This is a genomic window from Micromonospora sp. WMMD734, from assembly GCF_049178975.1.
GTDB lineage: Bacteria > Actinomycetota > Actinomycetes > Mycobacteriales > Micromonosporaceae > Micromonospora > Micromonospora wenchangensis.
On the sequence record NZ_JBMHMK010000001.1, the window covers coordinates 2,242,707 to 2,358,049 of the forward strand.

At 73.8% G+C, this 115,343-nt stretch carries 91 protein-coding genes and 1 riboswitch (2 of these 92 cut by a window edge); of the genes, 49 read left to right on the plus strand and 42 right to left on the minus strand.

Going from position 1 to position 115,343, the window contains the following annotated elements; translation table 11 throughout:
* Both ACN267_RS09435 and ACN267_RS09440 read left to right on the plus strand, forming a co-directional pair.
* On the plus strand, positions 1-1,619 hold the 3' portion of the coding sequence (locus ACN267_RS09435; protein ID WP_421488444.1) for a M14 family zinc carboxypeptidase. It extends 1,201 nt beyond the left edge of the window; only the last 1,619 of its 2,820 coding nucleotides appear in the window; its start codon lies off the left edge, out of view; the stop codon is at positions 1,617-1,619.
* A 98-nt stretch (positions 1,620-1,717) separates the two neighbouring features.
* Entirely contained in the window at positions 1,718-3,274 is a 1,557-nt protein-coding gene (locus ACN267_RS09440; RefSeq protein ID WP_421488445.1) for a class I SAM-dependent methyltransferase, read from the plus strand.
* Between the two features lie 74 nt (positions 3,275-3,348).
* Here the strand turns inward: ACN267_RS09440 and ACN267_RS09445 are convergent, their stop codons facing one another.
* On the minus strand, positions 3,349-4,242 hold the full coding sequence (locus ACN267_RS09445; protein ID WP_204959949.1) for a hypothetical protein: 894 nt from the start codon (positions 4,240-4,242) through the stop codon (positions 3,349-3,351).
* Between the two features lie 483 nt (positions 4,243-4,725).
* Here ACN267_RS09445 and ACN267_RS09450 point away from each other — a divergent pair, with 483 nt between their 5' ends.
* A complete protein-coding gene (locus ACN267_RS09450) occupies positions 4,726-6,195 on the plus strand; it encodes an RICIN domain-containing protein (RefSeq protein ID WP_421488446.1) in 1,470 nt (489 codons plus the stop codon).
* A gap of 163 nt (positions 6,196-6,358) precedes the next feature.
* Complete coding sequence (locus ACN267_RS09455; protein WP_421488447.1) at positions 6,359-7,486, plus strand: helix-turn-helix domain-containing protein; 1,128 nt, start codon at positions 6,359-6,361, stop codon at positions 7,484-7,486.
* Here the strand turns inward: ACN267_RS09455 and ACN267_RS09460 are convergent.
* The gene (locus ACN267_RS09460) at positions 7,432-9,741 is read right to left on the minus strand and encodes an ATP-binding protein (protein WP_421488448.1); all 2,310 of its coding nucleotides are present in this window, start codon (positions 9,739-9,741) and stop codon (positions 7,432-7,434) included. The genes ACN267_RS09455 and ACN267_RS09460 overlap by 55 nt on opposite strands.
* 639 nt (positions 9,742-10,380) lie before the next feature.
* On the opposite strand from ACN267_RS09460, the gene ACN267_RS09465 reads away from it, so the two are divergent.
* Positions 10,381-11,391, plus strand: coding sequence for a LacI family DNA-binding transcriptional regulator (locus tag ACN267_RS09465; protein WP_421488449.1), 1,011 nt, complete (start codon positions 10,381-10,383; stop codon positions 11,389-11,391).
* Between the two features lie 18 nt (positions 11,392-11,409).
* Here ACN267_RS09465 and ACN267_RS09470 read toward each other — a convergent pair whose 3' ends face one another.
* A complete protein-coding gene (locus ACN267_RS09470; protein ID WP_421488450.1) occupies positions 11,410-13,128 on the minus strand; it encodes an amylo-alpha-1,6-glucosidase in 1,719 nt (572 codons plus the stop codon).
* 324 nt (positions 13,129-13,452) lie between these two features.
* Between ACN267_RS09470 and ACN267_RS09475 the strand changes: the two genes are divergently transcribed.
* Positions 13,453-15,285, plus strand: a complete 1,833-nt coding sequence (locus tag ACN267_RS09475) for an RICIN domain-containing protein (RefSeq protein WP_421488451.1) — start codon at positions 13,453-13,455, stop codon at positions 15,283-15,285.
* 160 nt (positions 15,286-15,445) lie between these two features.
* Entirely contained in the window at positions 15,446-17,038 is a 1,593-nt protein-coding gene (locus ACN267_RS09480; protein ID WP_204959999.1) for an arabinofuranosidase catalytic domain-containing protein, read from the plus strand.
* Between the two features lie 76 nt (positions 17,039-17,114).
* Here the strand turns inward: ACN267_RS09480 and ACN267_RS09485 are convergent, their stop codons facing one another.
* Together ACN267_RS09485 and ACN267_RS09490 are read right to left on the minus strand one after the other, a co-directional pair.
* Positions 17,115-19,331 carry an ATP-dependent RecD-like DNA helicase gene (locus tag ACN267_RS09485; RefSeq protein ID WP_281897805.1) on the minus strand — a complete coding sequence of 739 codons (2,217 nt, stop codon included), beginning with the start codon at positions 19,329-19,331 and terminating at the stop codon, positions 17,115-17,117.
* A gap of 111 nt (positions 19,332-19,442) precedes the next feature.
* Positions 19,443-22,808 (minus strand): M12 family metallo-peptidase, encoded by a 3,366-nt coding sequence (locus ACN267_RS09490; protein WP_421488452.1) that lies wholly within the window; start codon positions 22,806-22,808, stop codon positions 19,443-19,445.
* 342 nt (positions 22,809-23,150) lie between these two features.
* On the opposite strand from ACN267_RS09490, the gene ACN267_RS09495 reads away from it, so the two are divergent.
* From ACN267_RS09495 to ACN267_RS09510, 4 genes are read left to right on the plus strand one after another with little or no spacing between them, the layout of a single operon-like run.
* Complete coding sequence (locus ACN267_RS09495) at positions 23,151-24,044, plus strand: ABC transporter ATP-binding protein (protein ID WP_204960003.1); 894 nt, start codon at positions 23,151-23,153, stop codon at positions 24,042-24,044.
* 1 nt (position 24,045) lies between these two features.
* Entirely contained in the window at positions 24,046-24,777 is a 732-nt protein-coding gene (locus ACN267_RS09500; protein WP_281897809.1) for an ABC transporter permease, read from the plus strand.
* A 21-nt stretch (positions 24,778-24,798) separates the two neighbouring features.
* Positions 24,799-25,950 carry a sensor histidine kinase gene (locus tag ACN267_RS09505; protein ID WP_421488453.1) on the plus strand — a complete coding sequence of 384 codons (1,152 nt, stop codon included), beginning with the start codon at positions 24,799-24,801 and terminating at the stop codon, positions 25,948-25,950.
* Positions 25,947-26,552 (plus strand): response regulator transcription factor, encoded by a 606-nt coding sequence (locus ACN267_RS09510; RefSeq protein WP_204960008.1) that lies wholly within the window; start codon positions 25,947-25,949, stop codon positions 26,550-26,552. The genes ACN267_RS09505 and ACN267_RS09510 overlap by 4 nt, the downstream gene beginning before the upstream one ends.
* A gap of 169 nt (positions 26,553-26,721) precedes the next feature.
* On the opposite strand, the gene ACN267_RS09515 is transcribed toward ACN267_RS09510, so the two are convergent.
* The 5 genes from ACN267_RS09515 to ACN267_RS09535 form a co-directional block, all read right to left on the minus strand.
* A complete protein-coding gene (locus ACN267_RS09515; RefSeq protein WP_421488454.1) occupies positions 26,722-27,828 on the minus strand; it encodes a winged helix DNA-binding domain-containing protein in 1,107 nt (368 codons plus the stop codon).
* A 109-nt stretch (positions 27,829-27,937) separates the two neighbouring features.
* On the minus strand, positions 27,938-30,424 hold the full coding sequence (locus ACN267_RS09520) for an FtsX-like permease family protein (protein WP_421488455.1): 2,487 nt from the start codon (positions 30,422-30,424) through the stop codon (positions 27,938-27,940).
* Complete coding sequence (locus tag ACN267_RS09525; RefSeq protein WP_421488456.1) at positions 30,421-31,218, minus strand: ABC transporter ATP-binding protein; 798 nt, start codon at positions 31,216-31,218, stop codon at positions 30,421-30,423. Before ACN267_RS09525 ends, ACN267_RS09520 begins: the two co-directional genes overlap by 4 nt.
* Before the next feature lie 111 nt (positions 31,219-31,329).
* Positions 31,330-31,986 (minus strand): response regulator transcription factor, encoded by a 657-nt coding sequence (locus ACN267_RS09530; protein WP_204960018.1) that lies wholly within the window; start codon positions 31,984-31,986, stop codon positions 31,330-31,332.
* The gene (locus ACN267_RS09535; RefSeq protein ID WP_421488457.1) at positions 31,974-33,200 is read right to left on the minus strand and encodes a sensor histidine kinase; all 1,227 of its coding nucleotides are present in this window, start codon (positions 33,198-33,200) and stop codon (positions 31,974-31,976) included. Before ACN267_RS09535 ends, ACN267_RS09530 begins: the two co-directional genes overlap by 13 nt.
* Before the next feature lie 170 nt (positions 33,201-33,370).
* On the opposite strand from ACN267_RS09535, the gene ACN267_RS09540 reads away from it, so the two are divergent.
* The gene (locus ACN267_RS09540; protein WP_281897822.1) at positions 33,371-33,589 is read left to right on the plus strand and encodes a hypothetical protein; all 219 of its coding nucleotides are present in this window, start codon (positions 33,371-33,373) and stop codon (positions 33,587-33,589) included.
* 84 nt (positions 33,590-33,673) lie between these two features.
* Here ACN267_RS09540 and ACN267_RS09545 read toward each other — a convergent pair whose 3' ends face one another.
* The 3 genes from ACN267_RS09545 to ACN267_RS09555 form a co-directional block, all read right to left on the minus strand.
* Positions 33,674-34,675: a HEAT repeat domain-containing protein gene (locus tag ACN267_RS09545; RefSeq protein ID WP_421488458.1), complete on the minus strand. Its 1,002-nt coding sequence runs from the start codon at positions 34,673-34,675 to the stop codon at positions 33,674-33,676.
* A 6-nt stretch (positions 34,676-34,681) separates the two neighbouring features.
* Positions 34,682-35,341, minus strand: a complete 660-nt coding sequence (locus tag ACN267_RS09550; RefSeq protein ID WP_421488459.1) for a HEAT repeat domain-containing protein — start codon at positions 35,339-35,341, stop codon at positions 34,682-34,684.
* Between the two features lie 96 nt (positions 35,342-35,437).
* Positions 35,438-36,340 carry a bile acid:sodium symporter family protein gene (locus ACN267_RS09555; protein ID WP_421488460.1) on the minus strand — a complete coding sequence of 301 codons (903 nt, stop codon included), beginning with the start codon at positions 36,338-36,340 and terminating at the stop codon, positions 35,438-35,440.
* Between the two features lie 257 nt (positions 36,341-36,597).
* On the opposite strand from ACN267_RS09555, the gene ACN267_RS09560 reads away from it, so the two are divergent.
* The 23 genes from ACN267_RS09560 to ACN267_RS09670 all read left to right on the plus strand — a co-directional run bounded on the left by ACN267_RS09560 (position 36,598) and on the right by ACN267_RS09670 (position 74,338).
* Positions 36,598-38,613 (plus strand): phage tail sheath family protein, encoded by a 2,016-nt coding sequence (locus ACN267_RS09560; protein ID WP_421488461.1) that lies wholly within the window; start codon positions 36,598-36,600, stop codon positions 38,611-38,613.
* A 12-nt stretch (positions 38,614-38,625) separates the two neighbouring features.
* The gene (locus tag ACN267_RS09565) at positions 38,626-39,144 is read left to right on the plus strand and encodes a phage tail protein (protein ID WP_204960032.1); all 519 of its coding nucleotides are present in this window, start codon (positions 38,626-38,628) and stop codon (positions 39,142-39,144) included.
* Entirely contained in the window at positions 39,141-39,854 is a 714-nt protein-coding gene (locus tag ACN267_RS09570; RefSeq protein WP_421488462.1) for a hypothetical protein, read from the plus strand. Before ACN267_RS09565 ends, ACN267_RS09570 begins: the two co-directional genes overlap by 4 nt.
* Positions 39,851-40,672 (plus strand): hypothetical protein, encoded by an 822-nt coding sequence (locus ACN267_RS09575; RefSeq protein ID WP_421488463.1) that lies wholly within the window; start codon positions 39,851-39,853, stop codon positions 40,670-40,672. The genes ACN267_RS09570 and ACN267_RS09575 overlap by 4 nt, the downstream gene beginning before the upstream one ends.
* Positions 40,669-41,955, plus strand: a complete 1,287-nt coding sequence (locus tag ACN267_RS09580; protein WP_421488464.1) for a DUF4255 domain-containing protein — start codon at positions 40,669-40,671, stop codon at positions 41,953-41,955. The genes ACN267_RS09575 and ACN267_RS09580 overlap by 4 nt, the downstream gene beginning before the upstream one ends.
* Positions 41,955-43,799: an ATP-binding protein gene (locus ACN267_RS09585; protein ID WP_421488465.1), complete on the plus strand. Its 1,845-nt coding sequence runs from the start codon at positions 41,955-41,957 to the stop codon at positions 43,797-43,799. Before ACN267_RS09580 ends, ACN267_RS09585 begins: the two co-directional genes overlap by 1 nt.
* A complete protein-coding gene (locus tag ACN267_RS09590) occupies positions 43,796-44,038 on the plus strand; it encodes a hypothetical protein (RefSeq protein WP_204960043.1) in 243 nt (80 codons plus the stop codon). Before ACN267_RS09585 ends, ACN267_RS09590 begins: the two co-directional genes overlap by 4 nt.
* The gene (locus ACN267_RS09595; protein ID WP_421488466.1) at positions 44,035-51,558 is read left to right on the plus strand and encodes an eCIS core domain-containing protein; all 7,524 of its coding nucleotides are present in this window, start codon (positions 44,035-44,037) and stop codon (positions 51,556-51,558) included. Before ACN267_RS09590 ends, ACN267_RS09595 begins: the two co-directional genes overlap by 4 nt.
* Complete coding sequence (locus ACN267_RS09600) at positions 51,555-52,199, plus strand: hypothetical protein (RefSeq protein ID WP_204960047.1); 645 nt, start codon at positions 51,555-51,557, stop codon at positions 52,197-52,199. The genes ACN267_RS09595 and ACN267_RS09600 overlap by 4 nt, the downstream gene beginning before the upstream one ends.
* A complete protein-coding gene (locus tag ACN267_RS09605) occupies positions 52,196-52,615 on the plus strand; it encodes a hypothetical protein (protein WP_204960049.1) in 420 nt (139 codons plus the stop codon). The genes ACN267_RS09600 and ACN267_RS09605 overlap by 4 nt, the downstream gene beginning before the upstream one ends.
* Positions 52,608-53,759 (plus strand): hypothetical protein, encoded by a 1,152-nt coding sequence (locus ACN267_RS09610; RefSeq protein ID WP_204960051.1) that lies wholly within the window; start codon positions 52,608-52,610, stop codon positions 53,757-53,759. The genes ACN267_RS09605 and ACN267_RS09610 overlap by 8 nt, the downstream gene beginning before the upstream one ends.
* Positions 53,756-54,262 carry a phage baseplate assembly protein V gene (locus ACN267_RS09615; RefSeq protein WP_204960053.1) on the plus strand — a complete coding sequence of 169 codons (507 nt, stop codon included), beginning with the start codon at positions 53,756-53,758 and terminating at the stop codon, positions 54,260-54,262. The genes ACN267_RS09610 and ACN267_RS09615 overlap by 4 nt, the downstream gene beginning before the upstream one ends.
* Complete coding sequence (locus ACN267_RS09620) at positions 54,262-54,606, plus strand: hypothetical protein (protein ID WP_204960055.1); 345 nt, start codon at positions 54,262-54,264, stop codon at positions 54,604-54,606. The genes ACN267_RS09615 and ACN267_RS09620 overlap by 1 nt, the downstream gene beginning before the upstream one ends.
* A complete protein-coding gene (locus tag ACN267_RS09625) occupies positions 54,603-54,965 on the plus strand; it encodes a GPW/gp25 family protein (protein ID WP_204960057.1) in 363 nt (120 codons plus the stop codon). The genes ACN267_RS09620 and ACN267_RS09625 overlap by 4 nt, the downstream gene beginning before the upstream one ends.
* Positions 54,962-57,340, plus strand: coding sequence for a baseplate J/gp47 family protein (locus ACN267_RS09630; protein ID WP_421488467.1), 2,379 nt, complete (start codon positions 54,962-54,964; stop codon positions 57,338-57,340). Before ACN267_RS09625 ends, ACN267_RS09630 begins: the two co-directional genes overlap by 4 nt.
* Positions 57,337-59,793 (plus strand): putative baseplate assembly protein, encoded by a 2,457-nt coding sequence (locus ACN267_RS09635; protein WP_421488468.1) that lies wholly within the window; start codon positions 57,337-57,339, stop codon positions 59,791-59,793. The genes ACN267_RS09630 and ACN267_RS09635 overlap by 4 nt, the downstream gene beginning before the upstream one ends.
* Positions 59,790-61,913 carry a hypothetical protein gene (locus tag ACN267_RS09640; protein ID WP_421488469.1) on the plus strand — a complete coding sequence of 708 codons (2,124 nt, stop codon included), beginning with the start codon at positions 59,790-59,792 and terminating at the stop codon, positions 61,911-61,913. Before ACN267_RS09635 ends, ACN267_RS09640 begins: the two co-directional genes overlap by 4 nt.
* Positions 61,910-65,341 carry a DUF6519 domain-containing protein gene (locus ACN267_RS09645; protein ID WP_281897846.1) on the plus strand — a complete coding sequence of 1,144 codons (3,432 nt, stop codon included), beginning with the start codon at positions 61,910-61,912 and terminating at the stop codon, positions 65,339-65,341. Before ACN267_RS09640 ends, ACN267_RS09645 begins: the two co-directional genes overlap by 4 nt.
* Positions 65,342-65,936: 595 nt before the next feature.
* Entirely contained in the window at positions 65,937-67,052 is a 1,116-nt protein-coding gene (locus ACN267_RS09650; RefSeq protein ID WP_204960067.1) for an ACP S-malonyltransferase, read from the plus strand.
* Between the two features lie 11 nt (positions 67,053-67,063).
* A complete protein-coding gene (locus ACN267_RS09655) occupies positions 67,064-67,906 on the plus strand; it encodes an ACP S-malonyltransferase (RefSeq protein WP_204960069.1) in 843 nt (280 codons plus the stop codon).
* An 8-nt stretch (positions 67,907-67,914) separates the two neighbouring features.
* Positions 67,915-71,505 (plus strand): SDR family NAD(P)-dependent oxidoreductase, encoded by a 3,591-nt coding sequence (locus ACN267_RS09660; RefSeq protein ID WP_421488470.1) that lies wholly within the window; start codon positions 67,915-67,917, stop codon positions 71,503-71,505.
* A gap of 22 nt (positions 71,506-71,527) precedes the next feature.
* Entirely contained in the window at positions 71,528-72,868 is a 1,341-nt protein-coding gene (locus tag ACN267_RS09665) for an MATE family efflux transporter (RefSeq protein WP_204960073.1), read from the plus strand.
* Between the two features lie 33 nt (positions 72,869-72,901).
* Positions 72,902-74,338: a condensation domain-containing protein gene (locus ACN267_RS09670; protein ID WP_204960075.1), complete on the plus strand. Its 1,437-nt coding sequence runs from the start codon at positions 72,902-72,904 to the stop codon at positions 74,336-74,338.
* A gap of 65 nt (positions 74,339-74,403) precedes the next feature.
* Here ACN267_RS09670 and ACN267_RS09675 read toward each other — a convergent pair whose 3' ends face one another.
* From ACN267_RS09675 to ACN267_RS09685, 3 genes are all read right to left on the minus strand, one after another.
* The gene (locus ACN267_RS09675; protein WP_204960331.1) at positions 74,404-75,627 is read right to left on the minus strand and encodes a multidrug effflux MFS transporter; all 1,224 of its coding nucleotides are present in this window, start codon (positions 75,625-75,627) and stop codon (positions 74,404-74,406) included.
* A 193-nt stretch (positions 75,628-75,820) separates the two neighbouring features.
* Positions 75,821-76,771 (minus strand): siderophore-interacting protein, encoded by a 951-nt coding sequence (locus tag ACN267_RS09680; RefSeq protein ID WP_421490404.1) that lies wholly within the window; start codon positions 76,769-76,771, stop codon positions 75,821-75,823.
* Positions 76,772-76,874: 103 nt separating this feature from the next.
* Entirely contained in the window at positions 76,875-77,435 is a 561-nt protein-coding gene (locus ACN267_RS09685; RefSeq protein WP_421488471.1) for a GNAT family N-acetyltransferase, read from the minus strand.
* A 443-nt stretch (positions 77,436-77,878) separates the two neighbouring features.
* Here ACN267_RS09685 and ACN267_RS09690 point away from each other — a divergent pair, with 443 nt between their 5' ends.
* From ACN267_RS09690 to ACN267_RS09705, 4 genes are read left to right on the plus strand one after another with little or no spacing between them, the layout of a single operon-like run.
* Entirely contained in the window at positions 77,879-78,583 is a 705-nt protein-coding gene (locus ACN267_RS09690) for a tryptophan 2,3-dioxygenase family protein (RefSeq protein ID WP_204960082.1), read from the plus strand.
* 57 nt (positions 78,584-78,640) lie between these two features.
* Complete coding sequence (locus tag ACN267_RS09695; protein WP_308447864.1) at positions 78,641-79,936, plus strand: tryptophan 2,3-dioxygenase family protein; 1,296 nt, start codon at positions 78,641-78,643, stop codon at positions 79,934-79,936.
* Positions 79,933-81,099, plus strand: coding sequence for an aminotransferase class V-fold PLP-dependent enzyme (locus tag ACN267_RS09700; RefSeq protein WP_421488472.1), 1,167 nt, complete (start codon positions 79,933-79,935; stop codon positions 81,097-81,099). The genes ACN267_RS09695 and ACN267_RS09700 overlap by 4 nt, the downstream gene beginning before the upstream one ends.
* Entirely contained in the window at positions 81,096-82,118 is a 1,023-nt protein-coding gene (locus tag ACN267_RS09705; protein WP_421488473.1) for a methyltransferase, read from the plus strand. The genes ACN267_RS09700 and ACN267_RS09705 overlap by 4 nt, the downstream gene beginning before the upstream one ends.
* A 46-nt stretch (positions 82,119-82,164) precedes the next feature.
* Here the strand turns inward: ACN267_RS09705 and ACN267_RS09710 are convergent, their stop codons facing one another.
* A complete protein-coding gene (locus ACN267_RS09710; RefSeq protein ID WP_204960085.1) occupies positions 82,165-83,181 on the minus strand; it encodes a methyltransferase in 1,017 nt (338 codons plus the stop codon).
* Positions 83,182-83,238: 57 nt separating this feature from the next.
* On the opposite strand from ACN267_RS09710, the gene ACN267_RS09715 reads away from it, so the two are divergent.
* Positions 83,239-83,619: a YccF domain-containing protein gene (locus ACN267_RS09715; RefSeq protein WP_281897869.1), complete on the plus strand. Its 381-nt coding sequence runs from the start codon at positions 83,239-83,241 to the stop codon at positions 83,617-83,619.
* 85 nt (positions 83,620-83,704) lie between these two features.
* Here the strand turns inward: ACN267_RS09715 and mnhG are convergent, their stop codons facing one another.
* The 8 genes from mnhG to ACN267_RS09755 form a co-directional block, all read right to left on the minus strand.
* Positions 83,705-84,070: a monovalent cation/H(+) antiporter subunit G gene (gene mnhG, locus ACN267_RS09720; protein WP_204960088.1), complete on the minus strand. Its 366-nt coding sequence runs from the start codon at positions 84,068-84,070 to the stop codon at positions 83,705-83,707.
* On the minus strand, positions 84,067-84,330 hold the full coding sequence (locus ACN267_RS09725; protein WP_088645903.1) for a monovalent cation/H+ antiporter complex subunit F: 264 nt from the start codon (positions 84,328-84,330) through the stop codon (positions 84,067-84,069). The genes mnhG and ACN267_RS09725 overlap by 4 nt, the downstream gene beginning before the upstream one ends.
* Positions 84,327-85,004, minus strand: a complete 678-nt coding sequence (locus ACN267_RS09730; protein ID WP_204960090.1) for a Na+/H+ antiporter subunit E — start codon at positions 85,002-85,004, stop codon at positions 84,327-84,329. Before ACN267_RS09730 ends, ACN267_RS09725 begins: the two co-directional genes overlap by 4 nt.
* A complete protein-coding gene (locus tag ACN267_RS09735; RefSeq protein WP_204960092.1) occupies positions 85,001-86,581 on the minus strand; it encodes a Na+/H+ antiporter subunit D in 1,581 nt (526 codons plus the stop codon). Before ACN267_RS09735 ends, ACN267_RS09730 begins: the two co-directional genes overlap by 4 nt.
* Positions 86,578-87,078, minus strand: coding sequence for a Na(+)/H(+) antiporter subunit C (locus tag ACN267_RS09740; RefSeq protein ID WP_281897874.1), 501 nt, complete (start codon positions 87,076-87,078; stop codon positions 86,578-86,580). The genes ACN267_RS09735 and ACN267_RS09740 overlap by 4 nt, the downstream gene beginning before the upstream one ends.
* Positions 87,075-89,897, minus strand: coding sequence for a Na+/H+ antiporter subunit A (locus tag ACN267_RS09745; RefSeq protein ID WP_421488474.1), 2,823 nt, complete (start codon positions 89,895-89,897; stop codon positions 87,075-87,077). Before ACN267_RS09745 ends, ACN267_RS09740 begins: the two co-directional genes overlap by 4 nt.
* Positions 89,898-90,046: 149 nt before the next feature.
* On the minus strand, positions 90,047-90,526 hold the full coding sequence (locus ACN267_RS09750; protein WP_281897878.1) for a cation:proton antiporter regulatory subunit: 480 nt from the start codon (positions 90,524-90,526) through the stop codon (positions 90,047-90,049).
* 190 nt (positions 90,527-90,716) lie between these two features.
* On the minus strand, positions 90,717-91,658 hold the full coding sequence (locus tag ACN267_RS09755; protein ID WP_281897879.1) for an ion transporter: 942 nt from the start codon (positions 91,656-91,658) through the stop codon (positions 90,717-90,719).
* A 190-nt stretch (positions 91,659-91,848) separates the two neighbouring features.
* On the opposite strand from ACN267_RS09755, the gene ACN267_RS09760 reads away from it, so the two are divergent.
* From ACN267_RS09760 to ACN267_RS09770, 3 genes are read left to right on the plus strand one after another with little or no spacing between them, the layout of a single operon-like run.
* Positions 91,849-92,607: a hypothetical protein gene (locus ACN267_RS09760; protein ID WP_204960103.1), complete on the plus strand. Its 759-nt coding sequence runs from the start codon at positions 91,849-91,851 to the stop codon at positions 92,605-92,607.
* Complete coding sequence (locus ACN267_RS09765) at positions 92,607-93,272, plus strand: DUF6529 family protein (RefSeq protein ID WP_307821357.1); 666 nt, start codon at positions 92,607-92,609, stop codon at positions 93,270-93,272. Before ACN267_RS09760 ends, ACN267_RS09765 begins: the two co-directional genes overlap by 1 nt.
* A complete protein-coding gene (locus tag ACN267_RS09770; RefSeq protein ID WP_421488475.1) occupies positions 93,269-93,850 on the plus strand; it encodes a Rieske (2Fe-2S) protein in 582 nt (193 codons plus the stop codon). Before ACN267_RS09765 ends, ACN267_RS09770 begins: the two co-directional genes overlap by 4 nt.
* Here ACN267_RS09770 and ACN267_RS09775 read toward each other — a convergent pair.
* The 7 genes from ACN267_RS09775 to ACN267_RS09805 form a co-directional block, all read right to left on the minus strand.
* Positions 93,847-95,484 (minus strand): CotH kinase family protein, encoded by a 1,638-nt coding sequence (locus tag ACN267_RS09775; protein WP_421488476.1) that lies wholly within the window; start codon positions 95,482-95,484, stop codon positions 93,847-93,849. The genes ACN267_RS09770 and ACN267_RS09775 overlap by 4 nt on opposite strands.
* A 100-nt stretch (positions 95,485-95,584) precedes the next feature.
* Positions 95,585-96,277, minus strand: a complete 693-nt coding sequence (urtE, locus tag ACN267_RS09780) for an urea ABC transporter ATP-binding subunit UrtE (protein WP_281897885.1) — start codon at positions 96,275-96,277, stop codon at positions 95,585-95,587.
* Positions 96,277-97,032 (minus strand): urea ABC transporter ATP-binding protein UrtD, encoded by a 756-nt coding sequence (urtD, locus tag ACN267_RS09785; RefSeq protein WP_281897887.1) that lies wholly within the window; start codon positions 97,030-97,032, stop codon positions 96,277-96,279. The genes urtE and urtD overlap by 1 nt, the downstream gene beginning before the upstream one ends.
* A complete protein-coding gene (urtC, locus tag ACN267_RS09790) occupies positions 97,029-98,216 on the minus strand; it encodes an urea ABC transporter permease subunit UrtC (RefSeq protein WP_421488477.1) in 1,188 nt (395 codons plus the stop codon). Before urtC ends, urtD begins: the two co-directional genes overlap by 4 nt.
* Entirely contained in the window at positions 98,213-99,100 is an 888-nt protein-coding gene (urtB, locus tag ACN267_RS09795; protein WP_204960116.1) for an urea ABC transporter permease subunit UrtB, read from the minus strand. The genes urtC and urtB overlap by 4 nt, the downstream gene beginning before the upstream one ends.
* A 63-nt stretch (positions 99,101-99,163) precedes the next feature.
* The gene (urtA, locus tag ACN267_RS09800) at positions 99,164-100,369 is read right to left on the minus strand and encodes an urea ABC transporter substrate-binding protein (protein ID WP_239485763.1); all 1,206 of its coding nucleotides are present in this window, start codon (positions 100,367-100,369) and stop codon (positions 99,164-99,166) included.
* A 634-nt stretch (positions 100,370-101,003) separates the two neighbouring features.
* Positions 101,004-102,143: a substrate-binding domain-containing protein gene (locus ACN267_RS09805; protein ID WP_421488478.1), complete on the minus strand. Its 1,140-nt coding sequence runs from the start codon at positions 102,141-102,143 to the stop codon at positions 101,004-101,006.
* Positions 102,144-102,238: 95 nt separating this feature from the next.
* Here ACN267_RS09805 and ACN267_RS09810 point away from each other — a divergent pair, with 95 nt between their 5' ends.
* On the plus strand, positions 102,239-102,679 hold the full coding sequence (locus tag ACN267_RS09810) for a MarR family winged helix-turn-helix transcriptional regulator (RefSeq protein WP_204960122.1): 441 nt from the start codon (positions 102,239-102,241) through the stop codon (positions 102,677-102,679).
* A gap of 216 nt (positions 102,680-102,895) precedes the next feature.
* Here ACN267_RS09810 and ACN267_RS09815 read toward each other — a convergent pair whose 3' ends face one another.
* The 7 genes from ACN267_RS09815 to ACN267_RS09845 all read right to left on the minus strand — a co-directional run bounded on the left by ACN267_RS09815 (position 102,896) and on the right by ACN267_RS09845 (position 108,581).
* Positions 102,896-103,804 carry an urease accessory protein UreD gene (locus ACN267_RS09815; protein WP_421488479.1) on the minus strand — a complete coding sequence of 303 codons (909 nt, stop codon included), beginning with the start codon at positions 103,802-103,804 and terminating at the stop codon, positions 102,896-102,898.
* Positions 103,804-104,541 carry an urease accessory protein UreG gene (ureG, locus tag ACN267_RS09820; protein ID WP_421488480.1) on the minus strand — a complete coding sequence of 246 codons (738 nt, stop codon included), beginning with the start codon at positions 104,539-104,541 and terminating at the stop codon, positions 103,804-103,806. Before ureG ends, ACN267_RS09815 begins: the two co-directional genes overlap by 1 nt.
* Positions 104,531-105,214: an urease accessory protein UreF gene (locus ACN267_RS09825; RefSeq protein ID WP_281897893.1), complete on the minus strand. Its 684-nt coding sequence runs from the start codon at positions 105,212-105,214 to the stop codon at positions 104,531-104,533. Before ACN267_RS09825 ends, ureG begins: the two co-directional genes overlap by 11 nt.
* Positions 105,214-106,917: an urease subunit alpha gene (locus ACN267_RS09830; RefSeq protein ID WP_204960129.1), complete on the minus strand. Its 1,704-nt coding sequence runs from the start codon at positions 106,915-106,917 to the stop codon at positions 105,214-105,216. The genes ACN267_RS09825 and ACN267_RS09830 overlap by 1 nt, the downstream gene beginning before the upstream one ends.
* The gene (locus tag ACN267_RS09835) at positions 106,914-107,273 is read right to left on the minus strand and encodes an urease subunit beta (protein ID WP_204960130.1); all 360 of its coding nucleotides are present in this window, start codon (positions 107,271-107,273) and stop codon (positions 106,914-106,916) included. The genes ACN267_RS09830 and ACN267_RS09835 overlap by 4 nt, the downstream gene beginning before the upstream one ends.
* Positions 107,270-107,572: an urease subunit gamma gene (locus tag ACN267_RS09840; protein ID WP_145920177.1), complete on the minus strand. Its 303-nt coding sequence runs from the start codon at positions 107,570-107,572 to the stop codon at positions 107,270-107,272. Before ACN267_RS09840 ends, ACN267_RS09835 begins: the two co-directional genes overlap by 4 nt.
* A 376-nt stretch (positions 107,573-107,948) precedes the next feature.
* Positions 107,949-108,581: an SGNH/GDSL hydrolase family protein gene (locus ACN267_RS09845; protein WP_281897897.1), complete on the minus strand. Its 633-nt coding sequence runs from the start codon at positions 108,579-108,581 to the stop codon at positions 107,949-107,951.
* A gap of 294 nt (positions 108,582-108,875) precedes the next feature.
* Here ACN267_RS09845 and ACN267_RS09850 point away from each other — a divergent pair, with 294 nt between their 5' ends.
* On the plus strand, positions 108,876-109,607 hold the full coding sequence (locus tag ACN267_RS09850) for a GAF and ANTAR domain-containing protein (protein ID WP_204960132.1): 732 nt from the start codon (positions 108,876-108,878) through the stop codon (positions 109,605-109,607).
* An 11-nt stretch (positions 109,608-109,618) separates the two neighbouring features.
* On the opposite strand, the gene ACN267_RS09855 is transcribed toward ACN267_RS09850, so the two are convergent.
* The 3 genes from ACN267_RS09855 to ACN267_RS09865 form a co-directional block, all read right to left on the minus strand.
* Positions 109,619-110,329 (minus strand): GAF and ANTAR domain-containing protein, encoded by a 711-nt coding sequence (locus ACN267_RS09855; RefSeq protein ID WP_204960133.1) that lies wholly within the window; start codon positions 110,327-110,329, stop codon positions 109,619-109,621.
* 177 nt (positions 110,330-110,506) lie between these two features.
* Complete coding sequence (locus tag ACN267_RS09860; protein WP_421488481.1) at positions 110,507-111,043, minus strand: RNA 2'-phosphotransferase; 537 nt, start codon at positions 111,041-111,043, stop codon at positions 110,507-110,509.
* 74 nt (positions 111,044-111,117) lie between these two features.
* Entirely contained in the window at positions 111,118-111,966 is an 849-nt protein-coding gene (locus ACN267_RS09865; protein WP_421488482.1) for an SDR family oxidoreductase, read from the minus strand.
* 120 nt (positions 111,967-112,086) lie between these two features.
* Between ACN267_RS09865 and ACN267_RS09870 the strand changes: the two genes are divergently transcribed.
* From ACN267_RS09870 to ACN267_RS09885, 4 genes are all read left to right on the plus strand, one after another.
* On the plus strand, positions 112,087-112,482 hold the full coding sequence (locus ACN267_RS09870; protein WP_239485764.1) for a winged helix-turn-helix transcriptional regulator: 396 nt from the start codon (positions 112,087-112,089) through the stop codon (positions 112,480-112,482).
* 67 nt (positions 112,483-112,549) lie between these two features.
* Positions 112,550-112,662: riboswitch (SAM riboswitch) on the plus strand.
* A 272-nt stretch (positions 112,663-112,934) separates the two neighbouring features.
* Positions 112,935-113,831, plus strand: coding sequence for an ABC transporter substrate-binding protein (locus ACN267_RS09875; RefSeq protein ID WP_421488483.1), 897 nt, complete (start codon positions 112,935-112,937; stop codon positions 113,829-113,831).
* A gap of 42 nt (positions 113,832-113,873) precedes the next feature.
* Positions 113,874-114,683 carry an amino acid ABC transporter permease gene (locus ACN267_RS09880; protein WP_421488484.1) on the plus strand — a complete coding sequence of 270 codons (810 nt, stop codon included), beginning with the start codon at positions 113,874-113,876 and terminating at the stop codon, positions 114,681-114,683.
* Positions 114,680-115,343, plus strand: the 5' portion of a protein-coding gene (locus tag ACN267_RS09885) for an amino acid ABC transporter ATP-binding protein (RefSeq protein ID WP_421488485.1). 86 nt of this gene lie beyond the right edge of the window; the window shows 664 of its 750 coding nt (coding positions 1-664); the start codon lies at positions 114,680-114,682; the stop codon falls past the right edge of the window. The genes ACN267_RS09880 and ACN267_RS09885 overlap by 4 nt, the downstream gene beginning before the upstream one ends.

Here is a 115,343-nt window from a genome sequence, read left to right on the forward strand (position 1 = left end):
AGTTCCCGGTGCCGGCGCAGACCATCAGGTCGTACTTCCTGCTGCCCGACCGGCAGCTCGCCGACGCCCGCCAGCTCGTCGAGCGGCTGCGCCGGATGGACGTCGAGGTCTACCAGGTCAAGAAAGCCGTCAAGCTGCCCACCGCGAAGCTCTTCGGTGGCCGGTCGGCGACCAACCTGACCGTGCCGGTCGGGTCGTACTGGATCCCGATGAACCAGCCGCAGAAGCACTGGATCCAGGCGATCATGGGTGAGGACCCGTACACGCCGTTCCCGTACTTCTACGACGTGTCGTCGTGGAGCAACCCGCTGCTGATGGGTGTGAACGCCGTCTACACCGGTGCCGACGTCAAGCCCAACGCGGAGCTGATCGACAAGATCCAGAACACCGGTGGCGGCAAGATCCTGGCCGCGCCGCCGCTGAAGGGCTCCTACACCTACGAGCTGGACTCCGCCGCCGCGGCCGAGTTCACCTTCACCCTGCTGGGCAGGGACGTGCAGCTGGTGCGGGACCTCGACAACGGCCAGGTGGGGATGCCGGCCGGCGCGTTGACGCCGGAGCTGAACACCACGGCCAAGAAGCTGGGCGTCACGCTCACCCCGTACACCACGGCGGCCGTCGGCACCCCGATCAGCCGGCCCGACGTCGGCCTGTTCCAGGGCACCGGCATCTCCACCACCTCCGGCTCGCACGGCGAGGCCCGGTACGTGCTGGGCAAGCGGTGGGGCCTGAACCTCACCCCGGTCACCACCGCCGACATCAACGACAACACCCCCGCCTTCACCGGCCGGACGGTGCTGCTGGTGCCGGACGGCAGCAACGCCACCGGCGGGCTGACCGCGACCGGGCAGGCCAACCTGCGGGCCTGGATCGCCCAGGGCCACACCTACCTGGGCCTGCGCAACGAGGGCACCCGGATGGCCCGCGCCGCCGGTCTCACCTCGACCACCGAGAAGCCGAAGCCGACCGGCTACACGGTGATCGGCTCGCACCTGCGGGTGGACGTGGACCCGGACAGCCCGGTCGGGCTGGGGCGGCCGGCTGAGGACTTCGAGTTCAACAACAACGACCCGATCCTCACCCCGAGCAGCACCGGCCGCAACGTGCTGCGCTACCCGAGCGGGGACACCTTCTGGGCCAACGGCTACACGGTGCAGGGTGACGCGCTCAAGGGCACGGTCGCGGTGGTGGACGAGCCGACCGGGGCCGGTCGGGCGGTGCTGTTCGCGTTCAACCCGCTGTTCCGGGCGTACAACGAGAGTGGCCTGCACCTGGTGGCCAACGCGCTGCTGTACCCGGGCGGCGGCACGGCGGCCCGGACCGCGTCGCCGGTCCCGGTCGACCCGGCCCGCGCCGCCGCGGCGGCCGCCCCGGTCGCCGAGAACCTGGGCGGACAGTGGCGGCCGTTCACCCTCCAGGTGGCCGCCGGCGACCTGGCCCGCACCGAGGCGGTCGTGCAGCGGTACACCGACACCGCGCGGGTCACGGTGGCGGACGGCTCGGCGTACCTGGTGATCCCCAACCCGGCGGGTCTCCAGATCGACGAGCACCCGTTCCTGGGTGACCTGGTGCGGACGCTGCGCGCCGAGCAGGTCCCGCTGCGCTCGCTGGTGGGCTGATCCCGACCGGTCGGGGGCGGGCACCGTGCGGTGTCCGCCCCCGACCGTCCCGGCACCCCGCGCGACGCCGGGCAGGACGCGTCGGCTAGGAACATCGCATGCCCCGCTACCTGCTGTTTCCCGGCCGACATCACCTGCTGACCCGGTTCCAGGCCGACTATCTGCACCGGCTCGCCACCACCGGTCACCACGACACCCCGGACGGCGACCGGGCCGCCGACGACGGGGTGACCGTGGTGTGGGCGGTCACCTCGGCCAACCACGAGAACACCCGTCGCAACCCCGTCCCCTACCACCGGCGGGAGGCGGCGATCGAACGGTTCAGCGTGCTGGCCGGCCTGCGGTCGGTGGTGGTGCCGGTCTTCGACACCGCCGAGACCGACCGGTTCGCCGAGGTGACGCTCAAGAACGTGGCCGCCGCCGCCGGCCTGGGGCTGACCCCGGCGAACACCGTGGTCGCCTGTTCGACGCCGCAGGTGGCCGCCATGTACGCGAGGCTGGGGTTCCCGATCGCCGGGGTGGAGGCCGACGTCGACCCGGCACCGGCCCGCCCGTGGGACGTGCTGCTGCGGCTGGCCGCCGACGACCCGTCCTGGCGGGAGCTGGCCCACCCGGCGACCCTCGACGTCTACGCCCGCTACCGGCTCGACGACCTGGTCCGTTCGGTGGTCAACGACCCGGTCGTCGGCGACGAGGGCGGGCTGACCGCCACCCGCGACTACCGGACGTACGCCGAGGCGTTCGCCGACGCGGCACAGCGTAAGTGGACGGCGGTGCGCGAGCACGTACGGCCCGGTCGGATCGTCGACGTCGGCTGCGGCGCGGGCGCGGTGCTGGAGTTGGCCGACCGGGAGCCGGCGCTGCGGGAGAGCGACCTGATCGGGGTCGAGGTGGCCCGGCACCTGTACGAGGAGTGCGTGCACAAGAAGGCCCAGGGCTTCTTCGCCAACCCGAACGTCTTCTTCTACCGCCGCAACGTGCTCGGCGGGGCGGTGTTCGCGCCCCGCTCGGTGGACACCACGATGACCTTCGCGCTGACCCACGAGATCTGGTCGTACGGCGACCGGATGGCGTCGCTGCGCCGGTTCGTGCAGGCCATCTACGACCACACGGTGCCCGGCGGGGTGTGGATCAACAGCGACGTCTGCGGGCCGGACGGCCGGGACCGGACGGTACGGCTGCGGCTGTCGACGACCGACGGGGCGAACCCGACCCGGCCCCGCGAGGATCTGGCGTCACTGCCGGCCGACCGGGTGGCCGCGCACCTCGCCGGGCTGTCCACCCGGGCCCGGCTGGACCAGTTCGCCGTCGACTACCGGTTCCCGTTCGGGTTCCGCCCGGTCGACGACGGCACCGGTGCGGTGGTCGAGCTGCCGCTCGGCGCGGCGATGGACTTCCTCACCCGCAAGGACTACACCGACAACTGGCTGTCCGAGACGCAGGAGGAGTTCTGCGGGCTGGAGTGGGCCGACTGGAAGGCCCTGCTGGCCGACGTGGGGTTCGAGGTCGACCCGGCCAGCGGCCCGTACCGCAACGACTGGATCGTCACCCACCGGCTCGCGCCGACCGCGGCGCTGTCGACGGTGGACGGGACCCCGCTGGACTGGCCGGTGACGCACGTGCTGCTGGTCGCCCGCCGGCCGGTCAACACCTGATCCGGCGGCGGAAAGACGGAAGGCCGGGGGCGGGAGGGATCCTCCCACCCCCGGCACCGCCGTCAGGGGCCGGGTCAGGACAGGAACTTGTCCAGCGCCGCCTCGATGGTGCCGCTGTCCGGCGCCGCGTACGCCTTCATCGTCGTCTTGTTGTACGAGATGAAGCTCGGGCACCGGGTCGCCGGGGCGTTGACGGTCCCGCCGTCGCCGATCTTCTCCGCGGTCTTCGCCGCGTAGAAGGTCAGCTGGTAGCGCGACGAGATGTACGAGACGCTGACGTTCTTGCCGTCGCTGGCCTTGTAGTCGCACTTCTTGGGCGCGCCCTCGCTGCCCGGGACCATCGACATGCAGCCGACCACCGACACGGTGGTGAAGTCCGCCGACTTGGCGTAGTACCGCTTGTCGGAGCCGACGATCTTCGACGACCAGAACGTCGGCCGCTCCGGGTTGTTCGAGAAGACGTACGCCTTGGCGGTGGACGGGCCGCTGTAGGTGGCCGCGTTGAGGATCGGGCTGCCGTCACAGACCGACGACAGGTCGCTGGAGTAGCGCGCGGTCACCGCGTTGTTGTTGTTGTTCGGCTGCTCCGTGGGCGGCTCGGTCGCCTGCGGGGTGGACGAGGTGTCCGTGCCGGGCCCCGGGTTGGCCGCGGTCGCGCTCGGCGTCGGGGTCGGGTCGGGCTCGTCGTCGTTGCCGACCAGGGCGAGCCCGATCCCGGCGCCGCAGAGCGCGAGGATGAGGACCACCGCGCCGACGATGAGGCCGATGACCAGGCCCCGGTTCGACTTCTGCGGCGGCACGGGGACACCGAACTGCGGGGCCTGGCCGAACTGCGGGGCCTGACCGTACTGCGGGGCCTGACCAGGCTGGCCGTACGCCGGGTAGCCGGCGGGCGGTGCCGGCGGCCCGCTCCACGGGGTGACGTTCGGATCCGGCTGTTCTCCGTACGGAGGGTGACTGTTGCTCATCTGAAGCCCTTATCGCTGTCGACGGTACCCAGGCACTGGATCATCGGTCAGGGTAGTGAGCGGCACAAACCGAGGCGCTGATTGTCGGACGGCAACGAACCCCGGCCGACCACGGGCCGGCGGGATGCGACTACTTTCCGTGGCAAAGCGCGATCCACCCTGCCGCCTACCGACCCGTCGCGGGTGCCTCCGGCAGCGAAAAGTGGGGTGCAGAAAAGGGATTCCGCCCGGATCGCGCCTTCCGTGCCGGGCACCGCGAGAAGGGTTCATAATGTGATGCAGATCACGCATCACGATCTCGACAACCGCGACGCCCGCTGTAAACGCCAACGTGGCGCGGATCTCAGGCTCGTCCACTATATATCGATGTTCATGAGATTGAAGTATGGGCATGCATCGGTGGACCGGCTTATCGTGAGGCTCATGAGAAGGTCCCGCCCGTCCCCGCGGGCACCCCGCGTCCACCGCACGAGGAGGCGGCCCATGCCTGCCGCGCCCCACCCCACCACCCTCCGCCGGATCGTCCTCGCCCTCGCCGCCTGCGCGGCCGTGCTCGCCCCGCTGACCCTCACCGCCCCCGCCGCACGGGCCGCACCCGTCACCGTGGTCAACGGCACCCAGTTCACCGACACCGCCGGCGTCGGCGTGCACGCGCACGGCGGCGGCATGATCAAGGTCGGCGACTACTACTACTGGTTCGGCGAGAACCGCAACGACAACAACACCTTCCGGTACGTGTCGGTCTACCGCTCCACCGACCTGCGCAGCTGGGAGTTCCGCAACAACGTGCTCACCCAGTCCTCCGCCGGGGAACTGGCGACGGCCAACATCGAACGGCCGAAGGTGATCTACAACGCCGGCACCGGCCAGTACGTGCTCTGGATGCACTGGGAGAACGGCGTCGACTACAACCAGGCCCGGGTCGCGGTGGCCACCTCCAGCACGGTCGACGGCAACTACCGCTACCTGGGCAGCTTCCGGCCACTGGGGCACGACTCGCGGGACCAGACGGTGTTCCGCGACGACGACGGCACCGCGTACCTGATCTCGGCCACCCGCAACAACGCCGACCTGAACATCTACCGCCTCACCGCCGACTACACCGGGGTCGCGTCACTGGTGCGGACGCTGTGGCCGGACAACTACCGGGAGGCCCCGGCGATGTTCAAACGCAACGGGGTCTACTTCCTGGTCACCTCGGGCGCCACCGGCTGGTCACCCAACCAGGCCCGGTACGCCACCGCGAGCAGTGTCGGCGGCACCTGGACCAACCCCACGAACTTCGCCGACGGCACCACCTACGACTCCCAGTCGGCGTACGTGCTGCCGGTGCAGGGCAGCGCCGCCACCTCGTACCTCTATCTCGGCGACCGGTGGGCCGGCGCGACGGGCGGCCCGGTCAACCAGTCCCGCTACGTCTGGCTGCCGCTGAACTTCCCCACCGCCACCTCGCTGACCATGAGCTGGTACCCGCAACTCACCATCGACACCGCCACCGGCGTGGTCTCCGGGGTCAACGGCGGCTACACCTTCGACACGCTGCGCGCCCGGCACAGCGGCAAGTGCCTGGACGTGCTCGACCGGTCCACCGCCGACGCCGCCGCGGTGGCCCAGTACGCCTGCAACAACGGCACCAACCAGCAGTGGCAGCTGCGCGACGCCGGCTCCGGGTACGTCCAGATCGTCGCCCGGCACAGCGACAAGTGCCTCACCGTGGCCGGCGGATCCACCACCGACAGCGCGCCGGTGCAGCAGTTCGGCTGCCAGTCGGGGCGCACCGACCAGCAGTGGCAGGTCCGCGACGCCGGCTCCGGGTACGTCCAGTTCGTGGCCCGGCACAGCGGCAGGTGCCTGGACGTCACCGGCTACTCCACCGCCGACGGCGCCCGGGTGATCCAGTACGCCTGCGGCACCGCCGCCAACCAGCAGTGGCAGCGGGTCGGCGTCTCCTGACCGACCCCGTCCGCCGTCCCGCCTCCCGCAGGCCGGGACGGCGGACGACCACCGCCCCGCGTCCCACCAGCCCCGGAACAAGGTGTGACGATGCCCTCACCCCAGGTATCCCCCCGGCGACGTCTACTGGACCGGACAACAGACGTCACCGCGGGGGTACGGGGTGCGGGACAACACGCAGGAACAGCTTCACCGGCTCCGGTCACTGCGGATCGCCGCCGGGCTGACCATCGATGAACTCGCCGTCCGCTCCGGGGTGAGCCCCCGGACGATCGGCGGGATCGAACGACACCGGATCCGCCGCCCGCACCAGGGCACCCTCCGGGCGTTGGGCGCGGCGCTGGGCCTGGACGGGGTGGACGCCGACCAGCTCCGCTCGGCCGGCGGACAGGTCGCCGGGGTCACCGGTCTGCCCGGGGTGACCACACACTTCACCGGCCGCCGCGACGACCTCGCCTGGCTGGCCGCACGGCTGGAACACCGCCACGCGGTACAGCTGATCGGTCTGCCCGGGGCGGGCAAGACGGCGTTGGCGGTGCAGGCCGCCACCGACCTCGCCTGGCGGTTCCCCGACGGGGTGCGCTTCCTCGGGCCGGTCGCGGACGCCACCGCCGCGACGATCGCCCGTCGGCTGCTGCCACCTGCCGACGCGTCCTCGCACGGGCCCGACCCGGTGGCCATCGGGGCGTACCGGGACCTGCTGCGCCGCCGGCGGACCCTGGTCGTGCTGGACGACGTGCGCGACGACCACCAGGTCGGGCCGCTGCTGCCGCCCGACGCCCTCGGTGTCACCCTGATCACCGGCCGGCACCCGCTGACGGGCCTCGCGGTGACCGACAGGTGGCTGGTGCCGCCCCTGCCGGCGGCCGACGCGCGGGCCGCCCTCGACACGATGGTGGACGGCACCGCGCCCGCACCCGCGGTCACCGCGCTCGCCGCCGGCTGCGGCGGCCTGCCGCTGGCCCTGCGGGTGACCGCGAACCGGCTGCTGACCCGGCCGCAGTGGAGCGCACAGTGGCTGGTCGACCGGTTGGCCAGGCCGGAGCGGGTCCTGGACGCGCTGGTCGCCGGTGACCTGTCGGTACGCGACGCGTTCGAGCGCACGTACGCGGGGCTGCCGGCCCGGGCCCGCCGGGCCGTCCGGCTGCTGACCCGGCCGGCCGGCCCGGTCCCCGCCGAGGCGGGCTTCCTCGACCTGGCCGAACGGGGCTGGGTCACCGCCGGCCGGGGACACCGCTACGAGCCGCACCCGCTGGTACGCGCCTTCGCCCGCGTCGCCACCGGCACCTGACCGCCCGGATCGACGCCGTCGGGGGCGAGTTCGGCGAGCAGCGTCGCGGCCCGGCCGGCCAGATCCGGATCGTCACAGTCGTCGGCCAGCTCGATCGCCCGCCGCAGGTACGCCGGGGCGTCCCGGGTCTCCCCCGTGCGCCGCAGCGCCTCGACCAGTTCCACCGACACCAGTGCCTCGAACGCCGGCATCGCGCTGGCCCGCAACCGCGCGACCGCCTCCCGCAGCGCGGTGACACACTCCGGCCACCTGTCGAGAGCGGCGAGATCACCGGCGATCCGTCGGCAGTTCAACGCGTCGGTGGCGGCCCGGGCGAAGGCCGCGATGGGATAGCGGGGGTCGCGGAGCAGGCATCGCGTCCGCTGGTGCACCCGCAGCGCCTCGGTGGGTCTGCCGAGCGACAACAGCGAGGTGCCGAGCGAGGCCATCGCCTGCGGCAGACCCTCCGGATCGCCGGCGCGGCGCAGCAGCACCCATGCCTGTTGCCGCTGCCGCAGCGCCGCCGCGTGGTCGCCCAACCCGGTGTGGCCGCTGGCGGCGTAGAGCAGTGCCCAACCCTGCTGGGCCAGGTCGCCCGCGTCGACCGCCCGGTCCAGGGCCCGCATGGCGGTGGTCACGCTGCCGGCGTACTCGCGCTGGCAGATCGCCTGCGCCCAGGACAGGTAGTTGAGATGGACCGCCTCGGTGCGGGGGTCACCCAGCCGGGCGGCGGACTCGGCGGACAACCGGAAGACCTCCGGCCAGAGGTCGAGATGGACCCGGCTGTCGGAGAACCAGTGCAGCGCGTCGACGGTCTCGACCACCGGTCCGTACAGGCCCTCGGCGGCGGCCGACCGCAACGCCCCGAACCAGTTGCCCCGTTCGGCGTCGAGCCACGCCGTCGCCGCCCCGCGATCCCGGAACTGCGTCAGCGACGGCGGTCCGTCCGGTTCGAAGTGCCGCCCCGCCGCCGTGGTCCGGGAAAGCCACCAGCGCAGCGAGGACGTCCGCAACGGGCCGGCCGCGTCCGGCTCCTCGGCCGTCAGCCGGTCGGCGGCGAAGGCGCGTACCAGGTCGTGCAGCCCGTAGCGGTCCGCCGGCACGGCCGCCACCAGACCGCTTTCCACCAGGGCTTCCAGCCGCTGCTCGGCGTCCGCGTCGGGGACGTCGGTGACCACGGCGACCGGGTCCGGGCCGAAGTCCGGACCCGGCATCAGCGACAACCGCCGGAAGGTCCGCCGCAGGTCGTCCCCGAGCCGCCGGTACGACAGGCTCAGCGCGGTGTGGATGCCGGCGGTGTCGGCGTCGATCACCCGCAGGCGGGCCTGCTCACCGGTGAACCGTCGGTTCAGTTCCGCGACGGACAGACCCGGCTCGGCCGACAGCCGTTGCCCGGTGACACGCAACGCCAGGGGCATGTGACCGCAGTGCCGGGCCAGCTCGCTGAGCTCGGCCGGGTCGACGGCGACGGGCCCGGCGATGGCCCGCAGCATCGCGGTGGAGTCCTCGGCCGGCAGCGGCTCCAGGGACAGCCACTGTGCGGGGTCCAGACCGCTGAGTCGCCGTCGGCTGGTGAACAGCACGAGACTGCGTCCGGCCCCGGGCAGCAACGGCCGGGCCTGCGCCTCGTCGGCGGCGTTGTCCCACACCACCAGGGCCCGGCGCTCACACAACGCCGACCGGTACGCCGTCGCCCGCTCGTCGCAGCCGGCGGGGATCCGCTGTTCCGGCACGCCGAGCGCCCGCAGCAACCGGTGCAGCGCCTCGCCGGGGGTGGTCGGGACGTCGTCCATCCCGCGCAGGTCGACGAAGAACCGGCCGTCGGGGAACTCCGTGGCCAGGTCGGCCGTGGCCCGCAGCACGAGGCTGGTCTTGCCCACCCCGGCCGGCCCGGTGACGACGACCACGGTGGCCTGCTGCCGGTCACCCGGCGGGCGGCGGGCGAGGTCGCCCAGCGCCCGCAGCTCCCTCGCCCGGCCGCTGAAGTAACGCGGCGGATCGGGCACGGCCGGCCGGACGGAGGTGGCCTCGACCAGGCGGCGACGCTCGTCGTCCGGCACGGCGAGGACCTCGAACAGGACGGTCAGGGTGCGCCGTTGCGGACGCCGGACCCGGTCGCGTTCGATGTCGCTGATCGCCCGGGCGCTGACCCCGCACCGCTCGGCGAGCGCCTCGATCGACAGGCCCGCCGCCACGCGGCAGCCACGCAGGACAGCACCCAGCGACGGGCTTCCGGGTGCGCTCGGTCGTTCGGGTGCGCTCGGTGTCGGCTTCACCGAGCACACCCTCACAGAACACCACCCGCGACGCCAGGCATCGATCAGTGACTTTTCGCACCGGTCCGATCACCCGCCATTGAGCCGGCACGTCTGGTACCCGTCGTAGGTGCACGCCCGGGCGTACGCGTCACCACTGCCGTGGGTGTCGACACCGATGTAGCGGGTCCCACATCTCGATACACTGGGCGGTCTGCCGGTGCCGACCGTCACCCTGGCTCCGCCTGTCGTCGGTCCGGACCGCCGCCGTCCGACTGTCCCTATTACACCGACGTCTGCCGATGGAAGCCATGCAGAACGGCAGGCGGAACCGTCGTCCGGCCACCGGTGTGGTCACCCTTTCGTGACGTCACCGGGCCGACCGGGAACTGCCGTCGAGTGCGGACGATTTTTCGCCCGCTACCGGTGCGGCGTCAGACGTCAGACCATTCACGTCAGTTTTTCGCGCCGGATAATGCGCCGCCTTTCGACCGGCACCGGCCGGCTGACCTCGGCGGCCACGGACATCGGTATCGCCGGATTGGCTGCGGGCCGCGCCGGAACTGTTCCTGTGCGGCGTCGAATTGCGGAACCGTTATGCTCCACGGGAAGCACGGCGCATTCCCGCGTCGCTGCCGGAATTCGGCGTTGAGGGCGGGCATGAACATCGGGGAGATCGCCCGGCGGGCCGGAGTGTCCCGCAGCACCGTGTCCTACGTGTTGAGTGGGAAGCGGGCGGTGTCGGCGACGACCCGGCAGCGGATCCAGGCGGTCATCGACGAGCTGGGCTACCGGCCGAACGCCAGCGCCCGCGCGTTGAAGGAGGGACGCACCCGCACCCTCGGACTGGTCATCCCCCCGGCCAGCCAGCGCCTGACCGACATGCAGCTGGGCTTCGTCGCCAGCGTCGTCGAGGCGGCCGCCCGGCACGATCTGGACGTGCTGCTGTCCCCGTCCGGCGGCGACCACGACCGGTCGTTCGAGCGGATCGTCACCGGGCGGCGGGTGGATGGGGTGGTGCTGATGGAGATCCGGCTGACCGACGACCGGGTGACCCGGCTGGCGAGGGCGGGCGTGCCGTTCGTGACGATCGGCCGGACGGCCGAACCGCATGGGATGAGCTGGATCGACGTCGACTACGCGGCGTTGATCTCCCGCTGCGTGCACCACCTGGCCGACCTGGGGCACCGTCAGGTGGCCCTGGTGAACCGGTCCGCCGAGCTGGTCGCGGCGGGTTACGGCCCGAGCCACCGCGCCCTGGCCGGTTTCCGGGCGGCAGTCGACGAACGGGACCTGACCGGTGTCGACGTCTGCTGCGGCGACGACACCGCCTCGGGCGAGGCGTGCGTGACGCAACTGTTGGCGACCCATCCGCAGGTCACGGCGGTGGCCACGATCAACGAGGCCGCGTTGCCCGGGATCCGGCGGGCGTTGGACGCCGCCGGTCTGTCGGTGCCTGGCGATTTCTCCGTCACCGGGGTCGCCGCCCAGCACTGGGCCGAGGACTTCCACCCGCCGCTGACCGCAGCGGACGTGCCGATGCGCCAGATGGGGGCCGAGGCGGTGACGCTGCTGCTGGAGCTGATCGCCGCGCCCGGCGGCACGCCCCGCCACCGGCTCTACGCCCCACCCATCTCGCTGCGGTCCAGCACCGGTCCCCGGCCCCGCTGACCCGGGCCGGTCCGGCGGTCACGACCCGACGCCCGGCGGGTTCCGGCGCTCCTGCCGGGCGCCGGCGAGCACGAGATAACTGCTGGCCGTCCAGGTGTACGCCCGGTCACGCAGCCCCGTGCCGGTCTCGGCGTCGAAGTTCTCGGCGAACCCGGACTTCTCGCACAGGGCCAGGAACCGCCGGCTGACCTCGTCGGCCAGTGCGGTGTGCCCGGCCCGGCGCAGCCCGTCCTCGACCAGCACGGTGGACGGGGCCCAGATCGGCCCCCGCCAGTAGCCGTCGGCGAGGTAGTGCGGCGAGTCGGTCGGCTCGGTGGCCAGCCCGTGGGCCGTCAGGTGGGCCGCGACGCCCCGGGCCAGCGCACCGGTGAGCGGGGCCGGCAGGTCGTCGCCGAGGATGACCGGCATCAGGTCGAGCAGGCTGCGGCTGGCCCGGCGTCGCCCGGTGTGCGGGCTGCGGGCGGTGAACCGTTCGCCGTCCCACAGGTCGCGCAGCAGCGCGGTGCGGACCCGGTCGGCCTCGGCCGACCAGCCGGCGGCGGGCTCGCCCAGCTCGGTGGCGAGGTCGGCCAGGCAGCGCAGTTGGACGACCAGGAACGCGGCGAGGTCGGCGGTCTCCAGGACCCGGCCGTCGTCGAAGGTGGTGGCGTTGTCCCAGCCGCTGTCGTTGCCGTGCTGGTAGTGGGGCAGGTCGCGGCCGAGGGCGCGGCGGGCGTCCAGCCAGAACCGGGTCCACCGGGCCAGCCGGTCGTACGTCCGGGCCAGCGCCGTCCGGTCCGGCGGGGTGGGCAGCCGGCGGCGCAGCTGGCCCAGGGCCCAGCCGTGCACGGGTGGCTTGACGTAGTTGTGCAGCACCTCGGAGTGGGTGACCGAGTCGGGCAGGGCGCCGGCGGCGTCCTGGTGGTCGAACGGCAGGTGGAACTGGTGCCAGGCCAGCTCGGGTTCGCCGGCGGCCAGGGCGATCGCGTTGAAGCAGTGGTCCCAGCTCCACACCTTGTCCATCCAGTGCTTGGACATCAACACGGCCGGCCGGGTGACGAAACCGGCCGGCTCGACGGTGGCCGACCACAGCACGTACGCGGCCAGTTCGGCGGCGGGGGTGTCGGCGTCGCGCCAGGGGGCGACCGCGTCGACGAAGGCGGCGAACTCGGCGCTGCGCTCGCGGCACAGCTCGTCGAAGGTGCCGGCCGGCCGGTAGGGGGGCCGGGCGGTGGCGTACTCCTCGACCGCGATCTCCCAGGGCCGGTCGGCGGGGAGGTCCAGCCACCTGTCGGCGACGCCGAGCGCCTCGACGCCCACCACGTCGCGCAGCGGCGCGGACAGCCCGGTGACCCGGTAGCGGCGGCCCGTCTCGTAGGAGGTGAACACGACCGACCCGTCGACCGGGTCACGGTAGAGGTAGGTGCCGCTGAACGGGGTGAGGGTGCGGGCGGCGGCGGCGATCCGCAGGCCGAGCCCCCGGCCCCGCAGCCGGAGGGTGTCCGGCCCCTGGTAGCCGACCTCGATCCGGTCGTCGCCGGCGTGCCAGCTGAGCAGCACGGGGGTGGCGACGACAGTGGCGTCGGCGTGCGGGGCCAGGCGCAGCACCGGGTGCATGCCGTTCTGGTGGGAGACCAGGTGCAGGTCGTCGGCGTACGTCTTCTCGGCCACCACCGGAGAGATGTCGAACCAGGAACCGCGGTAGCTGAACGGGACGTCCTGGAGGGAGAACTCCGGGCCGGACGGTACGTCGGTCATGGCAGGTGACGCCCTTTCGTGGTTCGGGTGGTCAGCCTTCGACGGTGCCACGTCGGGCCACCAGCGGCGGACAGCGGGACCGACGCCTCGAATCGATTCGAACGAAGATAGGTCCGCCCGCGCCCGGGGGTCAAGGAGGACCCCGCTGGTCCGGGCCAGCAGGTGCGCCTGGCTGACCGAAACGCAGATCATCTGTGGAAACACCCCCTTCATCGGACCGTCATTACATTGACATCCTTCATCATCTGACCCTACGATCCCTTGCGAATCGATTCGCCCACGAAGCCCTCCCGGAGAGCGTCCCACGCCCCACAAGGAGCCGCCGTGAACACCCCGTCCCACCGCCGGCCCGGACGAGCCCGCGCGATCACCACCCGGATCGCCGTCGGCCTGCTCGCCATCGCCGCCACCGCCGTCGCCGCCACCCCGGCCCGGGCCGCCGACGAGTCGATCAGCGTCAACTTCGCCAGCACCGACGGCACCCCCACCTACCGGGCCTCCGGCTGGATCTACGGCATGACCGAGAACGCCAGCGGCCCGGCCGACCACTTCTACCGGGACGTCAGGTTCCAGTCCATGCGGGCCGGGGGTGCCCAGCTGCCGGGCAGCGGTTGGGTGGGCGGCAACTACGACCGCCGGTGGAACTCCACGCTCGCCCAGGCCCGGCGCACCGCCGCCCTGGGCGGCCAGTTCGTCATCCTGCCGCACGACCTGTGGGGCGCGGACGGCGCGGGGATCTCCCGCTTTCCCGGCGACAACGGCAACTGGACCGACTACGACGCCTTCCTGACCCGGCTCATCGGCGACGTCCGGGCGGCCGGGCTGCGGGTGCAGTGGGACATCTGGAACGAACCCAACATCACCATCTTCTGGAACCGCCCGATCTCCCAGTACCTCGAACTGTGGCGGCGCACCTACCAGCGGCTGCGCGCCGAGTTCCCCGACCAGCTCATCGTCGGGCCGAGCTGCGCCTGTGTGCCGTCGACCAACCACGCGTTCTGGAACCAGTACCTGGACTTCGTCCGCTCCACCAACACGGTGCCGGACATCGTCAGCTGGCACGCGCTGCCCGGCGACCCGGTCGCCAACGTCGCCGCCGCCAACGCCACCCTCGACGCGCGAGGTATCGCCCACCCCCGGCCCTACCAGATCAACGAGTACGGCGCGAGCAACGAGCAGAACCCGGCGGACGGCGCCTGGTACATCGCCCGGCTGGAGCGGGCCCGCACGGACGGCCTGCGGGCGAACTGGGCCAGCGCCGGCAACCTGCACAACGACCTGGGCAACCTGCTGGTCCGCAATGCCGCCGGCCAGCACCAGCCCAAGGGCGAGTGGTGGGTCTACCGCTACTACGCCGCGCAGACCGGGCAGATCGTCGCGGTGACCCCCAGCCAGTCCTACGACGCCTTCGCCACCCGGGCGACCGGGGCGGCGAAGGTGCTCGTCGGGGGCGGTCGGACCACCGGCAACCTGACGGTCAACCTGCAACGGCTGGACGCCACCGGCGGCATCGTGCAGAACAACCAGGTGCGGGTGCTCACCCAGCGCATCCCCTACAACAACGGCGGTGCGGTGCAGGGGCCGGTCACGGTGTCGAACACCGTGGTCACGCTGACCAACAACGCCGCCTCGGTGACCCTGCCGTACGGCAACCCGAACGACACGTACACCGTCACCGTGCTGCCGCCCACGGAGACCGGCTTCACGTCGGTGGCGGTGGCCCAGCACTCCCAGCAGTGCCTGGACAACACCGGCTCGGGCACCACCGACGGCAACCCCCAGCAGCAGTTCCCCTGCGAGGGCGGCGACCAGCAGTTGTGGAACTTCCGGCCGGTCGCCGGGGTGGCCGACACGTACACGGTGGTCAACCAGCACAGCGGCAGGTGCCTGGACGTCAGCGGGGCGTCCACCGCCGACGGCGCGGCCGTCGACCAGTGGACCTGCCAGAACGGCCCCAACCAGCAGTTCACCCTGCGCCGGGTGACCTACGGGGGCAACGATCCGCACGACTACCAGCTCGTCGCCCGGCACAGCAACAAGTGCGTCGACGTCAACGGGGTCTCCACCGCCGCCGGGGCGCGGATCCTGCAGTGGACCTGCAAGCCGGTCAGCCAGAGCAGCCCGCTGAACCAGACCTGGCGGCTCTGGGGCCGGTGACACCGCCGGCCCGTGCGACCGGGGCCGGACACACCCCCCTTCAAATTGATTTATGTCACTGTCTTGGGTGATCCTGGGAGGGCTGGCGAACCGATTCGCCACCACCACCCGAGGGCGGGTCCACCCGGCCCACCCCGTCGACGCACCAAGGAGCCGCCCCGTGCGCACCCCGTCCCCGAACGGACCGGTCACCGGTCCCGTCCCCCGGTCCCGCCGCCGACACCGGCTGACCCTGCTGGTCGGCGCGCTGGCCGGCCTCCTCGTCATCGCCGGGGCCGCCCCCGGTGTCACCTCCCCCGCCGCCGAGGCCGCCGCCGCGGCCATGGCCGCCATCGAGCCGGGACAGAGCACCCGGATCGTCGGCACCGCCTCCGGGCGCTGCCTCGAGGTCCCTAACTCCAGCACCACCAACGGCACCCAGACCCAGCTGTGGGACTGCCAGGGCGGGGCCAACCAGACCTGGACCTGGACCACCAACAGGCAACTCACGGTCTACGGCAACAAGTGCCTGGACGCCTCCGGCCGGGGCACCACCGCCGGCACGGCGGCGATCATCTGGGACTGCAACGGCCAGACCAACCAGCAGTGGAACGTCAACGCCAACGGCACCATCGTCGGCGTGCAGTCCGGCCTGTGCCTGGACGCCAACGGCAACGGCACCGCCAACGGCACCAAGATCCTGCTGTGGACATGCAACGGTCAGGCCAACCAGCAGTGGACCTCGCCGACCACCCCGCCCACCACCACCCCGCCGACCACGCCGCCGCCGACCACTCCCCCGCCCGCCGGCGCCCTGCCGTGCGACCTCTACGCCGCCGGTGGCACCCCGTGCGTGGCCGCCCACAGCACCACCCGGGCGCTCTACGCCGCCTACGCCGGCAACCTCTACCAGGTCCGCCGCTCCTCGGACAACACCACCCGCAACATCGGGCTGACCGGCACCGGCGGCACCGCCAACGCCGCCACGCAGGACGCTTTCTGCACCGGCACCACCTGCGTGGTGACTGTCGTGTTCGACCAGTCCGGTCGCGGCAACGACCTGTGGTACCAGGGCTCCAGCGTGGTCCCCGGGTCGCCGCAGAGCCGGCCGGCGGTCGCGACGTCGGAGTCGCTGACCGTCGGCGGCGCGAAGGCGTACTCGCTCTACATCAACCCGGGCAACAGCTACTGGCGTGACGGCCACCTGACCGGTATCCCGACCGGCGCGGCCCCCGAAGGCATGTACATGGTCACCAGCGGCACCCACGTCAACAACGGCTGCTGCTTCGACTACGGCAACAGCGAGACCACCCGCAAGGCCGACGCCGCCGGGGCGATGGACGCGATCAACTTCAGCACCCAGTGCTGGTTCGGCGGCTGCTCCGGCTCCGGCCCGTGGGTGCAGGCCGACCTGGAGTGGGGGCTGTTCCCCGGCGGCAGCAGCTCCTGGAACCCCAACCAGCGGGCGTTCCCGCACAAGTTCGTCACCGCCACCCTGAAGAACAACGGCACCTCCCGCTTCGCCATCAAGGGCAGCAACGCCCAGTCCGGCAGCCTCTACACCCTCTACGACGGGTCGCTGCCGCCGGGCTACAGCCCGATGAAGAAGCAGGGTGCGATCATCCTGGGCAGCGGCGGGGACTGCTGCAAGCCCGACGGCGGCGCGAACCTCAGCGCCGGCACCTTCTACGAGGGGGCGATGGTCGCCGGCTACCCGTCGGACGCCACCGAGAACGCGGTGCAGGCCAACATCACCGCCGCCGGCTACCGCTGACACCGGCCACGGGTCGTCGCGCCGGTCACCGACCACGGTGGCCGGCGCGGCGGGTCGTCGGCGTGCGACACCGGTGCTACCCGGCCGGCGCGCCGAGGCGGTGGTCCAGCGCGGTGTGCCGGCGGCCCGCTCCGACGGTACGGACGGCGGCGGCCAGCGCCCGCCGGGAACCGACCAGGACGACGAGTTGCCGGGCCCGGGTGACGGCGGTGTAGAGCAGGTTGCGTTGCAGCATCATCCAGGCGCTGGTGGTCAGCGGCACCACCACCGCCGGGTACTCCGAGCCCTGCGAGCGGTGGATGGTCATCGCGTAGGCGTGGGCCAACTCGTCCAACTCGTCGAACTCGTAGTCGAGGCTCTCGTCCTCGTCGGTGCGGACGGTGAGGGTCTGCTCCTCCGGGGTGATCGCGGTGACGATACCGAGGGTGCCGTTGAAGACGCCGGCCTGACCCTTGTCGTAGTTGTTGCGGATCTGGGTGACCTTGTCGCCGATGCGGAACACCCGCCCACCCATCCGCCGCTCCGGTTGGCCCTCCCGGTGCGGGGTGAGCCGCTGTTGCAGCAGGGTGTTCAGCGCGGCGGCGCCGGCCGGCCCTCGGTGCATGGGCGCGAGGACCTGCACGTCGCGGCGCGGGTCGAGACCGAACCGGGAGGGGATCCGGGTGCACGCGACGTCGACGGTCAGCGCGGCGGTGGCCTCCGTGTCCTCGCAGGCGAACAGGAAGAAGTCCGGCAGGCCGTCGAGCAGGGGTGGCCGGCCGGCGTTGATCCGGTGCGCGTTGGTGATCACGCCCGACTGGGCGGCCTGACGGAACACCCGGGTCAGCCGCACCCGGGGGACGGCCGGCGCGGTGAGCAGGTCGCGCAGCACCTCCCCGGCGCCGACGCTGGGCAACTGGTCGACGTCGCCCACCAGGAGCAGGTGCGCCCCCGGCGGAACCGCCTTGACCAGCTTGTTGGCCAGGATCAGGTCGAGCATGGACGCCTCGTCGACGACGAGCAGGTCGACGTCGAGCGGGTTGTCCCGGTCGTGCACGGCCTCCCCGCCGGGACGCAGTTGCAGCAGCCGGTGCACGGTGGCGGCGGGGTGCCCGGTCAGCTCCGACAGCCGTTTCGCGGCCCGCCCGGTCGGCGCGACCAGGGTGATCCGGGCCTTCTTCGCCGCCGCCAGCGCGACGATGGACCGCACGGTGAAGCTCTTGCCGCAGCCCGGCCCGCCGGTGAGCACCGCGACCTTCGCGGTGAGCGCCAGCCGGACGGCGTGCTCCTGTTCGGGGGCGAGGTCGTTGCCGGTGACCGCCCGCAGCCAGGTCAGCGCGCGGGGCCAGTCGACGTCGGTGAAGTGGGGCAGCCGGTCGGCCCGGTCGTGCAGCAACCGCAGCAGCGAGGTGGCCAGCGACTGCTCGGCGCGGTGGAACGGCACCAGGTAGACCGCCGGCACCGGCTCGCCGTCGTCGCCGGGCAGGAACTCCCGGACCACACCCTCCTCGGCGATCAGGTCGTCCAGGCAGCGGGTGACGAGGTCACCGGGGACGTCGAGGATCTTCGTGGCGTCGGCGACCAGTGCCGGGGCGGGCAGATAGCAGTGGCCCGCGTCGGTCGCCTCGGACAGGGTGAACCGCAGGCCCGCCATCACCCGCTGCGGGCTGTCGTGCGGGATGCCCACCGCCTGGGCGATGGTGTCGGCGGTCTTGAAGCCGATGCCCCACACGTCGGCCGCCAGCCGGTACGGCTCCTTCGTCACCACCTCGATCGACGCGTCAGCGTACTGCTTGAAGATGCGTACCGCGAGCGACGTCGACACCCCGACGCCCTGGAGGAAGACCATCACCTCCTTGATCGCCTTCTGCTCCTCCCACGCCGCGGTGATCTTCGCGGTGCGTTTCGGCCCGAGCCCGGCGACCTCGACCAGCCGGGCGGGCTCCTCCTCGATGATCCGCAGGGTGTCCAGGCCGAAGTGCGCCACGATCCGCTCGGCGAACACCGGCCCGATGCCCTTGACCAGGCCGGAGCCCAGATAGCGACGGATGCCCTGGATGGTCGCCGGCAGCACCGTGGTGTACGAGTCGACCTCGAACTGCCGGCCGTACTTCGGGTGCGACGACCAGCGCCCCGACAGCCGCAGGCTCTCCCCGGGCTGCGCGCCCAGCAACGCGCCGACCACGGTCAGCAGGTCGCCGCCCCGGTCGGTGGCGACCCGGGCCACGGTGTAGCCGGTCTCCTCGTTGACGTAGGTGAGCCGTTCGAGGACCGCGTCCAGGGTGGCGAGCGGTGGGCGGGCGGGGGCGGTCACCCCGTCATCGTGCCGGGTGCCCGTCCCGCCCCGTCCACCGCCCGGACGCCGACCGGCGTCCTCCCCCGCCGGGTGGGCGGGAGAGGACGCCGGGTGCCGCGGTGCGCCTGGTCAGCCGATGGTGAGGTCGCCACCGGACGCGGTCAGGGTGATCTCCCGGGTGGACGCGCCGGTCCAGTCCGAGGAGAAGAGCAGCCGGTCACCGTCCCAGACGGTGATGCCGATCCCGTCGCGCCGGCCCGGCTCTCCCCGGTCGGTGGCCGTCACCCGCATGGTCAGGCCGGTGGCCACCGCGACCGGGTCCTGCGCGGTGGAGATGTCGTACAGGGTCACCTGGTAGCGCAGGTCGGCGACCGGTTCCCCGGCCACCGTGGCGACGCCGAACGACTCCAGCGCGGTGCTCTGGAACTTGTACCGCTTGCCGCCCGACTTGTAGCCGACCTTGGCGCTGCCGACCAGCTTCTTGCCGTTGTTGATCCGGCCGTCCAGGGTCACCTCGATGCGCCGGTCGTCGTCGAGCGGGTAACCACCGGCGGTGGCCCCGCCCTTCAGGTAGCCCGAGCCGGCGACCGACACGCCGTACCCGCCGGCCACCGTGACGGTGGCCGGCACGCTGCCGGTGTACGCCCCCGACACCGTGGCGGTGACCGGGTGCACGCCGAGCGGCAGCACAGCGCGGCAGCTGGCCGAACCGTCGTCCGCCGCCGCGCCGAACGGCGTCGCGACCGCCGTGCAGAGGGTCTCACCCCCCTCGGTGAAGGTCACCGTGGCGTTGCGGACGTCACCGCCACCACCCCGGACGGTGGCCCGCAGCAGCACACCTGTCGAGTCGGCGTCGGCCACCGGGGAGGCCAGGGTGTCACCGGTGTAGGTGACGGTGGCCGCCCGGACCTGGGTGATGGCGAGGTCGGCGTCGCTGAGGTCGAAGAAGACGTTGCCGACCGCCTCGATCTTCAGCCGGCCCCGGGCGGTGTCCACGTTCGGCAGCGTCACCGTCGCCGCCCCGGTGTTCGGGGTGCGTTCGGCCAGCACGTACGGGAAGGTCGCCCCACCGTCGGTGGACAGCGAGATCTTCACCTCACTCACGTTGACCGGCGCGGTGTCCGTGCCAGCCACGTCCCAGGTGACGGGCACGGTGCCGCCGCCCAGGTGGGCCGCCGGCGTCGCCTGCGAGGTGACCAGGAACGGGCCGGCCTCCGGGGCGAGGGTCAACGCCACGTCGGCGCTACCGATGCCGCCGCCGCCCGGGTGGTGGTCCCGGCCGGTGAGCCGGAAGTGCAGGGTCCGGTCGTTGGCGACGCCGACCCAGTCGGCGGTGGGCAGGAACTCCGAGTAGCAGTCCACCGTCGCGGCCGGCACGTTGCTCGCCCCGCCGGTCGCCGGTGGGGCCGGCGCGGTCGGGCAGGCCCCGGTGACGGCGTTGGTGTTGTTCGCGGCGATCTGGGCCAGATCCGGGAAGTGCCGGGTCGGATCGGTGGTCACCGCGTTCTCACCCGGCGAGTGGTACTCCAGGGTGTCGGTCGGGCTGACCGCCGCCGCCACGCCGAACTGCCGGAACAGCGGCCCGTTGGTCTTGGTGTTGTTGACCAGCGCGGTGCCGGCGCTGCCGCCCCGGTCGTTCTGCTCCCACAGGTAGCTGACGGTGTCCCCGTCGGCGTCGGTGGCGCTGCCGCTCAACGCGAACGGGGTCCGCGTCGGGATGGTGTACGCCGCCGCCGGCACGCTCACCACCGGTGCCCGGTTGCCGGTCTGCGCGGTCTGGAAACCGTTGTTGCCGGCCGCGCCGCCCCGGGCGGTCTCACCGACGAAGCCGGACGCCCCCACGAACCCGGTCAGTTCGAGCGCCGGCACGTCGACCCCGGCCAACGGGCCGGCACCGAAGGTGACCTGGAATCCGGTGTCGTTCGGCGCGCCGAGCCCACCGAAGGCCGTCACGGTGACGGTGGCACCGGCCGGCCAGCCGGCGATCGACTCGATGGCCGCCCGGATCCCGGCCGCGGTGTAGTTGCCGCCGCGCACCACAGGCACCGACGACTGCCCCGCGTAGCTGATGGTGAACGCGTCGCCGTCGGTGTCGAAGCCGGACAGCGAGACGGTCTGCACCTCGTTGAGCGCCGGGCGGGTGCTCGTGACGAACGTGCTGATCTCGGTGTAGCTGCGCTGCGACCAGTACGGGTCGCTGTGCGGCTGGAGGTTGTCCTGCTGGCAGATGCCCGCGTACGCCATGATCGACGAGCCGCTGCCCGGCTCGTAGGAGTTGGCGGCGCTGCGGTTGCCGCCGGAGCAGTTGTACTGGGTGCCGTTGAAGGTGTGGTTGCCGGCGAACTGGTGACCGATCTCGTGCGCCACGTAGTCGACGGCGTAGAAGTCACCGACCGGGGTGGGCAGGCCGGTGCAGCCGCGCGCCTTGCCGTCCAGGCCGACCACGCCGAGACCGGCGACACCGCCACCGGGCAGGCCCAGACCGATGTGCCCGACGTCGTAGTTGCCCGCGCCGACGAGCTGACCGAGCACGATCCGGTTGCGGTTGAGCAGCGAGCTGGTGCACGAGGAGATCTGCGTCGGGGTGTAGCAGGCCGCCGCGCCGCACGGTCCGTTCGCCTCGGTGGCCAGGGCTGCGGTGTTCAGGTTGGTCTTGTCGGTGTCGTTGACCAGCACCAACCGGATCGCCGTCTCGTCCTCGTAGATCTGGGTGACCCGGTTGATCAGGGTCACCTTCGCCGCGGTGACGTTCTCCGCGCCGAAGAAGGTGGCGTACGACGGGTCGGTGACCAGGGCCAGCCGGTAGGTGCGCAGGGTGACCGGCGGACCCGCCGGCTCGTCCGCGGTCACCTCCGGCGACAGCGCCCCGGCTGCCGCCGCGACGTCCTCCCGCTCCACCTGGGCCGGGTCGGTGTCGAGCAGGTCGCGGGCGTAGTAGCTGGCGTAGACGCTCTGGTCGCCGTGGTAGTACGGGTCGAGGTACCAGCTGCCGCCGGTCGACCGGACCGAGGCGTGGAAGCCCAGCGGGGTCAGGTCGGCCCGGATGGTCGCCGTCGGGTCGTCCAGGCCCCGGCCGACGTACGTGCTGATCTCGGGGTGCCGGGCGGCGAGCCCCGGCTCCATCACCGGCGAGTCGACCAGGGCGAACCGCTGGAAGCCCCCGGTGGGGGTGGGCAGCGCGACGGTCAGCGCCGGCTGCGACCGTCGGGCCGTGCCGGCCCGTTCGGCCGGCACGTCGGCCAGGGTGTCGGCCAACGCGGCCCGGTCCAGGGTGTAGGCGGCGAACCGCTCCGCGCGGATGTCGGGGGTACGCCCGTCGCGGGCGTTGGCCGACGGCTCGCTCGGCAGCTGCCGCCAGGGGCCGGAGTCGGCCGGCGCGGCGACCGCCGCGGAGCCGCCGATCAGCGGCAGCGCGGTCGCGACCAGCACCGCGGCGAGCAGGCCGGCCAACCGCCGGCGGCCCGAACCAGCGGGATCGGGGGGTGGAACCGTCATCGAGGGAGCCTCACTTCACCAGGTCGGGGAACGGGCCGGATGGCGTGGCGTTCGTGGGCCACACCGGGCTGTCCCGGAGAAGCACACGCTATGACGGGTCCCCTGTCGACAGACATCATCCGTAAAGTCGAGGCGGCGGCACGGCCCGGCGGTGTAGACCCTCCCCAGTGGAGTCGGCGTGGTGGGCAGGCGGCCAGGGACCGGTGCGTCGCGGCCGGACCCCGCTGACCGTGGCGGGGTGCCACCGGCTCGCCGACGCGGGCGCGGCCGGGACATTTGTCCTGGCCGGACGGGTATCGCCGGCTCTGCCCCGCCGGTCCCCGACTGCCTAGCGTGACAGGCATGGATGACACTGCGGTACGCCTGACCGGGCTCACCCGGCGGTTCGGCCCCGTCCGGGCCGTCGACGGGATCGACCTGACCATCGCGTCGGGCAGCACGGTCGCCCTGCTCGGCCCCAACGGTGCCGGCAAGACGACCACCCTCTCGCTCCTGCTCGGCCTCGCCCCACCCGACGCCGGAACGGTGACGCTGTTCGGCCGGTCACCGGGCGAGGCGGTCCGGGCCGGCCAGGTCGGGGCGATGGTGCAGGACGCCGGTTTCGTCCCCGGTGCCACCGTGCGGGACCTGGTCGCCCTCGCCCGGGGGTTGTATCCCCGGCCGCTGGACACCGCCCGGGTGCTCGCGCTGGCCGGGCTGACCGACCTGGCCGACCGCCGGCTGGACCGGCTCTCCGCCGGCGAGACGCAGCGGGCGCGGTTCGCCTTCGCGTTGGCCGGTGACCCGGACCTGCTGGTCCTGGACGAGCCCGGCGCGGCGCTGGACGTCGCCGCCCGGCAGGCGTTCTGGGCGGCGATCCGCCGGTACGCCGCCGACGGTCACACCGTCCTGTTCAGCACCCACCACCTGCACGAGGCCGACGAGTACGCCGACCGGGTGGTGCTGCTGGCCGGCGGGCGGGTGGTGGCCGACGGCCCGCCCGCCGAGATCCGGGCGGTGGCCGGCGGCCGTACGGTGGCCTTCGACCTCGCCGACGGGTCGGTGGCGGGCCTCGACCTGCTGCCCGGCGTCCGGTCGGTGCAGGTCCGGGGCGGTCGGGTGGCGCTCACCACCGACGACGCCGACGCCACCGTGCTGGCCCTGGCCGCCGACCGGGGCTTCCGGGGCCTGGAGGTCACCGGCGTCGGGCTGGAGGCGGCCTTCCTCACCCTCACCGCCGCGGAAGGGAACCACTGACATGCGCGCCTATCTGCACTTCGAGCTACGCCGTCTGGCCCGGGACCCGCGGCTGGCGCTGTTCACCGTGCTGGGCCCGGTCGTCACCTACGTGATCTTCTCGGGCCTGCTGCCGGCGGGTGACCGGCTGGAGGGCGTCACCGCCGCCGCCGCGCTCATGGTCGGCCTGGCCGGCTACGGCGCGATGGCCGGGGTGCTCTCGGTGGGCTCGTCGGTGGCCCAGGAACGCGCGGTGTGCTGGCTGCACCAACTGCGGGTCACCCCGCTGTCCCCCCGCCGGGTGGTCGCGGTGAAGGCCCTGGTCAGCACCGTGAGCGGGGTGCCGTCGCTGATCGCGGTGGGCATCGCCGGCCGCCTCCAGCACCACGTCGAGCTGCCCGCCGGCAGGTGGGCGGCCCTGCTGGTGCTGATGTGGGTCGGCACGGTGCCGTTCGCGCTGCTCGGGCTCGCCATCGGGTACGGCCTCACCCCGCAGCTCGCCCAGCCGGTCAACTTCCTCGCCTTCCTCACCCTGTCGGCGCTCGGCGGACTGCTGGTGCCGGCGGCGTACTTCCCCGACCTGCTGCGGCACCTGGCGCACACGCTGCCGACGTACCGGTTCGCCGAACTCGGTTGGCGTACGGCGGCCGGCCTGGCCCCCGACCCGACCGGACTGACGGTGCTCGCCGGGTGGACGGTGGCCTTCGGCGTACTCGCCGCGGTGGCGTACCGCCGGTCGACCGCGCGTCGCTGAGATCCCGCTACGGTGTCGACCATGTCCGGTGCCACGATCGCGGCTCCCGCCACCGGTCGCCGCCGGCGGGGATTGCTGCTGGTGGCGTCGCACACGCTCTGGTTCTGGCTGCTGCTGCCACCGTCCACCGCGATCGCCCACGGGCAGGTACGCCCGACGGCGGTCGCGGCGGCCGGGCTGGTCACCTTCGCGCTGCTCTACCTCGCGCTGGTGGCGGTGCCGGTGGCCGACCTGGTGGTACCGCCCGTGCTGTTCCACCTCGGCTTGCTGGTGTTCGCGGCGCTCGGGGTGGGCCTCGCGGGCGCGTACGCCGGCGGCCCGGAGGGCTGGCTGATCCTGCTGACGTACGTCGCGACGGCCGGTGCGGTCGGGCTGGTCCGGCCGGTGCAGGGGTTCGCCTGGGTCGGCGGCAGTGCCGCTGCCGTCCTGACGATCGGGCTGGCGCACCGGGTGCCGGTCGGTGACATCGCCGCCTCGGCACTGATCACGGTGCTGGCAGGCGCCATGACCCTGGCGTTCACCCGGACGGCCCGACTGGTGGCGGAGCTGCGCCGCGCCCAGCAGGAGCTGGCCCGGACGGCGGTCGAGCAGGAACGGCTACGGTTCGCCCGGGACCTGCACGATCTGCTCGGCCACACACTGTCACTCGTGGTGGTGAAGGCGGAGGTGGTACGCCGGCTCGCCCCGGCCGATCCGGGGCGGGCAGCGGCCGAGGCCCGGGACATCGAGCGCATCGGCCGTACCGCGCTCGCCGAGGTACGCGAGGCGGTCACCGGTTACCGGGACCGCAGCTTCGGACGGGAACTGGACGGTGCCCGGACCGCCCTCGCCGACGGGGGAATCACCGTCACCGTGCGGCAACCCGGTCGGCCGCTGCCGGTGGAGGCGGACGACGCGTTCGGCTGGGTGCTGCGGGAAGGAGTGACGAACGTGCTGCGGCACAGCCACGCGTCGCGGTGCGAGATCGAGGTGCGCGCCGACGCCGAGGAGTCGGTGCTGACCATCGGCGACGACGGTGTCGGCAGCCGGGTCGAGCCGGGCAACGGCCTGCGGGGTCTCACCGAGCGGCTCGCACGGGCCGGCGGGGAACTGCACGTCACCTCCGTCCGTGGCGGCGGACTGCGGCTCACCGCCCGGATTCCCACCGGCCCGGACGGGTCGGCGCGCGGATGATCCGGCTGCTGCTCGCCGAGGACCAGGGCATGATGCGGGGCGCACTGGCCCTGCTGCTCAACCTCGAACCCGACATGGAGGTGGTGGCCGAGGCCGGCACCGGCACCGCCGCGTTGGCGGCGGCGCTGCGGGTCCGCCCCGACGTGGCCCTGTTGGACATCGAGATGCCCGGCGGCAGCGGGCTGGACACCGCAGCGGCGTTGCGGCGGCAACTGCCCTCCTGCCGGGTCCTGATCCTCACCACCTTCGGGCGACCCGGCTACCTGCGTCGGGCGATGGAGGCCGGGGCGCGGGGATTCCTGGTCAAGGACGGACCGGTGGAGGAGCTGGCGGTGGCGGTCCGACGGGTGCTTGCCGGTGAGCGGGTGGTCGATCCGGCGCTGGCGGCGGCGGCCCTGGCGACCGGCCCGAACCCGCTCACCGAACGGGAACGGGAGGTGCTCGCCGCCGCCGTGGACGGTGCCACGGTGGCTGACGTCGCCGCCCGGCTGCACCTGTCGGAGAGCACGGTCCGCAACTACCTGTCGGCGGCGATCGGCAAGACGGGCACCCGCAACCGGATCGAGGCGGCCCACACCGCCCGCGCCAACGGCTGGCTCTGACCGGCTCCTGACCCCCGGCCGGGGAGCCGGGGTCAGCCGGCTGGCCGATCGCCCCGGATGCGGGCGTGCAGGTGCATGTCGTGCCGGCCGTCGGCGTACACGGCGCCGCTGCGTTTGGTGGAGAGGGGGACCCGCACGCCTCCTCCTCACCTGGTGCGGTGGGCCGGTGTCAAACGCCGGCCGGCGGGTCGAGGTCGACCTCGACGCGGGGGATGCCCCGGTGCGTGGCGAGGCGTTCCGCCTGCGCGACGATGCCGTCGCGGGTGGCTGCGGACAGCTTCCGCCACGGCTGGACGGCGAGTGTCAGCGTCCGGCCGGCCTTGCGGGGCCGCCAGGTGCCGACGATCTCACCGCCGGCCAGGACGGCCCCGGGGCGGCCCAGCACCGGCCACAGCTGCTTGGCGTGGGCCGCGTCCGGCACCAGGGTCGCCCGGTCCCGCGCCTGCAGGAAGAGGTCGTACGGGCCGAGCAGGCGCACGGCCGTGGTGTCGGCGACAGCGGCGAGCGCCGGCTCGTCGGCGGCGAGCAGCGAGCGGGCCTCCCCGTCGACCCGTACCTCGACCACGTCCTGCGGCCAGCGGGCCCGCACCTCCCGGACCGGGGCGTCGAGGTAGTCGGCGACCTGCCTGGGGGTGGCCGGGCCGAGCAGCCGCAGGTAGGCGCGGACCAGGTCGAACCGGTCGCCGGGCGGGGCTGGCCGGGTGAACCCGGGGATGCGGTGCAGCACCGGCGGCGAGGTGCCGGGACGCAGCTCCAGCCCGGCCCGCACGGCCGCCAGCCGGAACGGCATCTCGTAGAGGTGGGTGGCGGCGCAGGGACGACAGAACCGCAGGTAGGGCTCGGGCAGCAGCTCGGCCAGCCGCCCGGAGACGTCGCCCTTGACCGTCGGGGTGGTGACCACGGCCCGCATCCGCGCGGCCACCTCGTCGAGGGCGGCCAGGTTGCCGATGCCGGCGGCCTTCAGTGGCCGGGCGGCGTCGTAGATGCGTTTGCCCGCGTCGGCGTCGGAGTACGGCGCGACCGCCCCCGCCACCTCGGCCACGTCGGCGCGACGGTAGAGGTGCGGCGCGCCGCGGACGGTCCAGAGCAGGACCAGGTCGTCAACGACCGGTGCCGTGACCTCGACCCCGCGCAGCGCCAGGGCCCACCGGCCGCCGTCCGGGCCGGTGTCCTGCACCCCGAGGTCGAGCACGGCGGTGTCCGCGAACGTGCCCCCGGCCCGGTCGAGTTGCTGCGCGTGGACGCGGAACTGCACCACCTGCCGCCGGTCGATCATCCGGCCAGCCTAGGCGGCACGCCCGACAGAACCCGGCACGCCCGGCCCGGACCAGCCGACGGCCCCGACCCGGCACCTCCCGGTGCCGGGTCGGGGCCGGTACCCGCCGCTACTCCTTCAGGCCGATGTGGTCGATGGGCGCGGCCCGCAGCAGCCGCCGGACCGGCCACACCGTCGTCGCCAGCGCCAGCAGGGCGACCCCGCCGAGCACCGCCACCGCGCCCAGCGGCGGCACGTACGGCACCGGGCTGCCGGTCAGCGCGGCGACGATCGCGCTCAGCGTCAACGCCGCGAGCGTCGCGCCGATCAGCACCGCGCTGCCGAGCAGCCCGACCTGCTCGGCGTGGACCATCCTGCGGATCTGCCGCCGGGTGACCCCGACCAGCCGCAGCAGTGCCAGTTCACGGCGGCGGGCCAGCGCGGCCAGCACCATCGTGGTGGCCGAGGCCAGCGCCGCGTAGCCCACCAGCACACCGATCAGCAGCCGGTTCAGCCAGGCGCCCAGCGCCAGGTCGGTGCCGATCAGCCGGGTCCGGGTGGCCGCGTCGCGCACCTGCCCGCCCGGCTGCCCGGCGGCCCAGGCGGCCAGCGGCGCGTCGGCGGCCGGATCGGCGCGGACCAGGATCTCGTCGACGGTGGTCCCGGCGGTGTGCCCGGCGACCGTCCCGGTGGCCAGCGTGACGTCACCGAAGCCGAGGCCCCGGCCGTAGACCGCCACGACCCGCAGGGTGACCGGGGTGCCGTCGCCCAACCACAGGTCCGCCCGGTCGCCGACCCGCCACCCGGACGCGGACGCCTGCGACGCGGACAGCGCGACCGCGCCCATGGTCAGGTCCTTCAGGTCGCCGTCGCGCACGTCGAGGTCCATCGTGTCGGTGAGGCCGACCGGGTCGACGGCCTGCGCGGGGACCGACGTGATGCCGTCGAGCGACGACCGCACCACCACCTGGGTCCGCCGTACCCCGGTGGCGGCCCGCACCCCGGGCAACGCGCGGATCTGGCCGGCGGCGTCGGCGGGCAGCCCGCCCGGCGCGGTCAGCACCTGCCCGGCGAGCGTCCCCGCGCCGCTCTGGGCGACGGTCTGCCGTTCCAGGTTGGTCTGGAAGAACCAGACCGAGCCACCGAGGCCGACGGCCAGCACCAGGAACGTCAGCACCGTCGCCGTCCCCCGGGCGGTGGCCCGCAGGTTCGCCGCGGCCAGGTAGCCGCCGACCCCCCAGAGGCGGGGCAGCGCCGGGGTGAGCAGCCGCGCGACGTACCCGTTGATCCACGGCGCGAGCAGCCCCACCGCGACGACGAACAGGTAGAGCATGCCGACCGCGCCGGCCAGCGCGGCCGTCGAACCCGTGCCGCCGGCGGCGACTGCCCCGGACGAGACGGCACCGGCCAGCGTCAGGCCACCGGCGACCAGCCGCACCAGGCCCGGAGGGCGGGATTCGACGGCACTCTCGCCGAGCGCCTCGACCGGCTTGATCGCGGTGACCCGACGCCCGGCGACCAGGGCGGCGAGCACCGCCACCAGCACCGCCGTGCCGGCGGCGGCCGGCACCGCGAGCAGACCGCCGGCCATCGGGAAACCGGCCGGGACGAAGCCCCGGTCGACCAGCTCACCATGCACCCAGCGGGCGGCCAGCAGGCCGGCGGGCCCGCCGAGCGCGGCGGCGACCAGGGCGAGCAGGGCGGCCTCGGCGAGCAGTAGCCGACGCACCTGGCCCGGGGTGGCCGCGATCGCCCGCAGCAGCGCCAGGTCCCGGCGGCGGTGCCGGACGGAGAGCCCGATGGTGCCGGCCACCACGAACACGACCAGCAGGATGACGTACCCGCCGAAGGTCGAGCCGATGGTGACCAGCAGGCTCCGGGCGGCCAGCTCCGCCGGCTGCTCCACGGTGCCCCGGTCGACGCCGACGTGGACGGTGGCACCGGTGGGCGTGGCGACCCGGCGGACCGCGTCGGCGATCGCGCCGGGGTCGACGTCGGGGGCGAGCCGCACACCGATCGCGTCCACCCGGCCCGGGTGCGCGGACAGCCGGGCCGCCTGCGCGTCGGTGAAGAACACCGCGTCGGTGCCGGTGTCGACGGTGGCGCTCACCCGGTGGGGCCGGGCGACCCCGCCGACGACCAGGTCGATCCGGTCGCCGGCCGACGCGCCGAGCCGGACGTCGACCGCCACCTCGTCGTCGGCGCGGGGCGCGACGCCCGTGGTGACCGGCCGGCCGGCGAAGGCGTACGTGCCCCAGCCGTGTCCGACGGCCGGGGGCACGCCGATCGGCACCCGGTCGTCGGCTGTGACGTCCGCGACGCCGGGCAGCCGACGGACGCGTTCCACCAGGGCGGCGTCCACCGTGCCGCCCTCGGGCAGGGCGACGGTGCTGGTGGTGGTGTCGCCACCGAGCTCCCGCGTCCGCTGGCTGAGCGTGGGGTGGGCGACGATCAGGTCGGCCGTCGCCCAGAGCCGTGGCTCCGGCCGCCACCGCAGCCCGGACTCGACGAGGGTGCCCATGACGACCAGGATCGTCACCCCGGCGAGCAGGGCGAGCAGCGTCGCGACGGCCGGGCCGGCGCGGTGGCGCAGCAGCCGGGCGGCGAGCCGGATCATCGGCCGGCCCGCCCGTCCAGCGCCGCCAGCCGTTCGGCGATCCGGGCCGCCCCGAGCTGCGGCAGATCGGCGACGATCAGGCCGTCGGCCAGCACCAGCACCCGGTCGGCGTACGACGCGGCGACCGGGTCGTGGGTCACCATCACCACGGTCAGCCCGTGCTCGTCGACGATCGCGCGCAGCAGCGTCAGCACCTGTGCCGCGGTGTGCGAGTCGAGCGCCCCGGTGGGCTCGTCGCAGAAGACCACCTCGGGTCGGGTGGCGAGCGCGCGGGCGATCGCCACCCGTTGCTGCTGGCCGCCGGAGAGCTCGGCCGGACGGTGGCGCAGCCGGTCGGTGAGCCCGACCCGTGCCACCACCCGGTCCAGCCAGGCCCGGTCGGGGCGGACCCCGGCCAGCCGCAGCGGCAGCACGATGTTCTCCTCGACGGTCAGCGCGCCGATCAGGTTGAACGCCTGGAAGACGAACCCCATCCGGGTCCGCCGCAGCTCGGTCAGCCGGGTCTCGGACAGCGTCGACAGGTCGGTGCCGCCGAGGACGACCTGGCCGGAGGTGGGCCGGTCGAGCCCGGCGGCGACGTGCAACAGGGTGCTCTTACCGGACCCCGAGGGGCCCATCACGGCGGTGAAGGTGCCCCGGTCGAAGCCGACGTCGACCCCGGCCAGCGCGGTCACCGGGCTGGAGCCGGACGGGTAGACCCGGGTGAGCCGGGCGACGCGCACCGCCGTGCCGACGGGCCCCGCCGGGTCGGCGGTCCGTACGGGGTCGATGGGGTGTGCCGGATGGACTGGCATCCTGGTGGCCTCTTCCGTGTCAGCGGGTGTGTACTGCGCGCACCAGGAACGCTATGCAGGTGGAGGACCGGGAACCATCCAGCGGGCTGCCCGACCGAGGTACCGCAGGCGCTACCCCCGGCCGCCGTCGAGGTGGCGCAGCACCGCGGTGACCCGGCGGTCGACCCGGTCGTCCGGGGGGAGCTGGAGCTTGGCGAAGATGCTGCGGATGTGCTTGTGCACCGCCCCGTCGGTGACGAACAGGCGCTCGGCGATCGCCGTGTTGCCGAGCCCTTCGGCCATCAGCCCCAGCACCTCACGCTCGCGCGGCGACAGCTCGGCCAGCGCGGTGTCCGAGCGGCGGTTGCGGGCCAGCAACTGCCCGACCACCTCCGGGTCGATCACGCTGCCGCCGTCGGCGACCCGGTGCAGCGCGGCGAGGAACTCCTCCACCCGGCCCACCCGCTCCTTGAGCAGGTAGCCGAGCCCGACCGCGCCGACGGAGAACAGGTCGGTGGCGAACGCCTGCTCGACGTACGCCGAGAGGACCAGCACCGCGAGGCCGGGCCGGCGGCGACGGGCCTCCACCGCGGCCACGATGCCCTCGTCGGTGTGCGTCGGCGGCATCCGCACGTCCACGATCGCCACGTCCGGCGTGTGGGTGTCGACGGCCGACAGGAACTCACCCGGGGTGCCCGCCGTGGCGACCACGTCCAGGTCCTCCGCCCGCAGCAGCAGCGCCAGCCCCTCCCGCAGCAGCGGGTCGTCCTCGGCGATCACGATCCGCACGGCAACTCCACCTCCAGTCTCGTCGGCCCTCCCGGTGGGCTGGTCAACATCATCCGGCCGTCGTACGCCCCGACCCGCCGACGGATGCCGGTCAGCCCCGAGCCCCGGGTCTCGTCGGCGTCGCCGCGCCCGTCGTCGGTGACGGTCACCAGTAGCCGGTCCTGCCGGCGGCGGACGGTCACGTCGACCCGGCCGGCGCCACTGTGCCGGACCACGTTGGTCAACGCCTCCGCCACCACGAAGTAGGCGGTGGCCTCCACCGAGACGGCGCAGCGTACCGGCACGTCGACGGTGAGCCGGCAGGGCACCGCGCAGTCACCGGCCAGGCCGGCCAGGGCGCCGGTGAGGCCCCGGTCGTCCAGCACCGGCGGCAGGATGCCCCGCACCACCGTACGCAGTTCGCCGAGCGCCTGTTCCGCCGCGTCCTGCGCCTGCCCGAGGATCTCGTCGGCCCGGTCCGGGTCCCGCCGCACCGCCCGACGGGCCGCCCCCAGCAGCACGTTGACCGCGACCAGCCGGTTCTGGGTGCCGTCGTGCAGGGAGCGTTCGATGCGGCGCAGTTCGACCGCGTGGGCGTCCAACGCCGCGGCCCGGGTGGCGGTCAGCTCGGCGACCCGCAGCGACAGGTCGAAGCCCGGCGGCGGGGGCAGCAGCCACCGTCCCGGCCGGGCCTGGAGGCGGGCCAGCGCCGGGACGAACGCGAGCGTGGCGGCCAACCAGCCGAACCCGAGCAGCCCGACCATCAACGCCTCGCCCAGCCCGTCGATGCGCCACCAGACGATCCCCGGCGCGCCGGCCTCGGGTGGCAGCAGCCGGTACCACAGCGGGAACGTGAGGTCCTGCACGGCGTAGAGCGGCATGCTCAGGCCGAGCAGCCCGCCGATCAGGCCGGTGACCGCGTGCAGCGCGACCCAGCCGAGTTCCCGGCGGACGAACGGGTCGCGTGCCGCCACCCGCAGCTCGGTCGGCACCGGGCCCGGGGCGGGGACCGGCGCGCCCCAGCGGGACAGCCGGGCCCGCTCACGGTCGGCCACCGCGCGTACCGCCCGCAGCGTGCCGGGTACCGCAGGCAGCCCCACCCAGACCAGACAGGCCGTCGCCACGACGATCAGTTGGAGCAGGGTGGCCAGCGCCAGCAGCGCGGTGCCGAGCCCGCCGACGAGACGGGCGACGGCGTCGACGGTGGCCCGGGCCCGGTCCCGCAGGTGTGTCATCGGAAGACCTCCCGCGCCAACATAGGCCACCGGTCGCCCGGCCCGGCACCGTCGGTGCGGAAAGTACCGCCTGCTGTACCACCGTCGGTCGTGCTGGCGGGATCGTGTCCGGCCCACCGCAGCGCCTAGCGTCGACCTGGTCGAACACCGGCCCGTCCGAGGAGGCAGCCATGACCGATCCGTACCGCATCGCCGACGCCCCGACCCGACCGCCGCAGCCGGCGGCCGACCGGCTCCGCCCGCTGCTGTGGCTGGCGCTGGCCGTCAGCGTCGTGGCGAACGTGGTGCTGACGACCGTGCTGGACAACCAGTGGGCCGGCTCGGCGTGCGGCCTGCTGGCGGTGCTCTGCGCCGGGACGCTGATCGCCCGGCACCGCCGCACCCGGTGACCGACGCCGGGGCCCGCCACCGGTCCGGGGGCGGTGGCGGGCGCGGGCACCCGTCGGGTGGTCGGGACGTGCCGGGGTCGTCGGTCACGGTTCCCGGTCGCGGAGCATCAGCACGTACGTCGCGGTGAGCGCCACCGGGCGGTCCGGGTCGGCCGCCAGTTCCGCCAGGGCCCGCGACGCCCGCTCCCCCGGGATGCCGGCGAGCGCCTGGGTCAGCCGACGGCGTACCGGCGACGCGACGGAGTCACCGGTGAGGCCCGCGACGAGCGCGGCGGCGATCCGGTCGGCCGATCCGGTGTCGACGGCCAACGCGGCCAGCGCGTCGGCGGCCTCGACGTCGTTCGCCTCCTGCACGACCATGTCGACGAGCGTCGCGACGGCCTCGGGCACGCCCCGGGCACCGAGCGCGAGCGCCGCGCACCTGCGGACCGTCACGTCGTGGTGGGCGAGGGCGTCGCGCAGCAGCGCGGTCGCGGCGTCGTGCGGGATCTCCACGAGGCACCGCACCGCGCGCTCGCGTACCGTCGCCACGGGCGCGTCGAGCCCCTGCGCCAGTAGCGGCAGTCCCGCCCCGCCGGCCCGCGCCACCGCCCACCGCAGCGCCCCGGCCACGTTCGGGTCGGGTTCGCCCAGCGCCGCCTCCACCAGGGCCTCCACCGCGACCGCCCCGGCCGGGGCCAGCGCGGCCCGTTGCCGCCGCCCCGCGTGCGGCGAAGCCAGGGCCCGCAACAACGCGACGGTCCGCAGGACATCGGTCCAGTCGGCCGGCTCGGCGGCGTCGATGCGCTCCAGCCGGGTGAGTAGCCGCGTCTCGTCGGCGATCCGTGCCCGGGTCCGCCGGATCAGGTCGTCGACGAGCGTCGTCGGGGTGAAACCCGGATCGTCGAGCGCCTGCCCCACCGCACGCAGCGACAACCCCAGCGACCGCAGGCTCTCGATGTGGAAGATCCGCCGGACGTCCGCACCTGAGTACTCGCGGTAGCCCGCGCCGGTGCGTCCGCCCGGCCGTACCAGGCCGAGCGACTCGTAGTGCCGCAGCATCCGGACGCTGAGCCCGCAGCGCCGTGCCACCTCACCGATCAGCACCGCCACTCACCCCTGCCGGTCGGCGTGGCCGAGCGCCACGACCCGCTTCGCCTCCTCGATCGAGAACGCGAAGCCGGCGTCCGGGTCACGCATCAGCTGCCGGGTGGCGGCCGCGTGGGCCCGTACCCGGGGGTCGGGGTGGGACGCGGCGGCGTCCAGCACCGGCGTGACGACCTCGCCGAGAGCGGCCAGGGCACGGGCCAGGCTCAGCCACGTCCCCCGGTCGCCCCGCCCCAACTGGGTGGTGAGGATCCCGGCCAGGCCGGCTTCGGCGCCGGACGGCACCAGCGCGACCGCGGCCCGCCAGGCCGCCCGCGCCACCTCGTCGTCGGCGTCGGTGAGCAGCGCCACGGTGAGCGCCGGCCAGGCCGCCCTGTCCCCGATCTTGGACAGGGTGTGCAACGCCTGGCTGCGGGCCTGCGCCTGCGGGGACCGGAGTTCGGCGACCAGCCGGGGGACCGTCACCGCCGCAGGGTGCCTGGTGAGCGCCCAGGTCAGCATCTCGCGTACCGAGAAGTCCGGTTCCACCGCGCACCGGGCGACGAGCGGGTCGACGTCGCGCGGGTCGGGGGCGCTGCCCAACGCGAGCGCCACCCGTAGCCGTACCGACGGGTCGCCGCCCGCCAACCCCCGTGTCCGGTCCGTGTACGCCGCCGACCCGGTCATCGTGACCACCTCCGGGTCACAGTGAAGACCCTGCCACCGTGTCAGGGTCAAGCCGGTCCGGGGCGGGCATGGTGACTGTCGGCGCGACCCGCCGGGTCAGTGGGCCCGCTGCGGCGTCGCCCCGGTCGGGGTCGACGCCCCGGCCGGGCGGCGGGAGACGAGCACCCCGAAGGCCGCTGCCGTGAAGAACATGAGGCTGCCGTAGACCACCGACGGCATCGCCATCGTGGCGTTGTCCAGCAGCGTCGGGCTCATCCCGATGGTGATGGCCAGGGTGGCGTTGTGCAGGCCGATCTCGAACGAGGAGGCGACCGAGTCGCGGTGCCCGGCCCGCAGCAGGCGCGGCGCGAGGTACCCGACGGCGAGGCTGACCAGGTTGAACAGGGCGACGATCACGATGATCTCCCCGAGGGTTGCCAGCACGTCGTCCCTGACGCCGAGCACCGCACCCACGATGACCACGGCCAGCACCAGGACGGAGACGACCTTCACCGGTCGGTGCATCCGGGCGGCGAACGTGGGGAACCGACGCCGCAGCAGCATCCCGATCGCGATCGGGACGAGCACCAGCGCGAAGACCTGGACCACCTTGCCGAACTGGAGACCGATCGTGGCGTCCGCACCGGCGAAGCCGGCCACCGACAGGTTGACGATCAGCGGGAGGGTGAACAGCGCCAGCACCGAGTTGATCGCGGTCAGCGACACGTTGAGCGCGACGTTGCCCCGGAACAGGTGACTGTAGAGACCGGCCGTGCTGCCACCCGGCGAGGCCGCCAGCAGCATCATCCCCACCGCCAGCTCCGGCCGCAGGTCGAAGGCGGTCACCAGGCCCAGGCAGACCACCGGCAGGAGCAGCATCTGACACCCGAGGCAGATCAGCACGACCCGGGGGTGGCGGGCCACCCGGCGGAAGTCCTCGACGGTCAGGCTGAGGCCGATGCCCAACATGACGATGCCGAGCGCGACCGGGAAGAGGGCGAGCGACAACCCGGAACCCATGAATCCACCACCCTCCCGGGAGAAAACTGGCTTGTCTCGTTGGAGGATGGCACCGCAGGTGTCCCCGGGCACCTCCCGGCATGCGCACCCGTGACCGTCAAGGCCGCAACCAGCGCCGCGCACCCGCCCCGACCAGGCAACTAGGCGGCCCGGGGTGTCGGGTAGTTGTCGCGGCGCAGTCGGGTGCCCGCTAGAGGTGGGCGCGGCGTGAGCGGAGTGTGACACCAGCCGACCCGCCACTGCGAGACGAGGTAGTCATGCCCGTCACCCCGACCTATCCCGGCGTGTACATCGAGGAAGTCGCGAGTTCCGTCCGCCCCGTGATCGGTGTGGCGACCGGGGTGGCCGCCTTCGTGGGATACGTCCGGACCGGACCGGAGAACCGGGCCGTCCGGGTGAACACCTTCGGCGAGTTCGAACGCCGGTTCGGCGGGGTCGACCGGGACTCCGAACTCAGCCTGGCCGTGCAACAGTTCTTCCGCAACGGCGGGGCCGCCGCCCTGGTCGTGCGGGTGCCCCGGGCCGACGCCCGGGCCGCCTCGGTGACCCTGCTGGACAAGGTCGGCGTCGGGGCGAAGTCCGCGCTGCTGCTGGACGCGACGAGCACCGGCGCGTGGGGCAGCGGACTGCTCGTCGACGTCGACCACGACGGCGTCGCCGACGCCACGTCGTTCAACCTGACCGTCACCGACACCGCCACCGGCGACACCGAACGGTTCACCGGGCTGTCCGCCGACCCGGCCAGCGCCGCGTACGCGGTGGCCCTGCTCAACGACCCGGACCGGGGTTCGGCGCTGGTCCGGGCACGCGCCGGGGCCGCCGGGGCGGGCCGGCCGACGCCCAGCGGCACGGCCGGCACGGCGCTGGGCACCCCCACCGTGGACGCCGCGAAGAACTACCGGCTCACCGTGCAACCCGACCGGCCCACCAAGCCGGACCCGAACGACCCGGCCAAGACCGTGCCGGCGGTCGCCCCGGTGACCGTGACCGTGCTGGACAAGGGCGAGCGGTTGCCGTCGTCCCCCGCCGGGGTGGCCGCGCTGCTGCAACGGAAGGTCAACGCCGCGTTGGGCGCCGCCGACGGCGCGGCCGGCCTGCGGGTCCGGGTGGCCCCCACCGCCGCCGGCGGGCTGCGTCTCCTCGGCGACGTGGACACGGTGGTCGCCCCGACGGCGGTGGACGCGGCCTTCACCGTCGCGGGGGTCTCCCCCGCCGGGGACGTCGCCGACGGCGCGGCCCTGCTGGGCCTGGCCGGGACGACCGCCAACGTCGGCCGGTTCAGCCCGCTCGGCGTCAAACGGCTCGGCCAGGGTGACCTCGTCACCGGCTCCGACGGCAGTGTCCTGCCCGGCACCGGCGCGCTGATCGGCAGCGAGGCCGCCTACACCGGCATCTACGCGCTACTCAAGACCGACCTGTTCAACCTGCTCTGCATCCCCGACGCCACCCGTGCCCGGCACGGCAACCCCGCCGCCATCGACAACGGGCTCGACCCGGAGGCCGTCTGGTCGGCCGCCTACGACCTCTGCGAGCGCCGCCGGGCGGTCCTGCTGGTCGACCCGCCGCCCGGGGTGGACGACCCGGACCGCGCCCTGGACTGGATCAACCAGCTCGGGGTCAAGGGGCCCAACGCGGTGGCCCACTTCCCCCGGCTGCGCATCCCCGACCCCACCGACGGCTTCCGGCCCCGCACCGTCGCCCCCGGCGGCACCCTCGCCGGCCTGTACGCCCGCCAGGACACCGAGCGGGGCGTGTGGAAGGCGCCCGCCGGCACCGAGGCGCAGCTACGCGGGGTGACCAACCTGGTCTATCCGCTGACCGACGCCGAGAACGGGGTGCTCAACCCGTTGGGGCTCAACTGCCTGCGTACCTTCCCGGTGACCGGCACGGTCAACTGGGGGGCCCGCACCACCGCCGGCGCGGACGCGCTGGCCAGCCAGTGGAAGTACACACCGGTGCGCCGGCTCGCCCTGTTCATCGAGGAGAGCGTCTACCGGGGCACCCAGTGGGCGGTCTTCGAGCCCAACGACGAGCCGCTCTGGTCGCAGCTGCGGCTGAACCTGACCTCGTTCATGCAGGACCTGTTCCGCAAGGGCGCGTTCGCCGGGCGGACGCCCCGGGAGGCGTACCTGGTGCGGTGCGACGCGGAGACCACCACCGGCGACGACCGGGACCGGGGCGTGGTCAACGTGGTCGTCGGGTTCGCCCCGCTCAAACCCGCCGAGTTCGTCATCGTGCGGATCCAGCAGCTCGCCGGCCAGAGCCCGTCCTGAGAGGTGTGAGTCATGGTGCAGTTCGCGGTCAACCCGACGCGCTTCGACCCGTACAAGAACTTCAAGTTCCGGGTGAAGTGGGACGGCCGCTACGTGGCCGGGGTGAGCAAGGTCAGCGCGTTGAAGCGGACCACCGAGGTGGTCAAGCACCGCGACGGCGGCAACGCGTCGACCAGCCACAAGTCGCCGGGTCGCACCGAGTTCGAGGCGGTCACCCTGGAACGGGGGCTGACCCACGACGCCGAGTTCGCCCAGTGGGCGGGCCGGATCTGGGCGCTGCACGCCGGGGCCGGCGCGGAGGTGTCCCTGGCCGACTTTCGCCGGGACATCACCATCGAACTGCTCAACGAGGCCGGCCAGGTCGCCCAGTCGTACCGGCTGTTCCGCTGCTGGGTGTCGGAGTACCAGGCGCTGCCGGAGCTGGACGCCAACGCCAACGCGGTGGCGATCGAGCACATCAAGCTGGAGAACGAGGGCTGGGAACGCGACGAGGCGGTCGCCGAACCGGCCGAACCCCGGCTCGGGTCGTGACCGCCGGGGGCCCGCCGTCGACCGAGGTGGCGCTGGTCCACGCCTGGGACGACGCGCTCGGCCAGCCCGCGCCGCGCCGCGGGTTGCTGCTGCTCGGCCGGCCCGACGCCGACCGGCTGCCGGTGGGCGAGGTGACGGCGCTGCTGCTGGCCACGGCCGGTGGCTGGACCGGCGGCCGGGTGGCGACCACCGTGGACTGCCCGACCTGCCCGCAACGGCTGGAGGTGACCCTCACCGTCGCCGACCTGCTGGCCGCCGCACCACCGCCGGCCGACCGGAGCGCCGGCCCGTTCACCCTGCGGTGGCGGGGGCACCTGCTCACCCTGCGGCTGCCCACCACCGCCGACCTGGCCGGGGCGGCGCGGTCAGGTGACGCGGCGGCGGCTGAACGGTGGCTGCTCGACGCCTGCCTGCTCGACGCCGACCCGCCGCTGGCCGACCCGTCCGCCGCGCTGCCGGCGGTGTCCGCCGCGATGGCCGAACGCGACCCGCTCGGCGTCGTCGCGGTCACCCTGACCTGTCCGGGCTGCGGCGGCGGCACCGAGGCGCTGTTGGACGTGCCGGCGTGGGCGTGGCACGCCGCCGACGTCCGGGTCCGCCGGCTGCTCGACGAGGTGCACCGGCTGGCCCGCGCGTATGGCTGGTCCGAGGCGGAGGTGCTGGCGCTGGGTCCGCACCGGCGGGCGGCGTACCTGGAGCGGGTGCCGTGAGCGGCTACCTGGCCGCGCTGGCCGCCCTGGCCGTCGGGACCGCGCCCCGGCTGCGTCCCCGCCCCCTCAGCCGGTTCGAGCCGCAGGAGCCGGCAGCTGACGGCTTCCTGACCGAGCAGGAGCAGGAGCGCTGGCCGGCCACCCCGCCGCCGGCCCGACCGACCGGCACGCCGACGCCGCCGCCGTCACCGCCGTCGCCCGGGGCGTCGTCGGTCACCCCGCCCGCCGCCCCGGTGACGCCTGTCATCCCGGTGGCGACGCCGACCGCACCGCAGGCGGGGGCACCGGCCCCCGGCCCGGCCCGGCCGCTGCCCCCGCCCGCTGCCCGCGCTGCGGCGTCGGCCCGGCCGGCGGCCGTACCGGACCCGCCCGTGACGACCCGGGCGGCCGGACCCGCGCCCACGACGGCCGCCCCGCACGCGCCGTCCCGGCCTCCTGTCGCCCCGACCGGGCCGGCCGCGCCGCCGCACCACCGCCGGGACGACCCGCACCGGCCGGCGGCCCGGCCCGGCGCACCGGCATCCGCCCCGCCGGCCCCGGCCGCCACCGCACCACCGGCCGCCGTCCGGATGGCACCCACCGCCGCGGCCGTCACGCCGACCTACCGTGCGCCGGCCAGCCGGGCCGAGGCACGGACACCGGAACCGGTCGCCGTGCACGTGCACATCGGTCGGATCGAGGTACGCCTCACCCCGCAGCGGCAGCCGGCGACGCCCCCGGCGGTCGCCGCCCCGACGACCTCCCCGGCACCCGCCGTCGCCCCGGGTCCGGCACCGGAACTTGAGGCGTACCTGCGCGGATCGAGGGCGACGCGATGAGCACCGGGTACGCCCTCGCCGCCGTCACCGCCGTGCTGCGCGGGCAGGTGATGGCGTACCTGCGGGCCACCGGCGCGTCGTCGGCGGTCGGCGGGGTGTCCGTCTCCGCCGGCCCACCCGACCGGGTGACCGTCGGCAACCAGGAGGGCAACCAGGTCAACCTGTTCCTGAGCCGGGTGACCCGCAACCCCGCCTGGGCCAACCTGGGGCCGCCGCCGCGCAGCGCCGGCGGGGACGACGTCGCCGCGCCGCCGCTCGGTGTCGACCTGCACTACGTGGCCAGCGTCTACGGTCACGACCCACTGACCGGGGAGATCCTGCTCGGTCATCTGCTGGCGATGCTGCACGAGACGCCGGTGCTGACCCGGGCGGCGATCCGCCGGTCGCTCGCCCCCGACCCGCCGGACCCGACGCTGCCCGCCCCGGTGGCCGACTCCCGCCTCGCCGAGCAGGTCGAACTCCTGCGGGTGAGCGTCACCAACAGTCCCGGCGGTGAGGAGAGCTTCCGGCTCTGGTCGGCGTTCAGCGCGCCGTACCGCAGCAGCGTCTTCTTCGACGTGTCGGTGGTGCTGATCGACCCGCTGCGCGGCGCGCGGGAGCCGCTGCCGGTCCGTACGGTCACCGCCGGCACCGTCGACGTCGACGGTCCCGAGGTCGACCAGGTCCGCGCCGACGGGCCGACCGGCACGCCGGTCACGGCCGGCGCGACCCTGGTGGTGACCGGCCGCCACCTGGCCGGGCCGGACGTGCGGGTGCGGATCGGGACGGCCTCGGCCAGCCCCGCCACCGTCACGGCGGGCGAGCTGCGGCTGCCGCTGACCGCGTTCGACAGGCCTGTCGCAGCCGGTATCCGGGGCCTGGTCGTCACCCATGCGGTCGCGCTGGGCGACCCGCCCACGCCCCGGCCGGCGGTCAGCTCCGACGCGGTGCCGGTCACCTACCGGCCGACGATCACCGTCGCCCCCGCCGACGTGGTCGTCGAGTCCAGCCGCACGGTCGACGGGGTGCTGTTGCGCACCGGCACGATCACCGTCGACGTCGTCCCCGAGGTCGAGGCCGGCCAGCAGGTCACCCTCGGGCTGACCGGGGTGGGTGGCGCCATGCTCGCCGCGCCCGCCGACAACGGGGTGCCGCCCGGTGGGCAGCGCACCGGGCGGATCGGTTTCACCTTCCGCGACGTGCCCACCGGCAGCTACCTGGCCCGGTTGCGGGTCGACGGGGTGGACAGCCCGCTGCACGCCGACCCGACCGGCCGGTACGACGGCCCCGCCGTGGTGCTGTGATGCCCGCCCCGCGCCCGGCCGCCCGCTGGCCCGCCCCGCCCCCGGTGGACGCGGGCGACGACGGACTCGTCGCCGAACTGGACCGGATCCGTCTGCTGCTCACGGGGAAACCGGCGGCCGAAGCCCCGACCGGCGGCTCCCCGCTGGACCGGATCGGCACCGGGTTCGGGCTGACCGGCTTCGAACGCGACATGCTGGTCGCCACGGTCGCCGGTGAGTTGGGTCTGCTGGACCGGCCACCGACGTTCGCCTGGTGCTTCGACGCCCTGCCCGGCGGGCACTGGGACGCCCTCGCCGCCGACCGGCCGTTACGCGCGGCCCGGCTGGTGGAGCCCGGTGACGGTCCGTTGCCGCACGCCCCGCTGCGGGTCGACGAGCGGGTCCTGCACGAGCTGCACGGCGTCGGCCGGCTCGACGAACGGCTCCGGCCCTACCTGGTGGCGCTGCCCGTACCGCCGGCCACCCTGCCGGCCAGCCGCCGTCGGGCCGTACGGCAGCTCTGCGCCACCTGGCAGGCAGGCCGACACCCGCTGCGGGTGTGCGGTCCCGACCCCGCCGACCGGATCGACGTGCTGGCGGCGGCCTGCGCGACGGTGGGCCGGACCGGGCACCTGGTGGCCGCCGCCGACCTGCCCCGCGCGGTGCCCGACCGGGACGCCTTCGCCCGGCTGTGGAACCGGGAGGTGGTGCTCGGCGACCCGGTGCTGGTCGTCGAACTGACCGGCGACGAGCCGCCGGAGGCCCTGGCCACCGTGGAGCACCTGCTGGCCCGGCTCATCGGTGACGTGGTGGTCAGCGTGCCCCGCCCCGTCGCCCTCGACGGGGTGACCCCCGGGCCGACGGTGGACCGGCCGACCCGGGCCGAACAGCGGGCGCTGTGGGGGGAACTGCTGCCGGGTCGGGCCGCGTCGGCCGCCGCCGGCCTGGCCCGCGAGTTCGACCTGGGGCACCGGGAGATCATCGGCTCCGCCCGCCCCGCCGCCGGGCCGGACGGCGACCCGGTGACCCGGGCCCGGGGCCTGGTCCGCGAGCGGGTCCGCCGCGACCTGGACGGGTTGGCCGAGCGGATCGACGTGCGGGCCGGCTGGGACGACCTGGTGCTGCCCGCCCCGGCCCTGGCCCAGTTGCGTCAGTTGACCGCCGCCGCGGCCGGCCGGGCGCTCCTGGTCGAGCAGGGTTTCGCCGGCCGGACCGGTCGGGGCCTCGGGGTGGCCGCGTTGTTCGCCGGGCCCAGCGGCACCGGCAAGACCCTCGCCGCCGAGGTGGTGGCCGGGGTGCTCGGCCTGGACCTGCAACGGGTCGACCTGGCGACCGTGGTGAGCAAATGGATCGGGGAGACCGAGAAGCAGCTGCGGCGGATCTTCGACGCCGCCGAACGGGGTGGCGCCGTGCTGCTGTTCGACGAGGCCGACGCCCTGTTCGGCCGCCGTTCCGAGGTCCGCGACAGCCACGACCGGTACGCCAACATCGAGGTGTCGTACCTGCTGCAACGGATGGAGCGGTACCGGGGCGTGGCGGTGCTGACCACGAACATGCGCACCGCCATCGACCCGGCGTTCCTGCGTCGGCTGCGGGTGGTGGTGCCGTTCGGGCATCCCGGTCCCGCCGAACGGGCCGGGCTGTGGCGGCGGGCCTTCCCGCCCGGCGCGGCCACCGCCGACCTGGACCTGCCCCGGCTGGCCGAGCTGGACCTCACCGGCGGGGACATCCACACCGTCGCGCTGCGTGCCGCGCTGGTCGCCGCCGGGCAGGGCGTCCCGGTCGGGATGCGGCACGTGCTCGACGCGGTCGCCGCCGAGTACGCCAAGCACGACCGGCCGGCCGACCCGGGACTGTGGTCGTGAACCCCGACGTCACGACCATCGAGGTCGACATCCGCCGGCTGGTCGTCACCGGCGTCGACGCGCCGGTCGACGCCACCCTGGCGGCCGAGGTGGGTGCCCGGCTGACCCGGCTGCTGGCCGAGCGGGGACTGCCGTCGACCGTGGCCCCGGTGACCGAGGTGCCGGCCACCGCCGACCTGCCGACCGCACTGGCCGAGGCGATCTGGGTCCGGTTGCGCCTGCCCGGGTGGCGGCGGTGACCGCCCCCGGCCCGGCCGAGCAGCGGGCCCCGCTGCCGGCGACGGAACCCGTGGCGGCACCCGACGACGCCCTCGCCACGCTGACCCGGGACCTGGTCGACAGGTACGCCCCGGCGCTGGGGCTGCGCCCCGACGCGGTGCGGGTGCGTCTCGGCGGGGACGGTCGGCGGGCCGCCAACCACGGCGCGCGGGGGCTGCTCGCCGACGGCACGGTGCACCTGGCCCCGGGTTTCGACCCGTCCCGGGCCGCCGGGCGGGCCCTGCTCGTACACGAGTTGGGGCACCTGGCGCAGGCGGGCGGCACGACGGCGGACCCGGGGCGGCGGGTCGCCGACCCGGAGGGCGAGGCGCGGGCGCTGGCCGACGCCGCGGCGGCCGGGCGGGCCCTGTGGCGGCCGGTGGCGTGGCTGCCGGCCGGCGCGGTCGCCGCCGACACCGGTGCCGTGGCCACCCCGCCGCGCCCGGCCAGCCCGCCGGCCCCCGACCGGGCGCCGGCCGACGAGGCCGGGACCGGCCCGTTGGAGGCGGAGCTGGGCGCGCTGGTGGAGCGCCGGTACCTGGCGGAACGGGCCCGCATGGTCGACCTGCTCGACGGCCTCTGGGTCTCCGGCGACGACGTGCGGGGCTGCCTGCGGATCCTGGACACCCTGCCGTTCGTGGTCGCCCGCAGCCTGGTGCACAGCCTGCCCGCGCCCCGGCGCACCGACCTGGCCGGCAACCTCGACGACGACCACCACCGCGCCTACCCCCGGGCCGCGCTGGCCGCCCTCGGTGGGCAGACCCCCTACCTGCTGCGGGTGCTGGAAGCCGACAACGTGCACGGGTTGAGCACCGACGGGCTCGACCCGGTGCAGCGGCGCACCGCCCTGACCGTGCTGCGGGCCCTGCGGACCAGCGTGCTGCGGGAACTGCTGGGCGGTGACCGCAAGGCGCACTTCCGGGCGTTGCTGGCCGAGCGGCCCCCGACGGGCGGCGACGCCGACGCCCTGCGCGAGCAGATCACCGTGCTGGGCGGGGCGTCGGCCGACGACGAACGGCTCGACCGGGACACCGACCTGGCCGCCCGGCTGCGTCGGGTGCAACTGTCGATCGACGACCGCCGGGCCGACGAGGCGCTGCGTCAGCTCGCCGACCTGGCTCCCGCCGCACCCACCGCCGGCACCCCGGCCACCGCCGCGCCGGCCGCCGCCGGGCCGCCCGAGCCGGGGCCGAGGCTGCGGTACGCGGTCCGCCAGCTCGACGACGGCGGCCACCTCGACACGCTGCTCGACCACCTGCCGTGGGAGGAGAAGCGGGTCGACGCGCCGCTCGGCCCGCGGCTGCTGGTCGTCCTCGCCGCCCGCGCCGAGCACCGCAACCTGGCCCGGGTGGAGGGCCTGCTGTCGTACGGGCTGTTCGACTGGGCGATCCGCGACCACGAGGCCCGCTTCGCGTACCTGCTGCTGCGTAGCCTGCCGCTGGCAGCCCAGGACCGGTGGCGGCGGCTGGACCAGGGCAGCTGGTTCGACCGGTTGGAGGAGAACATCCCCGCCGCCGACGTGCTCGGCGGCAGCTACACCGGCGTGGGCACCCTCGCCGAGCCGCTGGATCGGCGGCGGCGCAGCGCCGGGCAGGTCGACGCCGACCGGCTCGTCGCCGACATCCACCGGACCGTGCAGGGCGGCCTGGACGGGGTGAACGCCGTCGAGCTGGTCCGCCGGCTGATCGGCTACGACCGGCCGACCGGCGCGACCGCCGGCCCGGATGCCCGGGGGCGGGAGGCGCTGCGGACCGCCGTGCACCGGTTGGACGCGCTGCGGGACCTGGATCGCATCCTCGCCGCGCTGCCGGACGCGTACCTGACCCACGAGATGTGGCGGGCCGAGCTGCTCGACCTGCTCGCCCTGCGCGACCCGGCGCACCTGGAGCGGCAGGCCCGCGGCCTGCTCGCGATCGGGCTGACCGACTGGGCGGTGAACCCCCGGGAGGCGTGGCTGGCGTTCCAGCTGGTGCGCAGCCTGCCGGTGGCCGACCAGGCCCGGCTGGCCGCCGACGACCCGGACCGGTGGGCCCGGATGCAGTCCGGGATGACCCCGCAGATGCGGGCCTCCCTCGCCACCACCGCGATCTCCGGTCCCCGCCGGGTCGAGGCCCGCGACCAGTTGCGGGACCGGCTGCGCGACGACCGGCTCTGGCGGGCCGGGCGGGTCACCGAGCTGCGGTCGCTGATCATCCAGGCGTACGCGTTGGACGACCGGCGCTGGGTGTTCCTGCGTTCCCGGGAGCTGCGCGCGGACCTGCTGCCCGACCTGGCGACGCTGGTGGCGGAGCTGCGGCTCTACCACGCCACCCGGCGGCCCACGTTCGAGCCGGAGTCGTTGCGCACCGACGGGCTGCCGACGGTGGTGGGTGACCTGGCCCGGCTGGTCGCGGTGGGGCTGAAGCTGCTGTTCCTCAGTCGCACCGGGTTGAGCCTGTTCACCGACGAGGTCACCGTCGACGAGTTCGACCTGCACGACGCCCAGTGGATCAGCGGCGACCTGGGCGGCGCCCGGCTGCGCGACACCGACCGGGAACGCGCCAACCGGCTGTCGCTGTCGGTGGACGCCCGGCAGGGGGTGCTGCGGGTCCGGCTGCCCCGGCTGGAGCTCGACGGGGTGAACCGCACCTTCACCGGCAGTTCGCTGCGCACCGGCCGGATCACCCTGACCGACCTGGACATCGTCGCCTCGTTCTCCGACCGGGGCTACGAGCGGCCGGTCGGCGCGCAGGCCGGGATGGGCGCGCTGAGCGTCTCCGACGTGGTGTACGCCAGCGACGGCCTGCCCGGCGGGCTGCTCGGCCTGACCCGCTTCGGGCTGTCCACGCTGGCCTTCCGGTCCGGGGCGACCGGGCAGGAGAACGTGACCGAACCGGGCCGGCACGGCTGGGTCGGCATCCCGGTCATCGATCCACTGATCCACCTGCTGCACAACGTCATCTCGTTCTACGGTGGACTGCCGTTCCTGTCCAAGATCAGCGACGCGCTGCTGGCCCCGTACACGGCGGGGGCGCCGTTCCTGGCCCAGCAGTTCACCTCGCTGACCGCCGGGGAGATCTTCACCCCGCTGGCCAACGCGACGATCGGGCTGCTCACCGACGGGGTGTTCCGGCCACCGCGGACGGTCGGCGAACGGGTCACCGACGCGGTGGAGATGATGCACTCGCTGCGGGTCAGCTTCTCCAGCGCCACCGCCGAGGGGCTCTCCTTCGCCGGCCTGCAACAGGTCGGCCGGATCGAGGTGGGCCGCACCCTGATCGGGGTGGCCACCAGCCTGCCGGCCCGGCTGCGCGCCGAGCGGGAGTCGCTGCGGCTGCGCCGCGACACGGCCACCGGCACGACACGCGCCGCGCTGGACGAGCGGCTGCGCGCGGTCGACAGCCAGCTCACCACGCTGGAGCCGGCCGAGCGGGAACTGCACCGGTTGGAGGCCCGGCACCGCTGGCACGCCGAGTCGCTGTCCGAGGCCGAACGTCGCCGGCTGGTCGAACTGTCCGACCAGCTCCGCCAGACCGTCGGCGGGTCGATCGACGTCGGCGGCATCCGGGTCACCGGGCTGACCGGCCGGGTCGAGGCCGCCGGGGTGGAGATCGACCCGATCCACGCCGAGGCGTCCCTGCCGTCGCGCGCCGGGGAGTACCTGCCCGACGACGAGCTGATCACCCGGTTCCGCCGCGACCGCGTCCCGGCCGACGCGGCGACGACGGCCCGGGGCAGCACCGGGTCGGCCACCCTCACCGGGGTACGCCTGCTGCCCGGACCGGCCGGCGCCCCCGCGCTGCGGCTGACCGCCGGGGACCTGCCCACCCGCGCCGACGTCGCCGCCCAGCTCGCCGCGCTACCCGACGAGCCGCGCTGGGCGCAGCGGCGGGCCGAGCTGACCGGTTGGCTGACCGACCTGGACCGGTTGCGGGAACTGGAGTCCCTTTCCGCCGAACCGGTCGACCCGGCCGGCCGCTACCTGCCGGGGCACCGCACCCGGGCCCAGGAGCAGGAACTCCAACTGCTACGGGAACGGGCCCGCCGGTACTTCGCCGTCACCGTCGGCGGGCTGACCGTCGGCGGGCTCGACGTCACCCTGGACCCGGCCACCCTCGGCGTGGAGCTGCGGTTGGCCGAGCTGACCGCCACCGACGTCCGCGCCGGAGCCACCGCCGTGGAACGGTTGGCGGCGTCCCGGCTGCGGGTGCGTGCCGACCTCGACACCGTCGGTGGCGGTGCGCTCCCCGCTGAGCTGGCCGGCCCGGCCGCCGCCGCAGGGTTGCCGATCGGCCGGACCGCCGTCCGTTTCGGGGTCGGTGAGCTGGCGGTGACCGGGTTCTCCGGGCCGGGCGTCGAGGCCCGGCGGATCGCCTTCACCGCACCGGTGCGCGCCGACGGCTCCCCCGGCGAGGCGATCCACGGCCGGGTGCTGCCCGTCGGTGACGACCTGCGCCTGCCCGACCTGGTGGTGGAGCAGACCGAGCTGACCGGGCTGGCGCTCAACTCCCCCGGTCGCAGTCTCTACGCCCGGGGCAGCACCCGGATCGGCCGGATGAGCCTCGACGTCCAGGTCCGCACCGGCGTGACCGCCACCGGCCGGCAGGTCCGTGGCGCGCTGGTCCGCAACCTGGTCATCGACCGGATCGACGCCGACCGGATCGGCATGGACGTCACCGACCCGGCACCGGGGATGAGCGTCGAGGTGGTCTCCGGCGCGCTGATCGGGGTGCGGCTGCGCGATCTCGACGTGGACCTCACCGGCGAGGAGCTGACCTACACCGGGCGGTTGACCGTCGGGCAGCTCGACCGGCTGCGGTTCGCCGTGGTGTCCCGCGCGGTGCAGGGCGGCCCGACCACGATCACCGGCACCGTGGACGGCCGGCCGACCGCCTCGAACGCCGCGTCGGTCACCGTGGACCTGGTCCGGGCCGGCCCGCATCAGGTCGACCCGGTGGCCGGCCGGATCGTCAGCGACCCCATCGACAGCCAGCGCATCCAGCTCGACGGGCTGACCCTCACCGACACCACCCTGCGGACCCCGGACGGCGCGGTCACCGTACGCCGGGCCGGGCTGGGTGGCCGGCTGGTCACCGAACGGGCCGGTGGGCTGCGCTTCGAGGACGTCGGCCCGGCCCGCATCGAGCTGGGCGCGATCGACTGGCGGGCCGGCGACGGGCGGATCGTCTCCCGGGGGCCGACCGTGCTGGACGGGTTGACCGCCAGCGGTCGCTGGGACAGCACACCGGAGCAGCGCGACGCCGCCGGTCGGGTCGTCCCGGCCACCGCCGCGCTACACCTGGAACGGCTGCACATCGCCCGGATCACCGGCCGGGACCTGCGCTACCGCGACGGGGTGCTCGACGTCGGCCTCGGCCGGCCCGAACCGGTCCCGGCCGGGGAGCCGGACCGGCCGCCGCTGGAGATCCTCGACGTGGACCTGCGCGGCCTGCGCTGGTCGGCGGCGGCGGGGGTGACCGCCGGACGGCTCACCACCGGGGCCACCCGGGTGGAGATCGCCGGCCGGATCGACGCCGCGCTGCACGTCGACGGCACGTTGTGGGCCGCCCAGCTCACCCTCGCCTTCGGCCGGGGTGGCCGGATCCAGGCCCGGGTGGTGGGCGGTGAGGCTCAGCTCGGCGTCGGTCCCCGGCCGGGCGAACACGACCAGCAGGTCAGCATCCAGGGGCTGGACACCGGTGTGGTCAGCATCGGCCCGGACCACATCGAGATCGGCCCGGACGGACAGCCGGGGCTGAACCTGGCCACCATCTCGGTGGACGCGCTGAACTGGCAGGGTGCGGCGCTCGGCCTGCGCATCCCGTCGGGCGCGGGGGCGATCACCCTGCTCGGCATCAGCGCGCGGGCCCGGGTCGACCTGTGGCCGGCGGGCACCTCCGGCGGCCGGTTCCGCCGGTTGCTGCTGCGGGAGCTGGTGGTGCAGCAGACCCGGGCCAGCGGGCTGCTGGTCGACCTGCACGACGGCACCACCATCCGGCTCAACCCGGACGTCGAGGCGGTGCTCGGGGAGCTGCGACTGGTGCCGGCGGCCGGGCAGGACGGCTTCCTGGTGGAGGCGACCCGCACGGCGGAGGGGATGCGGATCCTCGGCGGCCTGCGGATCGGGGCGATCGAGGCGGCCCGGGTCGGCTTCGACATCGGCACGTTCCTGTCCGGCGGCACGGCCGACTTCACCGCCGGTGGGCTCAGCGTCGACTTCCTCGACCACGGCGGGCTTCGACTCACCCTGGCGCAGCCCACGCTGACCGCGATCAGCGCCCAGGTCACCGCCGACCCGCGCCGGCAACTGCTGTTCCTCGGCGCACCGACCGGCCGCCCCGAGTACGGGCTGCGGTTCACCTCGATCGGCTACGAGCAGGACCCGGCCGGGTCGGACGGCACGACGGCCCCGGGCAAGCGGATCGCCGTACGCGGTGGTGAGGTGACCGGGCTGAGCTTCGCCGACAGCGGGCTCGGGTTGTCCGTCTTCGTCGAGCAGGGGCTGCTCGGCGACCTCACCCACGACCTGACCAGCGGGTCAGGGGAACTGCCGTCACTGGACATCCGCAACGCCCGGTTCGTGCTGGATCTCGCCACCATGCTCGGCGGCGGATCCCCGATCCCGGCCCCGCCGCCGGCCCGGACCACCAGCGCGCAACGCCGGGCCGCCCTGGCCGGGAAGTGGGACGCCCTGGTCCGGGTGTTGGACGCCTACCGCATCGGCGAGGTGCTGGACAGCCTCAACGGGCACATCGACTTCGACGTCACCCACGACGGGTTCCTGTGGGGTGAGCGGAGCTGGGAGGTGCGGCTGACCCTGCGCGACGGCGCGGTCGACTACCGCCGGCTCACCGGCGCGCTGCCGTGGTGGACCCCGGGCCGGTTCATCGTCGAGGGCGACGACCTGGTCTACCGGGTGCACCTGCCCAGCTTCGGGGCGGAGGGCGCTCCCCCGCCGGACAGCGACGTCGACCTGCTGCGGTGGCAGCTCGACACCGGCGAGGTCAGCCAGGCCCGCACCGAGCACCTGGTACGCCTCAACCGGCTGCTGCGGCCGACCGCCGCCTCCCGCGACGACCTGCTGCACACCGTCGCCCACGTGCAGAGCGACGAACCGTCGACCGGCCCGCCCGGCATGTTGGCGATCGGCAACGTCGACGTGGACCTGTCGGTCAACAATCCCCGGGAGATCACCCTGCCGCTGGGCGGCGGCAACGAGATCGTGCTGGCCCCCGACGCGCTGGTGCACCTCGCCGTCGGCGGCGGGGTACGCCGGGCCGCCGGTGGTGGCGGCCGGCCGGGACGGCTGCGCCCGGTGTCGTTGCAGAGCGCCACGGTGGCCCGGGTGAACCTGCTCTTCGACGGGCTCGGCCTGTCCACCGGGCAGATCCGGATCACCGGGCTGACCGACTGCACCGTCGACTTCAGCGGGTTGGACCCGCTGCTGATGCAGGGCCGGATCACCCGGGCCGTGGCGGAACGGATCCGCTGGCGGCGTCCCACCTCTGGAGGCACCCCGTGACCAGTCCCCTCAGCCCCCGTCTGCTGCGCGCCGGTCTGGTCGTGCTCGACCCGGACAGCGGGCACAGCCGCCGGGTGATCACCCTCCAGTACAACCCGGACGCGTTGACCCGCGGCTTCCAGCTCAAGACCGCCGGGGCCGAGGGCGGGGCCCGGGGCGAGGCGTTGCGGATCACCGGCCCGCCGGTGCAGACGCTCACCCTGGAGGCCGACCTCGACGCCGCCGACCAGCTCACCGACCCGCAGACGGCGGAGCTGGGGCTGACCGCGCAGCTGGCCGCCCTGGAATCGCTGGCCTACCCCAGCCTGGCCGCCGTGCAGGACGCGGCGGCGCTGCTGGCCGCCGGAACCCTGGAGGTGGTGCCACCCCCGGCGCCACTGGTGCTGCTGGCGTTCGGACGACGCCGGCTCTGGCCGGTACGGATCACCGAGTTGACCATCACCGAGGAGGCGTTCGACCCGATGCTGAACCCGATCCGCGCCAAGATCCGGCTGGGTCTGCGGGTGCTGACCGTCAACGACGTGGGCACCGACGGCCGGGCCGGTGGCCTGGCCATGGCCGCCCACCAGCAGCTCGAACAGCTCGCCGGCCGGGCGCGCGGCGGGCGGCTGGCCGACCTCGGCATCGACCGGCTGCCATGAGCGACCCGGCCGACACCGATCCGGCCCTGGTGGCCGCCCAGGGCCGGGTCGCGCAGACCCTCTTCGCCGCCACCGGCGCCACCGGCGGCCAGCCCACGCCGGGAGCCCTGGCCCCGGACAGCCGCTACGCCGCCGTGGGCACCACGGTCACCGTCGATCAGGAGACCGGGCAGGAGATCGTGCACCTGCGTCGCCGGTTCGTGCCGCCCGCCGAGCGGCTCGCCACCGCCGGCTGGGAACCGGTCGCCGACGGCGACCGGGTCGACCTGCTGGCCGCCCGTACGGTCGGCGACCCCACCGCCTTCTGGCAGCTCTGCGACGCCAACGGGGTGTTCGACCCGGCGGAGCTGATCCGCCCCGGCCAGGTGGTGCGGGTGGCCCTGCCCGAGGGGTTCCCGGGGAGCCTCGATGCCTAGCGGGGTGCGGTTGCAGGTGCTGATCGGGCCGCTGACCTTCCGGCCGGCCCCGATGGAACTGGTGGCGGCGGTGCAGGAGGCGCAGGTCACCCAGAACGCCGGGCAGCGTTCGGGGTTCCAGCTGCGCCTGGCGCTGGGCCGGGGGTCGCTGGTGGAGCGGATGCTCGCCGACGGCAGCCTGGACCCGCCGACCCGGGTGCTGCTGGTGCTGCACGTCGACGGGCGGCCGCAGGTGCTCTCCGACGGGGTGGTGACCCGGCACGACGTGGCCCGCAGCAACGACGCGGGTGCGTCGACGCTCACCCTCACCGGGGTGGACGTCAGCCAGATGATGGACCTGATCGACCTGTCGGACCTGCCGATGCCGATGCCGGCGGAGGCCCGGGTGCTGACCCTGCTCGCCCCGTTCGCCGCGTACGGGGTGGTGCCGATGGTGGTGCCCAGCGTGCTGGTGTTCGCGCCGAACCCGGTGCAGCGGATCCCGGCGGTACGCGGCACCACCTTCGCGTACGTGTCGCAGCTCGCCGACGAGGTGGGCTACGCGTTCTACGTGGAGCCGGGGCCGACCCCGGGGATGAACACCGCGTACTGGGGGCCGGAGGTGCGGGCCGGTCAGCCGCAGCCGGCGTTGACGGTCAACGCCGACGCGGGTGCCAACGTGGAGTCGTTGTCCTTCTCCTTCGACGGGGTGCAGAAGACCGTCTACCTGCTCACCGCGTTCCCCGAGCAGGTACGGGTGCCGATTCCGCTGCCGGTGCCGGACGTCAGCCCGCTCAACCCGCCGCTGGGCCGCAAGATCCCGATTCCGCTGTCGTACCGGCGGATGAACGTCGGACGGTCCAACCCCGACGGCACCGACGACGCCACCGCCCGGATGGACGTCGTGCAGACCCTCGCCCGGGGCCTGGCCCGGGCCGCCCAGTCGGCGAACGTGATCACCGGGTCCGGCTCGCTGGACGTGCTGCGGTACGGCCGGCTGCTGCGCTGCCGGCGGCTGGTCGGGGTCCGGGGCGCCGGCCGGGCCTACGACGGTGAGTACGTGGTGCGCAGCGTGACCACCACGGTCAAGGCGGGCGAGGTCAAGCAGCGGTTCACCCTCGGCCGCAACGCCCAGGTCTCCATCTCCGGAAGGGCACAGCCATGACGACGAGGTACTACGGCAAGTATCGCGGCACGGTGGTCAACCACCTCGATCCGTTGCAGCAGGGCCGCATCCAGGTGACCGTCCCGGACGTCACGCTGCCCCCGTCGAGCTGGGCGATGCCCTGCTTCCCGCTGGCCGGCATCCAGGCGGGCATGTTCGCCGTGCCGTTGCCGGGCACCGGGGTGTGGGTGGAGTTCGAGCAGGGCGACGCCGACCATCCGATCTGGACGGGCTGCTGGTACGGCTCCAAGGCGGAGATCCCGGCACTGGTGTCGTCGGCCCCGCCACCCACCCCACCGATCGTGTTGCAGACCCCCGGCCAGGCCACCCTGATGATCTCCGACGCCCCCGGCCCGACCGGTGGCATCCTGCTCAAGACGCTGACCGGGGCGATGATCTCGATCAACGACACCGGGATCATCATCTCCAACGGCAAGGGCGCCTCGGTCACCCTGGTCGGCCCGACCGTGGCGATCAACCAGACCGCGTTGACGGTGACCTGATGCCCGGCCCGCTGCTGCACGTCGGGGCGGTGCTGACCTGCCCGCACACCGGCCCGGTCACCCCGCAGACCGGCAACGCGCGGGTGCTGGTCGGCGGCCTGCCGGTGGTCACCGCCACCGACGCGTACCCGGTCACCGGGTGCACCTTCCAGGTGCCGGTGGGCGCGGGCACCAAACCGCAGCCCTGCGTCCAGCTCCAGTGGACCACCCCGGCGGCCCGGGTGCTGGTCAACGGGCAGCCGCCGGTGCTCGGCACCAGCGTCGGGCTCGGGGTCAGCGCGGAGGGCATCCCGCAGGGTCCACCGACGGTGGCCGGCATCCAGGTGCGGGCGGTGGCGACATGACGTACCCGGCGTTTCCGTGGCGGCCCGACAACCGGGGCCGCTCCGGGCTGGCCGGCCCGGAACGGCACGTCGCCGACCTGGTGGAGGCGGTGCTGTTCACCGCGCCCGGGGAGCGGGTCAACCGGCCGGACTTCGGCGCCGGCCTCGGCCAGTTGCTGTTCGCCCCGGTCGACGACGCGGTGGTGGGCACCGCCGAGTTGCAGGCCCGCAGCGCGTTGCAGCGCTGGCTCGGCGAACTGATCGAGGTGGACGACGTCCGGGTCGACCTGGCCGAGGCGGCGGTGCGGGTGCACGTCGCCTACCGGCTGCGCGCCACCGGCCGTCCGGCGCAGGTGGCGGTGGAGAGGGGTGCGGGATGAGCGTGCTCTGTGACGACGACGAACGGCGGGCCGAGGTGGCCCGGCCGGGCAGCGCGTTCAACGGCATCGACTGGGTCGAGGTGGACGCCGCCGACCAGCGGCTGCTGCACGTCGGTTTCCTGCACCCGCTGCCCGGCCAGGCCGGCGGGGTGCCCGCCGGCGCGCCGCTGGCCGTGGCTAACGTGGTGGTCGACGGCGGGGTCCGGATCACCGGCGTACGGGTGCTCGGCGTCGCCGCCGCCGGGGCGGAGCTGACCGTCCGGGTGGACCGGGCCGGTGACTTCTCCCCGTACACCCTGCGGTTGGTGCGTTCGGCGGTGGACGACCGGGTGCCGCCCGGCTTCGACCCGGTGCTGTCGGCGCAGGGTTTCTCGTTCAAGGCCAACTGCCCCAGCGACCTGGACCCGGCACCGGCCGCCCCACCGGCGTCGCCACCGCCGGCCAGCACCGCACCGGCGGACTACCTGGCCAAGGACTACGCCGGCTTCCGGCGGCTGATGCTCGACCGGCTCGCCGCCCTGCCCGGCGGCACCGACCGGCACCCGGCCGACCCGCTGGTCACGGTGGTGGAGGCGCTGGCCCACGTGGCCGACCGGCTGTCCTACCGGCAGGACGCCGCCGGCACCGAGGCCTACCTGGGCACCGCCCGCAGCCGGATCTCGGTGCGCCGGCACGCCCGGCTGCTGGACTACGCGGTGCACGACGGTTGCGCGGCCCGCGCCTGGCTCAGCGTGCGGGTGGCCGCCGGGTCGGACGTGGAGAGCCGGGGCCTGCCCGCCGGGACGCCGGTGCTGGCCGCCGACCGGGCCACCCCGGCGGTACGCCCCGCCGACGCGGCGGCGTTGCCGGCCGACGGCGTGACCGGTTTCGAGACGTTGACCCCGCTCGTCCCCCGGGCCGCCCGCAACGAGATCGCCCTGTACGTGTGGGGCGGCCGGGACTGCGGCCTGCCCGCCGGGGCGACCCGGGCCACCCTGGTCGACCTGCCGGCGACCGGCCTGGCCGCCGGTGACCTGCTGCTGCTGGAGGAGGTGCGGTCCCCGCTGACCGGGCGGCGCGTCGACGCCGACCCCACCCACCGGCAGGTGGTCCGGCTGGTGTCGGCGAACCCCACCACCGACCCGGTGACCGGGGTGGCCGTGCTGGAGGTCGGGTGGAGCGCCGCGGACCGGCTGGCCTTCCCGCTGACCGTCACCGCCTCCGTCGCCGGTGCGGGCACCGACCACCTGGTGACCTGTGCGGTGGCCCGGGCCAACCTGGTGGCCGTGCAGCACGCCAGCGCGGTGTCCGGGCAGCTCCCGCCGGCCGCCGAGCACCGGTGGCGGCCGGTGTTGACCGACGAACCGGTCGCCGCGGCGGTGCCGTTCACCACCGACACCCCGGCCAGCCAGGCCCTCGACCAGGACCCGCGGGCCGCGGTGCCGCTGATCCGGTTGGAGACCACCGAGGGCAGTTGGCGGCCCCGCCGGGACCTGCTCAACGCCGACCGCTTCGACCAGGGTTTCGTGCCGGAACGCGAACGCGACGGCCGGGTGAGCCTGCGCTTCGGCGACGACGTGTCGGGGCGGCGACCACCGGCCGGCACGGTCTTCCAGGTCGCCTGGTGGCGCGGCGGCGGGGCGGCCGGCAACCTCGGCCACGATGCGCTGACCACCCTGGTCACCGACCGGGTCGGGCTGCTCGCCGCGACCAACCCGCTGCCCGCCGTCGGTGGCACCGACCCGGAGGACGTCGAGCACGCCCGGCAGCACGCCCCGGTCGCCTTCGCCACCCAGGAGCGGGCGGTGACCACCGACGACTGGGTGGCGGCGGCGCGGCGGCTGCCCGAGGTCGCCAACGCCACCGCCCGGGTCCGCTGGACCGGCTCGTGGTGGACGGTGTTCCTCACCCTCGACCTGACCGGCGGGCAGCGGCTGGTCGACGAGCCGGAGCTGGCCCGTCGGCTGGCCGGGCGGCTCGACCGGTTCCGGGTCGCCGGGTACGACCTGCAACTGCGCGACCCGGTGGACCTGCCGGTGGAGCTGCGGCTGTGGGTATGCGTCACCGGCGGCGCGTTCCGTTCGGACGTGCGTCGGGCCCTGCTGGACCTCTTCTCCGCCCGGGACCTTTCGGGTGGGGCGCGCGGGTTCTTCCACCCCGACCGGTTCAGCTTCGGCACCCCGCTCTACGTCAGCCAACTGCTGGCCGCCGCGGTCGGTGTCCCCGGGGTCACCGACGTGCGGGTGACCGAGCTGCACCCGGTGGGGGTGGCGGCCGGCGGGGAACTGGCCGCCCGGGTGCTGCGGGCCGGCGACACCGAGGTGATCCGCCTCGACAACGATCCCAGCGTGCCGGAGCACGGCATCCTGCACCTCGACCTGGTGGGTGGACTGTGACCTCACGAGTGGGCCGGGAACCCAATCCGCCCGGCCGGACCGCCATCGGCTACCGGCTGGGCCGGCAGGCGGACTTCGCCGCCGAGCTGGTCGACCGGCTCTCCGGCCGGCCGGAGCTGGCCGGGCTGACCACCCGGGAGGTCGACGACCCGGCGGTGGCGCTGCTGCACGCCTGGGCGACCACCCTGGACGTGCTCGCCTTCTACCAGGAACGGATCGCCAACGAGGGTTTCCTCGGCACCGCGACCGAACGCGGTTCGGTGCTGATGCTGGCCCGCGCGATCGGCTACGAACTGCGCCCCGGGGTGGCCGCGACGACCTGGCTGTCGTTCACCGTCACCGCCACCCCCGGCGCCCCGGAGGGGGTGCCGATCCCGGTGGGCAGCCAGGCGCAGAGCGTGCCCGGCCCCGGCGAGCTGCCGCAGGTCTTCGAGACGGTGGCCCCGCTGCTGGCCCGTCCGGAGCTGAACGCGGTGGGCCTGCGGGTCACCGCGCCCCGCGCGCCCCGGCCCGGCGACGACACCCTGCACCTGGCCGGCGTCGACACGGTGCTCACCCCGGGCACAGCGCTGCTGGTGCTCGGCCCCGACTGGTACGACGTGCGCCGGGTGCGCTCGACCACGGCGGTGCTGCAGGCGGTGGTGGCCGCGTCCGACGGCGGCGCGGTGGTGCCGGCGTACACGGTGGTCGGGTTGGACGCGGCGGTGACCGCCCAGCAGCTCGGCACGGAACTGCGCCAGTCGGGACGGGAGGTCCAGGTGCACCTGCTGACGCAGCGGGCGGCGCTCTTCGGCCACCAGGCACAGCCGTGGTCGGCGCTGCCGGTGGCGTTGCGGGTCGGCGAGCTGAACCCGGGCACCAACCAGGTGCTGCCGGGCGCGTACGCCACCCGCAAGGACACCTGGGTGGACGCCGCGCTGGGCAAGGACGAGCGGACGCTGCACCTGGACCAGTCATACCCGTCGGTCGTGGCCGGGTCGTGGCTGGTGCTGGAGACCGCCGGGGTGCCGCAGGTGCGTCGGGTCGACGCGGTGACGGAGTCGCCGGTCGCCGACTTCGGCATCGCCGCCCGCACCACCCGCGTCACCGTGGTCGGCGGCGACTCGAACACCTTCTCCCGGCGGACCACCACCGTGCTCGGCGGCAGCCGGCTGCTCCCGACGGCTGCCCCGCCGCTGACCGCCCCGCTGGCCGCGACCGCGACCCTGGAGCTGGCCCGGCCGATGCCCGGACTGCAGCCGGGCCGGCCGCTGGTGCTCACCGGCGTCGAACCGGACGGCGGGCCGGTCGGCGAGGTGGTGACGGTGCTGCGGGTGCGGGACGCGACCACCGTGGACCTCACCGCGAACGTGACCCGGCGTTACCGGCGCGACAGTGTCCGGGTGCTGGGCAACGTGACACCGGCGACCCACGGCGAGAGCCGGGCCGAGGTGCTGGGCAGCGGCGACGCGCGGCAGGCGTTCCCCCGGTTCACCCTGCGGCACGCGCCGCTGACCCACGTGCCGGCCGCGACCGCCAGCGGTTCCCGCACCACCCTCGCGGTCTGGGTGGACGGGGTGCGCTGGCAGGAGGTGCCGGTCCTGCTCGGGCAGGCCCCCGCCGCCCGGGTCTACACCGTGCGCCGGGCCGACGACGGCGTCGTCACGGTCACCTTCGGCGACGGCCTGACCGGGGCCCGGCTGCCGACCGGACGGGACAACGTGGTGGCCACCTACCGCAGCGGCATCGGGCGGTCGGCCGACCTCGCGCCGGGCCGGTTGACGATCCCGCTGTCGCGGCCGCTGGGTCTGATGGAGGTGGGCAACCCGGTGCCGGCCGCCGGGGCCGACGACCCGGAGGGGGTGGACCGGGCCCGCCGTAACGCGCCGCTGGCGGTCCGCACCCTGGGCCGGGTCGTCTCGCTGGACGACCACGCCGACTTCGCCCGCGCGTTCGCCGGGATCGGCAAGGCCCGCGCCGACCTGGTCTGGGACGACGCCCGGCAGCTCGTCCTGCTCACCGTCGCCGGCCCGGACGGGGCGGAGATCCCGCCGGACGCGCCGGTCCGCGCCGACCTGCTGCGGGCGTTGGACGCCGCCCGCCAGGCGACGGTGCCGGTGCGCATCCTCGGTCACCACCGCCGCCGGGTGGCGGTGACCGCGCGGCTGCTGCTGACCCCCGGGTACCGGTTCGCGGCGGTCTCGGCAGCCGCCCGCGCGGCGCTGGTCGCCGGGTTGAGCTTCGACGCCCGCGACTACGCCCAGCCGGTGCGCGCAAGCGAGGTGCAGGCGCTGCTGCACCGGGTGCCGGGCGTCGCGGCGGTGGTGCTGGAGCTGCTGTACGACGCCGGGCAGTCGCCGGCCCGGCTCGACGTGATCACCGCAGCACCGGCCCGTCGGGTCGGTGACGTGCTGCTGCCCGCCGATCTGCTCACCGTGGACGCCGGTGACGTCACCCTGCTGGAGGCATCGTGAGGGTCGAGGAGATCTGGGACCTGCTGCCGGCCGCCCTGCGCAGCCGGGACGAGGCGGCCGGCGGGATGCTGCGCGCCCTGGTGGAGGTGCTGGCCGACCAGGCCGCCGTGCTGGACACCGACATCGACCAGCTCACCGACGACTGGTTCGTGGAGACCTGCGCCGAGTGGGTGGTGCCCTATCTCGGCGAGCTGGTGGGGGCGGGTCGGTTGCATCCGCTGGCCGACGGCGGCGGACTGTCCGACCGGGCCCGGGTCGCCGACACGATCCGGTTCCGCCGGCGCAAGGGCACCGCCGCCGCCCTGGAGGAGCTGACCCGGGCCAACACCGGTTGGAGCGCCGCCGTCGTCGAGTTCTTCGAACGGTTGGTCGCCACCCAGCACGTCAACCACGTCCGCGCCGCGCCGGCCACCGCGTCGATCCGGGCCGCCGCGCCGTTGGAGCTGGTCGGCGGTCCGTTCGAGACGGTCTGCCGGACGGTGGACGTGCGGGCGATGGACACCGGTACCGGCCGCCCCAACATCGGCCACATCGGCCTGTACGTGTGGCCGTTGCCGTCGTACCGGCTGGACCGGGCGACGGCCGCGCCTGTGGTGACGCCGGCGGACGGCAGGTGGTGGATCGACCCGGTGGGGGTGGGCCGGCAGTTGACCGGGCCGACGGTGACCGAGCCGGACATCGACCACCGGGCCGACGAGGCGAACGTGCCCGGTCCGCTGCGTCGCCGGCCGCTACGCGACGAGTTGGCGGCGTTGGCCTCGGACAGCCCGCCGTCGGCGGAGCAGCGGCGCTGGTTCCGCGACGACGACCCGTCGTTCGTGGTGTGGATCCAGCCCACCCCGGCCGACGAGCTGCGCCCGGTGCCGCTGGACCTGCTGCGCATCTGCGACCTGGCCGGCTGGGAGCTGCCGACCGGCAGCGTGGTGCGGGTCGACCCGGTGCGCGGCCGGATCACCGTCGCCGCCGGCCGCCCGGTGCACCGCCTCGCGGTCTCCTGGTGGTACGCGTTCAGCGCCGACGTCGGCGCCGGCCCGTACCCGCGCCGGGGTGACCTGGGGTCGGCGGACGGGCCGGTGGACTGGCAGCTCGCGGTGAGCGTGACCGAGCCGCCGCGCGCCGGGGAGGTGGTCGCCTCGCTGGGTGAGGCGGTGACCGCCTGGCACGACTTCCAGGCCGCGCATCCGGGCGGCACCGGCCGGATCGTGGTGCTGGACAGCCACCGTTACCGGGAGAACCTGTCGGTGCGGGTGGGGCAGGGCAGCCGGTTGAGCGTGCTGGCCGCACAGTGGCCCCGGCCGCCGGACCGGCCCCGCCGGCAGACCGACCTCGACCCGGTCGGGGTGCGGCCCTGCCTGCTCGGCGGGGTCGCGGTCACCGGCGTCGGCGTCGGGGACCGCCCGGGTGAGCTGGTCGTCGACGGGCTGCTGGTCGCCGGGGCGGTGACCGTCACCGCGCCCGATGACGGCGGACCGGGCCTGGGTCTGGTCGAGCTGCGGCACTGCACCCTCGGGCCGGCGGCGACCGGGCTCGGCGTCACCGCCGGCAACGACCGGACCCGGGTGGTGGTGCACCGTTGCGTGACCGGGGCGCTGACCACCACCGACGGGCCGCTGACCGTGACCGACTCGCTGGTGCACGGCACGATCGCCGCCGGGGACGCGGCGGCGGAGCTGACCGGGGTGACGGTGCTGGGTGCCACCACGGCGCGGGTGCTGACCGCCACCGACTGCCTGTTCGACCAGCCGGTGACGGTGGCCCGCCGGCAGCAGGGGTACGTCCGGTTCAGTTACCTGCGGCCCGGGTCGGTCACCCCGCGCCGTTACCGCTGCCAGCCGGATCTCGCCCAGCAGGCCCGCCCCGACGACCCGGACGTGGCCACCCGGGTCGGTCCGGCGTGGGCGAGCACCCGCTACGGCGACGCCACCTACGGCCGGCTGGCCGCCACCGCCGCGCCGGAGCTACGTACCGGGACGGAGTCCGGGGCCGAGCTGGGGGCGTTCCGCCGTGCCCTGACCCCGCACCGTCTGCACAACCTCACCCTCGCGCTGGCGGAGTACCTGCCGCTGGGGCGGGTGGCCGCTGCCCTGCCCGTCCTGCCGACCGGAGGAACCACACCATGAAGGGCGACATCAGCCGCGTCACGTTCGACCGGCGGCGGCACGCGACGAGCGTCCGCAAGCAGCAGGGCCGGGTCGACCTGGACGCGGACTGGAACGAACAGCAGGACATCCAGGCGCACCTGCGGGCCACCGCGCTGACCGACGTGGTCGGCGCGGCCGGCGCGCCGCTGGTCGGCGGGGCGTTCGGATTGACCGGCGGGGCCGACCTGACGCTGTCGGCCGGCCGCTACTACCTCGACGGGGTGCTCTGCGAGAACGACACAGCGGTCTCCGTGTCCGCCCAGCCGGACCTGCCGGCGGCCGGGCCGTTCGTCCGTAAGACCGACGGCACCTGGCTGGCCGCCGGCGCCCCGGTGCCGCCGGGGGTGTACGCGGCGTGGCTCCAGGTGTGGTCGCAGCACGTGACGGCGATCGAGGACCCGGCGCTGCGGGAGGTGGCCCTCGGTGGGCCGGACACCACCACCCGGCTGCGGACCGTGTGGCAGGTGCGGCTGTTGCAGGCCGGGCCGCCGAACACCCCGGTCGGGTGCGCGGACACCCCGCCCGGTTGGGCGGAGCTGACCGCCGCCTCGACCGGCACCCTCGCGGTCCGCGCCGATCCGACGGGCAGCTCCGGCGGTGACTGCGTGATCCCGACCGGCTCGCCGTACACCGGGTTGGACAACCAGTTCTACCGGGTGGAGATCCTCACCGGCGGGACGCCCGGCACGGCCGGTTACGTCTGGTCGCGGGACAACGCCGCCACCGTGGCGACGTGGGAGAGCATCGACGTCGACGTGCTGACCGTGAAGGTCCCCGGCCGCGACGGCAGCGCCGGCTTCACCAACGGCTCCTGGGTGGAGCTGACCGACGACGGCCGGGAGCAGAACGCCCTGCCGGGCACGCTGGTGCAGGTCGACCGGGTGGAGGGGGACCGGATCGTGATCCGGCCGGGCACCGCCACCGGCAGCCTCGACCGGGCCGACTTCCCGTCCCGTCCCCGGGTGCGCCGCTGGGACGGCCGGGGCACCGTGCCGGCCGGCGGTGGCGAACTGGACCTGGAACTCGGCATCAGGATCCGGTTCTCGGCGGCGGGCAGCTTCCGCACCGGCGACTGGTGGTCGTTCCCGGCCCGCTCGGCGGTGCACGACGTGCAGTGGCCCCGGGTCGGCACCACGCCCGTCGCGCAGACCCCGCACGGGCCGCGCCGGTCGCACGGCCGGATCGGCATCGTGAGCTGGGACGGCAGCCAGTGGAGCGTGCTGCGCGACTGCCGGCCGGTGTTCGCCCCACTGACCGGGCAGGCCACCCTGAGCCTGCTCGGCGGGGACGGCCAGGAGGCGGTGCCGGTGCCGGGCAGCCCGGCGACCCTGGTGCCGCTGGGGCACGACCTGGTGGCCGGGGTGGCCATCGGCGGCCAGCCGGTCGCCAAGGCGCGGGTCCGGTTCACCGTCACCGGCGGGGCGGGCCGGCTCACCGCCGGGGCGGTCACCGCCGCCACCGTCACCGTGGAGACCGGTGCCGACGGGCGGGCCCGGTGCGCCTGGCAGCTCGACTCCGCCGCCGCCACCCAGGAGGTCACCGCCCAGCTCCTGGACGAGGCGGGGCAGCCGGCCCACCTGCCGGTGACGTTCACCGGCGCGCTGTCGCGTGCCGACCGGGTGTCGTACGACCCGACCGGGCGGCCGTCGCTGGCCGGGGCGACCACCGTGCAGGCCGCCATCAACCAGCTCGCCGCGTCCGCCACCGGTGGCTGGGCGACGATCACCATCCGACCCGGCATCGACTGGGTGCAGGCGCTCAGCACGCTGCCCCCGGGGGACGTGCTGATCTGCTTCGCCCCCGGCCTCTACACCAGCACCGTGCCGGTCACCTTCACCGGCCGGGCCAACATCCGGGTGCTGGGCAGCGGGCCGGCGAGCCGGATCCGGGTGCAGGGGCAGGAGTACGCACTGATGTTCGTCAACTGCGGCACCGTGTCGGTGGCCCAGCTGGCGGTGGAGACCCCCGGCCCGGCCGACGTGCCGGGGCGGCTCGGGCCGGTCTCGGCGATCAACTGCGCCGACGTGACGATCGACCAGTGCCAGCTCACCGGGGTGGCCGGCGCGTCGCCGCGGAGCACCTGCCTGACCGTCCGCAACGACCAGGGCACCGCGCCGGGGAAGGTCCGGGTGCTCGACTCGGACTTCCTCGTCGGTCACGGCCAGCAGGGGGTGCTGCTGGTGAACCCGGACCACGCCGTGGTCACCCGGTGCCGGTTCTCCTGCCCGCCCCGGCCGGCCTCGCTGACCCTGGCCGAGCTGGTGAAGGACGAGAAGTTCCGGGGTCAGCTCGCCACCCAGCTGGTGGGGCGGCTCGCCCTGGACCGGGACGACCGGCTGGAGACGGGCGAGTGGAACACGGCGTTGCGGGTCGGCCGGTGGGGCGTGCGGATGAACTCGATGGTCCCGCTGAGCGAGTGGAGGACCCTGTCCACGCTGCGCCCACCGACCGAGGAGGAGCTGCGTACCGCGCAGGGCGCCGGGGCGTACGTGCTGCGGCTGGCGGACGTGGCCACCGAGGATCCGGCCCAGCTGCCCTCGTACCGGCGGCAGCTCACCTCGCTCAAGGGGCGGCTCGGGCAGAACGCCGGGCGGATCTTCGACACCGACGAGGGCCGCAAGACGCTGCGGGACTACCTGGTCGGTGAGGGCATCGACGTGCGGGAGGCCGACGGGATCGCCCGGGACCGCCGCGAGGTGGCGTTGCCCGTGCCGGGGGCGAGTCTGCGGTTCGACTCGGCGTTGAGCCAGGGCGCCTGGGAGGCGGCGGTGGCGGCGTCGCCCCCGTCGCGTCCGGTGCAGACCCCGTCGGCGGCGGCCCGGCACCTGCGCAGCGTCGCCGACCGGATCCTGCTGGAGCCGGCCTTCGGCGAGAGGTACGCCGGCGGCTACCGGCAGGAGCTGACCGCTGCGGCGGAGGTGTCGGTGGGGGCCTGCGCGGTGGTGATCGGCGGTGGCACGGTCGTCGGTGACGTCGAGGTCTCCGACTGCCGCATCGACCAGATCGCCGAGGGCGTGCACATCGGTGTGTCCTACCACAAGGGACCGCCGATCCAGGCCCGCACCATCCGGGTCACCGGCAACGACATCCACCTCTACAAGGCGTGGTGGCGCAACGCGGGCACGATCCGGGGCATCAAGATCGGCAGTGTCCGCAACGTGTTCGTCTCGGACAACCGGATCTCGGTGGCCGCCGGAACGGGCGTCGGCATCTGGGCCTTCGCCGCCGGCGGCCCGATCATGGCGATCCGCGACAACCTGGTGCAGAACTGCGAGCCGGCGATCCTGTGCAACCCGTCCTGGTCGGGCGCGCCGGCGAAGCGGCTGTGGTCGGTCACCGACAACGTCTCGCTCAACGGCTCCATCCAGGTGGGCGGGGGTGCGCGCAGCACCGGCAACGTCAGTTGAGTGTCGCGAGGGCGACTGCGTCGGCCCGGTAGCCGGGCCTACGCTTTCGGTGACTGCCACTTAGCGCGGTTGCGGATTGCAGATGTGGTCTAGGGGTTCAAATCCTCTGGTAGTCGCCAACAAGCGGCGGGGCGGGCCTTCGGGCCCGCCCCGTTCGTCGTCTGCGCCCCCGGCCCGCACCCCCGGCGGGCGGGCCGGCCCGCCCGCGCACCCCGGAAACCGGTCACCGTAGGCACAACCACGTTTATGAACGGTGACGCGACAGTTAAATTCGTACGGGGTTCGCCACACATACAAGAACCGGCCGGACAAAACACTCCTGCCTGACAATTGTTTCGTCACACCGGGTCACCTCGGGCCACACAAAGCCGACTGAGCTGCAAAAACGGCCGTTCACCGGCAGGCGGTTCGCACCGCACGACCGAGCTATTGACCATGCGCGATGGGTCGCATATTGTTCCCGGTGCAAGTTCCACCGACGAGATAAACACCGCCAGAATCAGCCGCCAGCCGTCGGCAATCGACGCAGTCTTTCCGCTGCCCGTCGTGTCGGGTCAACCGCGCACGTATTCCACCCGACCCACAAGGAATCCCCGTGGAAATACTCACCCCTTCCTGGCGCACCCTGGCTCTTTTCGACGGAATAGGTGGCCACCAGGGAAACCTGCTCCCCCTCCTCGGCACGCTGCACGCGCAACCGGAGAACGCACTCTTCTTCGACCGCATGTTCCGGGCCCTCGACGACCTGCGGGAGCATCTGGGCCCCGTACCCGAACCGGTCGTCCCCGCCGGGAGCCGGCTGCGCCGGTGGTTGACCGCCCCCGCCACCGCGCCGCCCACCGGCACCGACGACTCGGTCGTCGCCGGGATCTGCGTCCACCTGATCCAGCTGTGCGACCTGCAACCCCGGCGGGCCGCCCTCGACACCGTCACCGCCGCCATCGGACACAGCATCGGGCTCCAGGCGGCCATCGTCGCCGGCCTGCGGCCGAAGCGGACGGACGCCTTCCTCGCCCTGGCCGAGACCTCGCTCAAGCTGGTCGCGTTGAGCCTCGCCCGGGGGCACCAGGCCACCACCGGCCGCCAGGTGCCCACCGAGCTGACCGAGCAGTACGCCACCACCGGCGACCCACGGCAGCGACCCGGACCGATGGCGCTGGTCAGCGGCCCCTCCCGGGCGGATCTCGCCGCCCTGGTCGACCGCTACCGGCGCGACACCGGCCGGTCGGTAGCGGTCGGCCTGGTCAACACCCCCACCACCGGCGTGCTCAGCGGGCACACCGAGGACCTGCTGCACTTCCACGCCCACCACGAGGCGGTGTTCCGCGGCGGCGCGGCGACGTGGACGTTCCTCACCAACACCCTGCCGTTCCACAGCCCGCACCTGGCCGCCGCCGCCGACCAGGTACGCCGGGACCGGACCTTCGTCGGCCCCCTGCCCGCCGCCGGTGAGCTACGGATACCCGTGTACGCGGCGGACGCCCCCCGGACCCTGCCGCCCGACGCCGACCTGCTCGACGAGTTCGTCGAGCAGGTGCTGGTCCGCCCGGTCGACTGGGCGACCGCCAGCGTCCACGCCGTCACCGACGCCGGCATCACCACCGTGCTGGACTGTGGCCCCGGCCCCGCCGCCCGCCGGTTCACCAGGGAGTGCCTCGGCGGCCGGACGCTGCGCTTCGAGTCGATCCGACGAGCCTCCCGGCGACCGTGAAAGGACACCACGTGCACTGTCTACTGTTCCCGGGCCAGGGGGTGCAGCGCCGCGGGATGGGCGCCGACCTGTTCGGCCTGTTCCCCGAGGCCACCGCCAGGGCCGACGAGATCCTCGGCTGGTCCATCGAGGAGCTGTGCACCCGGGACCCGCACCGACGCCTGCGCGACACCCGTTACGCCCAGCCCGCGGTGTTCTTCGTCAACGCCCTGCTCGCGCAGCAGGTGATCACCGAACGACCCGGGCACTACCGGTACTTCGCCGGCCACAGCCTCGGCGAGTACAACGCGCTGGTCGCGGCCGGGGTGCTCGACCTCGACGTCGCCCTGCGGCTGGTCGACCGGCGAGCCGAGCTGATGTCCCAGGTCACCGGCGGGGGCATGTCGGCGGTGCAGGGCCTGCCGGTGTCGTTCGTCAGGCGGGCGTTGACCGAGACCGGCCTGCCCCGGGTGTTCGTGGCGAACCTCAACGCCGACACCCAGAGCACGATCGCCGGGGACCGCGCCGAACTGGCCGTCGCCGCCAAGGCGATCGGCGCGCTGCCCGGGGCCCGGGTCGTCCCGCTCAACGTCAGCGGCCCCTTCCACACCCCGCTGATGGCGGCGGCGGAGCAACGGTTCCGGGCCGTCCTGGACGGCTGCGACTTCGCCCCCGGGCACACCCCCGTGGTCTCCGGGGTCACCGGGGACGTCTTCGACACCGACCGCGCCGCCGAACTGCTCGCCCGGCAGCTGTCCACCCCCGTGGAGTGGGTCCGGGCGGTCACCACCCTGCGCGCGGCCGGCGTCACCGGGTTCGACGAGGTCAACGGCAAGACCCTCAGCGCATTTCTCACCCGCATCGCGGAGAGGTGATTCACCGCATGGACACGGATATCGCGGTCGTCGGCCTGTCGGTCGAGGTGCCCGGGGCCGACGACCTCGACACCTTCTGGCAGATCATCAGTTCCGGGGCGAGTCTCACCCGACCGTTTCCCACGAACCGCCGGGAAAAACTGGCCGAATACATCAAATATCTCCGGGCGACGAGCATCGAACCGGTGAACGAGCCGGACGTCGAATACCACAACGGTTGTTTCCTCGACGAGGTCGACACCTTCGACCACACCGTGTTCGGAATGAATCCCCGGCAGGCCACGCTGACCGACCCGCACCACCGAATGGTCATGCGGGCCATGTTCCTCGCCTTCGAGGACGCCGGATACGGTTTCGACCGGCTCCGCGGCAGCCGGACGGGGGTGTTCGTCGGTTTCGCGGTCAACCCCGGCTCGACCTATCTGGACTACATCTGCCGGGTCGACCCGAACAACGGCCAACAGGCCATCACCGGCAACATCCCGGCGATGCTGGCGAACCGGCTGTCGCACCTGCTGGATCTGCGCGGCCCGAGCCTGGTGGTGGACACCGCCTGCTCGGCCACCCTGGTCGCCGTGCACCAGGCCAAGAACGCGCTGCTCGCCGGCGACTGCGAGATGGCGGTGGTCGGCGGCGCCCGGATCGTCTTCTCCCCCGTCAAGCACCCGCACTCCAACATCGGCATCGAGTCCTCCGACGGGGTCACCCGCACCTTCGACGAGGCCGCCGACGGCACCGGCTTCGGCGAGGGGTCCGGTGCGGTCGTGCTCAAGCGGATGTCGCAGGCGCTCGCGGACGGCGACCGGATCTACGCGGTGATCAAGGGCAGCGCGGTCAACCACGACGGCAACACCGAGGGCATCACCAACCCCGACTCCGACTCGCAGGCCGACCTGCTCGACGCCGCCTGGCGCAACGCGGGCGTCAACCCCCGTACCCTCGGCTACCTGGAGGCCCACGGCACCGCCACCCGGGTCGGTGACCCGATCGAGCACGAGGGGATGAAACGCGCCTTCGCCAGGTACACCGGCGACCGGGGGTTCTGCGCGGTCGGCACCGTCAAGGCCAACGTGGGGCACCTGTTCGAGGGCTCCGGGGTGATCGGCCTGATCAAGGCCATCGCGGTGCTGCGCAACCGGATGATCCCGCCGCAGGCCAACTTCAAGAACCCCAACCCGAAGCTCGACTTCGCCGCCGGGCCGCTGTACGTCTCCACCAGCCTGCGGCCGTGGGAGTCCCCCGACGGCCCACGCCGCTGCGGGGTCAGCGCCTTCGGCCTCGGTGGCACCAACGCCCACGTCGTGCTGGAGGAGTACGTCGCGCAGGCACCGGCGGCCCCCGCCGGCCCGGGGCCGTTCCTGTTCACCCTCAGCGCGGCCACCCTGAAGTCCCTGGTCCGCCTCGGCGAGCGGTACGTGCGGTTCATCGACGCCGCCGGCCTCGACGGCGTCGACATCGCCGACGTCTGCCACACCAGCCAGGTCTCGCGCAGCGGGCACCGGCACCGGGCGGCGTTCGTCGTCCACGACGTCGCCGACCTGCGCCGGCAACTGGTCGCCTCGCTGGCCGACGGGGCGTCGCCGCCGCCGGACGGCCCGCTGGGCGACGAGGCCCGCCGCTACCTGGCCGGCGCGCCGGTGGACTGGCGTCGACTCGCCGACGGCAACCGCCGGATCGTCAGGCTTCCCGGGTACGCCTTCGACACCACCCCCGCGTGGGTGCAGTTCCCCGACACCTGGCGGGCGCAGCTGTCCCTGGGCACCGTCGAGGAGGAGCACCCGGTCACCCACGACGTCGTGTTCGCCCCCGCCCCCGACCCGGTCCCGGCGACGTCCGGGGCACGGGTGCTGGCCCTGGTCGACCCGGACACCGACGCCGGGCGGTTGCTCGCCGCGGCCGGACTGGACGACCTGCGGGTGCTGCGGCTCGGCGAGCCGGTACGCCCCGGCGGCGCGCCCTTCGACGCCCGCTCGGTGGAGTCCTTCGCCGAGATCGCCCAGCTGGTCGACGACGACGGCGTCACCCACCTGGTGCACGCGCTCGGCTTCGACGCCAACCCCGCCGCCGACCTCGCCGGACTCGACCTGCGGACCGGCAAGAACCTGCACAGCCTGTTCCAGCTGACCAAGGCGTTGATGGCGGCCGGCGTCAAGCTGGAGCTGACGGTGCTCACCCGACGCGCGGTCTGCGCCCACGACGGGGAACCCGACGTGGTGGTGGAGAACGGCGCGCTGGTCGGCTTCGGCAAGGTGATCGGCCGGGAGTACCCGTACCTCGGGGTCACCCACCTCGACGTCGACCCGGGTGTGTCGCCCGACGCGGTCCGGGCGGAGATCCTCTCCCCCGAACACGGGGTGTTCCTGTGGCGCGACGGGCGACGCCTGCACGAGGTCTTCGTGGAGGTGCCGCAGGTCGACACCGACGGTCCGCAGAGCTACCTGCGGCCGGGCGGCACCTACCTGATCACCGGCGGCACCGGCGCGCTCGGCCTGGCCGTCGCCCACGCGTTCGCCACCCGGCAGCCCGACGTGACCCTGGTGCTGCTCAGCCGCTCCGGTCTGCCGCCCCGCGACCAGTGGCGGGAGCTGCTGGCCGCGCCGGCCGGCGACGCCCGCGCGACACGGGTACGCGCGGTGCGGGAGCTGGAGGAACTCGGCGCGCGGGTGCGGGTGGTGGCCGCCGACGCCGGTGACCCGGACGCGCTGGCCGCCGCGGTGGCCGACGTCCGGGACGAACACGGCCGCATCGACGGCATCGTGCACGCCGCCGGACTACCCGGTGGCAGCACCGTCATGTTCCGGGACCTCGCCGACTTCGACGCGGTGGTCCGGGCGAAGCTGCACGCCGCGTTCCTGCTCGACCAGCTCACCGGCGACGACCGGCCGGACTTCGTCGTGCACTTCTCGTCGGTGGCCTCGGTGTTCCCCGCCCCCGGCCAGGCCGACTACGCGGCGGCCAACTACTACCTGGACAACGTGGCCCGCAGCCGGGCCGGCGGGCCGACCCACGTGATCGCGCTGGACTGGGTCGCGTGGAAGGAGATCGGCATGGCCGTCGACCACGGCACCAGCGGCGACACCATGTTCCGGGCCCTGCCCACCCGGGTCGCGCTGGACGTCCTCGACGCGGGCCTACGCTCCGGCCGGTCCCGACTGTTCGCCGGGGAGCTGCACTACCGGGGGGAGCTGATCCACCTGCTGCGTTCCTACGACGTACGGCTCTCCACCGAAATCGACGCGAAGGTCGAGAAGGAGATGCAGGCGTTGGAGCAGCGGCTGCGACAGGCCGCCGACAAGATCAGGGCCACCGTCGACGCGGTGGGCGTCGAGTTGGCGGGCCGGCCGGAGGGCGGGTACACCGACGTCGAGCGGTCCGTCGCGCAGTGTCTCGCCCTCGCCTTCGGCTATCCAACGCTCGACATCGAGGCGGATTTCTTCGACCTGGGCGGCGACTCCATCATGGCCGCCTCGGTGGCCAACACCATCGCCGTCCGGCACGACGTGCAGTACGACGTCGCGGACCTGCTCGCCGACCGGACCGTCGCCGAGATCGCGTACCACGTCGAGGACCTGGTCGCCTTCGCGGAAACCGCCTCCTGAACGACACCGATCGGAGGGTGGCATGTCGGACATGACTACCGGGCCGGCGCTGCGGCGCATCGTCGGCTTCGCCCTGCCGCTGACCGCGGCGAACCTGCTGCAACAGGGCTACCTGCTGGTCGACAGCGTCGTCGTCGGCCGTTACGTCGGAGTCGAGGGGCTGGCCGTGGTGGGCGCCTGCGGGCCCCTGTTCTATCTGCTCAACGCCATGTTCATCGGGCTCGGCACGGCGTTCACCATCCGGTTGGCCCACCTGACCGGCGGCCAGCAGGTCGACCGTCGCCGCGACGTGGTCGCCGCCCTCACCCTGCTCACGGTCGTCTGGTCCGTCGGTTGTGTGATCCTGGCGACGCTGCTGGTCGATCCGGCGCTGGCGGTGATGGGCATCGACGGGCGGCTCGCCGCCGACTCGGCCCGGTTCTTCGGCACCCTGGCGCTCGGCTTCCCCGGGATCTTCGGCAGCGCCGCGGTCAGCGCCTACTTCCGTGGGCTGGGTGACTCCCGGTCGGCGATGTGGGTGCAGGGCGTCGGCAGCATCGCCAACGTCGTCCTGGTGCTGGTCTTCGTCGCCGTCCTCGACGGGGGTGTGGTCGGCGCGGCGTTGGCCACCGCCGTGGCCAGCACGGTGGCCCTGGTGGTCGGGCTGGTCTGGGCGGCGCGCGCCCATCCGGTGCGGCGCGGCGGGCCACGGCCGGCCCTGCGCCGGGAACTCGTCGACGCCGCCCGGCTGGGCCTGCCCCTGGCCAGTCAGCACATCGTGCTCGCCGTCGGGATCATGGTGCTGGTCGGGATCATCCAGTCCTACGGGGAGGTGGTCCTCGCCGCGTTCACGATCGTCTCCCGGATCGAGTTGTTCACCGGCATCCTGTTCCTCGACTTCTCGGGGGCGGTGACCGCCTTCGCCGCGCAGAACCTCGGCGCGGGGGAGCTGGCCCGGGCCCGCACGGGGCTGCTGCGCACGCTGCGGTTGACGGCCGTGCTGTCGGTGCTGGTCGCCGGGGTGGTGCTGGTCGCCCGCGCCCCGCTCGCCGCGCTGTTCACCGACGATCCGGCCACCCGGGAGCTGACCGGACGCTACCTGACGATCATCTATCCGTTCCTGCTCCTCTACACCGCCATGGTGGTCATCCACGGCTACCTCAACGGTGCCGGCCGGACGACCGCGCCGCTGATCTGCACGCTCATCGCCTTCGTCGCCGTACAGATCCCGTTCGCCTGGCTGCTCAACGGACCGTTCGGCATCGACGCCGTGATGTGGGCGGTGGTGGCCAGTTGGACGGCCGGGCTGACCTACAGCGTGTTCTGCCTGCGACGGGTGCTGTTCGTCCGGCCCGCGCCGGCGGCGGTGCCCGCCGCGACCTGATGCCCCGCCCATCCCCGCCCGTGAGGACCCCCATTGATCACGCACCGCACCGCCGAGGTGACGTTCCACGCGGGCCGCAGCCGGACCGCCCACCTGACCTGGGGCCAGCAGGGCACCTGGGACGTCCTGCGACAGTGGCTGCCGGAGATGAAGCCGTTCTTCGTGCTGACCCGGTGGCTGGACGTACCCCTGCTGCTGGAGGTCGACGACGTGCTGGCGCAGCTCTCCCACCTGCTCCAGCGGCACGAGTCGCTGCGGACGCTCTTCCCGCCGGGGGTCGACGGCCAGGGCAGCCAGCACGTCCTCGGCGAGGGCGTGGTCGAGGTCGAGGTCGTGGACCGGCCCGACGGTGACCCGGTCAGCTTCGCCGACATCGTCACCGACTGTCTGGGCCGGGCCGGCACCCGGCCGTTCGCCCACGACACCGAGCTGCCGATCCGGTTCGCGGTCGCCACCCACGAGGGCATCCCCGTGCTGCTGATGTTCGCCGTGTCCCACCTGGCGGCGGACCACCTCGGCGCGGATCTGCTGGCCGCCGAGTTGGCCGCGCTGCTGCGGGCCAGGACCGACGGCGACGCCCCGCCGCCGCCCCGACCGGCGGTGCAGCCGGTCGACCTGGCCGTCTTCGAACGCTCCCCGGACGGGCAACGCCTCAACGTCGACGCGCTGGCGCACCTGCGTCAGCAGCTCCGCCGCCTGCCGGCGGATCCGCTGCCCGGGCGGGTCACCCCGGCCGGCCCCCGGTACTGGCGCGGTGAACTCGCCTCCGACGCCGCCGCCGTGGCCCTGCGGCTGGCCGCCCGACGGCTGCGCACCACCACCTCGGTCACCCTGCTGGCCGTCGTCAACGCGCTGGTGCGCACGTTCTGCGCCACGCCGGTCTATCCGCTGGACATCATGCAGAGCAACCGGGTGGAACCGGAGCTGCGATACACCGTGACCAGCCTCAACCAGGCGGTCCGTACCGCCATGGAGGTCTCCGGCGACAGCGTCGGTGACCTGGTCGGGCACGCCCGTGCCGCGATGGGGGCGGCGATGCGGCACGCCCGCCACGACGGCCGGGCCGCCGCTCAGGTGGCCCGCGCCGCCGCCGAGGCCGCCGGGCGGCCCCTGCCGGTCGGCGGGCAGTTCAACGACAGGTGGTCGCTGCAACCGCGACCCGCCGGCCCGGTGCCGGACCCGCAGGTGTTGGCCGGGCTGGCCGCGACGACCACCTTCGCGTGGCCGCAGCGGGCCGCCGCCGAGGCGATGCCGTTGTACGTCGACGCGAGCGGCACCGCCGAGCGGATCCACCTGTCGCTGATGGCCGACACCGCCCTGCTCGCCCCCGCCGACATCAGGGGTTTCCTGTACGCCGTGGAGCAGGTCGCCGTCGAACTGGCCCGGGACGACGTCAGCCTGCGCCGGGTGACGGAGATCTTCGACAGCCACCGGCTCTGCGAGGTCCCCGGCCCTCCGCACACCCCGTGACCGTCCCCGCCCCGACCGCCTCGTTCGCGACCGGGCAACGGGGCGACCGGTCCGGCCGATCCTCGTCAGTGCACGACGACGACCGCCGAGGGCGGTTCCAGGTCGGCGAGCCGCGACGGGCGGACCACGAGGAACAGCACCGCCAGCGCCGCCACCATGCCCCCGGCCACGACCAGCGCCATCGCCACCGCGCCGTTGCCCAGCACCCCCACCATCGGGGCGGCCACCGCGCCGACGCCGAACTGCACCGCGCCGAGCAGGGCCGAGGCGGTGCCGGCGGCCTCACCGTGGCGGGACAGCGCCAGCGCCGGGGCGTTGGGCATCGCCAGTCCGGCCGCCGCGAGCACCACCCACAGCGTCACCAGCAGGGCGGGCAGCCCACCGAACCCGGTCGCGGCGAAGGCCAGCAGGGCCAGCCCGGCCAGGGTCCCGATGCTCAGCGAGGTGACCAGGATGCGCTGCGGCGAGTAGCGGCGCAGCAGCCGTACGTTGTACTGGGCGGCGCCGATCAGGCCCACCGCGCCCGCCCCGAACGCCAGTCCGAACTGCTGCTCGTCGAGCCCGTACCTCTCCTGGAGGACGAACGACGAGCCGGCCACGTACGCGAACAGCGCCGCCATGGCCAGCCCGGCGACCACGACCAGCCCCACGAAGGTCCGGTCGCGCAGCAGCGAGCCGTACAGGCTCACGGTCGACCACGCGCCGCCGCGTTGGCGGCGCTCGGCGGGCAGGGTCTCGGGCAGGCCGATCACGGCGACCACGACGAGCAGCACACCGAAGACGGCCAGGGTCACGAAGACACCCCGCCAGTCGGTCCAGCGCAGCACCCCGCCGCCGAGGGTCGGGGCGAGGACGGGGGCGGCGCCCATCACCAGCAGCAGCCGGGACAGCAGGGTGGCGAAGGCGGTGCCGCTGAACAGGTCCCGCAGCACCGCCATCGCGACCACCGTGGCGGCGGCGACACCGAGGCCCTGCACCACCCGCAGCGCGCCGAGGACGACGATGTGCTGGGCGACGACGCAGAGCGCCGACGCCACGACGTGCAGGGCGAGGCCGGCGATCAGTGGGCCCCGGCGGCCGACGGCGTCGGAGAGCGGCCCGATCAGCAGTTGACCGAGGGCGAGCCCGGCCAGCGTGCCGGTGAGGGTCAGCTGGACCGCCGCCGAGGTGGTCATCAGGTCGGCGGCGATGGCGGGCAGCGCCGGCAGGTACATGTCGATGGTCAGCGGGCCGATGGCGATCAGCGAGCCGAGGACGAGGACGAGCCGGACCCGCTGCCGGCGGGTCATCAGGTCTCCGGGCGTCGGCGCGACCTTGGCCAGCCGGTCGTGGGCGAGGTCGGTCATCGGGGAAGCTCCGCCCGGTCGTGGTGCGGCCGGGCGTGAGACGGTACGACTGTCACACCTGGCTTCAAATCCGGACCCGCTGGTCTGATTCCCGCTCCACCGAGAGGTAACGCGGGTCACAGCCGATGGTCACGGCTCAGGCCGGGTCCACGCGCCCCTGCCGCCAGTACCCCATGAAGGCGACGGCGTGACGGTCCATGCCCCGCTCGGCGACGAGGTGCCGGCGCAGGGCGCGGATGACACCGGCCTCCCCGGCCAGCCAGGCGTAGACGGGCACGGGCACGGTCGGGGTCGGCACCTCCCACAGCGGGGCCACGTCGACGTCGACGTCGACGACCGCTGCGGCGGGCACCGTGGCGGTGCGGGTCAGCAGCCGCTGTGCCGCCGCGGCCACGGCGGGCAGCAGCCGGCTGCCGTGTCCGCCGCCGGCACGGGCCAGCCAGCTGACGGTGACGCCGGGTGGGGCGGACACCGGCAGGACGTCGGCCGGGTCCGGCACCTCCAGCAGCACCTCGCCCCGGGCGTCGAGGGGCAGGCGTTCCAGGATGGCGCTGATCGCGGGCACGGCGGTCTCGTCACCGGCCAGCAGCAGGCGGCCGGCGGGCGGCGGGCGGAACTCGATGCCGCCGTGCTCGCCGTCGTAGCCGGCGTCGGGTCCGAGCAGACCGGCCTCGTCGCCGGGGCGGACCCGCAGCGCCCACCGGCCGGCCGGGCCGTGGTCGCCGTGCAGCACCAGGTCCACGTCCACCTCGGCCAGGTGCGGCCGGACCGCCCGGACGGTGTACGTGCGGATCGGGCAGCGCTCCTGCTCGGGCAGGGCGCGCCAGTGGGTGTACCAGTCGTCGCCGCCGGGCAGGTGGACACCGGGCCGGCCGGGCAGCGGCAGCACCAGCTTGATCCGCTGGTCGTACCCGTTGTCGGCGAACCGGTCGAGGTCCGGGCCGGTGAAGGTGACCCGCAGGAACGACGGGCTGAGCCGACGCGCCGCGCGTACCTGCACGTCGAACAGCCGCCAGGGGGCGACGGGCAGGGTCGCGGTGCCGGTGGGGCGGTGCCGCTCCCCTGCCGGGCGAACTCGATCACCAATCACATAGGCGAGGCTAACCTAACCAGGAAGATGAATGGCGACCCGGGTCACCCACCCCCCGTTCGGGGCACGTCGCCACCCGACCGGGCAGCCCCGACCCTGGTCAGCGGGCCCGGGTGGCGCGGTCGAGGAAGAGCAGCCGGGCCCGCTTCTCCGGCAGGTCGATCTCCGGCCCCGGCACGAAGCCGGCGCGGACCAGCCGGTCGATGGCGCGGGCGTTGCGGGCGTCCGGCTCGGCCACGATCCGCAGCCGGGTCGGGTCGGCCAGCACGAACGCCAGAAAGACGTCGAGGAGCACCCCGGTGAAGCCGGGCTCCCGCCCACCGTCCGGCGGGCCGATGAGCAGGTGGATGCCGAAGTCACCGGGGCGTACGTCGTAGCAGCGGCCGACCGGGTCGGCCGCCGGCTCGTAGGTCTGGAACAGCGCCGCCGGCCGGCCGTTGCGGTGGACCAGGTAGGCATGGTGGGTGGTCAGTGAGTCGAGGTACGCGTAGATCTCCCGGACCCGCTCCCGGCTGGCCCCGCCCATGCCCCAGAACCGGGACCGCTCCCGGGTCACCCAGTCGTGGATCACCGCGACGTCCCGGTCGGGGTCCACCGGCCGGATGGACACCTCTCCGAACCCGTCGACCCGGCACGAGGTGGAGGTCGGCGTGGTGGTCATGGCACTCCTTCCGGGCGACGGGCCCGACCAGGCCGTCACTTTTCGCTGTCGAAACGACACCGTCGGCGACGAGTCAGGCAGACCTCACCACAACTTCGGAAAGTACGCAAATGAGCACCCGGAGCAATCTTCCCGCCGCAAGCCCCCGCGCGCCGACGGCGACACCGCAACGGCGACACCGGAATACCGCGCCCGACCACCGGCGATCGGCCACCGCATCCAGGGCGGTCACACCTGTGACGCGTCAGGCATCCCCCGGTATTGACTCACGTAATTTGTTCTGTTAGCACACCCATGCCCGGCGGCAAAGGCGGACTTTCGCTCGGCAGGCCGATGCTCACTATTTGTGGAACAGGGGGTGACACATTGCTGTTCGTCGTTGAATAATTGCCGTTGTCGAGTGCCGATCCCGGTGCGCGCCGGCGTTTACCGAAGGGACAGCCGTGAAACGTGACCAGTCACCGGTGCTGCCGGGCGACGGCTCCACGGACTACGCCCGTTACATGCGCACCGACGAGCTGCTCGCCCTGCAACGCCGCCCGGAGGAGGTGCTCCACCGCGACGAGCTGCTCTTCCAGGTGGTGCACCAGTCCGCCGAGCTGTGGCTGAAGCTGGCCGGGGCCGAGCTGACCGCCGCCGTCGGGCGGACCGGGGCCGCCGACCCGGCCGGGGCGGCGGCGCTGCTGGCCCGCGCGACGCTCGCGGTGCGGCTGGTCACCGACCAGTTGGAGATGTTCCGGCACCTGTCGCCTGTCGACTTCCAGACGATGCAACCCGCACTGGGCAACGGATCCGGCGCCGAGTCGCCCGGCTGGCGGCAGGCCGCGACGGTGAGCCGACAGCTCGGCCGGGCCTTCGCCGGGCACCTCGCCACCCGGGGCGGCCGGCTCGACGCGCTGGCCCCGGACGACCCGACCCGGCGGCTCGCCACCGCGATGATCGCCTGGGACGAACAGGTCCACCGGTGGCGGGCGCGTCACTACGAGGTCGCCCTACAGGTCGGCGGGCACGCCCCCGGCGGCACCCCGGGCAGCGCGGCGACCGTGCTCGCCAAGCTCCTCGGGCACCGGTTCTTTCCCGAGCTGCATCCGGGCCGGGCGGGCGTCGGCGTCCCGGTGTCGGCGCATTCGGGCACCACCGAGGCATGACGAGCCGCGCCACTCGAAGAAATCGTCGGCGCTCCCCCTGACACATACCCCTCCGAGGTGCGGTTCGTGCATGAGCTGACGAGCTGGTCGTCCGGTACGGCCGATCCCGAGCAATTTCCCTACCATGCAGTGGTCACCGAATTTCATCGCGTCGGTAAACACTTCGTCAAAAAGCAACTTCTCGTCCAGCTGGACCAGGCCCGCGCCCGGGTGAACGCCCGGGCCACCCCCGCCCGCGAGTTGTCCGCCTTCCTCGACGTGGCGCTCGACAAGTGGGACGCCCGATACGACTACCGCAGCTACCTGGCCCTGCCCCTGCTCCCCCTGCCCACCGCGTCCCCGGAGACCGGACCGGTCGGGCGGGCGGCCGACGAGGTCGACCGGGCCGGGCCGGGCAGCGGGCGGTGGGAACGCGACAGGCTCCTGGTCGACCTCGTCGCCGACGCCCTCGCCTTCGAACTGGCCGCCTCGACCGACGCCATCGACCTGCTCCCCGAGCAGCGGCCGGGCCCGGCGCTGGCGGCCAAGCGGTGCCGGCTCGGGGTACGCGCCGTCGCGGCGGCCCTGGCCCGGCTCGGTCACGCCGGGGCGGGCACCGGGCAGGACCCGGTCGCGGCAGCGGTGGCGCTGCACCGGCTCGCCGTCACCGGCCGCGACCCCGGCCGGGAACGCGCCCTGCGGTTGAGCATGCTGCCGGTCTACGTCTCCCACGACGAGTACCTGTTCATCCGGGTGCTCCAGGCGTACGAGTGCGTCTTCGCCGGGGTCGCCGAGGAACTGTGGGGCGCGATCGTCGCGTTGGACACGGGCCGGCCCCGCCCGGCCGCCAGCCGGCTGGCGTACGCCAGGGAGCTGATCAGCGGTGCCGGCGGGCTGTTCTCCCTGCTGGCCACCATGCAACCGGCGGCGTTCCGGACCTTCCGCGAGTACACCGAGGGGGCCAGCGCCATCCAGTCCCGCTCGTACAAGATCATGGAGTCGCTGTGCCGAACACCGGAGGCGGAGCGGTTGGACTCCGCCGCGTACCTGTCGGTGCCTGAGGTACGCGAGGTGGTGCGGGCCGGCCAGCCGTCGATCGACCGGGCCTACCGCGCGGCGGTCCACGCCGGATCGCTGCGCGGGCCCGACCTCGACCTGGTACGGCAGCAGATGGCCGCCTTCGCCGAGGCGGTGCTGACCTGGCGTCGCACCCACCACCGGTTGGCGATCCGGATGCTCGGCGCCCGCGCCGGCACCGGCTACACCGAGGGCACCCCCTACCTGGCGGCCGTCCGCGCCGTCCCGGTCTTCACCACCGTGTCCACCGAGAACCGTCCACCCCGGACCGAACCGATCGGAGGCTGCTGCGAGTGAGCGCACCCGCAACCCACCCGGCGCATTGCCTGGACAGCACCGCACACGCCGCCCTGCGCGCCGAGTTCCCGGTGCTGGAAACCTGCGTCTACCTGAACAACAACTCCACCGGCGCGACACCCCGGGGGGTCGAACGGGTGCTCGCCGACTACTGGGCGACCCTGCGCGACTGGCGCGACGACGTGTGGCAGGGCTGGCACGTCGGCCTCGACCGGTACGCCGACTCGGTCGCCGCGCTGCTCGGCGCGCCCCCGGGCAGCGTGGTCACCGACGCGAACCTGAGCACCCTGCTGGCCCGGGTGCTGTCCTGCTTCGACTACCGTCCGCCGCGCGACCGGATCGTCACCACCGACCTGGAGTACCCGACGGTGCCGTTCATCGGCACCGCGTTCGGCCGCTACGGCGCACGGCTAGACGTGGTCGGCACCGGCGGACCCCGGTTCGACGAGGACGCCCTCGAAGCCCGCATCGACGAGCGGACGCTGCTGGTGTGCGTACCCCATGCGAGTTTCTCCTCCGGGGCCACCGTCGACCTGGCCCGGCTGGTGGCCCGCGCCCACGACGTCGGCGCGCTGGTGGTGGTGGACGCGTTCCAGACCGTCGGGGCGGTCCCGCTGGACGTGACCGCGCTCGGCGTCGACATCGTCCTCGGCGGCGCGCACAAGTGGCTGTGCGGGGCCGGCACGGCCTTCCTCTACGTCCGCCCCGACCTGGTCGAGCGGCTGGCACCGGCGGCTACCGGGTGGCAGGCCGGCGACCGGGCGTTGACCTTCCGGGTGTCGACCGGGTGGGCGGCGGGGGCGCAACGCTTCGCCGGTGGCACGCCGTACCCGTTGACCTCGCTGATCTCCCAGGTCGGCCTGGACCTGCTGGCGGGCGTCGGGATCGGGGCGATCCGGGCGCACTCGCTGGCGCTGACCCAGCGGGTCCTGGACCGGGCGGCGGCGGCCGACATCACCGTGGTCAGCCCCACCGACCCGGACCGCCGGGGCGGGGTGGTCTGCCTGGACGTCCCCGACGGCGAGGAGGTCAAGCGGCGGCTGGCCGCGCGGAACATGATCTGTAGCTGGCGGGGCTGGCTGCGGGTCGGGCCGCACGTCTACAACACCCTCGACGAGGTCGACACGTTCATGGACGCGCTGACCGAGGAACTGGGCCGGTGAGCGTCACCCTGTCCCCCCGGGCGCTGATGAGCCTGCTCGTCAACGGTCCCAAGGCCGTCGACGTGCTGGAGACCGCGCTGACCCTCGGCCTGCTCGACGCGCTGGAACCCGGTCCGGTACGCCTGGACGCGCTGGCCGACCGGTTCGGGGTGCGCCCGCTGCGGCTCTACAAGTTCCTCGACTGCCTGGAGAGCCTCGGCTGCGTCACCCGCCACGAACCCGACGACGACATCGCCGGGGCCAGCTACCGGGCGGTGCCGGGGCTGCGCGACGCCGTGCTGGCGGTGGTCGGCCCGGACGCGATCGAACGGGACCGGGACCGCTACCCGTGGCGGCTGCTGCACGGCCGGCTCGCCGAGAGCCTGCGTGGCGAGGTCGGCATGACCGACGACGACTTCGCCTGGCCGCCGAAGACCGACGCGCAGACCGCCGACTTCGAACGCAGCATGGCCGCCGGGCTCGGCCCGGTGATCGAGACGCTGCGCCGGCACGCCGACCGGCTCTGGTCGGACCGGCGACGCCTGCTGGACGTCGGCGGTGGCGACGGCACGCTCGCCGCGCACATCCTCGACACCGCCGACGGCCTGCGGGCCGACGTGTTCAACCTACCGGCGGTGGCGCCCCTGGTGGCGGCCACCCGGGTCGACCGGGGGCATCCCGACCGGTTGGGCTTCGTCGACGGCGACTTCCTGGCCGGGCCGCTGCCGACGGGCTACGACGCGATGGCGTTCGTCCGGGTGCTGCACGACTGGCCGAACGACGTCGCCCGCCGCCTGGTCGAGCAGGCGTACGCGGCACTGGAGCCGGGCGGGCTGCTGGTCATCGCCGAGGAGTTCCGCACCCCGGACCGGCTGGCCGTGCAGTTCTTCTGGAGCTACTTCCTGATCGGGGTGGACAGCTGCGTCAGCCGGCTGCGGGAGGTCGAGTTCTACACCGGGCTGCTCGCCGAGGTCGGTTTCACCCGGGTAGGGGTGCTGCCCGGCGGGTGGGAACTGGTCACCGCGTACAAGCCGGGGTGACCGGCGGCCGGGCCGGCGGACCGTGCTGGCCCGCCGGCCGGGCCGGTCAGGGGCGGCGGGCCAGCACCGCGCCGTTCGCCCCGGGGGCTTCGAACGGCACCGTACGCACGTCGACGAAGCCGACGTCGGTCAGCCAGGCCCGGTACTCCGCACCGGAGTAGTTCTTGCCGCCCTCGGTCTCGACGAGCATGTTCATGCCCATCAGGGCGGCCTCCGGCGGGCCGGTGCGCTCGTCGTTGAGCAGCAGCTCACTGATGACGATCACCCCGCCGGGCGGCAGCGCGGCGAAACACTTGGCCAGCAGCGCCCGGTTGGTTGGTTCGTCCCAGTCGTGCAGGATCATGCTGAGCAGGATCACGTCGTGCCCGTCGGGCAGGGCCGGGTCGGCGAGGAAGTCACCGGCGACCGTGCCGATCCGGTCGGTCAGGCCGGCCTCCGCGATCCGCTCCCCGGCCCGTACGCACACGTGCGGCAGGTCCAGGATCGTCGCCCGCAGCTGCGGCAGCCGCAGGCAGAACTCGATCGGGAACGCCCCCGCGCCGCCGCCGACGTCGAGCAGCCGCCGGTGCGCGCCGAAGTCGTACGCGTCGGCCAGGGCGCGGGCGGTGAACCGGGAGGTGGCGAACATGGCGTCCCAGAACTGGGCCACCAGCTCCGGGTCGGTGGTGTCGAACAGCGAGTCCTGCTGCTGCGGGTCCCAGGTGAGCGGCCGGTTGCCGCGCAGCGCCTCGCCCACCCGGTGCCAGGGCAGGTAGGTGCGCAGGTCGGAATAGCGCACCTGGGCGCCGAAGTAGTACGGCTGCCCCTCGACCAGGAACTGCTCGGCCAGCGCGGAGTTGCGGTAGCCGTCGCCGGCCCGCTCCAGCAGCCCCAGCGACGCGCTGGCCGACAGCAGCAGGTCGGCGGGGCGTTCGTCGAGCCCGAACTCGGCGGCGGCCTGCGCCACGGTGACGGTCCGTCCGCCGGCCAGCCGGGTGAACAGGCCGAACTCGACGCCGACGGCGAGGGTCTTGAAGCCCCAGACGCCGGCGACGAGGTGCATGAGAGGAGTGGGAGTGATCATGGGAACATCAGATCATGGAACGGTGACGCGGTGGCACGCGCCGGTCACTATGGAGTAATGATTCGCTTCGTCCTGAACCTGCTGTGGCTCATCCTCGGCGGCGGAATCGTGCTGGCGCTCGGCTACTTCGTCGCGGCGGTGGTCTGCTTCGTCCTCATCATCACCATCCCGTTCGGGGTGGCGTCGCTGCGGCTGGCGTCGTACTCGCTGTGGCCGTTCGGCCGTACCCTGGTCACCAAGCCGGGGGCCGGCGTGCCGTCCGGGCTGGCGAACGTGCTGTGGGTGCTGCTGGCCGGCTGGTGGCTGGCGCTGTCCCATCTGCTCGCCGGGATCGCGCTCTGCGTCACGATCATCGGCATCCCGTTCGGCATCGCCAACTTCAAGCTCGTCCCGGCGGCGTTCTGGCCGCTCGGCCGGGAGGTCGTCGAGGCCCCCTGACCCCGCGGCGTCGCCCCCGGCCCGGACCGCGACGATCCGGCGTCGTCCGGGGGCACCACGGCCGCGACGGTCGGGGGTACGCCGGTCAGGGCCGCCGGTCGGCGTGCAGCCGGTCGAGGTGGGCGGCGAGTTCGTCGGTGACCAGCAGGTCGGTGCGGATCCGGTCGTGCGGGTAGCCGGCCCGACCGATCATGTGCGCGGCGACCGGCGCGGTGGCCAGCTGGAACGCCCCGACCAGCACCAGCGTGGTGACGTCCACCCCGGTCCGCAGCCGCAGAGCGCAGCCGAGCAGCACCAGCAGCAGGCCGAGCACCTGCGGCTTGGCGGCGGCGTGCATCCGCGACAGCAGGTCGGGGAAGCGGACCAGGGCGACCCCGGCGGCGAGGCTGAGCAGCGCGCCGCCCAGCAGACAGACCGCGGCCACCACGTCCAGCACCGCGTCGACGCTCACCTGTCGTCCCGGCGGGTGGCGAAGCGGGCGACGCTGACCGAACCGACGAAACCGAGGATGGCCAGCACCACCAGGATCGGCAGCGCGGTAGCGTCCCGGCTGTAGGCGGCCTCGGTCGCCACCGCGGCCACCACGATCGCCAGCAGCACGTCGGTGGCGACCGCCCGGTCGAGCACCGACGGCCCCCTGACGATCCGGGTGAGGGTGAGCGCACCGGCCACCGCCAGCAGCACGGTGACGATCACGGCGACAGCGGTCATCTCGAACTCCCTTCCAGGGTGGACGGTGTGTGCTCCCGGACCAGCCGTTGCTCCTGCGCCGAACCGATCGCCGCGATCAACCGGGCCTCCAGCTCCAGCACGCCGTCGCGGAAGCGTTCGACCTCGGCGCGGTCGCGTACCCCGAGCACGTGGACGTAGAGGATGCCGGCGTCCCGGTCGACCTCGACGATGAGGCTGCCCGGCACCAGGGACAGCGCCTCGGCGGTCAGGGTCAGGTTGAGGTCGGAGCGGACCCGCAGCCGCACCGCGATGATCGCGCCCAGCGGGGGGTGCCCGAACCGCAGCGCCAGGGCCGCGATCTGCACGCTGGCCACCACCAGGTCACGCAAGAACCGCAGCGCGAACCGCAGCAGCGGCACCGGGTGCACCCGCCCGGTGAAGGTGACCGGGGGTAGCGGGAAGACGGTCAGCACCACCAGCCCCACGACCAGCCCGCCGAGCACGTTGGCCCAGCTCAGCGTCCCCCAGAGCAGCACCCAGACGGTGACCAGGACGATCATCGCGACGGCCCGGTTGCGGCGGCGGGCCGCCCGGGTCAGCGGCCGGTCCTCGGGATGATCCGGGGCCGGCCCACCCCCGGGAAGCGGCGGCGACGGTTCCCCGGGCGGCGGCGACCGGTCCGGGGGGCGCTGCGGCGGCGGATCGTGGCTCACGGGGTCCCCCCGGGGTAGACGGCCTCGACGTACGGGGTGCGCCGCAGCAGGTCGTCCGCGGCGTCGGAGCTGATGTCGAACAGCGGCCCGGCGACCACGGTCAACGCCAACCCCAGCACCACCAGGGCGACCGTCGGCGCGATCATCAGGCGGGGCAGCATCGCGCCCGGGTGGGCGTCGCGGTCCGGCCCCCGGTAGGGCTGCTCCACCCCGTCGGTGCGCACGGTGTGCACGCTGTCCTGCGGTTCGGGCATGTCCGGATGCGGGCGACGCCAGAACGCCAGGTTCCACACCCGGGCGATCGCGTACAGGGTGAGCAGGCTGGTCAGCAACCCGCCGGCGACCAGCACCCAGGCCAGCGGGCCGCCGTCGTCCACCCCGGCCTGGACCAGGCCGAGCTTGCCCAGGAAACCGGAGAACGGGGGGATGCCGGCCAGGTTCAGCGCGGGCACGAAGAACAGCACGGCGAGCAGCGGCGACAGCCGGGCCAGCCCGCCGAGGCGGTCCAGCGCGGTGCTGCCGCCCCGGCGTTCGACCAGACCGGCGGCGAGGAACAGGGTGGTCTGGATGGTGATGTGGTGCACCACGTAGAAGATCGCGGCGGCCAGCCCGAGCGACGAGCTGAGCCCCACCCCGAACAGCATGTAGCCGATGTGGCTGATCAGGGTGAACGACAGCAGTCGTTTGATGTCGGACTGGGCGACCGCGCCGAGGATGCCGACCAGCATGGTCAGGGCCGCCACCACCAGCAGCAGGTCGGCCGTCCGGCCGCCGGGGAACAGCAGCGTCTCGGTGCGGATGATGGCGTACACGCCGACCTTGGTGAGCAGGCCGGCGAAGACGGCGGTGACCGGCGCGGGCGCGGTGGGGTAGCTGTCGGGCAGCCATGCCGACAGCGGGAAGACCGCCGCCTTGATGCCGAAGGCGAGCAGCAGCATCCCCTGCAGCACCAGCCGCAGGTCGTCGGGGAGGGCGTCGAGCCGGTCGACGAGTTGCGCCAGGTTGAGGGTGCCGGTGGCCGAGTAGACCAGCCCGATCGCCACCAGGAAGATCAGCGACGACAGCAGGCTGACCACGACGTACGTGGTGCCGGCCCGGATGCGGGTCTCGGTGCTGCCCAGGGTGAGCAGCACGTAGCTGGCGACCAGCAGGATCTCGAAGCCGACATAGAGGTTGAACAGGTCGCCGGAGAGGAACGCGTTGCACACCCCGGCGGTGAGCACCAGGTAGGTGGGGTGGTAGACCGACAGCGGGGTGTCCTCGTGCCCGTCGGCCATGCCCTGCCCGATGGAGTACACCAGCACGCAGAGGGTGACGGCGGCGGACACCACCAGCATCAGCGCGGCGAGCTGGTCGGCGACGAGCACGATGCCCAGCGGCGCGACCCAGCCGCCGACCTCGACGACGAGCGGCCCGTCGATCGAGGAGCGGACGAGCAGGGTGGCGGCCACCGCCACGGTCGCGGTGAGCACGGTGAGGCTGACCCACCGCTGGGCCCGGGGGCGGCTGGCCAGCAGCAGGGTCAGGGCCGCGCCGAGCAGCGGCATCACCACCGGCAGTGGGACGAGGTAGTTCACGCGTCCCTCCCCCGCTCGCCGGCCGCCGCCGCCACCGAGGTCGGCGAAGGCCGCCGGCTGTCCGGGTCGGGCCGGCCATCGCCGTCGGGCTGGTCGTCGGAGTCGGACTGGTCGGCGTCGTCGGTGCCCGGCCCCTCGTCCCGGTCGGCCAGGTCCATGATCCGGCGGTCCTCCACGTCGTCCTGCACCTCGTCGTGGCCGTTGAGGTGCCAGCTGCGGTACGACAGCGCCAGCAGGAACGCGGTCATCCCGAGGGTGATGACGATGGCGGTGAGCACCATCGCCTGAGGCAGCGGATCGCTCATCTCGTCGGCGTCGGTGGTGCCGACGATCGGCGGGCCGCCGGCCCGGCCACCGGTGAGCAGCAGCAGGTTGGCCCCGTTGCCGAGCAGGATGACGCCCATCAGCACCCGGGTGAGGCTGCGTTCCAGCAGCAGGGTCACCCCGGCGGCGAAGAGCACGCCGACCACCACGATGTAGGTGAGGTTGGGGGTCACACCAGCTCCTTGTCCCGTACGTCGTCGTGGGCGTCCTCCTGCTGGCGGTCCATCTCGGCGCCGAGGCTGCGCAGGATGTCCAGCACCAGGCCGACCACGATCAGGTAGACGCCGACGTCGAAGAAGACCGACGAGACGAAGTGGACCTTGCCGAGCAGGGGCAGGTGCAGGTCGAGCACCGCGCTCTGCAGGAACTCCCCGCCCAGCGGCATCGCCACCACGCCGGTGCCGACGGCGAGGAACAGCCCCGCGCCGAGCACCGCCCCGGCGTCGACAGGCGCGGCGGCGTTGAGTTCCCGCCGGCCGCCGGCCAGGTAACGCACGGCCAGGGCCAGGCCGGCGACCAGCCCGGCGGCGAACCCGCCGCCGGGGGCGTTGTGACCGGAGAAGAGCAGGTAGACCGAGAACAGCACGATGGCGTGGAAGAGCAGCCGGGTGACCACCTGGAGGATCACCGAGTGCCGGTGCGCCTCGAAGCCGGCGGTCAGCCAGCGCGGCCCGCCGGTGGTCGCCGGTCGCGGGCCGGGGACGGCGCTGCGCCGGTCCAGGTCGCGGGAGCGGCGGAAGATCAGGCTGGCCACCCCGGTGGCGGCCACCACCAGCACCGCGATCTCGCCCATGGTGTCCCAGGCCCGGATGTCGACCAGGGTCACGTTGACCACGTTCTTGCCGCCGCCGTAGGAGACCGCCTCGTCGGGGAACCGCTCGGAGACCGGGATGGCCAGCCGGCCGCTGGACGCGACCCAGGCCATCCCGGACACGACCGCGCCGACGGCGACCCCGAGGGCGATCCGGCCGCGCCGGCTGCGGCGGATCGGCCGGGCCGAGAACTTCACCGGCAGCCGACGCAGCACCAGCACGAACATGACGATGGTGACGGTCTCCACCAGGAACTGGGTCAGCGCCAGGTCCGGTGCGCCGTGCAGGACGAACATCAGCGCGGTGCCGTAGCCGGCGACCCCGACCAGGATCATCGCGGTGAGCCGGCGCAGCGCGCGGGCGGCCATCACGGCGGCCACGATCACCAGGGCGGCGACGACAGCCTGCAACGGGGTGTCCCAGGCGCGGAACTGCCGGGGCCACGGGCCGCCGGTGAGCAGCGCCCCGCCGGGCAGCAGCACCAGCACCAGCAGGATGATCCCGAGATAGAACGGCAGCGAGCCCCGCTGGGTCGCGCCGGTCAGCTCCACCGCCAGCCGGTCCACCCCGGCGACCAGCCGTTCGTAGCCGGCCGCGCCGTCCAGCGGCGTCCACCGGGTGGCCCGCAGCCGACCCCGGTGCAGCAGCAGGAACAGCCCGGCACCGACCGCCACCGCCAGGGCGGACAGCCCCAGCGCCGGGGTCAGGCCGTGCCACAGCGCCAGGTGGTAACCCGGCCCGGCGGTGGAAAACCCGTCGGCGTACGGGGCGAGCAGCCCGTCGAGGGCCGGGGCGGCGACACCGACGACCAGCCCGGCGACGGCGAGCAGCGCCGGGGCGGCGAGGAACGACAAGCCCGCCGGATGCGCTTCGGTCGGCGCGACACCGGGCTTGGCGGCGAACGCCCCCCACAGGAACCGCAGCGTGTACGCCACGGTCAGGGCCGAGCCGGCCACCACCCCCGCCAGCACCAGCAGGTCCGCCGGGCCTCCGTGCTGCAACGCGTCGAGGGCGGCCTCCTTGGCGACGAACCCGGCCATCGGCGGCAGCCCGGCCATCGACGCGGCGGCCAGCACGGCGACCCCGGCCAACGCCGGCGCGCGCCGGCCGAGCCCGCTGAGTTCGTGCAGGTCCCGGGTGCCGGTGGTGTGGTCGACGATCCCGACGACGAGGAAGAGGGTGGCCTTGAACAGGGCGTGCGCCAGCACCATGGCCGCGCCGGCCAGTGCGGCGTCCCGGGTGCCGGCCCCGAGGATCACCATCAGCAGTCCGAGCTGGCTGACCGTGCCGTAGGCGAGCAGCAGCTTCAGGTCGGTCTGGCGCAGCGCCACCCAGCCGCCGAGCACAAGGGTGGCCAGGCCGGTGCACAGCAGCACCACCCGCCAGGCGGTGACGTCGGCGACCGCCGGGCCGAGCAGCGCGACCAGGAACACCCCGGCCTTGACCATCGCGGCGGCGTGCAGGTAGGCGCTGACCGGGGTGGGGGCGGCCATCGCACCGGGCAGCCAGAAGCTGAACGGCACGATCGCCGACTTGCTGAGCGCGCCGAGCAGGATCAGCATCAGCGCGGTGACCAGGTAGCCGCCGCCGGGCAGGTCGGTGGCGACGACCGACCAGCGGTAGCTGCCGGCGTGCTGGCCGAGCATCACGAACCCGGCCAGCATGGCCAGCCCGCCCAGGGTGGTGACCAGCAGGGCCTGCATGGCGGCCCGCCGGCTGGCCCGCTTCGCCGGGTCGTAGCCGATCAGCAGGTACGAGAAGACGGTGGTGAGTTCCCAGAAGACGTAGAGCAGCAGCAGGTCGTCGGAGACGACCAGGCCGAGCATGGAGCCGGCGAAGGCGACGAAGACCGCGGCGAAGCGACCCAGCCCGGGGTCGTCGGAGCGGAAGTACCTGGCGCTGTACGCCAGCACCAGCGCGCCGACCCCGCCGACGAGCACCACCATCAGCCAGGACAGGGTGCCCATCCGCAGGGCCAGTTCCAGGCCGATCCGGGGCACCCACGGCCAGGTCTCCACCACCGGCTCACCGGACCGCACCCCACCGGTACGGGTCAGCGCCCAGACCAGCGTGGCGGCCGGGGCCAGCGCGACGGCGTAGAGCGCCCGGCGTCCGAAGCGGCGTACCAGCCCCGGGGCGACCACGGCTGCCAGTGCGTGGACCGCCACCAGGACCAGCACATACCCTCCTCGAAGTTCGGTGTCGGGTCTCGCCCGCCCGCTCGGGGCTGCGCGGGACCGGCGGCGCGGGGACGGGCGTCCCCGGGTCGCGCGGCCACCGCGACGGTGGCGTCACCCTGGTTGGTCGTTCGGTCTGTCGTGGGGTCCGGTCAGTGACCGGCGAGCACGTCCGCGGCGGAGGTGGTGGCCGCCTCCGTACCCGCGACGACCACCTCGTCCCCGGCGAGCAGGACGACGTCGTCGCCGGGGGTCGGGATCACGCGGCCGGCGCGGACCACCGCCAGCAGCGACAGCGGCCGGCCGGACAGCGCGGTGTCCCGCCAGCGTTTTCCGTCACCGACGCTGTCCACGGCGACGGGTATTCGCACCACGGTGACGCCGGGCAGCTGGCGTTCCAGCTCGGCGAGGTGGTCGACGGTGACCGCCTGGTTGAGCACGGCGGCGACGGCCTGCGCCTCGGACTGGTCGAGCACCAGCGTGGCGAGGGCGGTGTCGCCGTCCTCCGGGTGGTAGATCACGATGTCGCGCCGACCGCCCGGATGGGAGATGACGCTGGCCCACTGGCCGTTCGTGGTGGCGAAGCGCTGGCAGAGTCCGACCCCGGGAAGAACCGTCCGTTCGAACCGCATGCCTACCTCCCTCGCCCATCACCGAAGGGGCGTCCGGCCGGTAACGGCCGCGCGCCCCTTCATCCCTATCATGATCAGGGCGTGATCGCCCACCGCCACCGTCCCGACCAGTGGGAGACGGCGACGTCGGGACAGTGCCGGGATCGACGGCCGACGCCCGGGGACGACCGCCGGAGGGCGGGTCGCCCGGTCAGCGGGCGTCGGTGCGCTCGGCGGTCGGCCGGTGGCGGGCCGCCGGCTCGTCCCGGTCGATGCGCAGCTCCCGTTCCAGTTCGGCGATGACCGCCCGCAGGTCGTCCAGGCGCTGGGTCAGGGCGATCCGGTCCACCTCGTCGGGCACCCCGTCGCCGTCGGCGTCGTAGCCGGGCGCCAGCCGCTCGGTCATCTCCAACCGGCGGGCCTCCTCCATCGAGTTCACGATGACCGCGATCAGGATGTTCAGCAGCAGGTTGACCGTGATGAGCACGTAGCTGACGTAGTAGACGAGGGTCCACGGGGACAGCGCCAACCCCTGCTCGACCAGGTCCGGCAGGGTCTCCAGGGACAGCAGCACGAACAGGGTCAGCAGCGACCTGCCGATGTCGCCGTACTGCTCCGGGTAGGCCCGGCCGAAAATCAGCCAGCCGGCCATGCCGTAGACGTAGAGGGTCACCATGGCCAGCGCGAGGAACCCGCCGACACCGGGCAGGCTGCGCCACAGCGCGGCCACGATGGTGCGCAGACCCGGCGAGAAACGCACCAGGCGCAGCACCCGGGCCACCCGGACGACCCGCAGCAACGCCGAGTCGCCGTGCAGCCCGGGCAGGAAGATCGCCGCGATCACCACCAGGTCGAACACGTTCCAGCCGTGCCGCAGGAAGTCCTGCGGCCGACGCCCGTACGCCAGCACCCGGACGGCGATCTCGGCGACGAAGGCGGCCCGGAAGCTCAGCTCCAGCCAGTGCAGCGCAGGTCGGGCCGCACCGAGATCCGGGTAGGTCTCGACCCCGAGCACCGCCGCGTTGGCCATGATGAGTACCACGATCGCCGCCTCGAACGGGCGCGAGCGGGTGATCCGGGCACACCGCTGGGCGAGACCGGCGGGGCGGACGGGCGGCGGATCGGCGGGACGCCGTCGGGTGGGGACGGGCACGGACGGCACCTGTCACCCGGCCCCGGGGCGGTACGGGATCGTGGCGGCCATCCCGACACCCTATCGGCCACCCGGGACGGTGACCGTCGGTGATGGACCGGGCACCCGGCCGCCGGCGATCGCAGGTTCTCGTCCCGACATTGAACGACCAGCGCCCCGGCTTCGTACCACCAGGCGAAGGGAGCTGCTCATGAAGCGCACGACCCCGTTGCTCACCCTGCTGACCGGGACGGGCATGGCCGCCGTCCTGTTCGCGATGAGCGCCCAGGCGGCACCGCGTACGGTCGATGCCGGTGCGGCCGCGCCCGCGACGAGCCCGCCCGAGGCCGCCGTGGTGTCGCCCGCCGCCCCGGCCGCGGAGCCGGACGCCGACCCGGCGGCCGAGCCGGACGCCACCCCGGCGGCGCCGGCGGGGGGCCAGCCCGGCCCGGCGCAGACCACGCCGCCGACCACGCCGCCACCGGCGAAGCAGGCCGACTCGAACTGGACCGGCCGACTCGACGGCGGCGCCACCATCGCGATCACCGTCACCGACGGCAAGGCGGTGGCGTACGTCTGCGACGGCAAGAAGCTGGAGGTGTGGCTCAACGGCACCGCCGCCGACGGCCGGATGAAGCTGACCGGCAAGAAGGGCGAGGTGCTCACCGGGTCGTTCGGCGACGGCGTCGCCTCCGGCGAGATGGTGGTGGGTCAGCGCCGGTGGAAGTTCACCGCCAAGCAGACCGGCAAGCCCGACCCGGTGCTCTACCGGGCCACCGCCCAGCAGCGCCGCGCCGGCGTCGACGGCGGCTGGATCATGCTGCCCGACGGCAGCCAGATCGGGGTGGTCACCCGCGACGGTGTGCCCGTGTCGGCCCCGCCGCTGGACCCCGCGTTCGGCACCACCATCCTCGACGGCCGGACCGTCACCGCGTCACCGGTCGTGGCCGACCCGGGGTCCGGTGCGTGATGACGACGGCACGCCGCAGGTTCGAGATCGACGTGGGACGCGACCTCGACGACGGGCCGCCCGTCCGGGTCCTGTCCGACCCCCCACCCGCCGTGACCCCGCCCGCCCCGATCGGCGTGCCGTCCACCGGCTCCGGTGCCCCGCCCGCCTCGCTGCTCGTGCCGCTGCTGGTCGGGGCGGCGGTCGCGGTGGCCCTCGGGGCGTACGGCCGGATGCACCAGCCCACCGGGATCGCGGTCAACGTGGCCGGCTTCTCCAGCCCCCAGACGGTCAAGGTCTGGCTGGGCACCGGAGCGGCCTTCTTCGCCGTGGTGCAGTTGCTCAGCGCGTTGGCGATGTGGGGCCGGCTCGGTGGCTTCTCGCCCTCCTGGGCGGGTGGGCTGCACCGGTGGAGCGGCCGGGTGGCGTTCCTGCTGACCGTCCCGGTGGCGGTGCACTGCCTCTACGCGCTGGGTTTCGCCGACTACGACCTGCGGACCCTGCTGCACTCGCTGCTCGGTTGCCTCTTCTTCGGGGTGTTCACCATGAAGATGCTGGCGCTGCCCAAGCGGGGGCTGGCCGGGTGGGTGCTGCCGGTCGTCGGTGGGCTGGTCTTCACCGTCCTGATGGGGATCTGGGTGACCTCGTCGCTGTGGTACTTCACCACCTTCGGGGTGGGCACGTGACGCGCGACGGGCTCGGGGCACGGGAGAGGAACGACGGGCAGATGTGCGACGAGCGTGGGACCGGGTGCGCGTCCCGGCGGGCGGTGCTGGCCGGTGCCGGTGGGGTGGGCGTGACCGCCCTGCTCACCGGCTGCCAGACGTATGGCGAGCCGACCACGCCGGCCGCGGCGCCGCAGACCGGCGGATCGGCCGCCGCGCCGGCCGACGCCTCGCCGGGCGGCAGCGCACCGGCCGGGCCGTCCGCCGGGGCGAGCGGCTCCCCCGCCGGTGGCGGCGAGCAGCCGCCCGCCCCGGCGGCGCTGGCCGCGGTGGCGGACATCCCGGTCGGGGGCGGCAAGATCTTCAAGGCCGAGGGCGTGGTGGTGACCCAACCGGCCGCGGGCACCATCAAGGCGTTCTCGGCGACCTGCACCCACCAGGGCTGCACGGTCACCTCGGTCAAGGACGGCACCATCGTCTGCGGCTGCCACAACAGTGTCTTCGGCATCGCCGACGGCGCGGTGCGCAGCGGCCCGGCCGGGAGCCCGCTGCCGCCCCGGGCGGTGACGGTCGACGGCGACGACATCCGGCTGGCCTAGATCGCCGAGTCCAGCCACGCCATCCGGCGGTCCAGCCAGTCCCGCAGGTAGTCGAGCTGCCCCTGCCACGTGTCGGCGGTCGGGGTGACGATGGGTCCGATCTTCTCGGTGGTCAGGTTCGGCCACCGCTGGAAGTTGCGGTCGGCGGCGTTGGCCAGCGGCGCGGTGAGACCGGCGAGGCGCGCGTCGAGCCCGGCGGCCGACAGCGGGCCCCGCCGCAGCTCGGCCCAGCGGGCCCGGACCAGCGCCATGAACCCGGGGTCGGTGACCAACCGGTTGATCCAGTTGTTGGGCTTCGGCCACCGGGGCTGCTCGTACTGCCAGCCGGTGGTCTCCAGGTTGTCCCCGCCGCCGATGCCGTAGGTGAGGTCGAGATCCCACAGCGGCCCGGCGGTGATCTTGCCACCCCGGTCCTTGTAGAAGTACGAGCTGCGGGCGTAGGCGTCGAAGTTGCGGGTCAGTTCGTTGAGGATGAACGAGTCGACGAACGATCCCACGTCGATCCAGGCGGGATAGCCGGTCACCGGATCGGCGAAGTCGCGGGACTGCATCAGGTCGTTGAACTGTTGGAGGTGCCCGGTCAGCCAGGCCTGCTGCTCCGGTTGCAGCGGCGAGGGGTCGACCACCTCCAGGTAGTGCCAGCAGGTCGCGGGCCGGCCCTGGCACTCCAGGGTGGGTTCCTCGGCCGTCAGCCACTCGAACTTGACGATGTACCCACCGGTGATGGCCGGCAGGGTGACGTCGTCGGGGTCGAGCTCCTTGAGGTCGAGCCGGTTCTTGGCGTTCTTGATGGTTTCGACGATCAGGTAGACGCCCTGGTAGTCCTCGGCGGCCACCGGCCGGTCCGCGACGTTGTGGTAGAACTCGACGAAGGCGTACCGGGGCGCCTGGAATCCGATCTCGCGGGCCAGGTCGAAGGTGAACGCCTCCCGGATCAACGCCTTGTCGGTGTAGGGCCCGCGCAGCACCCAGTCGGACTCGGCCGGCATCCCGAGCACCGGCAGGTCGACGTCGTCGTCCTCGTTGTCGCGGAACTCGACCCGGTAGGGCGCCTTGTCGAACAGCGAACTCGACGTGCCGCGCAGGTGGTAACCGATCCGGGTGGCGAGGGTGGGTGGCGTCGCGAGCGACGCGTGTCCGCCGGTCGGCGCGAACAGCAGCGCGGCGGCGTCGACGAACTCCCGTCCCGGCGCACCCCGGCCGTACCCGTCGATCAGCAGGATCGGCAGGTCGAGGCTGACGTCCACGGCCCGCTCGACGTAGAGGGCGGTGCCGGGGTCGCCGGTCGCCACCCCGTCGACGAACGCCCCGGCCCGTAGCTGGGTGGTGGCGGAGACAGTCAGCGGGGTGTCGTCGTAGCGTGGGGAGTCCGCGCGGGGCAGTGACCCGTCCGTCGTGTAGCGGATCTCGGCGTCGGCCACCGTCGTGCGCAACGAGACCGCGAACGCGTCCCGGAAGGTGCCGCTCGGCACGGAGAAGACGATGTCGCCGGTCAGCTCGTCGGCCGGGTCCGCCGCCGGGGCGGCGGTGGCCGGCGCGCCGGCCGGCCGGGCCGGGGTCGGCGACGGGACGCCGGCCACCCCGAGCGAGATCGCGGTCACGACGCCCAGGATCCGGGCCGGCAGATTCCGCACAGTCACTCCCCTGCGTCACGGGCGGCTGGAGCACACTCCGATCCATCTACGCACGCCGATGTTACAGGGGATGTCACTTTCGGTGATCAGTCCTGCACTCTCAGACCGCGAGCGCCTGGCGGACCGACCGTTCGGCGTCCCGGCCACCGTCGCCGGTGGCGGTGACCCGGCCGGACTCCAGCACGTAGTGCCGGGTCGCCACCCGCAACGCGAAGCCGAGGTGCTGCTCGACCAGCAGCACCCGGATCCCGGCCCCGGTGGTCAGCTCGACGATCCGGTCCTGGATCTCGGCGACCACCGACGGCTGGATGCCCTCGGTGGGCTCGTCGAGCAGCAGCAGCCGGGGCCGGGTGACCAGCGCACGGGCGATGGCCAACTGCTGACGCTGACCGCCGGAGAGCAGCCCGGCCCGCCGCCGCAGCAGACTCCGCAACGCCGGGAACAGGTCCAGCGCCTCGGCGGTGGCGGCGGCCCCGTCGCGCCGACCGTCGGCCACCAGCCGCAGGTTCTCCGCCGCCGTCAGGTGCGGGAAGCACTGCTGGCCCTGCGGCACGTACGCCAGGCCCCGGGCGACCCGCTGGTGCGGGGCGAGCCGGGTGACGTCCTCCCCGTCGAGGGTGACCGTGCCGGCGCGGGGGCGCAGCAGCCCGACGGCGACCCGCAGGAGGGTGCTCTTGCCCGCGCCGTTGTGGCCGAGCACGGCGGCCACCCCGTCGGCGGGGACGGCCACGTCCACCCCGTGCAGCACCTCGCTGCGGCCGTAGCCGGCGTGTATCCCACGCAACTCCAACATCACGCCTCCGGTGCGGTGTCGACGCCGAGGTAGACCTCCTGCACCCGGGGGTCCGCCTGGACCTGGGCGACGGTGCCCTCGCTGAGCACCTTCCCGGCGTGCAGCACGGTCACGCTGCGGGCGAAGCGGCGCAGGAAGTCCATGTCGTGTTCGATGACCACCACGGTGCGGTCCCGGCTGACCGTCTCCAGCAGGACGCCGGTGGCGTCGCGTTCCTCGTGGCTCATCCCGGCGACCGGCTCGTCGAGCAGCAGCAGCCGGGCGTCGGAGACCAGCAGCATGCCGATCTCCAGCCACTGCTTCTGCCCGTGCGCCAGCGCGCCGGCCGGCTGGTCACCCCGGTCGGCCAACCCGATCGTCTCCAGCGCGGCGGCCACCTCGTCGGGGATCCGGTTGCGTCGTCGGGCCAGCGTCCACCAGCTCCGGGTGGCCCCGGCGGCGATGTCGAGGTTCTGCACCACGGTCAGCTCCTCGAAGACCGAGGCGGTCTGGAAGGTCCGGCCGATGCCGAGCCGGGCGATGCGGTGCACGTCCCGGCCGAGCAGTTCCCGGTCGCCGAAGCGGACCGAGCCGGTGGCCCGGACCAGCCCGGTCACGGCGTCGACCACCGTGGTCTTCCCCGCCCCGTTGGGGCCGATCAGGAACCGGATGTCCCCGGGCGGCACGTCGAGGTCGACCCCGTCGACGGCGGTGAACCCGTCGAAGGTGACCCGCAGGTCGCGTACGCACAGGCCGTCGAGCTGCGTACCGGTCATGCCGCCGACACCTCCGTTCGGGCCTCGGCCGGGTCTGCCACCCGGCTCCGCCGCCACCACCGCGCGCCGGCCGGGTCCGACCGGCGCTTGCGGGCCAGCACCCACAGCGACGCCAGGCCGCCCGGCAGGAACGCCACCACCAGCACGAACAGCAACCCCTGCAGGTACGTCCAGGTGCCCGGGAACCGTTCCGACAGGGCGGTCCGCGCCCAGGCCACCGCCACCGCGCCGAGCACCGGGCCGAGCAGGGTGGCCCGGCCACCCACCGCGACGCCGATGACGAACTCGATGGACGGCACGATCCCGATCAGCGCGGGCGAGATGATCCCCACCGCCGGGACGAACAGCGCCCCGGCCAGACCGGCCATCCCGGCGGCGATCACGTAGCCGACGAGCTTGACGCCGGCCGGGTCGTAGCCGAGGAAGCGGACCCGTTCCTCGCCGTCGCGGACGGCGACCAGCAACTCGCCGTAGCGGCTGCGGATGAGTTGCCGGGCCAGGGCCAGCAGCGCGAGCAGGCTGGCGGCGATGATGAAGTAGACCATCCGCTGGTTGACCGGGTCGTCCAGGTCGTACCCGAAGAAGCCCTGGATGTCGGTGAGGCCGTTGGTGCCGCCGGTGGTGCCCTGCTGGCCGACGAGCAGGATCACCATCGCGGCGGCGAGCGCCTGACTGAGGATGGCGAAGTAGGCGCCGCGGACCCGGCGGCGGAACACCAGCGAGCCGAGGCCGAACGCGACAGCCATCGGCAGCAGCACGGTGGCCGGCAGCGCGATCCACGGGCTGGCGAACGGCCGCCACCACAGCGGCAACTCGTCGAGCTGGCCGTAGAGCTGCATGAAGTCGGGCAGTTCGCCGGGGCCGGCGTCGGCGAGCTTGAGGTGCATGGCCATCGCGTAGCCGCCGAGGCCGAAGAACACCCCCTGGCCGAGGGTGAGCATGCCGCCCCGGCCCCAGGCGATGCCGATACCGACCGCGACCATCGCCACGCACAGGTATTTGGCCAGCAGCGACAGCCGGAAGTCCGACAGGGTCAGCGGAGCCACGGCGAACAGCAGCGCCGCGCCGAGGGCGAACCCGGCGGCGGTCCGGGCCGGGCCCTCGAACCGGCGGCCCCGCCAGCCGCCGGCCGGGGTGCCGGCAGCGCTGGCGGGATCGGTGCCGACCAGCGGCGCGGCGGTCATGCGAGGCTCCTGGTACGCAGGGTGAACAGCCCCTGGGGCCGCCACTGGAGGAACGCCACGATCGCCACGAAGACGATCACCTTGGCGACGCTGAGCGTGGTGAGGTACTCGCCGGTGGCCTGGAGCACGCCCAGCGCGAAGGCGACGATCACGCTGCCCTTGAGCTGGCCGATACCGCCGACCACGACGACCAGGAAGGCGTCGATGATCAGGTTGGTGCCCATCGTCGGGCCGATCGGCCCGAGCAGGGTCAGCGCGACCCCGGCGACGCCGGCCAGCCCGGAGCCGATGAAGAAGGTGGTCCGGTCGACCCGGGCGGTGGGGATGCCGGAGACGGCGGCGAGGTCGCGGTTCTGCACCACCGCGCGGATGCGTCGCCCGAGCGGGGTGAGCCGCAGCGCCAGGGTCAGCGCCAGCACGGCGGCCAGCGCGAGGGCCAGGATGAACAGCCGGTTGTTGGCGACGGTCAGCCCGCCGGGCAGGGAGATGTTGCCGGTCAGCAGCGCCGGGGCCCGGGTCTGCACGTTGGGGCTGCCGAAGACGTCGCGGGCCAGTTGCTGGAGCATCAGCGAGACGCCCCAGGTGACCAGCAGGGTGTCCAGCGGGCGGGCGTAGAGGCGGCGGATCAGCAGCACCTCCAGCAGCACGCCCATGACGCCGGCCACCGCGAAGGCGACCGGCAGCGCCACCAGCAGCGACCAGCCGGCGGCGGTCACGGTCTGCTGGAGCACGTAGGTGGTGTAGGCGCCGGCCATGATGAACTCGCCGTGCGCCATGTTGATCACGTTCATCTGGCCGAAGGTCAGCGCCAGGCCGAGGGCGATGAGCAGCAGCACCGCGCCGATGCTGATGCCGGTGAAGAGCTGACCGAAGAGGACTGTCACGTTCGCGCTCCGAAGTGGTGGGTCGGCCCGGGCGAGGGTGCCTCCCGCCCGGGCCGGGATCGGTCAGCTCAGGCCGCTCGCCCAGGGGTAGCTCTTCAGGTACGGGTCGGGCGTGATCGGCTGGCCCGAGTTCCACACCTCGGTGATCAGCCCGTCCGCGCCGACCTTGCCGATCCGGGCGGTCTTGGCGATGTGCTGGGTGGGGCCGTCCACGGTGACCAGGCCCTCCGGGGCGTCGAAGGTGATGCCGCCGGAGGCGGCCCGGACCTTCTCCACCTCGAACGTGCCGGCCTTGTCGACCATCGCCTTCCACAGGTACACCGCGACGTAGGCGGCTTCCATCGGGTCGCTGGTCGGCTTGTCCGCGCCGTACTTGGCCTTGTACGCGGCGACGAACTTCTGGTTCGCCGCGCCGGGGGTGGTCTGGTAGTAGTTCCAGGCGGTCAGCTGGTCCTTGAGGTACTGGGTGCCGATGCCCTTGACCTCCTCCTCGGCGATCGACACCGACACCACGGGCATGCTCGCGGCGGTCAGCCCGGCGGAGGTGTACTCCTTGAAGAACGCCACGTTGCTGTCGCCGTTGAGGGTGTTGAACACCGCGTCGGCCTTCGACGAGCGGACCTTGTTGACGATGGTGCCGAACTCGGTGGAGCCGAGCGGGGCGTAGTCCTCGCCGAGCACGGTCATCCCGTTCGCCGCCGCGTACGCCTTGATGATCTTGTTGGCGGTACGCGGGAAGACGTAGTCGCTGCCCACCAGGTAGACCGACTTCTTACCCTGCGCCTTGAGGTAGTCCAGGCCGGGCACGATCTGCTGGTTGGTGGTGGCCCCGGTGTAGAAGATGTACGGCGACTGCTCCAGCCCCTCGTACTGCACCGGGTAGAACAGCAGCGCCTTGTTCTTCTCGAAGACCGGCTTGACGGCCTTGCGGCTGGCCGACGTCCAGCAGCCGAAGACGGCGGCGACCCGGTCCTGGGAGATCAGCTTCTCGGCCTTCTCGGCGAAGGTGGGCCAGTCGGACGCGCCGTCCTCACCGACCGGGACGATCTTCTTGCCCAGCACGCCGCCGGCGGCATTGATCTCCTCCACGGCGAGCATGATGGAGTCCCGCACGGTGACCTCGCTGATGGCCATGGTGCCGGAGAGCGAATTGAGCAGGCCGACCTTGACGGTGTCGCCGGACACGTCGGCGCTGACCCCGGCTGTCGACTTCTCGTCGGAGGTCTTGCTGCCACAACCGGCGAGCGCGGCGGCGGCAATCAGTGTCATGGCGCCCGCCAGGATGCGGCGGCCCCGGAACTGTGACATTCATTCTCCCTGCGGAGCGATGTTCGCCGGATAGTTTCCGTGCCGGCCCACACTGGCCGGCAGATATTGCTGTCAATGATTGGTAGGCGGTGCGGTCGCGGTGCACGTCGGCGGCCTCGTCGCGCGACGGGTGGGGCGTCACGGCGGCGGTCCGCAGTGGACTTCCGGGCAGCAAAAGCCTCTGCCCACTTGATTGCCGCCACGTTTCCCGGCCCTTAATTGACTGTTTCCCGGGCCGATCTCGACACACACAAAAAAGGCCACCGCACAATGCACGATGACCGATCACAAAAAGCGCAAAGCCCGCCCGACACAGGGTGGAACCCCAACCACCAGACCCACCCAACAATACGCAGGAATGGCGATTACTTCACGCAGGAAGCATCCTAGAACCCCCACCCACCCCCCTGTCAACACCCCCCACTCCCCCACCCACCCCGCGCCCCGCGCCCCGCCCATCCCCCGCCCGCGTGATCAAGAGGTTTACGTCAGCCGTGGCGCTGGAACTGACGTAAACCTCTTGATCACCGGGGACAACAACCGGGACAAGCGGGGACAACCGGGGGCGGGACGGGCGGGAGGGGGAGCGCGGGGGTCAGAGTTCGGCCAGGACGGTGAAGTCGAGGCCGTCGGCCTCGGCGAGGTAGATGCGTTGGCGCACGTGCCGACGGCGCAGCTGCAACTCGCCCCGGGGGCCGTGGTAGGTGACCGCGTCCGCCGCCGCCCCGATGGCGCGGACGTCCAGGGTGCGGGCGCGGGCGATCAGGGCGGCGAGCAGCATCACGCCCTCGTAGCAGGACTCCCCCAGGCTGCCCAGCGGCGGCGCGTCCACCCCGAACCGGCTGGCGAACGCCCCGTGGAAGTCCAGGTTCTCCCGGGTGACCAGGCCGGCGAAGAACCCGGCCGTGCTGAACAGCCGGCGGGTGCCGCCGACACCGCTGGCCAGCAGCATGTTCTCGTCCATCAGGGTGCTCAGCCGCAGGCACCGCTGGTCCAGTGCGGAACGGCCGAAGGCGCGGTTGAACCGGACGGCGTCGGCGCCGACGAGCAGCATCAGCACCGCGTCGGCCTCGGCCCGCTCGATCTCCCGCAGCACCGGCCCGAAGTCCTCGGTGCCCAGCGGCAGGAACGCCCGCCCGCACACCCGCGCCCCGTCGTCGCGGGCGTACCGCTGGGCGGCCTGCGCGGTGCGGCGCGGCCAGACGTAGTCGTTGCCCACCAGGTACCAGCGGCGTACCCCCTGCTCCCGGGCGAGCAGCCGCATCGCCGGCCGGAGCTGGGCGTCGGGCGTCTCGCTGGTCAGGAACACCCCCTCGGTACGCTCCCCGCCCTCGTACAGCGCGGTGTAGACGTACGGCACCCGGTGCGCGATCCGGGGCGCCACCGCCTGCCGGACCGACGAGATGTGCCAGCCGGTGACCCCCTGCACCGCGCCCGTGGACACCAATGCCTCCACCTCGGCGGCGACCTGCGCCGGTGGCGCACCGCCGTCGACCGGCACCAGCCGCAGCTCCCGGCCGAGCACCCCACCGGCCCGGTTGACCTCCTCCACCGCCAACTGGGCGCACAGCTCACAGGTGGGGCCGAACATGCCGGCCGGGCCGCGCATCGGGAAGACCAGCGCGACACTGACCACCGACCGGTCGACGGTCAACCAGGGGGCCGCCCCGGCCGGGCCGCCCGGGCGGGGCGACGGCTCCGGCACGCCGTGGGGGCCGGGCACCGGCACGGACATGCTGACATGATTGCCGGCAACCCTGGCGGGCCACCAGACCCGACCGAAAACCGGGACGCTTCGGTAACATGGCAACCCACCGAACGGGGAGAGACATGGCCGACGATCCCACGACGCCCGTCGACCTGATGCGCGCGCTGACCCGCGCCGAACGGCTGCTCGCCCGCCGGGTCGGCGCGGTGCTCACCACCGAGGGGCTCACCGTCGAGGCGTGGCGGGTGCTCTGCCGCCTCGCCGACGGGCAGGGCCACCCGATGAGCGAGGTCTCCACCGAGGAGTCGTTACCGCCGGGCACCCTGACCAAGATCGTCGACCAGCTCGTCGACCAGAACCTGGTGCACCGCCGGATCGACCCGTTCGACAGGCGACGCATCCGGGCCTACCTGACCCCCCGGGGCCGGCGCGAACACGAGCGCATCGACGCCCTCGTCCGGGTCGAGCTGGCCGGGATCATCGATGACGCGGAGCTGACCGGGCAGCTCGTCGACCTGGTCGCCCGGCTCGACCCACGCCGGCAGCCGGTCCGGGCCGGCTGACCGGAACGACCCGGTCCACCAGGGATTCCGCCCGGCGCATGGCCGGCGGCGATCCGGCGCGGGTGCCGACACGACAGGTCGCCGACCGGCTCGCCGGGCGGCAGCGACGCCCGGCAGGAAGCCCTCGCGGTCGACACCACCGCACCCCGCGCCGCCCGGGCCGAGGGCGGAAGCGAGGCAGGGGCCCGGCCGGTGACAGGTGCGGGGTGCGGGCTGCTAGGCGACCGGCACCACGTCGGTCCCGGTGCGGGCGGTGGGCCGACGCGGACCTGCCCCCGGCACCCCCGCTGCGGCTACGCCCCCGGGCGGGCTGTGCCCGTCGGCCGGGGTGGTGAGCAGGGCAGGCGGGCTGTGCGCGTCGGCCGGGAAGTCGAGCAGGGTACGCAGGGTGTGCGCGTCGACGGCGGTGGCGGTGAGCAGGGCCGCCGGGCCGCCCGCCAGCGGCAGCCAGGCGGCGGACGCCCCGGGGCCGGCGGGGAGCACCCGGCCCCGGGGCTGACCGCCGCCGTCCACGGTGGCCGGTCCCGACGCGGCGGCGGGACCGACCACCAGCAGTGAACCGGTCGCCGTCGCCCCGCCCAGCACCGCCGGCCCGGCCCAGCCGGGAGCGGCCGGGCCGACCGCCAGGGACTGGCGCAGCAGCGGCCGGCCGGCGTGGTCGACCGAGGTGGCCACCACGACGTCACCGGCGGGTTCGCCGTACCGGCCGCAGACCAGTTCCTCGCGCCAGAGCAGCCGGGCCCCCTCGGCGAGGGTCACCCGGGACTCGGCGACGTGGTCGCAGCCGGCCGCCGCGACCAACTGCTCCGGCAACCAGTGCAGGGTGCCGCCGTCGTGCACCACCGCCTCGACCCGCATCCGGGAGACCGCCCCTGCCCGGCCGGGCAGGGCCACCGAGGCGGCGACGGTACGCACCCGCACCGTCGCCCCCGGCCCCACCTCGACGCTCAACCGCAGGTCGTCACCGGCCAGCGGACCGGCCGCGCCGCCGACGACGTACACCGTGGGGACGCCCTGTTCGGCGGCGGCCTGGCGCAGCAGCAGCGGCGACTCGCCGCGCAGCTCGCGCAGCACGGTGCGGCCTTGCCGGTCGGCGACCGCCACCACCCGGGCGACCGCGCGCATCAGGCGACGGCCAGCCGGCCGCGATGGTGGGACAGCTCGTGGCGGACCCAGTCTGCCACCCCGGTGGCCAGCGGGTCGCCCACGATGGACAGGAACACCGTCGGCAGGTCCCCCCGCCGGGCCCGGGCGTCGCGGTCCATCACCGACAGGTCGGCCCGGACCAGCGGGGCCAGGTCGGTCTTGTTGATGACCAGCAGGTCGGCGGCGGTCACCCCGGGCCCGCCCTTGCGGGGCACCTTGTCGCCCCCGGCGACGTCGACCACGAAGATCTGCCGGTCGACCAGCCCCCGGCTGAAGGTGGCGGTGAGGTTGTCCCCACCGCTCTCCACCAGCACCAGGTCCAACGGCCCGACCCCGTCGACCAACTCGTCGATGGCGTCGAGGTTCGCGCCGATGTCGTCGCGGATCGCGGTGTGCGGGCAGCAGCCGGTCTCCACCGCCCGGATCCGCGCCGGGTCGAGCACCCCGGCCCGGCGCAGGAAGTCGGCGTCCTCGGTGGTGTAGATGTCGTTGGTGACCACGCCCAGGCGCAGCTCGTCGGCGAACGCCCGGCACAGCGCCGCGACCAGCGCGGTCTTGCCCGACCCGACCGGCCCGCCGATGCCGACCCGCAGCGGGCGGGCGGTGGGCGGCAGCGGGGCGTGCGGGTCGACCCCCGGCTCGGGGTGGGTGTGCGGCACGGTCTCGTCGTGCGGGATCGACGCGTGCGGGGTCGGCGATACGGTTTCAGGACGCAAAGAGACGCACCTCCCAGGTGGTGTGGACTTCGGCGTGGATGTCGGTGAGCGGGGCGGCCGGGGCCGGCAGCCACTCGGGTGGATCGTCGGCGGTGGCGACCGCGCGGGCCGCCGTGGCGTCGCAGTCGACGGCCAGCGCCGCCAGCACCGCGTGCACCCGGTACGGGTCGAGCCCGAGCAGTCGTACCCCCGCGCTGGCCGGTCCGGTGACCGAGCCGTACGCGGCGACGGTCGCGACCGCCACCGGGTCCAGGCCGGCGGCGGCGGCGACCAGGCCGAGCACCAGCGGCTGGTGTGGCCCGGACGGGTCGGCGGGCAGGGCGTCGAATCCGCCGCCGGGCCAGATCTCCCGCCCGGCCCGCAGCAGCGCCCGGCCCTGCCGGCGGGAGACCGCCCGCAGCGCCGGGGCGGCGGTACGGGCGTCCAGTTCGGCGTCCAGTCGGGCCAGCGTCGCCCTGCGGTCGACCACCCCGGCGGCCCGGTGCGCCGCCACCGCGAACGCGGCGGCGACCAGCCCGCCGGTGGCCAACCGGCCGCGCAGGAACCCGGCCAGGGTGGCCGGGTCGGTGACCAGGCCGGCCGCCACCGCCGCCTCCAGGCCACCGGAGTGGGCGTGCGCCCCGGCGGGGAACCTGCCGTCGGCCAGCAGCAGCACCAAGCTCGACGGGGTCATCAGAACAGGTGGTACCGCTGGGCCATGGGCAGTTCGACGACCGGTTCCGGGTCGACCACCACCCCGTCGATGCGGACGGTGAAGGTGTCCGGGTCGACCTCGATGCGCGGCAGCGCGCCGTTCTCGGGCAGGTCGGCCTTGCCCCGCGAGCGTACGTCGGCCACCGGGACCAGCGGGCGGCGCACGTCCAGCCGCAGGCCCGCCTCCAGCGCGGCCGGCGCGACGAACGTCACGCTGGTCGCGGCCGGCACCACGCCGTACGCGCCGAACATCGGCCTCGGCAGCATCGGCTGCGGGGTGGGGATGGAGGCGTTCGCGTCGCCCATCTGCGCGTACGCGATCATCCCGCCCTTGACCACCAGGTGCGGCCGGACGCCGAAAAACGCCGGGTCCCAGAGCACCAGGTCGGCGAGCTTGCCCGGTTCCACCGAGCCGATCTCCCGTTCCAGCCCGTTGGCCATCGCCGCGCAGATGGTGTATTTCGCCACGTAGCGGCGGGCCCGATGGTTGTCGGCCGGGCCGTCGCCGGGCAGCGCGCCCACCCGGCGCTTCATCACGTGCGCGCTCTGCCAGGTCCGGGTGATCACCTCGCCGACCCGCCCCATCGCCTGCGAATCCGAGCCGATGATGGAGATCGCCCCGATATCGTGCAGCAGGTCCTCGGCGGCCATCGTGGACGGCCGGATCCGGCTCTCGGCGAACGCCAGGTCCTCCGGCACCGACGGGTTGAGGTGGTGGCAGACCATCAGCATGTCGAGATGCTCGGCGAGGGTGTTGCGGGTGTACGGCCGGGTCGGGTTCGTCGACGACGGCAGCACGTTCGGCTCCCCGGCCACCGTGATGATGTCCGGCGCGTGCCCACCCCCCGCCCCCTCGGTGTGGTACGAGTGGATCGCCCGCCCGGCGATGGCGCGCAACGTGTCGGCCACGAACCCGGCCTCGTTGAGGGTGTCGGTGTGGATGGACACCTGCACCCCGGACGCGTCGGCGACCCGCAGGCAGGCGTCGATCGCCGCCGGGGTGGTCCCCCAGTCCTCGTGGAGCTTGAAGCCACCCGCACCGGCCCGCAACTGCTCCCACAGCGCCTCGGTGGAGACCGTGTTGCCCTTGCCCAGCAGCAGCACGTTCACCGGGAAGGCGTCCAGTGCCTCGTGCATCCGGGCCAGGTGCCAGGCGTTCGGGGTGACCGTGGTGGCCCGGGTGCCCTCGGCCGGGCCGGTGCCCCCGCCGACCAGGGTGGTGATGCCCGAGGTGAGCGCCTCGGTGACGATCTGCGGGCAGATGAAGTGCACGTGGGTGTCCACCGCCCCGGCGGTGAGGATCCGCCCGTTGCCGGCGATCACCTCGGTGGACGGGCCGATCACCAGGTCCGGGTGGACGCCGGGCATGGTGTCCGGGTTGCCGGCCCGGCCCAGCGCCACGATCCGCCCGTCGCGCAGCCCGACGTCGGCCTTCACCACCCCCCAGTGGTCCAGCACCACCGCGCCGGTGATCACCGTGTCCAGGGCGCCCTCGGCCCGGGTGGCCCGGGACTGGCCCATCGACTCACGGATCACCTTGCCGCCGCCGAAGACCGCCTCGTCCCCGCCGACGCAGTGGTCGACCTCCACCTCGATCAGCAGGTCGGTGTCGGCCAGCCGGATCCGGTCGCCGGTGGTCGGGCCGTACAGGTCGGCGTAGCGTCGCCGGTCCACGGTGCTCACCGGCCCGCCTCCGCGTCGCGCGGGTCGGACCCGTCGGCGTCCGGCCCCGGGTCGAGGGGGCCGGCGACCTCGCCGCGCAGCCCCGGCACGATCCGGGCCCCGCCCAGCGGCACCAGGTCGACGGTACGGCTGACGCCCGGCTCGAAGCGCACCGACGTCCCCGCCGGCACCGCGAGCCGCTGGCCGTACGCGGCGGCACGGTCGAAGCGCAGCCCCGGGTTGGTCTCGGCGAAGTGGTAGTGCGAGCCGACCTGGATCGGCCGGTCGGCGGTGTTGACCACCAGCAGGGTGGTCACCGGCCGCCCCACGTTGATCTCGACCGGCCCGTCGCCGGGCAGGATCTCCCCGGGGATCACGGGATCGGGTGGTGCACCGTCACCAACTTGGTGCCGTCCGGGAACGTCGCCTCCACCTGCACCTCCCCCAGCATCTCGGGGATTCCGTCCAGCACGTCGTCGCGGCCGAGCACGGTCCGGCCGGCGGCCATCAGGTCGGTGACGGTCCGGCCGTCCCGGGCGCCCTCCAGCAGGAAGGCGGTGATCAGGGCGACGGCTTCGGGATAGTTGAGGCGCAGTCCGCGCTCGCGCCGGCGGCGGGCGACGTCCGCGGCGACGTGGACGAGCAGGCGGTCCTGCTCGTGGGGCGTGAGGAACACGGGATCTCCCGGGCGGCTCGGCGTGTTTCCCACCGTAACGGCCGGAACCGGGCCAGGGGCGCGGAACGGGCACAGGGCAGGAGGACACACGGGACCGCCGACGGGCCACCGGCAGGATGCTCCGGGGCCCCACCGGCCCCGGCCCGCCACGGGGCCACTCGGCGGTGGTGGTTGGGAAGGACCGCACCGCCAACCGCTGGTCCGACGGTAGAGGATCACCCCGGGCCGTGGCAACGCCCCGCCGGCCCGACCCGTTCCGCAGGCGTGCCCGGACGGGTCGGCCGCAAGCGCCACGAACCCGCAGCCGGGGTGTCGAGCCGTCCCGCCGCCGGCTGCGGCAGCGGCACGGCTGACCCCCGGGCGGGACAGCCGGGGGTCAGGTGCCCGGGGTGACCGCCGCCAGCCACTGCTGGGCCAGCACGGCGTGACCGGACGGGGTCAGGTGCACCCCGTCGTCGGTCCACACCCGGTCGTCGACATCGGCGGCGTCGAACCGCGCCTGCACCGCGAGCAGCGTCGCGTCGAACTCGGCGGCCAGCTTGCGTACCGCGTCGATCTTCGGGTCCAGGTCCTCGTGCCAACGCCGCTGGTCGTCGTCGACAGGCAGCAGGAACGGCTCCATCAGCACCAGTCGGACGCCGGGCAGCGCGTCGCGGGCACCGGCCAGCAGGTGCCGGTAGTCGGCGGTGAACTCCTCGACGGTGGTGGTCTCGCCGCTGCTGTACCGCCGCCAGGTGTCGTTGATGCCGATCAGCACCGACACGACCTGCGGGGACAGTGCCAGGCAGTCGTCCGCCCAGCGGGCCCGCAGGTCGCGTACCCGGTCACCGCCGACACCCCGGTTACGGAACGTCGCCCGGCACTCCGGGTGCCGCGCGGTGAACCAGGCGGCGGCCATCATCGCCCAGCCCACCCCGAGGTCGGCGGGATCGCTGCGGTCCCGTCCGGCGTCGGTGATGCTGTCGCCGATGAACAACACCCGGCCGTCGCGCGGGATCTCCACCGTCATCCGTCCGCTCCCCTGTCGTTGTCGGACGCCCATCATCCCCCGCTGTCCGACCCGGACACCAGCCGAGAAGTCGACGCGGCGGGTGGTGTCCATCGCCGGTGCGGGCCGGCCGACCGGTACAGTGGTGCTCCGCATCCGACGCCCCACCGGGTGTCGTGCGTGAGCGTCAAGCAGCGGCGCGGTCCCCGGCCCGTCCCGGCGGTTGCACCCGCGGCCCACCGGCATGGACCGATCATCACGCGCCGCCGGCTCCGGCCGGTGGTTTCGCGCCGGTTCGCAAGGACGTCAGACGCCATGCCGCAGTCACCGCTCGACCTCACCGAGGCTGTCCTCCGGTTGGGGTCCATCCGCCACGACGAGATGGGCCTCGACGCCGTCCTGTCCCGGATCACCGAGGTGGCCCTGGAGAGCATCCCGGACGCCGCCGAGGTGACGGTGACCCTGGTGCACGGCACCGAGGCGACCACCGCCGCCCACACCGGCGAGGTCGCGCTCCAGCTCGACAGGTGGCAGTTCGAACACGGCCGTGGCCCGAGCCTGGACGCGGCCACCACCGGCACGGTGCTGATCGTGGCGGACATGACCGAGGAACGACGCTGGCCGGAGTGGGCGGCCCGGGCGCACGCCGTGGGGGTGTGTTCGTCGATGTCGCTGGGCCTGCCGATCCAGGAGGCGGTGGTCGGTGCCCTCAACCTCTACGGCACCCGGCCGCACGCGTTCGGTCCGCTGGCCGCACCGGCCCGGACGTTCGCCGACCACGCCGCGGTGGCCCTGGCCAACGCCCACCTCTACGACAGCACCGCGACCCTGGCCGGGCAGATGCAGGAGGCGATGCGCAACCGGGCGGTGATCGAGCAGGCCAAGGGCATCATCATGGGGCAACGCCGGTGCACGGCCGACGAGGCGTTCGCGCTGCTGGCCCGGGTGTCACAGAACTCCAACCGCAAGCTGCGGGACGTGGCGGAGGCGCTGGTGCGGCAGGTCACCCGGCCGGTGCCCGGTCAGCCCACCGCCGCTGACCGCTGACACAGGACGGTTCAGCGGCTACCGGCGGTGGCCCGACCGACGAGGGCGGCGGCGACGTCGCGCAGCCGGCGGTGGGAGTCCTGGGAGAGCTTGGCGAGGATGCCGAAGGCCTCGTCGGCGGTGCACCGGCGTTGCCCCATAATGATGCCCTTGGCCTGCTCGATCACCGCCCGGCTCTCCATCGCCGAGCGCATCTGGTCGGCCAGGGTCGCGGTGCTGGCGTAGAGGTGGGCGTTGGCCAGGGCCACCGCCGCGTACGCGGCGAACGTCCGGGCCAGTTCCACCGTCTCGGCGTCGAACGCGTGCGGCCGGGTGCCGTAGAGGTTGAGGGCGCCGACCACCGCCTCCTGGATCGGCAGGCCGATCGCGACCACGCTGCCGACGCCGGCGTCGACGGCCCGCGTCGCCCAGCCCGGCCAGCGTTCCTCGGTGCCGGTGTCGGACACGACGAGGGTGTCGCCGGTGACCGAGGCGTCCAGGCACGGCCCGTGGCCCTGCCGGTACTGCCACTCGTCGAGCCGCAGCGCGTTGTCGCCGGTGACGGCGACGCTCTGCGGGCTGCCGCCGCGCAGCAGGGTCACCGACGCCTCGGACACCCCGCGTAGGCTGCGGCAGGCCAGGTCGGCGATCATCCCCAACACCTCGTCCACCCCCACCTCGTCGAGGCGGATCCGACCGAGTCGGGTCAGGGCGTCGTGCGGGGAGAGCGGGGGCGCTGCCATCACGCGACTCCTTTCCGGCGGACGTCCCCACGCCGCGGTGGCGGGGACGCGTGGCGCGTCGGCCCCCGGCCCGACGGTGGGCCCGGCGCACCGGGGTGCGCGACAATCCGCACCATACCCGCACCCGGAGCCGGCCGCCTCCGCACGAACCACTGGCCGGTGACCCGTAGGGGCCGGTCAGGCCAGGTAGGCGGGCGGCACCGCGTCGGTGAGCCACACGCCGTTGGCGCTGCGGTAGAAGGTGTGGCCGTCGCGGGCCATGGCCGCCGCGTCGACGGTCAGCACCACCACCGCACCACCCCGGCGGGCCCCGACCCGCCGGGCCGTCGACACGTCCGGCGACAGGTGTACGTGGTGCCGTGCGCCCCGGTTGAGCCCGGTGGCCCGGATCGAGTCGAGGGCCGCGGCCCCGGTGCCGTGGTAGAGGCGGGCGGGTGGCGGCTGCCCGGTCAGCCCCAGGTCGACCGGGTAGGAGTGGCCCTGGCTGGCCCGGATGCGGTCCACCCCGTCGGCGTCCCGGGTCACCGCGAACCGTTGCTTGTCGTTGTCGGCGACCACGGCGTCGAGGGTGGACCTGTCGATCCGCAGGGCGGCCAGCAGGTCGCTGACGGCCACCCACCCGCCCGGGTCGGGAGCGAGTCCGAACCGGGCGGGTCGGTGGCGCAGGGCCAGTGCGATCCGTTTGCTGGTCCGCACCAGCGTGTGGTGATCCATGTCGAGCATTGTCGGGCCGGTGGCGGGCCCGCTCCACCGGTTATCCGGTGCCGTGCCCGCCCGTCGCCGCCGGGTCAGCCGGCGACGCGCAGCGCCTCGGCGAGGGTGATGGGCCGGCGACCGAGCAGCTTCTCCAGGTGCTCCACCGGCACGTACAACGCCCCGTGGGCGATGCCCCGGTCGGCGTCGGCCAGGGTGGCGGCGTACGGCTCGGGCAGCCCGGCGGAGACGAGCACCTCGGTGTACGCCGGCACCGGCAGGTCGGTGTAGCGGACGTCGTGTCCACTCTGGCGGGACACCTCGGCGGCCAGTTCGGTCATGGTGAACGCCTCGCCGCCCAGTTCGTAGACCTGACCGGCGTGGCCCTCGGTGGTGAGCACCACGGCGGCGGCCTCGGCGTAGTCGGCCCGGGTGGCGGCGCTGACCCGGCCGTCGCCGGCCGACCCGGCGACCCCGTGGGCCAGGTAGTTGGCCAGTTGACCTGTGTAGTTCTCCAGGTACCAGCTGTTGCGCAGCAGCACGTACGGCAGGCCCGAGGCGCGCAGTTCCTCCTCGGTGGCCCGGTGTTCGGCGGCCAGCAGCAGGTCGGAGGTGTCGGCGTGGGCGATGCTGGTGTAGACGACCAGGCCGACGCCGGCCTGTCGGGCGGCCTCGATCACGTTGTGGTGCTGGGGCACCCGCTGGCCGACCTCGCTGCCGGAGACGAACATCAGCTTCTCGGCGTCGGTGAAGGCGGCGCGCAGCGAGTCGGGGTCGGTGTAGTCGGCCGCCCGGACCACGACACCCCGGTCGGCGAGGTCGGCGAGCCGGTCCACGGTGCGGCCGAGGGCCACGATCTGCCCGGCAGGTACGCCCCGACGCAGCAGGGATTCGACGATCAGGCGACCCAGGTGGCCGGTGGCTCCGGTGACGACGACGGACATGGCGCTCTCCTTCGGATGACGTGTTCTTGTCGTACTGGCCAACACGCAGGTGGGAGCCGATACTTCCCGACGGAGAGTAGGCACCTTGAAGTTTGTGACGCACTGATGGAGAGTAAGGGGATGCGACCCGACCCGTTCCAACGCGACTGCGGCAGCCGGCAGGTCATCGACCGGATCGGCGACCGGTGGAGCGTGCTCGTCGTGCTCACCCTCGCCGACGGCGAGCGGCGCTACGGCGAACTCGCCGAACACATCGACGGGATCAGCCAGAAGATGCTCACCCAGACCCTGCGCGGGCTGGAACGCGACGGCCTGGTCACCCGCACCGTGCACGCCAGCGTCCCGCCCCGGGTCGACTACGCCCTCACCGACCTGGGCCACAGCCTGCTCGACCTGGTCTCCGGCCTGGAAGCCTGGGCCACCACCCACCTCGCCGACGTGCAGGCCGCCCGGGTCCGCTACGACGCCGAGGTCCTGCGCCGCCCGCCGGCCACCACGCGACCCGCCCGACGGTAAGGGGCGGACGTGAGGGCCGTCATAACGGGTGGACGACCGGCGGGGCGCTGCTGCTAGATTTCGGGCAGGTCATGAGCGCCAGCGTCAAGCCCCGGCTCGCTGGCCGGCAACCCTCCGCCACGGTGGGGTGCTCCGGGTGAGGACCAGGCACCGGTGAACGGCCCGGTGCAAGCGTGGCCTGGTCACCCAGGTCGACACCGATCAGGGAGAACCCGTGTCGAACCACTCACCCGCCCCGCCCGGCGACGGCGTCACCGTCGTGACCCGACCCGGCGTCCGGTCCGTCGGCGTACGGCTGGTCAGGCGGCGACACGTCGACCTCATGCGGGTACACAGCGACTCCTGTCGCCGCTAGTCGAACCCCTCTTCCCGTGACACCTCAGCGGGATGCCCGGCGGGCATCCCGTCGGCGGCGCGCGTCCGCCGCCGCCCGACCACCTCCGGAGACACCCGTGCGATTCCTTCCTGCCCTGCCCACCCCCCGACTGCCCCGCGCCGCGTGGAAGCGGGTCGCCGCGCTCGGCGTCGCCGCCCTGCTCGCCGGCACCGCGCTGACCGCCTGCGGCGGCGACACCGAGCCGGCCGACAACCCGTACGGCCTGCTCCAGCCCGGTGTGCTGCGCGCCGGCACGCTCACCGACGCCCCACCGAACGTCTACCTCAAGGACGGCAGGTTCACCGGCTTCGACAACGACCTGCTCGTCGCCGTCGCCGGCAGGGTCGGGCTGACGGTCGAGTTCGTCGGCACCGACTTCTCGGCGCTGCTCTCCCAGGTCAACAACCGCAAGTTCGACGTCGGCAGCTCCTCGATCACCGTCACCGAGGCCCGCCGCAAGACCGTCGACTTCGGCAACGGGTACGACTTCGGCTACTTCGGCCTCGACGTGCCGGCCGGCTCCCCGCTCACCGGCTTCGACCAGCTCGCCGGCAAGCGGGTGGTGGTCGTGCAGGGCACCGTGCAGGACGACTACGCCACCTCGCGCAAGCTCGACCCGGTGCGGGTGCCCGACTACAACGGGGCGATCAACCAGCTCAAGGCCGGCACCGCCGACGCCTGGATCGCCCCCGCCGAGATCGGCGAGAAGTCCGCCGCCGACAGCAACGGCAAGATCACGGTGGCGGCCACCGAACTGAGCCCGGCCCCCACCGCGTACGCCGTCGCCAAGGGCAACGACGCGCTGCGCGAGGCGCTGGACAAGGGCCTCGACGAGGTCATCGCCGACGGCACCTGGACCCGGCTCCAGCAGCAGTACTACCCGGGTCGGCCGATCCCGGCCGGCTTCACCCCCGGCAGCGGCGACGTCACCGCCCCGGACGCGACGACGCCGTCGGCCTCGGCCACCTCCTGACGGTACGACCAGACCAGCGAGCGGGGCGGTAGGAGAAACACGATGGATCCGTTGAGCACCCTGTGGGAGACGTTCTTCAACGGGGAGTCCATGCGCGAGGCGCTGCCCGAGATGCTGACCGTCGGGCTGCCCAACACGCTGATCCTGGCGGTCTCCGCCGCCCTGCTCGGCTCGGTGCTGGGCATGGCGCTGGCCGTGGCGGGCATCTCCCGTACCCGCTGGTTGCGGTGGCCGGCCCGGGTCTACACCGACGTGTTCCGGGGCCTGCCGGCCGCCGCCACCATCCTGCTGATCGGTGTCGGCCTGGCCCCGCTCGGCATGCAGGTGTGGGGGCCGAACCCGTACCCGCTGGGTATCCTCGCGCTGTCGCTGATCGCCGCCGCGTACATCGGGGAGATCTTCCGCTCCGGCATCCAGAGCGTGGAGGCGGCGCAGCTGGAGGGGGCCCGCGCGCTCGGGTTCTCCTGGGGTGAGGCGATGCGCCTGGTTATCGTCCCGCAGGGGGTACGCCGGGTGCTACCGGCCTGGGTCAACCAGCTGATCGCGTTGATCAAGGACTCCAGCCTGGTCTACTTCCTCGGCCTGCTGGCCAGCCAGCGGGAACTGTTCCGGATCGGGCAGGACTACGCCGCCAACACCGGCAACCAGTCGGCGCTGCTACTGGCCGGCCTGTGCTACCTGCTGCTGACCGTCCCGTTGACCCATGCGGTCAACGCCATCGACCGCCGGCTGCGCCGGGGCCGGACGGTCACCGTCGACCCCGACTCCGACCCCGACGACGACGGCGGGCTGGCCCTGGCCGGCGAGACCGCCCTACCGCGACCGCGTCCCACCCGAAAGGATCCCCGATGACCGCCGGCACCGCGACCACCACCCCGGTCAGCCTCGCCGTCCGTGACGTGCACCTGGCCTTCGGGACGAACCGGGTGCTGCGCGGCGTCGACCTGGACGTCGCCCGGGGCGCGACGGCCTGCGTCATCGGCCCGTCCGGCTCCGGCAAGTCCACCCTGCTGCGCACCGTCAACCGGCTGATCGAACCGGACACCGGTGACGTCCTGCTCGACGGGCGCAGCGTGCTGCGCGACGACCCGGACGCCCTGCGGCAACGCGTCGGGATGGTCTTCCAGCAGTTCAACCTGTTCCCGCACATGACCGTGCTGCGCAACATCACCCTGGCCCTGCGCCGGCTCAAGAAGCTGCCCGAGGAGGAGGCGGTCGCGCTGGCCCGTTCCCAGCTGGCGCTGGTCGGCCTCGCCGCCAAGGCCGAGTCCCGACCCGCCCACCTCTCCGGCGGGCAGCAGCAGCGGGTCGCCATCGCCCGCGCGCTGGCCCTGCAACCTGAGGTGATGCTCTTCGACGAGGCCACCTCGGCGCTGGACCCGGAACTGGTCAAGGGGGTGCTCGGGGTGATGGCCGAGCTGGCCGCCGGGGGCATGACGATGGTGGTGGTCACCCACGAGATGGGCTTCGCCCGCTCGGTCGCCGACACCGTTGCGTTCATGGACCACGGTG

What these genes read in the sequence shown, in the direction of transcription:
- ACN267_RS09760 (WP_204960103.1), top strand. Translation starts at nt 91,849, where the DNA reads ATGAAGCGCACGACCCCGTTGCTCACCCTGCTGACCGGGACGGGCATG.
- ACN267_RS09710 (WP_204960085.1), bottom strand. Translation starts at nt 83,181, where the DNA reads ATGATCACTCCCACTCCTCTCATGCACCTCGTCGCCGGCGTCTGGGGC.
- ACN267_RS09490 (WP_421488452.1), bottom strand. Translation starts at nt 22,808, where the DNA reads ATGACGGTTCCACCCCCCGATCCCGCTGGTTCGGGCCGCCGGCGGTTG.
- ACN267_RS09810 (WP_204960122.1), top strand. Translation starts at nt 102,239, where the DNA reads ATGGCCGACGATCCCACGACGCCCGTCGACCTGATGCGCGCGCTGACC.
- ACN267_RS09865 (WP_421488482.1), bottom strand. Translation starts at nt 111,966, where the DNA reads ATGTCCGTCGTCGTCACCGGAGCCACCGGCCACCTGGGTCGCCTGATC.
- ACN267_RS09615 (WP_204960053.1), top strand. Translation starts at nt 53,756, where the DNA reads ATGACGACGAGGTACTACGGCAAGTATCGCGGCACGGTGGTCAACCAC.
- urtD (WP_281897887.1), bottom strand. Translation starts at nt 97,032, where the DNA reads ATGACCGGTACGCAGCTCGACGGCCTGTGCGTACGCGACCTGCGGGTC.
- ACN267_RS09470 (WP_421488450.1), bottom strand. Translation starts at nt 13,128, where the DNA reads ATGACCGACGTACCGTCCGGCCCGGAGTTCTCCCTCCAGGACGTCCCG.
- ACN267_RS09445 (WP_204959949.1), bottom strand. Translation starts at nt 4,242, where the DNA reads ATGAGCAACAGTCACCCTCCGTACGGAGAACAGCCGGATCCGAACGTC.
- ACN267_RS09540 (WP_281897822.1), top strand. Translation starts at nt 33,371, where the DNA reads ATGACCGATCCGTACCGCATCGCCGACGCCCCGACCCGACCGCCGCAG.
- ACN267_RS09825 (WP_281897893.1), bottom strand. Translation starts at nt 105,214, where the DNA reads ATGACCCCGTCGAGCTTGGTGCTGCTGCTGGCCGACGGCAGGTTCCCC.
- ACN267_RS09510 (WP_204960008.1), top strand. Translation starts at nt 25,947, where the DNA reads ATGATCCGGCTGCTGCTCGCCGAGGACCAGGGCATGATGCGGGGCGCA.
- ACN267_RS09645 (WP_281897846.1), top strand. Translation starts at nt 61,910, where the DNA reads ATGAAGGGCGACATCAGCCGCGTCACGTTCGACCGGCGGCGGCACGCG.
- urtE (WP_281897885.1), bottom strand. Translation starts at nt 96,277, where the DNA reads ATGTTGGAGTTGCGTGGGATACACGCCGGCTACGGCCGCAGCGAGGTG.
- ACN267_RS09550 (WP_421488459.1), bottom strand. Translation starts at nt 35,341, where the DNA reads ATGACCGGGTCGGCGGCGTACACGGACCGGACACGGGGGTTGGCGGGC.
- ACN267_RS09845 (WP_281897897.1), bottom strand. Translation starts at nt 108,581, where the DNA reads ATGACGGTGGAGATCCCGCGCGACGGCCGGGTGTTGTTCATCGGCGAC.
- ACN267_RS09610 (WP_204960051.1), top strand. Translation starts at nt 52,608, where the DNA reads ATGCCTAGCGGGGTGCGGTTGCAGGTGCTGATCGGGCCGCTGACCTTC.
- ACN267_RS09465 (WP_421488449.1), top strand. Translation starts at nt 10,381, where the DNA reads ATGAACATCGGGGAGATCGCCCGGCGGGCCGGAGTGTCCCGCAGCACC.
- ACN267_RS09500 (WP_281897809.1), top strand. Translation starts at nt 24,046, where the DNA reads ATGCGCGCCTATCTGCACTTCGAGCTACGCCGTCTGGCCCGGGACCCG.
- ACN267_RS09860 (WP_421488481.1), bottom strand. Translation starts at nt 111,043, where the DNA reads ATGGATCACCACACGCTGGTGCGGACCAGCAAACGGATCGCACTGGCC.
- ACN267_RS09685 (WP_421488471.1), bottom strand. Translation starts at nt 77,435, where the DNA reads ATGACCACCACGCCGACCTCCACCTCGTGCCGGGTCGACGGGTTCGGA.
- ACN267_RS09440 (WP_421488445.1), top strand. Translation starts at nt 1,718, where the DNA reads ATGCCCCGCTACCTGCTGTTTCCCGGCCGACATCACCTGCTGACCCGG.
- ACN267_RS09620 (WP_204960055.1), top strand. Translation starts at nt 54,262, where the DNA reads ATGCCCGGCCCGCTGCTGCACGTCGGGGCGGTGCTGACCTGCCCGCAC.
- ACN267_RS09880 (WP_421488484.1), top strand. Translation starts at nt 113,874, where the DNA reads ATGGATCCGTTGAGCACCCTGTGGGAGACGTTCTTCAACGGGGAGTCC.
- urtA (WP_239485763.1), bottom strand. Translation starts at nt 100,369, where the DNA reads ATGACACTGATTGCCGCCGCCGCGCTCGCCGGTTGTGGCAGCAAGACC.
- ACN267_RS09560 (WP_421488461.1), top strand. Translation starts at nt 36,598, where the DNA reads ATGCCCGTCACCCCGACCTATCCCGGCGTGTACATCGAGGAAGTCGCG.
- ACN267_RS09555 (WP_421488460.1), bottom strand. Translation starts at nt 36,340, where the DNA reads ATGGGTTCCGGGTTGTCGCTCGCCCTCTTCCCGGTCGCGCTCGGCATC.
- ACN267_RS09495 (WP_204960003.1), top strand. Translation starts at nt 23,151, where the DNA reads ATGGATGACACTGCGGTACGCCTGACCGGGCTCACCCGGCGGTTCGGC.
- ACN267_RS09660 (WP_421488470.1), top strand. Translation starts at nt 67,915, where the DNA reads ATGGACACGGATATCGCGGTCGTCGGCCTGTCGGTCGAGGTGCCCGGG.
- ACN267_RS09850 (WP_204960132.1), top strand. Translation starts at nt 108,876, where the DNA reads ATGCCGCAGTCACCGCTCGACCTCACCGAGGCTGTCCTCCGGTTGGGG.
- ACN267_RS09450 (WP_421488446.1), top strand. Translation starts at nt 4,726, where the DNA reads ATGCCTGCCGCGCCCCACCCCACCACCCTCCGCCGGATCGTCCTCGCC.
- ACN267_RS09765 (WP_307821357.1), top strand. Translation starts at nt 92,607, where the DNA reads ATGACGACGGCACGCCGCAGGTTCGAGATCGACGTGGGACGCGACCTC.
- ACN267_RS09665 (WP_204960073.1), top strand. Translation starts at nt 71,528, where the DNA reads ATGTCGGACATGACTACCGGGCCGGCGCTGCGGCGCATCGTCGGCTTC.
- ACN267_RS09585 (WP_421488465.1), top strand. Translation starts at nt 41,955, where the DNA reads ATGCCCGCCCCGCGCCCGGCCGCCCGCTGGCCCGCCCCGCCCCCGGTG.
- ACN267_RS09580 (WP_421488464.1), top strand. Translation starts at nt 40,669, where the DNA reads ATGAGCACCGGGTACGCCCTCGCCGCCGTCACCGCCGTGCTGCGCGGG.
- ACN267_RS09750 (WP_281897878.1), bottom strand. Translation starts at nt 90,526, where the DNA reads ATGCGGTTCGAACGGACGGTTCTTCCCGGGGTCGGACTCTGCCAGCGC.
- ACN267_RS09535 (WP_421488457.1), bottom strand. Translation starts at nt 33,200, where the DNA reads ATGACACACCTGCGGGACCGGGCCCGGGCCACCGTCGACGCCGTCGCC.
- ACN267_RS09870 (WP_239485764.1), top strand. Translation starts at nt 112,087, where the DNA reads ATGCGACCCGACCCGTTCCAACGCGACTGCGGCAGCCGGCAGGTCATC.
- ACN267_RS09855 (WP_204960133.1), bottom strand. Translation starts at nt 110,329, where the DNA reads ATGGCAGCGCCCCCGCTCTCCCCGCACGACGCCCTGACCCGACTCGGT.
- ACN267_RS09605 (WP_204960049.1), top strand. Translation starts at nt 52,196, where the DNA reads ATGAGCGACCCGGCCGACACCGATCCGGCCCTGGTGGCCGCCCAGGGC.
- ACN267_RS09525 (WP_421488456.1), bottom strand. Translation starts at nt 31,218, where the DNA reads ATGCCAGTCCATCCGGCACACCCCATCGACCCCGTACGGACCGCCGAC.
- ACN267_RS09805 (WP_421488478.1), bottom strand. Translation starts at nt 102,143, where the DNA reads ATGTCCGTGCCGGTGCCCGGCCCCCACGGCGTGCCGGAGCCGTCGCCC.
- ACN267_RS09505 (WP_421488453.1), top strand. Translation starts at nt 24,799, where the DNA reads ATGTCCGGTGCCACGATCGCGGCTCCCGCCACCGGTCGCCGCCGGCGG.
- ACN267_RS09725 (WP_088645903.1), bottom strand. Translation starts at nt 84,330, where the DNA reads ATGACCGCTGTCGCCGTGATCGTCACCGTGCTGCTGGCGGTGGCCGGT.
- ACN267_RS09520 (WP_421488455.1), bottom strand. Translation starts at nt 30,424, where the DNA reads ATGATCCGGCTCGCCGCCCGGCTGCTGCGCCACCGCGCCGGCCCGGCC.
- ACN267_RS09675 (WP_204960331.1), bottom strand. Translation starts at nt 75,627, where the DNA reads ATGACCCGCCGGCAGCGGGTCCGGCTCGTCCTCGTCCTCGGCTCGCTG.
- ACN267_RS09515 (WP_421488454.1), bottom strand. Translation starts at nt 27,828, where the DNA reads ATGATCGACCGGCGGCAGGTGGTGCAGTTCCGCGTCCACGCGCAGCAA.
- ACN267_RS09565 (WP_204960032.1), top strand. Translation starts at nt 38,626, where the DNA reads ATGGTGCAGTTCGCGGTCAACCCGACGCGCTTCGACCCGTACAAGAAC.
- ACN267_RS09625 (WP_204960057.1), top strand. Translation starts at nt 54,603, where the DNA reads ATGACGTACCCGGCGTTTCCGTGGCGGCCCGACAACCGGGGCCGCTCC.
- ACN267_RS09715 (WP_281897869.1), top strand. Translation starts at nt 83,239, where the DNA reads ATGATTCGCTTCGTCCTGAACCTGCTGTGGCTCATCCTCGGCGGCGGA.
- ACN267_RS09815 (WP_421488479.1), bottom strand. Translation starts at nt 103,804, where the DNA reads ATGCGCGCGGTCGCCCGGGTGGTGGCGGTCGCCGACCGGCAAGGCCGC.
- ACN267_RS09630 (WP_421488467.1), top strand. Translation starts at nt 54,962, where the DNA reads ATGAGCGTGCTCTGTGACGACGACGAACGGCGGGCCGAGGTGGCCCGG.
- urtC (WP_421488477.1), bottom strand. Translation starts at nt 98,216, where the DNA reads ATGACCGCCGCGCCGCTGGTCGGCACCGATCCCGCCAGCGCTGCCGGC.